The following is an 87,275-nucleotide window of genomic DNA, read 5'->3' as shown; positions in this document are numbered from 1 at the left end:
GCCGCCGGGCGGGGGGGGGGCGCGGCGGGGGGGGTGGGTTGGGGGGGGGGGGGGGGGGGGGGGGGGGGCCCCCCCCCCCCCCCCCCCCCCCCCCCCACCTCCGTCCGTCTCAGCGCCCCCGGCCGCCGCCCTGCTTCGGGTCGGTCAGCCCGGCCCGCCGCAACGCGTCCGCCATCGCGCTGTTCGCCGGAGCCGGGGCGCCCTGGCCCTGCCGCGACGCACCGCCGCCACCGCGCCGGTCCCGGCCGCCGCCGCCCTGCCGGCCCTGGCCGCCACCGGACGGCTGTCCCTGACTCTGTCCCTGGCGCTGCTTCGGGGGACGGCCGCCCCGCTCGCCCCGGCCCTGCTGCCCGCCGCCGGAACCGCCGCCCGCACCCGGCTCGTCGTCGAGACGCAGCGTCAGCGAGATCCGCTTGCGCGGCCCGTCGACGTCCATGACCTTGACCTTCACGATGTCCCCGGGCTTCACGACGTCGCGCGGGTCCGTTGGTGACGACGCCCTCCAGCACCATGCCGGGCTCCAGGTCGCCGAGCTTCTCGACGCCCTCCTTGAAGGTCGCCGTCCGGAACGCCGGACGCGGGTCGCGCCCCGGCTTCTCCAGCTCCTTCAGGATGTCCGTCACGGTCGGCAGCCCGAACATGTCGTCCACGAAGTCCGCGGCCCGCAGGGCGCGCAGGGCCTCCGCGTTGCCGATCAGCGAGGCGACCTCGCCGCCCGCCGTCTTCCCCATCCGTCGCACCACCGGGTAGGCCTCGGGGTGCACGCTGGAGCCGTCGAGCGGGTCGTCGCCGCCCCGGATCCGCAGGAAGCCCGCGCACTGCTCGTACGCCTTCGGTCCCAGCCGCGCCACGTCCTTGAGGGCCTTGCGGGACCGGAAGGGGCCGTTGGAGTCCCGGTGCGCGACGATGTTCTCGGCGAGCCCCGAGCTGATCCCCGATACCCGTGAAAGCAGCGGCGCGGAAGCGGTGTTGACGTCCACGCCGACCCCGTTGACACAGTCCTCGACGACCGTGTCCAGCGAACGCGACAGCTTCACCTCGGACAGGTCGTGCTGGTACTGCCCGACGCCGATCGACTTCGGGTCGATCTTCACCAGCTCGGCCAGCGGGTCCTGGAGCCGCCGCGCGATGGAGACCGCGCCGCGCAACGACACGTCCATGTCGGGCAGTTCCTGCGAGGCGAAGGCGGAGGCGGAGTACACCGAGGCGCCCGCCTCCGAGACCATCACCTTCGTGAGCTTCAACTCCGGGTGCTTGTCGATAAGTTCACCGGCAAGTTTGTCCGTCTCGCGGGACGCCGTGCCGTTGCCGATCGCGATCAGGTCGACCGCGTGCTCCTTCGCGAGGTGTGCGAGCTTCGCCAGCGACTGGTCCCACTTGTTCGCGGGCACGTGCGGGTGGATCACATCGGTGGCCACGACCTTGCCGGTGGCGTCGACGACCGCGACCTTCACCCCCGTACGGAAGCCGGGGTCCAGGCCCAGCGTGGCCCGCGTCCCGGCCGGGGCGGCGAGCAGCAGATCGCGCAGGTTCGAGGCGAAGACCCGCACCGCCTCGTCCTCCGCCGCGGTGCGAAGCCTCAGCCGCAGGTCGATGCCCAGATGTACCTGGATCCGGGTCCGCCACGCCCAACGCACCGTGTCGCCCAGCCACTTGTCGCCGGGGCGGCCCCGGTCGGCGATCTCGAAGCGGCGGGCGATCATGTTCTCGTAACGGGAAGGGCCCGGCCGCTCGGCGGCCTCCGGCTCCTCCGGTTCCAGGACCAGGTCGAGCACGTTCTCCTTCTCGCCGCGCAGCATCGCGAGCACCCGGTGCGAGGGCAGCGCGGTGAACGGCTCGGCGAAGGCGAAGTAGTCGGCGAACTTCGCGCCGGCCTCCTCCTGGCCCTCGCGGACCTTCGCCGCCAGCCGGCCGCGCGTCCACATGCGTTCGCGCAGCTCGCCGGTCAGGTCGGCGTCCTCGGAGAACCGCTCCGTGAGGATCGACCGGGCCCCGTCCAGGGCTGCGGCCGCGTCCGCGACGCCCTTGTCACCGTCCACGAACGCGGCGGCCGCCGCGAGCGGATCGACCGACGGGTCGCCGAGCAGGCTGTCCGCCAGCGGTTCGAGCCCCGCCTCCCGGGCGATCTGCGCCTTCGTCCGCCGCTTCGGCTTGAACGGCAGGTAGATGTCCTCCAGGCGCGCCTTGGTCTCGGCGGCCCGGATGCTCGCCTCCAGCGCGGCATCGAGCTTGCCCTGTTCGCGTACGGAGTCGAGGATCGACGTACGCCGCTCCTCCAGCTCCCGCAGATAGCGCAGCCGTTCCTCCAGCGTGCGCAGCTGCGCATCGTCGAGGGATTCGGTCGCCTCCTTGCGGTAGCGCGCGATGAACGGCACGGTCGATCCGCCGTCGAGCAGCTCGACGGCCGCCCTGACCTGTCGCTCACGTACGCCGAGCTCCTCGGCGATCCTGCCTTCGATGGACGTCGTCACGGTTTTCCCGACTCGCCTTCTCGTACTGGCTGTGCTGGCCGTGCTCGTGTCGCGATGAGCACGTTCTTGCTTGCCGGGGGTCATCCCCCCTGGCCTGCATTGTGCCGGGTGGCCGGGGGCCGTGTCGCGTGACCTCGACGAACACGCCCGGAGCCCCCGCAGCGGGTGCGGGGGCTCCGGACGGTGCGGGGTCAGCCCTGACCGGTCGCCGAGGCCGGGAACGCCCCCGCGGCGGCGGCCGTGAAGAGGAAGCCGCGCCCCAGTTCGGTGAGCCGCTCCACACCTTCCGCGCCCAGGTGTTCGTACGGGGCGCTGTCCATGCGGTCCGTCGCCTCCTCGACCTCCGCGCGCAGCGCCGTGCCCGCCTCGGTCAGCGCCAACTCCTCGCCGTCGGCCAGCAGCCCGCGCTCCCGCAGCCGGCCGGACGCCGCCTCCCAGTCGGTGCGCCGCCAGCCCCGGGAGGACAGGATCCAGCGGATCGCCATGCCCTTGCCGGTGGCCGTGTGGCTGACGAGCGACTCCAGCGGGTCCAGGCCGGCCGTGAGGAGGGCGGCGAGGTGCGCGTCGCCCCGGTGCTCGCGCAGCAGGGTGGCGGCGTGCCAGAACGCCAGGTGCGGCTCCTCGGGCACCGGCAGATCCGCGTGCGCGGCGTACAGCGGGCGGGCGTGCGGGGTGCAGGCCTCGGTGGCGCGCAGCGCGAGCCGGGCCGCCTCCGCCATCGCGTCGGAGGCTATGACCTCCTCGCCGAGCAGCCGGCGCAGCGTCGTGTCCGCCGCCCGCAGCCGGGCGGCGAGGACCACGTCGGGGGAGGCTGTCTCCCAGACGGCGGGCACATGCCGGGCCACCAGCGCCGGGTTGAAGTTGTAGAAGGTGGCGGTGACGGTTCCCGCGCCGACCGCGCCGAGTGCGGCGGCCCGGGTCGCGAAGTAGGCGGCGCTGTGGTCCTCGATGCCGATCTTCGCCATCTCCGCGCCCAGGTCGGGGGAGAAGAAGAGGGAGGAGTGCAGGGGGTTGACGGCGTTGTGGCAGCGGCGCTCCGCGCGGGCCGGGAGAGTACTCATACAAGCACGTTACCGACTGGTCGGTACGGAGCGGAACCCCGGGAGCGGAACGATCCACCAGAACGGATCCCGTACAGGTCAAGGGCAGGTCCGGGGCAGGCCGAGGCCGACCTCGATGGCAGGAAGGGTGGGGTACTCGTCATTGCGGCCATCGTCGCCCACCGCCCAGGATGGCGGATGTGAAGCAGCGAACCGTGCTCGTCGTCCTCTTCGACGGCATCCAGAGTCTCGACGCCACCGGCCCGATGGAGGTCTTCGCCGGAGCCTCCCGGGCTCCGGGCGTCTCCTACGACCTGCGGACCGCCTCGCTCGACGGCGGCCCCGTCCGCTCCACCAGCGGCCTGACCCTGATGCCCGACAGCAGCCTCGCCGACGCGCCCGCACCGCACACCCTGCTGGTGCCCGGCGGGCACGGCACCCGGGACTCGCAGCCGGAGCTGACCGACTGGCTGCGCGAGCACGCGCCGCGGGCGGAGCGACTCGTCTCCGTGTGCACCGGGGCGCTGCTGCTCGCCGGGGCGGGACTGCTGGACGGGCACCGGGTCACCACCCACTGGAACTACTGCGAGCTGCTGGCCCGTGACTACCCGGCCGTCCGGGTCGATCCCGAACCGATCTTCGTGCGGGACGGACGACTGGCCACCTCGGCGGGCGTCACCGCGGGCATCGACCTCGCCCTCGCGCTTGTCGAGGAGGACCACGGGCGGGACCTCGCCCTGGACATCGCCCGGCACCTCGTGGTGTTCCTGCGCCGCCCCGGGAACCAGGCCCAGTTCAGCGCCCAGCTCTCCGCCCAGACCGCCCGGCGCGAACCACTGCGCGAGGTCCAGCACTGGATCACCCAGCACCCCGACGGCGACCTCGGGGTCGACGCCCTCGCGGCCCGCGCCCGCCTCTCGCCCCGGCACTTCGCCCGCGCGTTCCGGGCGGAGACCGGAACGACCCCGGGGCGGTACGTCGAGCGCGTCCGCCTGGAGCACGCCCGCCGGCTCCTGGAGGACACCGCCGACGGCGTGGAGCGGGTCGCCCGTGCCAGTGGCTACGGCACCCCGGAAGCCATGCGCCGCGCCTTCGTGAAGACCCTCGCGACGGCGCCTGCCGAATACCGCCGCCGCTTCCGCACCCCCGCGTCCAGCGCCTGAACCGCACCGACCGTGTGCCCGACCGTTTGTCCGACCTTCCGACCTTCCGACCTTCCGGCCGAACCGAGAGGCAGCTCCCGTGCAGATCGCCATCCTGCTCTTCGACCGCTTCACCGCCCTGGACGCGGTGGGCCCCTACGAGATCCTCAGCCGTGCGCCCGGCGCCGAGCCCGTCTTCGTCGCCGAACGGACCGGCCCCGTCCGCAACGACAGCGGGAGCCTCGTGCTCGTCGCGGAGAAGACGCTCGCCGAGGTGCCCTCCCCGGACCTGCTGATCGTCCCCGGCGGCCCCGGCCAGGGCGACCAGATGGAGAACGAGGCCCTGCTCGGCTGGCTGCGCTCGGCCGACGCCACCAGCGCCTGGACGACCTCCGTCTGCACCGGTTCGCTGCTGCTGGCCGCGGCCGGGCTCCTGAAGGACCGGCGGGCCACCTCGCACTGGCTGGCGCTGGAGGCGCTGAGGCAATACGGCGTCGAGCCCACCGGGGAGCGCGTCGTCCTGGACGGCAAGTACGTCACCGCCGCCGGGGTCTCCTCCGGCATCGACATGGGGCTCACCCTGCTCGGACGGATCGCGGGTGACGACGCGGCGCGCTCGGTGCAGCTGCTCACGGAGTACGACCCGCAGCCGCCCTACGACTGCGGATCGCCGGAGAAGGCGCCCGCGGCCCTCGTCGAGGAATGGCGGGCCAGGAGCCGTCACATCACCCCGTAGAACCCGTAGAACCCGTAGGACCCGTAGGACCGGTAGAACCCCCGGCCCAGGTGAACCGGGGCGCGCGCCGCTCCAGGAAAGCGGCGACGCCCTCCACCGTGTCACCGCTGCCCCGCGCCTTACCGGCCCAGTGGGCGTCCCGGTCCGTCCGGCCCGCGGCGAACTCCTTGGCCGCGGCCTGGGTGAGCCGGGACCGGGACGCCAGGACCCGTGCGTACTCCTCGACCCGCTGGTCCAGGCCGCCCGCGGGCAGCACCTCGTCGGCCAGGCCGGTGCGCAGCGCCCGTTCCGTGCCGATCAGCTCACCGGAGAACAGCAGGTGCTTGGCCGTGGCCGGGCCGACCAGGGAGACCAGGCGCCGGGTCGAGGAGGCGGGATAGACGATGCCGAGCTTGGCCGGAGTGACCCCGAAGGAGGCCCCCTCCTCCGCGAACCGCAGGTCGCAGGCGGCCGCGAGCTGACTGCCGCCGCCCACGCAGTAGCCGCGCACCGCGGCCAGGGTCGGCAGGGGGAACGCGGCGAGCGCTTCCTCGGCCGCCACCGTCAGGCCCTGCGCGGACTCCGGGGCCTGACGCAGCGTGGAGATGTCGACCCCGGCGCAGAAGGTTTCCCCGGCTCCGGTCAGCACCAGCACCCGGACCGCAGGGTCGGCCGCGAGCCGCTCCAGCAGCTCCGGCAGGCTCCGCCACATCGCGGTGGTCATCGCGTTGCGCTTGGCGGGGTTCGTGATCACGACGGTGGCGACGCCGCGCTCGACGGACGTGGTCAGGCGGGGTTCCGTACGGTCCATGCGCCGGATGCTATCCGCAGGGTTCGAACCTATGATCAAGAAGGGGTCGCGGGGCGGGTACGCACCGTAAGGAGTCGTCGATGAACGAGCCCACCGCCGAGGGCCGGAAGCTCAGCCGCAGTTTCGGCTGGCTCGCGCTGCTCGGCACGCTGCTGGTGATCGCGGGCGTCATCGGCCTCGTCTACACCGGCGTAGCCACGCTCACCTCGATGCTGCTCTTCGGCTGGCTGCTGCTCGTCGGCGGTCTGGTCGGGCTGCTGCACGCGATCGAGTCACGCGGTACGAACTACTTCTGGCTGGGCGTGGTGGTCGCGGCCCTCAACATCGCCGCGGGCGTCGTCGTCATCAAGCACCCCGAGGGCACGGCCGAGGCACTGACCATGTTCGCCGCCCTGCTCTTCCTGACCGGCGGGGTGTTCCGGCTGGTCGGCAGCGTCGTGGTGCGCGGTCCGCAGATGGGCTGGACGCTGCTGCAAGGAGCCTTCGGCCTGCTCCTGGGCCTGCTGGTGCTGTTCGACTGGCCGCACAGCAGCCTCTACGTTCTCGGCTGCTTCTTCTCGCTGGCCCTGCTGTTCGACGGGCTCGGTCTGATCGCCATCGGCGTCGGCGGCCGGTGCATCGTCAGCATGGTCTCGGAGCGGCTCGATGAATCTCCTCCGACCTCGGACCAGCCGATCACGTCACCGGAAGACGAGCGGAAGTAGTCGTTGGACTGCCGGAAACACGCGTGTTTGGTCAAAAAGCGCCGATACCTGGCTACTTCCGGTCAGTGGCACGGTCCGGACCAGGCCATTCCCAACACTCTTTACTCGACGGTCAGTGCAGTGCGAGTGAGAGCTGGTGCCGGACGATGGAGAGCCTCGGGAGTGCCCCTGCCGACCCCGTGTCGTACGAGGGGGTGTGGCGCTTCACCGCTTCCGCCGTGGACGCGTCCGTGCCGAGCGCCCGGCACGCCGTACGCGATCTCCTCGACCGGCAGGGCGTGCCGATCGGGGACGACATCCTCCAGGGACTCCTGCTGATCGTCTCGGAGCTGGTCACCAACGCCGTCAAGCACGCGGCGCTCCTCTCGCCGGAGCTGGCCGTCGAGGTGGCCATCGCCGCCGACTGGGTCAGGGTCTCGGTCGAGGACAACCACCCCTACCGCCCCACCGCCCTGGAGACGGACTACGCGCAGACCGGCGGCCGGGGCCTGCTGCTGGTCAAGGTGATCACCGAGGAGGCGGGCGGCACCTGCGACGTCGAGCACACCGCGAGCGGCGGGAAGATCATCTGGGCGGCGCTGCCGTTGAAGACGCAGCTCTGACCGCCCCGTACGGATTCGATCGAGGGTTCACCAGCCCGCGGTCGGGCCCGTCAGCTCACGGATCGCCGGCCGCGCCGCGTCCAGCACCGTCATGAACCACGCCGAGAACGGCGCCCGCGTGTGCCGCTCCGCCAGCTCCGCGGCCGTCACGAAGGCCGTCTCCCCGACCTCTTCGGGGTCCGGCTTCGGTGCCGTCTGCGCCATCCCCACGAACAGGTGGTTGAACTCCTGCTCCACCAGTCCCGATGCGGGATCCGGGTGGTTGTAGCGGACCGTTCCGGCCTCGGCCAGCAGCGAGGGGGAGAGCCCCAGCTCCTCGTACGTACGCCGGGCCGCGGCCGCGAACGGGGCCTCGCCGGGGTAGGGGTGCCCGCAGCAGGTGTTCGACCAGACGCCGGGGGAGTGGTACTTGCCGAGCGCCCGGCGCTGGAGCAGCAGCCGCCCCTGCTCGTCGAAGAGGAACACGGAGAACGCGCGGTGCAGCTGCCCGGGGGCCTGGTGGGCCGCCAGCTTCTCCGCGGTGCCGATGGTGGTGCCGTTCTCGTCGACCAGTTCGAGCATGATCGCTTCTGCGGTGCCGTTCGACGAGCTGTGCGTCGCGGTGGCTGGTGTGGTCGGCATACCCATCCTTCGCTTTGGTCCCCGGCCTCGTGCGCCGGGCCCCTGGAGTCCGGTCAAGTCTGCCGTACAAAAGCCGCTTGTCCGCACTTCGGGTCCGGGCATGTCCGGCCCGCCACGCCCGGTGAGCGCGGCGGGCCGGACGGGCCGTCAGACCCCGAAGGCCGCCGGGTAACGGATCACGCCCGCCGGAACAGGGGCGGAATCATCCAGCACCAGGGCCATCATCGCCTCGTCCGGGACCTCGAAACCTGGCCGGATCCCGTACCGCGAGGCAGGCACGAAACCGAAGCGCGGGTAGTACTCGGGATGGCCGAGCACCAGCACCAGCGCCTCACCGCGCACCCGGGCGGCGTCCAGTACCGCCCGCACCACGGCCTGCCCCGCACCCTGCCGCTGGTACGCGGGAGAGGTGGCCACCGGGGCCAGGGCGAGCGCCGGGGCGTCGCCCACCCGGCAGCGGGTCAGCAGCGCGTACGCCGCCGGGGAACCGTCCGGGGCCTCGGCGATGTGGCCGAGCTCCGGCAGCCAGGCCTCGGCGTCGGCCCGCAGGGCGTCCACGAGGTCCGCCTCGTCGCGGGTCGGGAACGCGGCCGTGTTGACCGCGTGCACGGCCGCACGGTCCGCGGGTGTCTCCGGGCGGGTGGCCCACCGGAGATCGGCGGGGTGCGGCACATGGGCGCCGTGGCTGGGCTCGTCGGGCGTGAGGAAGGCCTCGGTGCGCGAGGCGTTGTCAGTGTGGTCGGTCAACGTGGGAACCCTTGCGTGTGAGGGCTCCGACCCGATCCGATAAGAAAGTGGACCTAGCCGGAAACCCGGGAGATGGGGAAGGATCGATTGCCGCGCCGGGAAGGCGTCGTCGCGACCGTCATCAACCTCAGCCCCTCTCGAAAGGTCCCGGTGCCACCGGGCTCCGCTCCACCGTGAGACTCGAACGTCTCAGCGGCATCAGCCTAGCACCGGCTCGGCCCGCACTCGGAGGGCGCCTCAATGGCAGAGCCGCGCCTCGTGCTCCGCGTGGCCGCTCGGCTCCAGCTGGAAGGTGCAGTGCTCCACGTCGAAGTGGTCCCCGAGGCAGCCCTGGAGCTCGTGCAGCACCTTCTCGTGGCCTATCGAGTCGAGCATCTCCTGGCGGACCACCACGTGGGCGGAGAGCACCGGCATGCCCGAGGTGATCGTCCAGGCGTGCAGGTCGTGGACGTCCAGGACCCCGGGCAGCTCCGTGATGTGCGCGCGTACCTCCGCCATGTCCACACCCTTGGGCGCCGCCTCCAGGAGTACGTTCAGGGTCTCCCGCAGCAGTTTCACGGTCCGCGGGACGATCATCAGGCCGATCACCAGGGAGGCGATCGGGTCGGCGGGCTGCCAGCCGGTCGCCATGATGACGCCGGCCGAGATGATCACGGCGAGCGAGCCCAGGGTGTCGGCCAGTACCTCCAGATAGGCGCCCCGCACATTCAGGCTTTCCTGCTGCCCGCGCGTCAGCAGGGAGAGGGAGACGATGTTGGCCACCAGGCCGACCGCGGCGAACGCGATGGCCAGGCCGCCCTTCGTCTCGGCCGGCGTGATGAACCGCTCGACCGCCTCGAAGACCAGATAGCCGCCGACCCCCAGCAGCAGCAGACAGTTCGCGAGCGCCGCCAGGATCTCCGCGCGGGCGAAACCGAAGGTGCGGTTCGGCCCGGCCGGACGGTTGGCGAAGTGGATGGCGAGCAGCGCCATCCCGAGCCCCAGGGCGTCGGTCGCCATGTGGGCGGCGTCCGCGATCAGGGCCAGCGAGTCGGAGAGCACCCCGCCGACGATCTCCATGACCATCACGCTCAGCGTGATCGCCAGGGCCACCCGGAGCCTGCCCCGGTACGCGGCGGCCGCCGTGCCCGTCGGTGGCGGACCGCCGTGCGTATGCCCGTGATCGTGGCCAGCCCCCATGCGAAACGCCTCCAGGTCCATGTGACGGTACCGGGGCGAAACCGCCCCGACACGGCCAGTGAACTACGGGCGGGGGGTATGGGGCAACACGGCACTGAACACCGTTGTCATCTGCTCTGACCTGCGGAAACGTTCCGCAGGTCAGAGCAGTGACGCGATCGCCGCCGCCACCCGCCGACGATCACGAACGCGCCTCGGGGTGGCGCAGGCACCAGCCCTCCCAGGCCGACTCCACCATCTCGCGCACGTCCCGTCGTGCCGTCCAGCCCAACTCCTCGGAGATCCGTGCGGCCGACGCCACGGCCGTCGGCGCGTCACCGGCCCGGCGCGGCTCGACCACCGGCTTCAGGCCGTGGCCCGTCACCTCGCCGATCACCTCGGCCAGCTCCCGGACCGAGACGCCCTCGCCCCGGCCGACGTTCAGCGTCAGGTCGCCGGCGCCCGCCCCGTCCAGCCGCCGCGCGACGGCGAGATGCGCCTCCGCCAGATCGGCGACATGGATGTAGTCGCGGACGCAGGTGCCGTCCGGCGTCGGATAGTCGTCACCGAAGATCCGCGGGGCCTCGCCGCGCGTCAGCCGCTCGAACATCATCGGCACGATGTTGTAGACGCCGGTGTCCGCGAGCTCCGGTGCGGCGGCGCCCGCCACGTTGAAGTACCGCAGACAGGCGGTCGAGAGCCCGTGGGCCTTCCCGGCGGCCCGCACCAGCCACTCGCCGGTGAGCTTGGTCTCGCCGTACGGGTTGATCGGGAGACAGGGCGTCTCCTCCGTGATGAGGTCCACGTCCGGTACGCCGTAGACGGCCGCCGAGGAGGAGAAGAGGAAGCGCGAAACCCCCGCCGCGACCACGGCCTCCAGCAGGCCGCCGAGTGCGGCCACGTTCTCCCGGTAGTACAGCAGCGGCTTCTCCACGGACTCGCCGACCTGCTTCTTCGCCGCGAGATGCACCACACCGCTCACGGCGTGGTCGGCCAGCACCCGGTCCAGCAGGGCCCGGTCGGAGGTCGAGCCCTCCACCAGCGTGACGGCGTCCGGCAGCCGGTCCGCGATGCCGCTGGAGCGGTCGTCGAGCACCACGACCCGCTCGCCCGCCGCGACCATGGCCCGCGCCACGTGTGCCCCGATGTATCCCGCCCCGCCTGTGATCAGCCATGTCATGAGCGCCAGCCTAAGCGTCCCGCTCACCTGGCCCGGGCGCGGTTTGTGGGCCGGGCCTCCGATCGATGATGATGATCGCCGACGCCGCCCGGGCTTGCAGGTCCACCCGTACAGCGCACAAACGGGCGGTGAACTCGGCCTTCCGTTCATCCGATAGCCTCAGCCGACACGCCGCCGGCCCGCCTCGTGGCGGTGCCGCAGTGTGTCGTCCACGTCAGTGCCAAGGAGTGAGTTCGTCTGTCGACCGCCATCCTCACCGGTACGCCGGCACCCGGGTCGCCGCTCGCGGACGATCTGCGGTCCCTGGGCTTCGAGGTGCAGAGCGCCACCGACGCCGCTGACGCCGCGGCCCTCCTCGCGGCCGTCCCGGCCGGCCGCCGGGTCGCCCTCGTCGACCCGCGCTTCGTGGGCCACGTCCACGCGCTGCGGCTCGGGCTGACCGACCCGCGCTTCCCCGCCGCCACCGTCCCCGGCGCGCTCACCGCCCAGCCCGAGGCGCGCGGCGCCCTGCTGCGCGCCCTGCACCGCACCGCGGCCGCGGTCGGCGCGGGCGCCCCGGTCGTCGAGCCGGAGGCCGACCCCGCGCCCGAGGACCGCACCGTCCCCGGCCGGATCGCCGTCGCGCTGGAGGCCGAGGGCACCCCCGTGCAGCGCCCCGCCCTCGGCTCGCTCGTCGCGGCCGTCCCCACGGACCCGGAGCAGCAGGCCGCCGCCGAGGCGGGCCTCGCCTCGGTCGACGACGAGGCGGTACGGCTGCGCAACGCGGTCAAGGCCCACGACGGCTTCTTCACCACGTACTGCATCAGCCCCTACTCCCGCTACATCGCCCGCTGGTGCGCCCGCCGCGACCTCACCCCGAACCAGGTCACCACCGCATCCCTGATCACCGCGCTCATCGCGGCGGGAGCGGCGGCCACCGGAACACGGGGCGGCTACGTCGCCGCGGGGATCCTGCTCCTGGTCTCCTTCGTGCTGGACTGCACCGACGGGCAGCTCGCCCGCTACTCGCTGCGGTACTCCACGATGGGCGCCTGGCTGGACGCCACCTTCGACCGGGCCAAGGAGTACGCGTACTACGCCGGGCTCGCCATCGGCGCCGTACGCGGCGGCGACGACGTGTGGGTCCTGGCACTCGGCGCGATGGTCCTCCAGGCCTGCCGCCATGTCGTGGACTTCTCGTTCAACGAGGCCAACCACGACGCGGTCGCCAACACCAGCCCCACCGCCGCTCTCTCCGACAAGCTCGACAACGTCGGCTGGACGGTCTGGGTGCGGCGGATGATCGTGCTGCCGATCGGCGAGCGCTGGGCCATGATCGCCGTGCTCACCGCGCTCACCACCCCGCGCATCGTCTTCTACGCCCTGCTCGTCGGCTGCTCCCTGGCCGCCTGCTACACCACGGCCGGCCGCCTGCTGCGTTCGCTGACCCGCAGGGCCAGCCGCACCGACCGCGCCGCGCGGGCCCTCGCGGACCTCGCCGACTCCGGCACCCTGGCGCAGGCCGTCGCGGCCGTCGCCCCCGGCCTCCGGGGCGCGTTCACGGCCCCGGCGGTGGCGCTCGTCGGCACCCTGGTCATGGTCGGCGGTGCCCTCTTCCTCCCGTACGGCAGCCCGCTCACCGTCGCCGCGGCCGTGGTGTACGTGCTCCTCTCCGGCCTCGCCGTCGCCCGCCCGCTGAAGGGTGCGCTGGACTGGCTGGTGCCGCCGTTCTTCCGGGCCGCGGAGTACGTCACGATCCTGGTGCTGGCGGCCCGCAGCGACGCCCCGCACGCCGTTCCGGCGGCCTTCGGGCTGATTTCCGCCGTCGCCTACCATCACTACGACACGGTGTACCGCATTCGCGGAGGCACCGGCGCGCCGCCCCAGTGGCTGGTGCGGACGATCGGTGGACACGAGGGCCGGACCACGCTGGTGGCCGTCCTCGCCGCCGTGCTCACCCACACCTCGGATTTCACCACGGCCCTGACCGCGCTCGCGGTCGCCGTGGCTCTGGTGGTGCTCGTGGAGTCCATCCGCTTCTGGGTGTCCTCCTCGGCCCCCGCCGTACACGACGAAGGAGAACTCGCATGATCGGCCTCGTACTGGCAGCCGGTGCAGGACGACGTCTGCGCCCCTACACGGACACGCTGCCCAAGGCGCTCGTCCCTGTCGACGGCGACAAGACGGTCCTCGACCTCACGCTCGCCAACTTCGCCGAGGTCGGCCTCACCGAGGTCGCGATCGTCGTCGGCTACCGCAAGGAGGCCGTCTACGCCCGCAAGGCCGAGCTGGAGGCGACCTACGGCGTCACCCTCACGCTCATCGACAACGACAAGGCCGAGGAGTGGAACAACGCCTACTCCCTGTGGTGCGCCCGTGACGTCATCAAGCGCGGCGTGATCCTCGCCAACGGCGACACCGTGCACCCGGTCTCCGTCGAGAAGACCCTCCTGGACGCCCGCGGCAAGGGCCAGAAGATCATCCTCGCCCTGGACACCGAGAAGGTCCTCGCCGACGAGGAGATGAAGGTCATCACGGCGGAGGGCAAGGGCGTCCAGCGCATCACGAAGCTGATGGACCCGGCCACCGCGACCGGCGAGTACATCGGCGTCACCCTCATCGAGGCCGAGGCCGCCGAGGAGCTGGCGGACGCGCTGAAGACCACCTTCGAGCGCGACCCCGACCTCTACTACGAGGACGGCTACCAGGAGCTCGTCAACCGCGGCTTCGCCGTCGACGTCGCCCCCATCGGCACCGTGACCTGGGTCGAGATCGACAACCACGACGACCTCGAGAAGGGCCGTGAGATCGCGTGCCAGTACTGACCCGGCTCATTCCGTCCCCGGTCGTCGTCGACATCCGGCGCGGCGCCATGGACGATCTGGCGGGTCTCCTGGCCGATCAGCGGATCTCCTCCTCGGGCAAGCTCGCCATCGCGATCAGCGACGGCTCCGGGCGCGCCCTGCGGGAGAGGCTCGCCCCGGTCCTGCCGGGTGCCGACTGGTATCCGGTGTCCGACGGCACGATCGACTCGGCGGTGAAGCTCGCCGACGGCATCAAGGGCAACCGGTACGACGCCGTCGTCGGCCTTGGCGGCGGCAAGATCATCGACGTGGCGAAGTACGCCGCGGCGCGGGTCGGGCTGCCCATGGTCGCCGTCGCGACGAACCTCTCGCACGACGGCCTGTGCTCGCCGGTCGCCACGCTGGACAACGACAACGGGCGCGGCTCCTACGGGGTCCCCACCCCGATCGCCGTCGTCATCGACCTCGACGTGATCCGTGAGGCGCCCGCCCGTTACGTCCGTTCCGGTATCGGCGACGCGATCTCGAACATCTCCTGCGTCGCCGACTGGGAGCTGGCCCACGAGGTCAACGGCGAGGAGATCGACGGTCTGGCGGCCGCGATGGCCCGCCAGGCGGGCGAGGCCGTGCTGCGCCACCCCGGCGGGGTCGGCGACGACGCCTTCCTGAAGGTGCTGGCCGAGGGGCTCGTGCTGACCGGCATCTCGATGTCGGTCGCGGGCGACTCCCGCCCGGCCTCCGGCGCCTGCCACGAGATCAACCACGCCTTCGACCTGCTCTACCCCCAGCGCGCGGCCAGCCACGGCGAGCAGGTCGGCCTCGGCGCCTGCTTCGCCATGCATCTGCGCGGCGCCCGTCAGGAGTCCCTCCTGATGGCATCGATACTGCGCCGCCATGGTCTGCCGGTCCTGCCCGAGGAGATCGGGTTCAGCGTCGACGAGTTCGTACACGCCGTCGACTACGCGCCGCAGACGCGTCCGGGACGCTTCACGATCCTGGAGCACCTCAACCTGTCCACCGACCAGATCAGGGACGCGTACGCCGACTATGCGACGACCATCAGTAGCTGAACTCCGTCCGGTCGTCCACCCCCCGGGGGTGAAGGACCGGCGCAGCGGCGAGCACTGGGCCGGGCGCATGTACATGCGTGAGGTCTCGCTGCGCGTGGACCGCTACCTGGTCAACACCCGCGTCACGCCGAACCAGGTCACGTACGTGATGACGCTGGCGGGGGCACTGGCCGCCCCGGCGCTGCTGGTGCCGGGCATCTGGGGCGCCGTGCTCGGCGTGGTGATGGTCCAGCTCTACCTGCTGTTCGACTGCGTGGACGGCGAGCTGGCCCGCTGGAAGAAGCAGTACTCGCTCAGCGGGGTCTACCTGGACCGGGTCGCCGCCTATCTGTGCGACGCGGCGGTGCTCGTCGGCCTCGGCCTGCGCGCCGCCGACATCTGGGGCGAGGGCCGGATCGACTGGCTCTGGGCGTTCCTCGGAACCCTCGCCGCGCTCGGCGCGATCCTCATCAAGGCCGAGACGGACCTGGTCGGCGTGGCCCGCCACCAGGGCGGGATGCCCCCGGTGAAGGAGGCGGCCTCCGAGCCGCGCTCCTCCGGTATGGCCCTGGCCCGCAGGGCGGCCGGGGCGCTCAAGTTCCACCGGCTGATCCTCGGCATCGAGGCCTCGCTGGTGATCCTCGTGGTGGCCGTGGTCGACGCGATCGATGGCGACCTCTTCTACACCCGCCTGACCGTCGCGGTGATGGCCGGCATCGCCCTGTTGCAGACTCTGCTGCACCTGGTGTCCGTCCTGGCGTCCAGCAGGCTGAAGTGACCTTTCCCATGAAACTGGGCGCGGTGATCATCACCATGGGCAACCGCCCGGAGGAGCTCCGCGCCCTCCTCGATTCGGTCACCGCCCAGCACGGTGACCGGATCGAGGTCGTGGTGGTCGGCAACGGAGCCCCGGTCCCCGACGTGCCCGCCGGGGTGCGCACGGTGGAACTGCCCGAGAACCTGGGCATCCCCGGCGGCCGCAATGTCGGCATCGAGGCGTTCGGCCCCTGCGGGGCGGACGTGGACGCGCTGCTCTTCCTGGACGACGACGGGCTGCTCCCCAACCGGGACACCGCCGAGCTGTGCCGGCAGGCGTTCGCGGCGGACCCGAAGCTCGGGATCGTCACCTTCCGGATCGCCGACCCGGACACCGGCGCCACGCAGCGGCGGCACGTGCCCCGGCTGCGGGCCGCCGACCCGATGCGCTCCTCGCGCGTGACGACGTTCCTGGGCGGCGCCAACGCCGTGCGCACCCGGGTCATCGCCGAGGTCGGTCCACTGCCGGAGGACTTCTTCTACGCCCACGAGGAGACGGACCTGGCCTGGCGGGCGCTGGACGCGGGGTGGATGATCGACTACCGCGCGGACATGGTGCTGAACCACCCCACCACCGCCCCGTCCCGGCACGCGGTCTACCACCGCATGGTCGCCCGTAACCGGGTCTGGCTGGCCCGCCGCAACCTGCCCGCCCCGCTGGTCCCCCTCTACCTGGGGGTCTGGGTGCTGCTGACCCTGGTCAGACGTCCTTCGGCGCCCGCGCTGAAGGCATGGTTCGGCGGATTCGGGGAAGGCTGGTCCACCCCCTGCGGGCCTCGTCGCCCGATGAAGTGGCGTACGGTGTGGCGGCTGACGAGGCTGGGCCGACCTCCGGTCATCTGAGAGGCTTTCCTCTGAGAGCATGAGGCGTATTTTCTTTCCGGAACCTGTCCGCCTGAGCCGCGCCCGCGACTGGCTGCGCGTGAAGACGAGAGTTTCAACTTGTGAGTGACACGACCCACGACGGTGGGGTAGCCCTCGGGACCCCGCCGTCCGCCGACGAGGGCCTCGACGCGGCCCAGCTGGCCGCCAAGTACGGCCTGACCGTGAGCGGCGCCAGGCCGGGGCTGATCGCATACATGCGACAGCTCTGGGGACGACGCCACTTCATCCTGGCCTTCTCCCGGGCGAAGCTGACCGCGCAGTACAGCCAGGCCAAGCTGGGCCAGCTGTGGCAAGTGGTCACACCTTTGCTGAACGCCTGTGTCTATTACCTGATCTTCGGGCTGATCCTGGGGACCAGGGAGGGGATTCCCCACGACGTCTTCGTGCCGTTCCTGGTCACCGGCGTCTTCGTCTTCACCTTCACCCAGAGCTCGGTGATGGCGGGCGTCCGCGCGATCTCCGGCAACCTCGGACTGGTGCGGGCCCTCCACTTCCCGCGGGCCTCACTGCCCATCTCCTTCTCGCTCCAGCAGCTCCAGCAGCTGCTGTTCTCGATGATCGTGCTGGTCGCGGTCGCCATCATCTTCGGCAGCTATCCCTCGCTGTCGTGGCTGCTGGTGATCCCCGCCCTGATTCTCCAGTTCTTCTTCAACACGGGCCTGGCCCTCGTCATGGCACGGCTCGGCTCCAAGACCCCCGACCTCGCGCAGCTGATGCCGTTCGTCATGCGGACCTGGATGTACGCGTCGGGCGTCATGTTCTCCATCCCGGTGATGCTCAAGGACAAGCCGGCCTGGATCGCGGACGTGCTGCAGTACAACCCGGCGGCGATCTACATGGACCTGGTCCGCTTCGCCCTGATCGACGGATACGGCTCCGAGAACCTGCCGGACCACGTCTGGGCCGTCGGCCTGGGCTGGGCCGTGCTGCTGGGGGTCGTGGGATTCGTGTACTTCTGGAAGGCAGAGGAACGGTACGGCCGTGGCTGAGGACAACGCACAGGGGCGCATCCCCACGGTGATCGCGGACGACGTGCACATCGTGTACCGGGTCAACGGCACGGGCGGCGGCCGGGGCAGCGCCACCGCCGCGCTGAGCCGCATGATGCGGCGGGGCAAGGGCGAGCCGCGCGGTGTCCGCAAGGTGCACGCCGTGCGCGGTGTCTCCTTCACCGCCTACCGCGGCGAGGCCATCGGCCTCATCGGCACCAACGGCTCCGGCAAGTCGACGCTGCTGCGTGCCATCGCCGGCTTGCTGCCGACCGAATCCGGTCAGGTGTACACGGACGGTCAGCCCTCGCTGCTCGGCGTGAACGCCGCGCTGATGAGCGATCTGACCGGTGAGCGCAACGTCGTGCTCGGCGGACTGGCGATGGGCATGAGCCAGGACGAGATCCGACAGCGCTATCAGGACATCGTGGAGTTCTCCGGCATCAACGAGAAGGGCGACTTCATCACCCTGCCGATGCGGACGTACTCCTCCGGCATGGCTGCCCGGCTGCGCTTCTCCATCGCCGCCGCGAAGAACCACGACGTCCTCATGATCGACGAGGCGCTGGCCACCGGTGACCGCAAGTTCCGCGTCCGCTCCGAGGAGCGGATCCGCGAGCTGCGCAAGGAGGCGGGCACCGTCTTCCTGGTCAGCCACAACAACAAGTCGATCAGGGACACCTGCGACCGCGCGCTGTGGCTGGAGAAGGGCGAACTCCTGATGGACGGCCCCACCGAGGAAGTCCTCAAGGCGTACGAGCGCGAAACGGGCAAGTAGCCCGGGTGTTCTCCGCGGCCCCCGCCGGACCGGTCCGGCGGGGGCCGCGCGGTGCCCGGCACCGTGCGGACGGTCCGCAGGAGGGCCCAGGGGCGATCTCCTCCCGGCGGATGACGTCAATTCCGCCACACGCGGGGAAGGTTGACGGGAACGGCCGGGAAGCGGTGGCGGGCGCTCCACCCCGCCGATCCCCTGTGAGCTGTACAACGTAAGCTGTAGCGGTGCTGATTCATGGCAAGTAGGGCGATACGCCCCGGCACCGGCCGCTCTGCCGCAGTGCACTCGGAAGGCTGAGCGGCGTGTCCGAAAAGGGTTGTTTTGGATCAGCAGTGTAGAACGGGAGATGTGACGGCAATGACGGAAGATCTCCAGCTCCGGCGTGGTTTCGCCGTCCCCGCGCCGGGCGGTCCGCAGTGACCTCGACCCCCGACACGCGCATCGGTGACGCCACCCTCGGCAAGGCCGCGGACGAGAACTTCCCCGTGGCGCCCTTCTTCCTGCCCCGCGCCTGGCGCGACGACCTGATGGCGGTCTACGGCTTCGCCCGGCTCGTCGACGACATCGGCGACGGCGACCTCGCCCCCGGTGGTGCCGACGCCCGGCACCTCGGGCTGGAGCCGGAGCAGAGCGACGACCGCCTCGCCATGCTCGACGCCTTCGAGACCGACCTCCACCGGGTCTTCGCCGTCACCGGTGAGGAGCCGTACCACCCGCTGCTGCGCGGTCTGCGCCCCACCGTGCGGCGCCGGGCACTCACCCCCGAGCCCTTCCTCGGCCTGATCGAGGCCAACCGCCAGGACCAGAAGATCCGCCGCTACGGCACCTACGCCGACCTCGCCGCCTACTGCGAGCTCTCGGCGAACCCGGTCGGCCGCCTGGTCCTCGCCCTCACCGGCACCGCGAGTCCGGAACGCGTCCGCCGCTCCGACGCGGTCTGCACCGCGCTCCAGGTCGTCGAGCACCTTCAGGACGTGGCCGAGGATCTGGAACGCGACCGGATCTATCTGCCCGCCGAGGACATGGAACGCTTCCGGGTCACCGAATCCGACCTGGCCGCGCCCTCCGCCGGAGCCTCGGTACGCGCCCTGATCGCGTACGAGGCGCAGCGTGCGAGCGAACTGCTGGACGAGGGCCCCCCGCTGGTGGGCAGCGTTAACGGCAGGCTCAAGCTGCTCCTCGCCGGATTCGTCGGGGGCGGGCGCAGCGCGCTCACGGCGATCTCGGCCGCCGGGTTCGACGTACTGCCCGGACCGCCCAAGCCCACCAAGCCCAGCCTGCTGCGCGAAGTGGGAATCGTCTTGCGAAGAGCGCGTGGAGAGAGGTGAGCCGGACCGTGGAGGGACAGACGACGTACATGTCGCCGCCGGTGCAGGCCGCATACAGTTACTGCGAGGCCGTCACCGGACAGCAGGCCCGTAACTTCGCCTACGGCATCAGACTGCTGCCGTACGAGAAGCGGCAGGCCATGTCGGCGCTGTACGCCTTCTCCCGTCGTGTCGACGACATCGGCGACGGGGAGCTGGACCCGGAGACCAAGCGGACCCGGCTGGAGGGCACCCGCGAACTGCTGGAGCGGATCCGCAAGGACGCGGTCGACGAGGACGACACCGACCCGGTGGCCGTCGCGCTCGCCGACGCCGCCCAGCGGTTCCCGCTCCCGCTCGGCGGGCTCGACGAGCTGATCGACGGCGTCCTGATGGACGTCCGGGGCGCCACCTACGAGACCTGGGACGACCTGAAGTCCTACTGCCGGTGCGTCGCCGGAGCCATCGGACGTCTCAGCCTCGGCGTCTTCGGCACCGCGCCGGGCGCCCGCGGGGCCGAGCGCGCCGCGGAGTACGCCGACACCCTCGGCCTCGCCCTCCAGCTCACCAACATCCTGCGCGACGTCCGCGAGGACGCCGGCAACGGGCGCACCTACCTGCCCGCCGACGACCTGGCCAAATTCGGCTGCTCGGCCGGCTTCCACCGGACCACCCCGCCGCCCGGCTCCGACTTCGCGGGCCTCATCCACTTCGAGGTCCGCCGGGCCCGCGCCCTGTTCGCCGAGGGCTACCGGCTGCTGCCGATGCTCGACCGCCGCAGCGGCGCCTGCGTCGCGGCGATGGCCGGGATCTACCGACGCCTGCTCGACCGGATCGAGCGCGATCCCGAGGCCGTGCTGCGCGGACGGGTCTCGCTGCCCGGTCACGAGAAGGCCTACGTCGCGGTGCGCGGCCTGTCCGGACTGGACGCCCGCCACATCTCGAAGCTCACCGCCAGGGGGCGTGCCTGATGCGCCCTCGCCGCTCCGACTCCCGGGCAACCCTCCAGTGGCCCGACGCGTCACCGACTGCGACGATCTCCAGGGTGAGGACCCGACGATGCGCACCGACCCGGCGAGAGGGGCACGCATGAACGACGAGAGTCCGCGTCCCGTCGCCGTCGTCGTCGGCGGTGGCCTCGCCGGCGTCACGGCGGCGCTCCGCCTCGCCGACGCCGGACTCGACGTGACCCTCCTGGAAGGGCGGCCACGCCTCGGCGGACTCGCCTTCTCCTTCCAGCGCGGCGACCTCACCGTCGACAACGGCCAGCACGTCTACCTGCGCTGCTGCACCGGCTACCGCTGGTTCCTCGACCGGATCGGCGCCGCCCACCTGGCCCCGGTCCAGGACCGCCTGGACGTGCCCGTGCTGGACGTCGGCCGGGCCGCGGGGCCGCGCCTGGGACGGCTGAGGCGCACCGGCCTGCCCGTACCGCTGCACCTCGCCGGCGGACTGGCCGCCTATCCCCACCTCTCGCTCGCCGAGAAGGCGAGCGTGGGCCGCGCCGCCCTCGCGCTCGGCCGCCTGGACCCCGCCGACCCCGAGCTCGACCGCGTCGACTTCGCGACCTGGCTGCGGCGGCACGGGCAGTCGGAGCGCGCCATCGAGGCCCTCTGGGACCTCGTCGGCGTCGCCACGCTCAACGCCACCGCCCCGAACGCCTCCATGGCGCTCGCGGCGAAGGTCTTCAAGACCGGCCTGCTCTCCGAGCCCGGCGCCGCCGACATCGGCTGGGCCACCGTGCCGCTCGGCGAGCTGCACGACACCCTCGCCCGCAAGGCCCTGGACACCGCGGGCGTCCGCACCGAACTGCGCGCCAGGGCCGGCTCCCTCACCCGCACCGAGGACGGCCGCTGGAACGTCGAGACGGCGGGGGAGCGGATCACCGCCGACACCGTCGTGCTGGCCGTGCCGCAGACCGAGACCCACGACCTGCTGCCCGAGGGCGCACTGGACGAACCGGACCTGCTGCTCGACATCGCCTGCGCGCCCATCCTCAACGTGCACGTCGTCTACGACCGCAAGGTCCTGCGCAGGCCGTTCTTCGCCGCCATCGGCTCCCCGGTCCAGTGGGTCTTCGACCGCACCCACTCCTCGGGGCTCAAGGGCCCCGGCCAGTATCTGGCCGTCTCGCAGTCGGCCGTCCAGGACGAGATCGACCTCCCCGTCGCCGAACTGCGCGCCCGCTACCTGCCCGAGCTGGAACGCCTGCTCCCCGCCGCCCGCGGCGCGGGCATCCGCGACTTCTTCGTCACCCGGGAGCGCACCGCCACCTTCGCGCCCGCCCCGGGCGTCGGGCGGCTGCGCCCCGGCCCCCGCACCAGGCTGCCCGGTCTCCAGCTGGCGGGGGCCTGGACCGACACCGGCTGGCCCGCGACGATGGAGGGCGCCGTGCGCAGCGGCGCCGACGCCGCCGACGCGGCGCTCCACGATCTCGGCCGCACCCCAGGACATCCGCTGCAGGAGGCGGCATGAGCAGTACCACCGGAACAAGAGGAGAGTCTGTGACCCCGGCGAATCCGGCTTTCGACACCGTGGCGGACACCGCGGACGTCACCGCGCTTCTGGAGCGCGGACGAGCCCTGTCAGCGCCGGTCCTGCGGGCTGCCGTGGGCCGGCTCGCGCCGCCCATGGACACCGTCGCCGCCTATCACTTCGGCTGGATCGACGCCGAGGGGCGGCCCTCGGACGGCGACGGCGGCAAGGCCGTGCGCCCCGCGCTCGCCCTGCTGTCCGCCGAGGCGGCGGGCGCCCCCGCCGAGGCCGGCATCCCCGGCGCGGTGGCCGTCGAACTCGTGCACAACTTCTCGCTGCTGCACGACGACCTGATGGACGGCGACGAGCAGCGCCGCCACCGCGACACCGTCTGGAAGGTGCACGGCCCGGCCCAGGCGATCCTGGTCGGCGACGCGCTCTTCGCGCTCGCCTACGACCTGCTGCTGGAGCTCGGCACGGTCGAGGCAGGCCGAGCGGCCCGCAGGCTGACCACCGCCACCCGCAAGCTCATCGACGGGCAGGCCCAGGACATCTCCTACGAGCACCGCGAGCGGGTCACGGTCGAGGAGTGCCTGGAGATGGAGGGCAACAAGACCGGCGCGCTGCTGGCCTGCGCCGTCTCCATCGGCGCGGTGCTCGGCGGCGCGGACGACCGCACCGCCGACACCCTGGAGGCGTACGGCTACCACCTCGGCCTCGCCTTCCAGGCCGTCGACGACCTCCTCGGCATCTGGGGCGACCCGGAGGCCACCGGCAAGCAGACCTGGAGCGACCTGCGCCAGCGCAAGAAGTCCCTGCCCGTCGTCGCGGCGCTCGCCGCGGGCGGCGAGGCCTCCGAGCGGCTGGGCGAACTGCTCGCCGCCGACGCGAAGAGCAACGACTTCGACAGCTTCTCCGAAGAGGAGTTCGCCGCCCGCGCGGCACTCATCGAGGAGGCGGGCGGCCGTGAATGGACCGCCCAGGAAGCCCGTCGCCAGCACGCGGTCGCCATCGAGGCGCTGCACGCCGTCGACATGCCCCACCGGGTGAGGGAGCAGCTCACCGAGCTCGCCGACTTCGTGGTGGTACGAAAGAGATGACCACTCTTCGCATATGACTCGCAGTCGCCGGCCGGCGCCCCTTGACCGGGCGCCGGCCGACGGAGACCCCAGCACAGCAGAGAAACCACTGCACGAAGGGGAAGCTCATGACAGCGACGACCGACGGATCGACCGGGGCCGCGAACCTCTGCGGTGCCCCGGCATACGATCCGACCGACACGACCACCGCCACGGACGACGTGACGGTCGCCGCGCGGCGGGCCGCGGAACGCTCGGTGGAGCACCTCCTCGGCAGACAGGACGAGCAGGGCTGGTGGAAGGGCGACCTCGCCACCAACGTCACGATGGACGCCGAGGACCTGCTCCTGCGTCAGTTCCTCGGCATCCAGGACTCCGCGACCACCAGGGCGGCCGCCCTCTTCATCCGCGGCGAACAGCTCGGCGACGGCACCTGGAACACCTTCTACGGCGGACCGGGCGACCTCTCCGCCACGATCGAGGCGTACGTCGCCCTGCGGCTGGCCGGGGACCGCCCCGACGAACCGCACATGGCACGCGCCTCCGGCTGGATCAGGGAGCGGGGCGGCATTGCGGCCGCCCGCGTCTTCACCCGCATCTGGCTGGCCCTGTTCGGCTGGTGGAAGTGGGACGACCTCCCCGAACTGCCGCCCGAGCTGATGTTCTTCCCCAAGTGGGTCCCGCTCAACATCTACGACTTCGGCTGCTGGGCCCGGCAGACCATCGTGCCGCTCACCGTCGTCTCCGCCAAGCGCCCGGTGCGCCCCGCGCCCTTCGCCCTGGACGAGCTGCACACCGACCCCGTCCACCCCAACCCGGCCAGGAAGCTCGCCCCGCCCGCCAGTTGGGACGGACTCTTCCAGCGCCTCGACAAAGGACTGCACCTCTACCACAAGGTCGCCCCGCGCCCACTGCGCCGCATCGCGATGAACCTGGCCGCCCGCTGGATCATCGAGCGCCAGGAGAACGACGGCTGCTGGGGCGGCATCCAGCCGCCCGCCGTCTACTCCGTCATCGCCCTGCACCTGCTCGGCTACGACCTCGATCACCCGGTGATGAAGGCGGGCCTGGCCTCGCTCGACCGGTTCGCCGTCCGGCGCGAGGACGGCGCCCGCATGGTCGAGGCCTGCCAGTCGCCCGTCTGGGACACCTGCCTCGCCACCATCGCGCTGGCCGACGCCGGACTCGGACCCGACCACCCCGCTCTGGTGAAGGCCGCCGACTGGATGCTGGCCGAGGAGATCACCAGACCTGGTGACTGGTCGGTGCGCAAACCCGAACTCGCCCCAGGTGGCTGGGCTTTCGAGTTCCACAACGACAACTACCCGGACATCGACGACACCGCGGAAGTCGTCCTGGCGCTGCGCCGGGTACGGCACCCCGACCCCGCCCGCATGCAGGCGGCCATCGACCGCGGGGTCCGCTGGAGCCTCGGGATGCAGTCCCGCAACGGAGCCTGGGGCGCGTTCGACGCCGACAACACCAGCCCCTTCCCCAACCGCCTGCCCTTCTGCGACTTCGGCGAGGTCATCGACCCGCCGTCGGCGGACGTCACCGGCCATGTCGTGGAGATGCTCGCCGTCGAGGGCCTCGCCCACCACCCCCGTACCCGCGAGGGCATCGCGTGGCTGCTCGCCGAACAGGAGGCGTGCGGGGCGTGGTTCGGCCGCTGGGGCGTCAACTACGTCTACGGCACCGGGTCCGTGGTGCCCGCCCTGATCGCCGCCGGACTGCCCGCCGGGCATCCCGCGATCCGCCGGGCCGTCGCCTGGCTGGAGTCCGTCCAGAACGACGACGGCGGCTGGGGCGAGGACCTGCGCTCCTATCAGGAGGAGAAGTGGATCGGGCACGGTGAGTCCACCGCCTCCCAGACCGCCTGGGCGCTGCTCGCCCTCCTCGCCGCCGGCCGCCGGGACACCCTCCCGGTCGTCCGCGGTGTCACCTGGCTGACCGAGGCGCAGCAGGCCGACGGCTCCTGGGACGAGCCGTATTTCACCGGCACCGGCTTCCCCTGGGACTTCTCCATCAACTACCACCTCTACCGCCAGGTCTTCCCTCTCACCGCACTCGGGCGTTTTGTGTACGGCGACCCGTTCGCCGACCGTGCGGGCGCCGCCGAGGGGGCCTGATGGGCGATCCCAGAGGGCCCGGGAGCCCCGTGACTCCCCTGTTGGTCGCCTGCGCCCTCGGCATCGAGCAGGTGGCCCTGCGCAGCGGCAGGGGCGCCCCGGGCCCGGTCCGGGTCCTGCGCACCGGAATGGGCCCCCGGGCGGCCGAGGCGGCGGTGGCGCGCCTTTTGGGCTCCGGAGGGATCCCCGACGCCGCCGTGATCGCCTCCGGCTTCTGCGCCGGCCTCGCCCCGGGGATGCACCCGGGGGACCTGGTCGTCGCCGAGGAGACCCGGGACGCGGACGGCACCACGCCCTGCGCGGGCACCGGCGTCCTGGTCGCCGCGCTCGCCAGGGCCGTTCCGGGCCGCAGGGTCCACACCGGCCCGCTGACCGGCTCCGACCACGTCGTACGGGGCTCCGAGCGGGCCGCGCTGCGGGCCGGCGGGGCCATCGCGGTGGACATGGAGTCCGCCGCGACGCTGCGTACCGCCCTGTGCCACGGGCCGCGCCCGGTTGCGGCCGTCCGGGTGGTCGTGGACGCTCCAGAGCATGAGCTCGTCCGTATCGGCACCGTACGCGGTGGAATATCGGCGTTCCGCGTTCTTCGTTCCGTCCTTCCGGCTTTCTACGAATGGCACCGATCTTTACTGCTCCCCAGGAGGTGAGCCAGATGGCCATGCCGCTCCGTCAGTCCATCAAGGTTGCGACGTATCTCTTCGAACAGAAGCTCCGCAAGCGTGAGAAGTTCCCGCTGATCGTCGAGCTGGAGCCGTTGTTCGCCTGCAACCTCGCCTGTGAGGGCTGCGGGAAGATCCAGCACCCGGCCGGTGTCCTGAAGCAGCGCATGCCGGTCGCCCAGGCGGTGGGCGCGGTGCTCGAATCCGGCGCCCCCATGGTGTCCATCGCCGGTGGCGAACCGTTGATGCACCCCCAGATCGACGAGATCGTGCGTCAGCTCGTCGCGAGGAAGAAGTACGTCTTCCTCTGCACCAACGCGATGCTGATGCGGAAGAAGCTCGACAAGTTCACCCCGTCCCCGTACTTCGCCTTCGCCGTGCACATCGACGGACTGCGCGAGCGGCACGACGAGTCGGTCGCCAAGGAAGGCGTCTTCGACGAGGCCGTCGCCGCGATGAAGGAGGCCAAGCGGCGCGGCTTCCGCGTCACCACCAACTCCACCTTCTTCAACACCGACACCCCGCAGACCATCATCGAGGTCCTCAACTACCTCAACGACGACCTGCACGTCGACGAGATGATGATCTCTCCCGCCTACGCCTACGAGAAGGCCCCCGACCAGGAGCACTTCCTCGGCGTCGAGCAGACCCGGGAGCTGTTCAAGAAGGCCTTCGCGGGCGGCAACCGGGCTCGCTGGCGGCTCAACCACTCGCCGCTCTTCCTGGACTTCCTGGAGGGCAAGGCGGACTTCCCGTGCACCGCGTGGGCGATCCCCAACTACTCGCTCTTCGGCTGGCAGCGCCCCTGCTACCTGATGAACGACGGCTACGTACCGACGTACCGTCAGCTCATCGAGGAGACCGACTGGGAGAAGTACGGGCGCGGCAAGGACCCGCGCTGCGCCAACTGCATGGCACATTGCGGCTACGAGCCCACGGCGGTGCTCGCCACCATGGGGTCCCTGAAGGAATCCCTGCGCGCGGCGCGGGAGACCATCAGCAGCAACCGCTGAGGCGGTGTCCGACGAGGCACGGCCGGCCGCCGCGGGTCTCCCGGGGCGGCCGGCCCCCATGGCGCAGCACACCCGAAGGGAAGAGCGGGCGATGACCGACGGCGGATCCCGGGGCTTCGACCTGGCCCGGCTCCTGGCCGAGCGCGGGGCCGAGCGGTACGACCTGCACGCACGCCACCTCAACCACCAGCTTCCGCGCATGCTGCACACCATCGGCTTCGACAAGGTCTACGAGCGGGCCGAGGGCGCGTACTTCTGGGACGCGGAGGGCAACGACTACCTCGACATGCTCGCCGGGTTCGGCGTCATGGGCCTCGGCCGCCACCATCCCGTCGTCCGCCGGGCCCTGCACGACGTCCTGGACGCGCAACTCGCCGACCTCACCCGCTTCGACTGCCAGCCGCTGCCCGGACTGCTCGCCGAGAAGCTGCTGACCCACAGCCCGCACCTGGACCGCGTCTTCTTCGGGAACAGCGGCACCGAAGCGGTCGAGACGGCGCTGAAATTCGCCCGCTACGCCACCGGGAGGCCCCGGGTCCTCTACTGCGACCACGCCTTCCACGGACTCACCACCGGCTCCCTCTCGGTCAACGGGGAGAGCGGCTTCCGCGACGGCTTCGCGCCCCTGCTGCCGGACACGGCCGTGCCGCTCGGCGACCTGGAAGCGCTGCGCCGCGAGCTGAAGCGGGGCGACGTCGCGGCCCTGGTCGTGGAGCCGATCCAGGGGAAGGGCGTGCACGCCGCGCCGCCCGGCTATCTGCGCGAGGCGCAGGAGCTGCTGCACCGGCACAGGGCTCTCCTGATCGTCGACGAGGTGCAGACGGGTCTCGGCCGGACCGGGGACTTCTACGCCTACCAGCACGAGGAGGGGGTGGAGCCCGATCTGGTGTGCGTCGCCAAGGCGCTCTCCGGCGGCTATGTGCCCGTCGGCGCGACCCTCGGCAAGGACTGGATCTTCCGCAAGGTCTACTCCTCGATGGACCGGGTCCTCGTCCACTCCGCGAGCTTCGGCTCCAACGCCCAGGCGATGGCGGCCGGGCTCGCCGTCCTGACGGTGATGGAGGACGAGGAGACCGTCGCCAACGCCCGGCGCACCGGCGACCTGCTGCGTGAGCGGCTGGCGGCCCTGGTGGACCGTTACGAGCTGCTGCACGAGGTCCGCGGGCGCGGGCTGATGATCGGCATCGAGTTCGGCCGGCCCGCCTCGCTCAAGCTCCGCAGCCGCTGGACCATGCTCCAGGCGGCCCGCAAGGGCCTCTTCGCCCAGATGGTCGTGGTGCCGCTGCTCCGGAAGCACCGCATCCTCACCCAGGTCTCCGGCGACCACCTGGAAGTGATCAAGCTGATCCCGCCGCTGGTCATCGGGGAGGCGGAGGTGGACCGCTTCATGACGGCCTTCACGTCCGTCATGGACGACGCGCACAGCGGCGGCGGGCTGATGTGGGACTTCGGCCGGACGCTGGTCAAACAGGCCGTGGCCAACCGCTGACCGGTCCGGGGCGGGAATTGCCTCTGAGGTAAGTTATTTGCCTCAGAGGAAAGATCCTGGCCCAATGGAGGCATGAACCCTGCGGACGAAGGGGTGCCGGACGAGCTTCCCGGCGTCGCACCCCGACTGCGCGACCTGCGTCGTGACCGCGGTCTCACCCTGGAGACCGCCGCCGGCCGGGCCGGACTCTCCCCGGCACATCTCTCGCGGCTGGAGACCGGCCGCAGGCAGCCCTCGCTGCCGATGCTGCTGGGGCTCGCCCGTATCTACGGTACGACGGTCTCCGAGCTGCTCGGCGAGCAGCCGCCCGAACGGGACGCGATCGTCCGCGGCGGAGGCTTCGAGGGGGCGGAGGCCGACGGCTGGATGTACCGGCAGGCCGGTGGGTCCGGCCGCGCGATGCAGGCGCTGCGGGTGCGCGTTCCGTACGGGGCCCAGGGCGACCTGGTCCGGGTCCATCCCGGCGAGGAGTGGCTGTACGTCCTGGAGGGGCGGCTGCGGATCGGCCTCGGCGACACCGTCCACGACCTCGAACCCGGCGACAGCGCCCACTTCGACTCGCTCACCCCGCACCGGATCGCGGCCGTCGACCGCTGCGGCGCGGAGCTGCTCTTCGTCCACTCCCTGCTGCAGAGCCCCGCCGCCGAGCTGTGCCTCGGCAACGCCCTCCACGCGCGCTGAACCGGCTGCCCCGGCCGGCTCCATCCTTCGCTCCACCGGCCGCGAGGCCGACAGAGAGGACCGTCATGTCCGATTCCGAGCACTACGACCCGCTGGGCCCCGGCCGCCGCCCGAACGAGGACCCGCAGGAGAAGCGGATGCCGCGCGGTGTTGTCATCCGCCTCTTCGCCTACCTGGTGGCCGGCCACGTCATCGCGGGCTTCCTCTACCTGCTCTTCGTGGTGGCCGGGAGCAAGTGACGCGGTCGGACGGACGACCGCCCGCCCCGGACGGATCGCTCGCCGTTCGGGTCAGCCCTGGTCGAGCAGGCGCTCACGCAGCCGCTCCCGGGTCTCGGGGGAGACCTTCAGTCCCTCCGAGAGGTAGCGGTCCGTCGTTCCCCAGTTCTCCTCGATGGTCGCGAAGGCCGCCGCGAGGTAGGCGGGCCGCGCCCCGAAGAGCGGGTCCAGCAGCTCCAGCACCTCGGGCGACATCCCGGTGCCGGACGCCTCGGAGCGCTTCACGGCGTAGCGGCGGTGGAGGTCGTCGGACTTGAGGTAGTCCTCCTCGATCGCCTCCGGCTCGACGCCGACCGCCAGCAGGGCGACCGCGATCGAGAGACCGGCCCGGTCCTTCCCCGCCGCGCAGTGCATCAGGGCGGGGACGCTGTCCTCGGCCAGGGAGTGCAGCACCCGGCTGTGCTCGGCGGTGCGCTCCTCGATCGTCGCGCGATACATCCGGATCATGCGGTCGGCGCCCTTGCCGTTCGCGAGGACCGAGCGCAACTGCTCGATGTTTCCGTCGCTCACCAGCCGCCAGAACTCCGCGCCGTCGGCCGGGTCCGAGAGCGGAATGCTGACATTGCGGACACCGGCCAGCTCGATGTCGTACCCGTCGAGCCGGTGGTCGGCGGAGTGGCGGAAGTCGAAGATCGTGTGCAGCCCGAGCCCGCCGAGGAAGGCCGCGTCCTCGGCGGTGGCGTGGGCCAGGTGGCCGCTCCGGTAGAGCCGCCCGAAGGCGGTGCGCCGCCCGTCCGCGGTGGGGAGCCCGCCCACGTCGCGGAAGTTGCGGACTCCGGTCAGCACGGTCTCTGTCGGCGGGACCTGCGGCACCTGCTGCGTCACGGTCACTCCTGGGGTCTCTGGCGTCGGCGCGGCTCGCCGGCGAGGGCGCTCCCGTGACGATACGACATCGATTAGACGGAAAATCATCACGGTCGCGCGCCCCGGTGCGGGTGTCGAGGCGACCGGTCTGACCTGGCGTCAGAAGCGAGGCAGACCGCATGTCCGTATTGGTGCATTTCGCAGAACATGCCCCGCTAATGGGGGAGATGGGATTCCGGAGGTGAGCGGGATCATATCCGTGACGGTCCGTGGTGAGCGCGCCCCGGGGTATTCCCGTTGCCCGCACGGAAATCCAAGATCCGTAATCCACGGAGTGTGACGGGAATTCCGGAGCGATATTGAATCGATGATTCCGGCGGGCAACCGATGGCTTGTTCCGCTCGTCCTGACTCGTTTACGGTCGCCGCAATCCGGACGGACCGCCTAATCCTGCCGCCGCCCGGAATTCGCACCCACCCACAAACGCGTGGCAGGAGCGGGGGAACCAGGTAAGCCGCCGATCCGGAGCGATCCGGACCGGCTCGGGGTGAAGTCGCCGCAACGCGACAGGGCATCTCCAGCCCGAACCCGACAGCTCACCTCGCAGGCGCCGGAGAGGACCATCCCATGCCCGCAAAGGGTAAGCACCGTCGTTCGAAGTCCGGCCCGATCTCCCGCGGCGTCCTCGTCGCAGGGACCGGCGGCGCCGCACTCGTCCTGCCGCTCATCGGCGCCACCGTGGCGAGCGCCGCGGACCAGGCCGCCCCGGCCGTGAAGCCCGCCGCCGCCTCGGTCGCCGCCGCGCACACCGCCCCGGCCGCCGCCCCCACCGCGTCGAACGCCGCCCCGAAGACGTACGCCGTCGTCTCCGGCGACTACCTGGCGAAGATCGCGGCCGAGCACCAGCTCAAGGGCGGGTGGGAGAAGCTGTACCAGGACAACCGCTCCACCGTCGGCGAGAACCCCGGCCTGATCCACCCGGGCATGAAGCTGACCCTCGGCGCCAAGGGCTCCGCCCCGGCCGAGAAGTCCGCGGCGCCGAAGAAGGCCGAACCGGCGCCGAAGGCCGCCCCGAAGGAGGCCCCGAAGGCGGACACCGTCTCCGCCGACGACTCCGAGGGCTCCGGCAGCCCGTCGCGGACCGGCTCCTCCGAGGCCACCGGCTCCGGCTGGTCCGCCCCGCTGGCCAGTGCCAACGTCACCACCCAGTACCGGGCTTCCGGCGCCAGCTGGTCCAGCGGCTACCACACCGGCTCGGACTTCCAGGCCGCCTCCGGCACCCCCGTACTCGCCATCGGCCCGGGCACCGTGGTCTCGGCCGGCAACAGCGGCTCCTACGGCAACGAGGTCGTCATCCAGCACGAGGACGGCATGTACTCCCAGTACGCCCACCAGTCCTCGCTCAACGTCTCCGTCGGCCAGACCGTCACCGGCGGCCAGCAGATCGGTCTCTCCGGCTCCACCGGCAACTCCACCGGCCCGCACCTGCACTTCGAGGTCCGCACCGGCCCGAGCTACGGCTCGGACGTCGACCCGATCGCGTACCTGCGCCAGCACGGCGTCTCCGTCTGACCGGACACGGCGAGGAGTGATCGAGGGGCGGTGCGCGGCGGCGCACCGCCCCTCCACTTATTCCGGCTTTACCAAAAACTGACCGGGTGGTCTATCTCACCACCCGTCAACCCCGTATTACGGTCGCGTAGGTCACATCGCACGATGCAGGATAAGTGCTTGTGGCAGACGATTCGAGAAACAACCAGCAGCACACCATCGGGTCGTACGCGGCGATTGGCGACAGTTTCACCGAGGGCGTCGGCGACCCCGGCCCCGACGGGACGTATCTCGGCTGGGCGGACCGCTTCGCGGTACTCCTCGCCGACCGGCTCCCGGCCCCCGACGCGGTGGCCGGCCCCGAGGACTCCCCGCACGGGGACTTCCGCTACGCCAATCTCGCCGTACGAGGACGTCTCCTCGACCAGATCGTCGAGGAGCAGATCCCGCGCGCCAAGGAACTGGCCCCCGACCTGGTCAGCTTCTGCGCGGGCGGCAACGACATCATCCGGCCCGGCACCGACCCCGACGACCTCGCCGAGCGCTTCGAGCGGGCGGTCGCCGACCTGAGCAACGCCGTCGGCACGGTCATGGTCACCACCGGCTTCGACACCCGGGGCGTTCCGGTGCTGCGCCACATGCGCGGCAAGATCGCCACGTACAACGTCCACCTGCGGGCCATCGCCGACCGCTACCACTGCCCCGTGCTGGACCTGTGGTCGCTGCGTTCCGTGCAGGACCGGCGAGCGTGGGACAACGACCGGCTGCACCTGTCGCCCGAGGGCCACACCCGCGTCGCGCTGCGCGCCGCCCAGGTCCTGGGCCACGACGTGCCCGCCGACCCCGACCAGCCCTGGCCCCCGCAGGTCCAGCGCCGGCCCTTCGACGCACGGCGCGACAACATCCAGTGGGCCCGCGAATACCTCGTGCCCTGGATCGGCCGACGACTGCGCGGAGAGTCCTCCGGCGACCACGTCGCGGCGAAGCGCCCGGACCTTCTGCCGCTGTAGCCGACGGGACGGTCAGGGCCCCAGCAGGGGAAGCGCACGCCGGGACGGGCTCGGCACCACGAGCCCGTCCGGCGGCGTGCCCCCGTCCAGGAGGCGCCCTGCCGGTATCCGCTCCAGGACACCGCCCGCGAACACGTCGTACAGCGGCAGCGACTCCAGATGCACATAGCCGATGTGGCAGTCGCACACGGCGAGCGGACAGGCCCGCGGGCCGAGCGCCCGGCGGTAGCTGCCGTCGTAGAGATTCCCCAGCTCCGCCTTGACGAAGTGACAGCGGCGCACCGTGCCGTCACCGTCCACCGAGATCACCGACTCGCCCGTCCGGCAGGGCAGCCCCGCCGAACGGTGCGGATCACGGCTGTAGGGGAACAGCGGATCCAGCTCCGTCCACCGCGCCGCCTCCTCGTCGGTGTAGGTGTGCCCCTCGGCGGCGTTCACCCAGAGATAGACCTCCTGCGGCAGCGCCGCCCGCAACCGCCGCGCCTCCTCCAGATGGGCGTCGAAGCCCACCACGCCGACGCTGTAGCGGATTCCCCTCGCGGACAGCTCCCGGCACCTGCCCAGGAACCGCTCGTACGGTGTCTGGCCCGGGTGGTACGTGCACCAGAGCGCGATCCGCTCCGGATCGGCGTCCGCCAGCCAGTCGGTGCGGCAGCTCAGGTTCGTCTGGATCGCCACCCGTCCGATGTGCGACAGCCGCGAAAGATCGGTCAGCGCCCGCCGGTACCAGGAGCGCACCAGGCCCTCGCCCCACGGGGTGAACAGCACGGACAGCCGGTCACCGGTCCGCTCCGCGGCCCAGCCGGTGAACCGCTCCAGCGCCTCCCGGTCCGCCGTGAGCTGTGCGCGGCTGTCCCGCCGCTTGGCGAACGGGCAGTACGGACAGTCGTAGTCGCAGGAGGCGAGCGGGCCCCGGTAGAGAATCGTCAGGTCCACGGCCCCGTCACTTCCGCTCGTACGCGGCCATCGCGGCCCGCACCCCGGGGGAGAACAGCGCGGGACCCAGCGCGTCGGAGTGGGCGAGGCCCGACGGGGACAGCCTCAGCAGACCGTCCGGCGCCGACGCGTCCAGCCAGCCCCGGGCCGCGAACCCCGCCAGCTCGGCCGGGAAGTCCGCGCCCGGGTCCGTGCCGAACCGCGCCCGGTAGTCCGCCACCGGCAGCCCCGCGGCCTGGAGCAGCGACTGCAGCAGATGCCGTCGACGTGCCTCGTCCGCGTCGACGTACCGGCCGACCTCGGCCCGGGAGAAGTCCTCGGCAACGGTGAAGCGGTCGATGATCGACCGGATCTCCCGCATGTCCACCGCGTAGTCGAAGGAGTAGTGCAGGGCGCCCGTGTACGACCGGGCCCCGCAGCCCAGGCCGATCATGCCGTCGGTCTGGCAGGCGTAGTCCTCGGGACCCTCCTGCTCCCGCGGGGCATCGGTCCGCCGGAACATCCGCATCGACACCTGCTCGTAGCCCTGTGCCAGCAGATGGTCCCGTCCCGCCGCGTACAGCCGCAGCCGCTGCTCGTCCCAGGCGGCCTGCTCCAGGGCCTCCGCCCCGGCGCCGGCCGCCGCACCCGGGCGGTGCAGACCGGTGAGCGGGCGGACGTACAGCGGATAGAGATACAACTCCTCCGGCCGCCAGGCCAGCGCCGCGTTCAGCGAGGCCAGCCAGCTGCGCTCGGTCTGCCCGTCGATCCCGTAGATCAGGTCGATGTTCAGCACCGGGATCCGGGCCTCGCGGATCAGGCCGAGCGCCGCCTCCACATCGGCGCGGCGCTGCGGGCGGACCGCCGCCCTGGCCTCCTCGTCCACGAAGCTCTGCACACCGATGCTGATCCTCGTCGTGCCCCGGTCGGCCAGCACCGCCAGCCGGTCCGCCGTCGCCGTGGAGGGGGAGGTCTCCACCGACAGCGGCACCGAGCGCAGGTCGGCGCCCATCCGCTGCTCCGCTATGTCGCAGAGCCGCTCCAGCTCACCTGCGGTCAGGAACGTCGGTGTGCCGCCGCCGAACGCCGCCGCGGCGAATCGCACCGGCTCCTCGTCGCCCAGGGCGTCCCGCACGGACACGGCCTGCCGCTCCAGCGCGTCCAGATAGCGCGTCGTCAGTTCCTCGGGCGCGCCGATCCGGGTGAAGAGGTTGCAGAAGCCGCAGCGGACCTCGCAGAACGGTATATGGAGATAGAGGGAGAGCGCGTCCTTGGGCTCCGCCGCCCACAGCGACCGCAGCGACGGGCGGTCCTCCAGCGGCCGGTAGGCCGTCTTGTGCGGATAGGCGTAGACGTAACTCTCGTAGGGCCGGACGGCGGGGAGCGTGGCAGCGGCCGTGTCCGTGGCGGTGGTGGCGGTCATCGGGTGGCCCCCGGTTCCAGTGGTGCGGGTGGTGCGAACGGTGCGGGTGGTTCGAGGAAGAAGTGCGCGTACGGGACGGTCCAGACGGCCGGGTGGCCGAGCCGGTGACCGGTGTAGCCGTCGTCGCCGTAAGCGGTGCCGTGGTCCGAGCAGACGATGGCGAAGCACCGGCGGCGGCTGCTCGCGGCGGCGAAGAGCCGGCCGATGTGCCGGTCCACGTACTCCAGGGCCGCCGCGTGCGTGGCCCGGGAGTCGCCCGCCTCACGGGTCGCCCCGGGCAGATGGAACCAGTTCGGCTGGTGCAGGGCGGACACGTTGACGAAGAGGAACAGCCGCCGCTCCCGGGGGAGCGCCGCGACGATCCGCTCCGCCCCGGCCACCTGCTCCTCGAACGAGGTGGGGGAGGCGACACCGAAGCCGGGCTCCCAGTGGCTCTCCTGGAACATCCCGGGCAGCACCGAACCGAGCGGCCCCTGACGGTTGAAGAAGCCGACTCCGCCGACACACACCGTGCGGTAGCCCTCGGCGGCCAGCCCCGACACCAGATCCGGCGTGTCGAACACGAACGTGCCGTCCGCCGTCGTCTCACTGCCCGCGAACCGTGCCGCGAACAACCGGGGATGCGGCCCCGGGGAGGCGGGCGTGGGCAGGAACCCGGCGAACATCGCCTGGTGCGAGGCGTAGGTGAAGCTGCCCGGGGCGTGCCGCTCCTCCCAGACGCCGCCGGGCAGATGCCGGGCGAGGTTGGGGAGGCGCCCGGCGGCCGCCAGCTCGACGGCGACGTCGTGGCGCAGGGTGTCCAGGGTGACCAGCAGCAGATCGTGGCTGCCCACGACCTCGGCCATGTCGGGCCGGCCGGGCCCGCCGGGCGGCCGGGACGTGTCGAGGTCAGGAAGGGGTGACGGCACGGTGGTTCCTTGCTCGGTCCAGTACGGCGGCGACCTGCGCCGCGTAGGTGTTCAGGCCCTCGGCGCCGCTGCCCGGCAGACCGGTCAGTCCGGGCAGCAGGTCGCCGAAGGCGTTGACCTCGCCGACGGCGAAACGCCGCCAGCCGGCCGTGGGCAGGAGATCGACGCCCACACAGGGCGTCGCGGGGAAGCAGGCCGCCGCCCGCTCGCACATCGTCAGCGCCTCACGCCAGCAGCCGCCGGCCGCCGCCACGGCGGCCCGGACCTCGTCGAGGTCGCCTCGCGCCCCGCCCAGGTGCAGATTGGTCATGGGGCTCGCGCTCGTCCGCACCACGGCGTGCGTCGCCCGGCCGCCGACCACCACGATCCGCAGATCCGCGACCCGCCCCCGCTGGGACGCCTTCGGCAGCCAGCGCTCGATGTGCAGCCCGTCCGGGGCCAGCGCGTCCACGATCGCGCCGACCTCCGCCTCCGAGGTGTAGCGCCGCACCCGGAGCGAGTTGAACAGCCGCCCCGACGCGTCCCGCTCCACCGAGGTGCTCGCACGGACCCGGCCGGGACCCGCCGTCTCCACCGCCAGCACCCCGGAGGCGGAGGAACCGTGCGCGAGCTTCACGAACGCCCGGGGCATCCGGTGCTCGCGCAGCGACTCCCGTACGTCGGACCAGCCGCGCACCGGGACCGCACCCGGGCCGGACGTCGGCGAGGCGGGCACGGGAACCCCCGAGCGGTCGAGGAGCCCGTGGCACAGCCGCTTGTCGAAGAGCGCGGCGATGTCACCGGGGGAGCCCAGCACCTCGGCGCCCGCGGCAGACGCCGCGCCCGCCACCGCGTCCACCGCCGCGGTGAAACGCGCGTACCACCGGGCCGAACCCTCCACCCGGGTCGGATCGTCGACCCCGCGGAGCAGCCGCTCCACCTCGGCGTCCTCACCGGGGGAATCGATCCGTACGCTCTCGCCCGCCGCGAACACCACCTCGCCACGCAGCACCTGGAGCCAGGACACCACCCGGGCCGGGGGCAGACCGGCGGAGCGCACGGCCTCCTCGAAGAAGGCGACCCGGCGGTTGTCCGGATTGCCGACGACCGCGAAGCGCGGCACCGGGCCGTCCCCGCCGCTACTCGCTGACGGCGACATAGCGTTCCGGTTCGTAGTCCTCGTCGTCCGGGTCCCCGTAGTCCTCCTCGGCCTCGCCCGCCTCGACGACGGCCGGAGCGCACGCGGCCCTGACCCGGTCCAGCACCGGCTCGGTGAGGTAGTGGTGGCGCAGGTCCAGCGTGGACAGATGGCTCAGGGGCTGCCCGTTGAGCAGGGCCTCGCCGCCCGCGTCGCTCAGGGTGCCCATCGACAGCGCCAGGGTCTCCAACTGGGCGATGACGGGCGCGGAACCCACCGCGGCGGCGATCTCGTCCTGGATCTCGCTGTTCTGCAGCCCCAGGTGGCGCAGCCGGGGGAACACCGCACCCGACAGGACCGGCAGGATGTCGTCGACGGTGGCGTCGCCGCCGTACCACGAACTGCCGAACCACAGGTCCAGCCGCTCCAGCGCGGGCAGTTCGCTCGCGGCGACCGCCCGCACCAGCTCGCCGGGAAGGCCGCCGGACTCGAAGCGCAGCGTCCTCAGAGCCGTGTGGCGCAGCCGGCGCAGTCCGAGCCCTTCCCGGCCGCAGCCGCGCACGGCGAACTCCTCCAACAGCGGCAGGGCTTCGAGCACCGGGGTGATGTCGCACATGCGCAGCCAGGAGACATGGCACTCCTCGTCCGCCACATCGGCGAGGAAGAGCCCGCGCAGCGCCGGGAAGCGGTCCGCGTGGGCGACGACGAGCTCCATCACCGGGGCGAACGGAAGGTACTCGTCATGCCACCAGGGCCCTATGACGAGTGCTCGGACCTGGTGCGAGTCGACCGTGTCCAGGAACTGCTGCCACACGGTGGCGAAATCCGTGTCCTGGCCGTAGTCGCCCTCCAGCCGCCAGGCGACGGAGTCGGCGGCGGGCAGGGCCCCGGGAGACTGCTCCGGGGAGTGGACCGGCAGCCCGTGGAAGCGGTCGAGGTGCTGGATGCCGAGGTACGTCATGACGCCTACTCCGAGACGGCGGTGTAGCGGCCCTCGGCGCCCCGGTCGCCCCAGGGCTCGCGCTTCTCCGCGAGATCGACCCGCACGCCGTGCGGTTCCAGGGCGGAGCGGACCCGCTCCGCCATCGCGTCGGTGAGGAAGTGGTGGTGGAGATCGAGGAGTTCCAGATGGGTCAGCGGCTGCCCTTCTAGGAGGGCGGCCGCCCCCTCGTCGCCCAGCGTCCCGTTCGACAGGTCGAGCACCCGCAGCTGGGCGACGACCGGGGCCGAGGCGACGGCCGAGGCGATCTCGTTCTGGATCTCGCTGTTGCGTACGCCCAGGTGGTTCAGCCGGGGGAAACGGGTGCCGGAGAGCAACGGAGCGAGGTCGGTGAGGCTGGTGTTGCCCTCGTAGGCGGACACGCCGAGCCAGAGGTCCAGCCGCTCCAGCGCGGGCAGTTCGCTGTCCAGCACACCCCGCACCGCCTCGGCGGGGAGACCGCCCGCCTGGAGGGTCAGCGCCCGCAGCCGCTCGTGCTTCGTCGGTGGGAACACCAGCTCGGAGCCGCCGCGCACGCCGAACTCCGTCAGCGCGGGGAAGGCGGCCAGCAGCACGGTCACGTCCGACTGCTGGATCCAGGTGATCTCGGCCTGCTCCGCCTCCAGATCCCCGACGAACACCGCCTCCAGCGAGGTCAGCCGGTCGGCGGCGGCGATCACCAGGTTGATCGGAACCGAGGAGGTCTCCTCGTACGACTCACCCCACTGACCGATGATCAGGGCCCGGACGCCGGACGGGTCGACCTGGTCCAGGAAGTCGGCGAACTCCTCCTCCCAGGGCCGGTCGTCGTCGTACGGGTCGACGGAGACACGCCAGGCCACGGCGTCCGGGGCGGGCCGGGCGCCCCCGTCGGTCGTGTGCTGGAAGTCGGCGACCGGAAGGCCGCCGAACTCGTGCAGATGCTGCGCACCGTACATGGCCCTGAACTCCTGATCCTGGGGACGGCTGATGTCCGCAAGGTTTATCAAGTCGCACTGACAACGCGGCGACCGGGACCCGCCCACGGCCGTCGCGCCGGTCCGTTGTCAGACCCTGCCCGTAGCGTTTTTCCCGTGGTCGGCACAGCGGGTGCCGCAACCGAGGGGAGACGTCCGTGTACCGGCAGGGCGATGTACTGATCATGGAACTGGAGGAGTCGGCGGTGCCCGCCCCCTTCCTGGAGGCACCGGGCGAACTGCGCGACGGGCGGGGGCGGCTGGTGCTCGCGCTGGGAGAGGTCACCGGACACGCGCACGCCGTGCAGGGCCCCGGCCGACTGATCAGGGAAGCGGGCCGGTTCGGCCCGATGCTGCTCCATCTCCCCGAGGGCGGGCGGGTGGTGCACGAGGAGCACGCCGTGATCCCGCTCCCCAAGGGCTGGTTCCGCGTCGTACGGCAGCGGGAGTACGCACCCGGCGCGATCCGCATCGTGGCGGACTGACGGCTCCGCCATGCCGGAGCAAGTACGGCTTTCCAGAACGGGCACGGCCACAGCGGGCACGGCCATTCAGAACGAGCACAGCAGGGGACGGGGACAACCGATGCAGAACGTGAACTCCTGGCGGAGCGTGGCGGCGGGGACCGGCCGGGCGGACCGGGCGGCGGCCGAGGCCGGTGTGCGGCGCGCCTATCGCACCGCCGGCCTGGCCGAGCCGGACCGGATCATCTGGGCCGCATCGCCCCGGGCCGCCGTCGAAACGCTGGAGAAGCTGGCCGACGCCGGACGGTCGGTGCGCGAGGAGGTCCGCACCCGTCCATGGGCCGAGGAACGCCGCCGGATGTACGACGAGCTGGGCCCGGCGGGCTGGTCGGCGCTCTGGTCCGCCACCGGGGCCCAGCTCTGGGAGACCACGAGCGCACTCGCCGAGCGCATACGGACCGGTGTCGTCGCCGACCTGGCGCCCCGGCCCCAGGACGAGGGTGCCGTGCGGATGGTGCTCCTGGACGCCGTGCTCGGCCAGCACGACGCCGCCTGGCTCGCCGCCTTCGACGGCCGGGGCGACCGGCTGGCGGGGCTCGCGGAGGTGGCCCGCAACGCCGGCTGGTGGTGGCCCTACGAACACGCCGCGGTCATCAGCGAGCGGCCGGACGTCCTCCACCGCGACGAGGCGGGCCGGCTCGACCACGGTGAGGGGCCGGCCCTCGCCTACGGTGACGGATTCGCCCTCCACGCCTGGCGCGGCATGCCCGTTCCCGCCGCGTTCCTGGCCGAGCTGCCCTCCCTCACGCCCGAGCGGATCCGCGCCGAGGAGAACGCGGAGCTGCGCCGCGTGATGCTGGAGCACTACGGCTACGACCGGTATCTCACCGAGTCGGGCGCCGAGCCCGTCCACCGCGACGAGACGGGCATCCTCTGGCGCATCGCGCTCGACGGCGACGAGGACGTGGTGATGGTCGAGGTGGTCAACTCCACCCCCGAGCCGGACGGTACGTACCGCACCTACTGGCTGCGCGTGCCGCCCGCGACCCGGACCGCGAAGGACGGCGTCGCCTGGACGTTCGGACTGGAGGGGGCGGCCTACGCACCGGTGCGCCAGACCTGACCCGGGGAGTCGTCGGGGCGGAGGCGCCGCGGGCAGGAGCCGGGCCGAGAAGCCGGGGCCGAGGGACCAGGGAGCCGGGGGAGGGGGCACGGCGGGTTGAGCGCGGCGCGGCCGGTGGGCCGGGCCTTCGGGCGGTGCCGTCAGCCGGTCGCGGAGGGGCCCGTTCCGTGGGGACCGGTGGTCGGCGGACCGGTCAGGTCCGCCGGATCGATGCCCAGCTCACGGGCGAGCGCCTCGTCGGTCCACCGCAGCATCGTGGCCCGGGAGAGCGGACCCGCGTACGAGGTGGTCTGCACCGCCATCCCGTCCAGCAGGGCGGTCAGCCGCCAGGCCGCCGACCGGGGATCCTCGCACCGGAACTCTCCGGCCGCGGCGCCCTCCTCGATGACCCGGGCCAGTTCCGCCTTCCACCGATGGTCGAGGTCGCCCGCGACCTCCCGGAGGACGGGATCGCGCAGGGAGGCCGCCCAGCCCTCGATCCACAGCCGCCAGCCCTTCGCCTGCCCCGTCGGGGCGTACCACCGCACGGCCGTCCGCAGCCGTCGTACGGCGGTGGTGCGGCGGGCCAGCAGCTTGCGGAGATGGGCGAGATCGGCCTCGGCCGCGTACGCGAAAGCCGCCGCGACCAGCTTCTCCTTGGTCGAGAAGTGGTAGAGGACGAGCGCGTTGCTCACGCCCAGCACCGAGGCCACATCGGCGATCCGCACGGACGAGACGCCACGGGCCTCGATCTGTCCGACCGCCGCGCGCAGCAGCTCCTCACGCCGCTCCGCCACGTTCAACCGGACTCTCGCCATCGGGCCACCCTAACCAGTGCGCCAGGTCAGCGAGGGTGGGGCGGCGCACGGAGCAGGCGGCGGCCGGGGCACACCGGAATCCTCCGGAGCGCCCGGACGTTGCATCCTGCATGACGCGAATCGAACCGGCACAGGAAGCACTGCTCCGTCTCTTCGGTGAGCACGACGGCGGCGTCCTGGTCACGCTGAAGCGGGACGGACGCCCCCAGCTGTCCAACGTCAACCACGCCTTCGATCCCGAGGAGCGGGTGGTCCGCGTCTCGATCACCGAGGGCCGGGCCAAGACCCGCAACCTGCGGCGGGACCCCCGGGCGAGCTACCACGTCACCAGCGACGACCGCTGGGCCTGGACCGTCGCCGACGGAACCGCGGAACTGACCCCGCCCGCCGCGGCGCCGGACGACGCCACGGTGGAGGCGCTGATCACGCTCTACCGGGACGTCAAGGGCGAGCACCCCGACTGGGACGACTACCGGCGGGCCATGGTCCAGGACCGCAGAGTGCTGCTCACCCTGCGCATCGACCACGTCTACGGGCAATCGCGTGGCTGACGTCGCCGCCGCCGGGGCGGTTGCCCCGTTCAGCATCTTCTGGTCGCCCTGTCGTACAGGCCGACCATAATGAGACGACACCGACTCCCTCAGGAGATGTTGTGACCGGCGCTGACTACTTGCTTCCGTTCCGCACGAAACTGCGCTCGATGCGCACCGAGTCCTTCGGGGCCGATCCGGCCGGAGCGCGGATGGAGCGCATCCGCCGCTCGCCCCATTTCGTCGACGGGATGTTCCAGAACCCGGTCGGGGCGAGGACCCGGCCCTCCGGGTCCACCGTCGAATTCGCCAAGATCTACTTCCAGAAGGAGCAGCGGGCCCGCAGGACACCGACGGGCACCGTGCCCGTCCACGCCACGACCCTCGCCGACCTGGCCGCGCCCCCCGCCACCGGGCTCCGGCTCACCTGGATGGGCCACTCCAGCGTGCTGGCGGAGATCGACGGCAGGCGAATCCTGTTCGACCCGGTCTGGGGCGAGCGCTGTTCCCCGTTCCCGTTCGCCGGGCCCAAGCGCCTGCACCCCACTCCGCTGTCGCTGGCCGCGCTCGGACCCGTCGACGTGGTCGTCATCTCCCACGACCACTACGACCACCTCGACCTGCCGACGATCCGCGCCCTGGCGGGCACCGACACGGTCTTCGCCGTGCCGCTCGGGGTCGGCGCCCATCTGGAGCGCTGGGGCGTCCCCACGAGCCGGATGCGCGAGCTCGACTGGAACGAGACCGCGACCGTCGCCGGAATCAGCCTCACCGCCACCCCCGCACGCCACTTCTGCGGCCGCGGACTGCGCAACCAGCAGCACACCCTCTGGGCCTCGTGGGCTGTCACGGGCCCGGAGCACCGGATCTACCACAGCGGGGACACCGGCTACTTCCCCGGCTTCCGGGACATCGGGGCCGAGCACGGGCCCTTCGACGCCACCATGATCCAGATCGGTGCGTACTCGGAGTACTGGCCGGACATCCACATGACCCCCGCCGAAGGCATGCGCGCCCACCTGGACCTCCAGGGCGGCCGCCCGCACGGTGTGCTGCTGCCGATCCACTGGGGCACCTTCAATCTGGCGCCGCACGCGTGGGCGGAGCCCGGGGAGTGGACGAAGGACGCCGGGGAGGACGCCGGGCAGGCGGTGGCCTTCCCCCGGCCGGGGGAACCGTTCGAGCCTGCGGGAGACCTCCCCGTGGAGCCGTGGTGGCGGCCGCTGTCCACCTCCCTCGCCCGCCCGTGGCGCCGCACCGGGAAGCAGGCCGGACCTGGACCCGGCCCGGCACCGGCGGCGCGGGGCGATCTCGACCTTGCCTGGGAGCGCTGACCGGATTCCCGGCGAAGCCGCCCACCCGCGCCTCCGCCTTCGCCGTTCACCGCTGACGGTCGCCGCCGATCGTCCGGCGGCGACCTTGTGGCCGGTCAGGCGAGCCGGGAGTCCGCGTAGGCCTCGATGGCGTCCCGCTGATACGCGGCCAGGCCGGGGGCGATGGCCTCGTAGGCGGCCCGCCACTGCTCGTTGTCCACGCAGGAGCGCCCGATCGCACGGAACTCGTCGGCGGACACGGGGTGCAATGCCGTGAGCGCGCGGTACTGACCCTCGATCTCGGCCTGTACGGGCCCGGCGTCGGCCGGGGAGCCCGCGGCCAACTGCTCGGCCAGCCGGATCATCAGCGCCGTGCGCTCGCGCTGCCCGGCCTCGGTCTCGGCCGGGGTCAGGGCGGCCGCCCGTCGGGCGGCCTTCTCGGCGAGCCCGGGAAAGTCGCGCAGATTCTCCTCGTACCGAGAGGGCTGGATGCCCTCGAACAGGTTCTCCGGTCGGTTGATGGAGGTCATGGGCCTACCGTCCTTTCTGGACTGCTTCAGCTCGGCGATCGTGCGGGAGACGGTCGCGGCCAGGGCGTTCAGCCGGTCTCTCTCCGCGAGCAGCCGTTGGTGGTGCCCACGCAGGGCCTCCACCGTGTCGACCTGGTCGGCGAGGACCCTGCCGATCTCCGGCAGTCCGACGTCCAGGGCCCGCAACACGAGGATCTGCTGCAGCAGCAGGAGTTGGTGATCCTCGTAGTAGCGGTGGCCGTTGGAGCCGATCCGGGCCGGCGGCAGCAGACCGATCTCGTCGTAGTGCCGCAGGGTCCGGGCGGTCACGCCCGACATCCGGGCGACCTCCGCGATCGGCCAGTCCATCGTCACTCCCTCACGAGCGCCTTGCCGGGCCGGTTCTTCCGGCCCTGGTCATGACCGTAGAAGCTGCCGCAGCGGCACCTTCAAGGCTGAATCCGCGCCGGTCGAAAGACCGGCCCACCAGGGTGTGGCGGCCGGCTTCAGCACCGGCCCTCCTCGACGGTGATCGAGAGGCTGACCGTGACGCTCTCCAGCGCCGACTCGGGCTCCGGCGGCGACACGCCAAGACAGAACGCGTCGTCGACGTCCTTCGCCGTGACCTCGAACAGGTCGACGGACGGGTCCGCGTCCTCGTCGTGGGGATCGTTCGCGTCCTCGACGTACACCGCTCCGCCGGTCGAGGGGCCTTCGCCGCTCTTCTCCAGCGCGTCGCGGATCAGGCGGTCGTATCCACCGGTCCAGGTGTTGAAGGTGTGTCGCTCCGACTCCAGGTCACGGACGGCCGTGTGCACGGCGTCGCGCAGCTCGCCCTCGCTCAACGAGGAACTCGCCTGGAGGTAGTACATGCCCCCGGCGGCGAACAGCAGGGATCCGATGATGAGGGCGACACCGATCGGATGGTTCGGGTTGTAGACGTAGCGACTTGTTCCCCAGTTCGAGCGGACGAATATCGGCTCGTCGTCATGATCCTTGCTCATGTGCGGGAGCCTAGGGCCTCCCGTTCGGATCGCTCCTGGCCCGTCGCCGCCGGGCTACGGCCCTCGGGGCGGGCCGTGGAGTCTTCGTCATGCTCCCGACACCGCCGACGACGCAACGATCGGAGGCCGGTGCGCGTCTCATCGGGTGTGATGGATCTTCCCGGGACCACGTATCCCGTCGACACCCAGGACGAGCACGAGGACGAGCGAATTCGGTCCGGCCCGCTGTGGCGCCACGCGCTGTGGGCGGCGCTCGTCACCGCCGCCGGACTGGCGCTGGGATGGCTGGGCGCGTTGTTCCGTATCGGCCCGGAGGAGTACGGCCTGCCGCCCGCCGCTCCGGGAGCGCTCTGGCCCTATCTGCTCGCCTGGGCCGCGATCGGCCTGGTGCTGGGCGCCGTCCTGCGGTTCGTGGCGGCCAGGGTGCCGGTCTACTCCCCGTCGGAGGTCCTCCTCGGCACCGTCATGATCGGCACCCGGCTGTCCCTGGGCTGGCGGCCGGAACCGCTCGAAGTCGCGGGCCTGGCCGCGGCCGCGCTGCTCCTGGTGGCTCTCTGGTGCGCCGTCGCGCTGCGCGGGGCGGCCGTCGTACGACGGTCCCAGGACGCTCCCGGCGTCTCCTAGGGCCCCTGCGCGCCGGGTCGAAGGGTGTCCCGCTGCGGTCCGCGGGGCACCCCGCACGACACGCCGCGCACTCCGGCGCCGGTGACGGGAGGCACGCCCGGCACGGGGCACACTGGTCCAGCCCCCGGAACCCGTACGAAGGAGCGTGCCGTGGCACTCACCCGTGAAGAGCGTGAACAGTTCCTCGCCGAACCCCATGTCGCCGCTCTGGCCGTCGCCTCGCGGGGCGGCGACCGGGCCCCGCTCAGCGTTCCGATCTGGTATCAGTACGCGCCGGGCGGCGACGTGCGCATCCTCACCGGCCGCACCTCGCGCAAGGCCGAACTGATCGACGAGGCGGGCCGGTTCACGCTGCTGGTCGACCGGCTGGAGCCGACCATCCGGTACGTCTCCGTCGAGGGGCCCGTCGTCGACACCCGACCCGCCACGCGCGCGGACCTGGAGGAGGTGTCGGCGCGCTACCTTCCGGCCGAGAAGGTCGCCGGTTACGTGGACTTCGCCTGGGAGAACCACGGCGAACAGGTGGTGATCACCCTGCGCCCCGAACGCTGGGTCAGCTCGGACCTCGGCCGGGTCTGAGCCGCGGCTGTGCGGCCCGCGCGGCGGAGTCCTGCCCCGGCGGGCCGGGCGCCGGGCGCCTTCCATGTGTGGCGACGCCGGCACGGGGGAGGCGCGCACCATGCACTCCTGGACTCTTGACGACATGCCCGACCTCTCCGGCTCCACCGCCGTGGTCACCGGCGCCAACAGCGGCATCGGTGCGGTGACCGCCCTCGTCCTGGCCCGCTCCGGCGCGCGAACCGTTCTCGCGTGCCGCGATCCGGAGCGCGGTCGGCGTGCCGTGGACGCCGTCCACCGAGCCGCCCCCGGCTCGGACGCCCGGCTCGTCCGCCTCGATCTGGCCGATCTGAGCAGTGTGGCCGAGGCCGCGGAGGTCATCGCGAAGGAGGTCGACGGGCGGCTCGACCTCCTGGTGAACAACGCCGGGGTGATGGCCCTGCCGCCACTGCGTACGGCGGATGGTTTCGAGATGCAGTTCGGCACCAACCACCTTGGCCACTTCGCGCTGACCAACCGGCTGCTGCCCGTCCTCGGAGTCCGGGGTCCGGCGCGTGTGGTGACTCTCTCCTCGATCGGCCACCGGATCGGCCGTATCGACCTCGGGGACCTCAACGCCGAGCGTGCGTACAGCAAGTGGCGGGCCTACGGCCAGTCGAAGCTCGCCAACCTGCTGTTCACGAACGAGTTGGACCGGCGGGCCCGCGCCGCAGGCCGGGACCTGGTCGCGCTCGCGGCCCATCCCGGGCTCTCCGCAACGGAGTTGGGGCAGGCCGGACCGCGTCTGGCCGGGCGGAACTGGGCCGCGAAGCTGGAGCGCGCCTCGCGTCTGTACACCCAGTCGGCATCGGCGGGGGCTCTGCCCGTGCTGTACGCGGCGACGCTGCCGGATGCCCCGGGCGGCTCCTACTACGGCCCCGCCCGCCTGGGCGAGACCCGGGGAGCCCCGGCGCCCGCCCGGAAGTCGCGGCGCGCCCAGGACCCGGTCATGGCGCGGGCGTTGTGGGACGAGTCGGCCCGGCTGACCGGGCTGGACGGCGACGCGGTGTGACGCCTGCCGGGGCCGCCGACACCATGTCGTGCGGCCCCGGGGCGCGTTGATGGGGAGAGGCGATGGGCACCGACTACCGCCGAGCCTTCCCGCCCGGGTCCGGCCGCCCCGCGCCGAGGCGGCCGTCCCCGCACACGCCCGGTGCCCGGCAGGAGGCCTGCCGGGCACCGGGGGAGGTGCGTGCCGAGGAGCGTGCCGGGGTCAGACCGCCGGGGCCGGGTACGTCGGGTACTCCACGCCGGAGACGTGCTGGACGACCCGGATGACCTGGCACGAGTAGCCGAACTCGTTGTCGTACCAGAGGTAGAGGATGGCGTTGTCGCCGTCGACCTTGGTGGCGCCCGCGTCGACGATCGAGGCGTGGCGCGAGCCGATGAAGTCGCTGGAGACCGCGTCGGGCGCGCTGATGAAGTCGATCTGGCGCTTGAGCGGCGAGGCCAGCGAGACGTTGCGGAGGTAGTCGAGGACCTCTTCACGGGTGGTCTCGCGCTCCAGCCGCAGGCTGAGGATCGCGATCGAGACGTCCGGCACCGGGACGCGGATCGAGCTACCGGTGATCGGCGCCTTCAGCTCGGGCAGTGCCTTCGCCACGGCCGAGGCGGCGCCGGTCTCGGTGATGACCATGTTGAGCGCCGCCGAACGGCCACGGCGGTCGGAGCTGTGGTAGTTGTCCAGCAGGTTCTGGTCGTTGGTGTACGAGTGGACGGTCTCCACGTGCCCGCGCAGTACGCCGTACTTGTCCGCCATCGCCTTCAGCGGCGGGACGATCGCGTTGGTCGTGCAGGACGCGCAGGACAGGATCCGCTCGTCCGGCTTGACCGTCTCGTGGTTGACGCCGTGCACGATGTTCGGGACGTCGCCCTTGCCGGGCGCGGTCAGTACGACCTTGGCGATGCCCGCCCGGAGGTGCTTGGAGAGGCCCTCGCGGTCGCGCCACCGGCCGGTGTTGTCGATCAGGATGGCGTCCTTGATGCCGTACGCCGTGTAGTCGACCTCTGTCGGGTCGTCGGAGTAGATCACCTGGATCTCGTTGCCATTGGCGATGATCCTGCTGTTCGCCTCGTCGACGGTGATCGTGCCCTGGAACTGGCCGTGGATCGAGTCGCGCCGCAGCAGCGAGGCGCGCTTGACGATGTCCTGACCGGAGCCCTTGCGGACGACGATGGCCCGCAGGCGCAGGCCGTTGCCCGAGCCGGCCTTCTCGATGAGCAGGCGGGCGATGAGCCGGCCGATACGACCGAAGCCGTAGAGGACCACGTCACGCGAAGCGCGGCGCTCGATCTTGTTGGCGCCCGTCGCCCCGGCGACGGCTTCGGAGGTGAACTCCTCGACCGAGAGTCCGCGCCCGTCGGCCCGGTACGTCGCGGCCAGCATGCCTATGTCGATCTGGGAGGGGCCGAGATCGAGCGTCGTCAGGGCCTTCAGGAAGGGCATCGTCTCGGTGACCGAGAGCTCCTCGCCCGCGATCTGCCGGGCGAAGCGGTGCGTCTTGAGGATGCTGACCACCGACTTGTTCACCAGGGAGCGGCTGTGCAGCAGGACATTGACGTCCTGCTCGCGGTGCAGCTTCCCGATGATCGGGATCATCGACTCCGCGATCTCCTCGCGGTGCATCCAGTTGGTGAACGAGTCGTCATTGACAGTCACAAGTTTATCTTTCGAGCTAGGCGGCGCTCATATGGTAACCGGCCGGGCCCTCGCCCCGTCGGGTGGTCCCTTACCTGCGGGTAAACCCCGCAGGGGTGCCCCGGACGCGGCCTGGACGGCCCCGAAGTGTCCAGCATGTGGGCGGCGCCGCGGTGCCCCGGGTCGAATCGGGGTCAAGGTGGCGCAATCGGGCGCACGTGCGAGAGGTCATACCAGAGTGGGACGGATGGCGGGCAAGTTCGACAACTGCCCGTCGCGCATACGCCATTGACGACTACCGTGTGTGCCCGGTGATCAACGGTGGGCTCATAACGTTCGGGCCTGCCCGACCGATGACCCGCGCCTGACCGACCACCGTAGGGGCCACCTCATGGACGCCGGCACGACCGCCGATCTCCCGTGCCCCCTGTACCGAGGACGCTGATGTCTCAACTTCGCGCACCCGACGCGCGACCGGACCGCCGTGAGGGCGGGCGGCACGGCCGCCCCGGCACGCGCGCCCACTCGGCCACGAGCAGGCCGCGCGCCGCAGTGCCTGCCCCCGACGCCCGCATACGGCCCCAGCTGTTGCGGACCGCGCTGCTCCCGGCCGTCGCCGCCGTGCTCAGCGGCGCCGCGGCCGTCATCTTCACCGTCCGTGCCGGAGCCGTCGACGCCTCGCCCAGCCTCTGGGCGGCGCTCGGCGGATCCGGCGCGCTCGCCGTCGCCGCCGTCGCCGCCGCCTACCTCGGCGCCAACCGCGTCGCCGGCCAGGTGCTCGACCGGGCCCTCGCGCTCCGGCGTGCCAGCGCCCAGGGCCAGGCCGAGCTGCGACGGGTGATGGAACAGCTCAGCAACGGGGAAGCCGTCGCCGCCCGGCCGCCGGCGCAGCCCCCCGCGCCCGGAGCCGACGCCTTCGACCTGCTCGGACAGGAGATGGCGCGGGCCCAGGGCGCCGCCGTGGCCGCCGTCGTCCAGGCGTCCCAGCTCTTCAGCAGCGCCGGCAACGAACAGAAGGTCGAGGTCTTCGTCAACCTCGCGCGACGGCTGCAATCACTCGTCCACCGCGAGATCCAGATCCTCGACGAGCTGGAGCACGAGGTCGAGGACCCCGATCTCCTCAAGGGCCTCTTCCACGTCGACCATCTCGCCACCCGGATCCGCCGCCACGCGGAGAACCTCGCCGTGCTCGGCGGGGCCGTCTCCCGGCGGCAGTGGAGCAACCCGGTCACCATGACCGAGGTGCTCCGCTCGGCCATCGCGGAGGTCGAGCAGTACCCCCGGGTCAAGCTGGTCCCGCCGATAGAGGGCACCCTGCGCGGCCACGCCGTCGCCGACGTGATCCACCTGCTGGCCGAGCTGGTCGAGAACGCCACGGTGTTCTCCGCCCCGCACACCCAGGTGCTGCTGCGCGTCCAGCACGTCACCGCCGGCCTCGCCCTGGAGGTGGAGGACCGCGGTCTCGGGATGCCGGACCACGAGCAGAAGCGGATGAACGCCCTGCTCTCCGACCCCGACCAGGTCAACGTCGCCCACCTGCTCCAGGACGGCCGGATCGGCATGTTCGTCGTCTCGGCCCTGGCTCGTCGCCACGGCATCGCCGTCCGGCTGCAGAGCAACATCTACGGCGGTACGCAGGCGGTGCTGGTCCTCCCGCAGTCGCTGCTCGGCACCGACCCCGACGCCCCGCAGCCGCCCGGCGCCGTGCCCGTACCGCCCCCCGGCGCCGTGCACCGGCCGCCCGTCGAGGCCCAGGCCCCCGCCGCCCCGCCGCGGAGCGGCACGACCCGGTCCTCGGCTCCGGCCATGACCTCCACGGGCGCACCGCCGCAGGGGACCGGCCATCAGCAGAACGGCGGCCCGCGGCCGCCGGCGGGCGATCACCGGCAGAACGGCAGCCCGCAACCGCCCGCGGGGGAGGCCCCACCCCTCCCGCCGCGCGCCGAGCGCCTCGACCGCCCGGCGCCGCACGCCTCCCTGCCCGAGCGCGACGACGGCCCGGCCCCGTCCCGCTCCCGGCCCGACCTGCCCAAGCGGACGAATCAGGAATCCCTCGTCCCGCAGTTGCGCGAGGCGCCCGTCCCGCGTGTCGAGGACGAGCACGCCGTGCACGACCCGGGTCTCATGGCGGCCTTCCGCCGCGGCGTCGATCTCGCCGAGGCCCAGACCGCCCGGGAGGAGAGCGCCGACGACGGATACGGAAGCCCGGGTGCCACGGGGACCGGGGGCCGGACCGCGCTGGACGCCCCGCTGGAGTCCCTCTCGCCCCTTCCCGTACGCGGAGCCACCATCCCGCCCGACCGCCCTGCCCCGCCCGGCCGCCCAGGTCCGGCCGAGGCGTCGCGACCGGACCACGCACGGCCCGTGGCCGGTCTGCCCGTACCGGACAGCTACCCGCCCGACGCGTACCCGCACGACAGCCCCGCGTACCAGCGCGGCACCTACGCCGGGAGCGCCCACGACCGCGAACCGGGCGAGCCCGGAGCGTTCGCGGCCGAGACCTTCCTGCCGGGCCGGATCGTCCCGGAACCCCGAAAAGACACCACCTTCAAGGAGCAGACACCATGACGACCGAAATGCCGTCCGGTCAGGTCTCGGACCTGGACTGGCTGCTGAGCGGACTGGTCCAACGCGTGCCCTACACACGCAGCGCGGTCCTGCTCTCCGCCGACGGGCTGGTGAAATCCGTGCACGGCATGGACCCCGACAGCGCCGACCACATGGCAGCCCTGGCCGCCGGCCTCTACTCGCTGGGCCGCAGTGCCGGCGCCCGCTTCGGGGACAACGGGGACGTACGGCAGGTGGTCGTCGAACTGGACTCCACGCTCCTGTTCGTCTCCACTGCCGGATCCGGCACCTGTCTCGCCGTCCTCTCGGGGCGCGAGGCGGACGCCGCGGTGCTCGGTTACGAGATGGCGATGCTGGTCAAGAGTGTCCGCCCCTATCTGGCGACCCCGCTGCGGCAGCCGGCCGGGGCGCCGTTCACCCCGGGGCGCTGAGGATGCCGGTCCCGCAGGACGGGCCCCTGCTCGACGACGCGGCCGGCCGGCTGATCCGCCCGTACACGATCAGCAACGGCCGCACCCGGCCGTCCACCGAGTTCGACCTGCTGTCCCTGATCATGGCCACGGGCATCGAGCCGGACATTCCGCTCGGACCGGAGCACACCGTGGCCCTCGGCATGTGCGAAGGGCCGATGTCCGTCGCCGAGATCGCCGCGCACCTCCGGCTGCCCGCGGTCGTCGCCAAGGTCATCCTCTCCGACCTGGTCGCCTGCGGTGCGGTCACCGCGCACGCTCCCGCCTTCCACGACATGCCCACCGACCGATCCCTGCTGGAGGCAGTGCTCGATGGTTTACGACGACAGCTCTGACCGCACCCGAACCTCCGAGTTCTTCCCCGTGGCACTCAAGGTCCTGGTCGCCGGTGGATTCGGCGTCGGCAAGACGACGTTCGTGGGCGCGGTCAGCGAGATCGCCCCGCTGAGCACCGAGGAACTGCTGACCCAGGTGAGCGTGGGGACGGACAATCTGGAGGGCGTCGAGTCCAAGACGGCCACCACCGTCGCCATGGACTTCGGGCGCATCACCCTCTCCGAGCAGCACGTGCTCTACCTGTTCGGCACACCGGGCCAGGAACGCTTCTGGTTCATGTGGGACGAGCTCTCCCACGGCGCGCTCGGGGCCGTGGTGCTGGCCGACACCCGGCGCCTCGCCGAGTGCTTCGCCGCCGTGGACTTCTTCGAACGGCGCGGCATCGGATTCATCGTCGCCGTCAACGAGTTCGACGGCGCCTACCGCTACGAGCCGGACGAGGTCCGTGCCGCGCTCGACCTCGGGCCCGAGGTGCCCGTCGTCCTGTGCGACGCCCGGATCGCCAGCTCCGGCACGGGCGCCCTCGTCACCCTCGTACAACACCTCATCAACGCCACCACGGCGCCCGCCCCACTACAGACCTTCGGAGCCCACCCGTGACATCCTTCGCCACCGGCCGGATGCTCCTGACGCCCACCGACCGGCACGGCCCGGCCCGCGCGCAGCGGCTGCGCAAGCTGGATCTCGGCGAACGCCCCGACGCCTCCTACGACAATTTCGACGCCTTCGCCGACAAGGTGGCGGAAGTCACCGCCACACCCTTCTCGATGGTCAACTTCATCGACGAGAACCGGCAGTTCTTCGCGGGACTGCACACGCCCACGGGCAACCGCGGCGGCCACCAACTCGGTTCGGCCGCGGCGGGCAGCAACCGCAGCAGCCGGTACATGGCCCGCGACCACGGCTACTGCCCGCACGTCCTCGTCCGGCGCAAGGCCCTCGTCCTGGACGACGTCTGCGACTACCCGCGCTTCGCGGGGAATCCGGTGGTGGACGACATAGGCATCCGCTCCTACCTCGGGGCGCCGCTGATCGACCGCACCGGCATCGCGCTGGGCACCGTCTGTGCCGTCGACACCGTGCCGCGCCCCTGGGGCCGGGCCGGGCTCGACACCATCAAGTCGCTCGCCCATGAACTCGTCCTCCAGATCGACGACCGGGAGGGCCACCACCCCCTCTGACGCCATCTCCTCCACAGGCGGTGCCGTGCTCAACTCCCCGGCGGTGCGGCGGTGCTGCCCCGCAGGACCACGTTCCCCTCGATCCGCAGCACCCGGGAGCGCCCCGCCCCCGAAGGCGTCCGCAGGGCGAGGGCGATCACCTGCTCGCCCATCTCCGTGAGCGGCAGCGCCACCGTGGTCAGCGGCGGTGACACCTCGCGTACGACGGGGATGTCGTCGAACCCCGCGAGCGACATGTCCTCGGGGACGCGTACGCCGGCCTCCCGCAGCGCGGCGAGCGCGCCGACGGCCATCACATCGGTCACCGCGAACACGCAGGTCGGCCGCGGGCCCCCGGAGGCCAGCAACCGCCGTGCCGCAGCGTGTCCGCCCTCCCGCGTGAACGCGCCCCGCACCACCCGCTCCAGAGCGATGCCCGCCGTGGCGAGACCCTCGCGAAATCCCGCCAACCGGTCAGCCACCGTGGTCAGTTCGGGAGGCCCGCTCAGCACCGCGAAGTCCCGGTGGCCCAGGGCGACCAGCGAGGCCGCGAGCGCCGCCGCCCCGGCCCGGTTCTCCGGCTGCACGGTGTCCACCCGCATGCTCCGGTGCCGGCTGACCACCGCGACCCGCCCGCCCGCCCGGACGTAGGGCTCCAGCTCCGCGTCCATCGCCCGCTCCCAGCCCCGGTCCTGGAAGCCGGAGCCGATGAGCAGGATGGCCCGGGCCCGCTGGGCGCGCAGCATCGAGACGTACGCGATCTCCCGGGCCGGTTCGCGGAAGGTGGAGGCCAGCATCACCAGCAGGTCCTGCTCGGCGGCGGCGCGCATCACCCCACTGGCGATGCCCGCGAAGTAGGGGTCGCCCACGTCGTGGCAGATCAGCCCGACCGTACGGTTGCCCTCGGGGCTGGCGAGGGCCTGGGCGTGGGCGTTGGGGATGTAGCCGAGGAGATCGGCCGCCGCGCGGACCCGCCCGCGCAGATCGTCGCGGACCCGGGTGGTGCCGTTCAGCGCCCGGGACGCGGTGGCGAGCGAGACGCCCGCCTCGCGCGCCACCGCGTCGAGCGTCACATGGGCTGCGGGGGCCCGTCGTCGCGTATCGGGGCGGACCGGTGTTTCCCGTTCACTCAACTCGACCCCCAGGGGTGCGGTGGTGGCAGGGTCCCGAAACTTCGGGACGACCTATTGACCGTGCGAGGGAGCAGTCATTAGCGTGGCGGCACCTTACCAGAAAGCGCTTTCTGAAAGCGCCTTCACGGTAAGGGTCCGCAGCATCGCAGCATTGCACAGGTCTCCACAACTGCCCCCGAAGTCCAGGGAGTTCATCGTGAGCCAGAGCGCGTTGGCCAAGCGCCCCGCCGATGTGGCGGGGGTCGCCCGCAGGGATGGCCCCACGACCGGGGAGCGGCTCGCCCGCGCGGCGGAGCAGAGCTGGCGGCCCCTCGCCCTGTTGCTGGCCGCTCTGGTGGTCTGGTGGGTGATCGCGGCCGCCGAGCTGATCGAGCCCTATCTCGTGCCGTCGCCCGGCGCCACGCTGGACGTCCTGACCTCGAAGACCGGGTACCTCTGGCAGCACACCTGGGTGACGACGTACGAGACGCTCCTCGGCTTCGTCATCGCGGTCGCCGTCGGTGTGCTCGCCGCGGTGGTGATGGTCTACTCCTCGACGGTGGAGCGCACCCTCTACCCGATCCTGCTCTTCGCCCAGGTCGTGCCGAAGATCGCCATCGCCCCGCTGTTCGTCGTGTGGCTCGGGTTCGGCATCGCCCCCAAGATCCTCATCGCCGTGCTCATCGCCTTCTTCCCGGTGGTGATCTCGATGGTCACCGGGCTCAAGGCGGTCGATCCCGAGATGCTCCAACTGTCCGCAACCATGGGGGCGAAGCCCTGGCAGACCTTCGTGAAGATCCGGTTCCCGGCCTCCCTGCCGCACCTGTTCTCCGGGCTCAAGGTGGCCGTCACCCTCGCGGTGACCGGTGCGGTCGTCGGCGAGTTCGTCGGGGCGAACGAAGGACTCGGCTACGTCATCCTCCAGGCCAACGGCAACCTCGACACCCCGATGCTCTTCGCGGGGCTGCTGGTGATGTCGCTGATCGGCGTCGTGCTGTTCGTCATCGTCGAGATCGCCGAGAAGCTGCTCCTGCCGTGGCACGCCAGCCGGCGTGAGTCCTCGGCCACCACCACGTTCTGAATCCCCGTCGCGAGAAGGGCCATCCCATGCATGCGCGCAGACTCCTGATCGGTGTCGTACCCCTCGCTCTGGTGGCCGCCACCGCCTGCGGCGGCGAGGACGCGTCGACCAGCACCAGTGACTCCGGCAAGAAGCTGGACAAGGTCACCCTGACGCTCAACTGGTATCCGTACGGCGAACACGCGCCGTTCTACTACGGCAAACAGCAGAAGATCTTCGAGAAGCACGGCATCGACGTGGACATCCGGGCGGGCCAGGGCTCCCAGAAGACGGTCCAGGCGACGGCCGCCGGGCAGACCGACTTCGGCTGGGCCGACACCCCGGCCCTGCTCGCCGGCGTCGACCAGGGCGTCCAGGTGAAGAGCCTCGGCGTCTTCCTCCAGACCACCCCGGCCTCCGTACAGTCCTTCGACGCCAAGGGCATCGGCGGGCCCGCCGACCTGAAGGGACGGACGATCGCCGGGACGGCCGGGGACGCGCTGTCCAAGACCTTCCCGATCTTCCTGAAGAAGAACGGCATGGGGGAATCGGACGTCACCGTCCAGAACACCGACCCGGCGGGTAAGATCGCCGCGGTGATATCGGGGAAGACCGACGGGCTGCTCGGCTACGCGAGCGACCAGGGCCCGATCATGCAGGACAAGGCCAGGAAGCCGGTGTCCTACATCCGGTTCTCCGAGCACGGACTGAACTTCTACTCCAACGGGCTGCTCGCCGGGCAGAAGATCCTCAGCTCGAAGCCGGAGGTGGCGGAGCGCATGGTGAAGGCGGTCAGTGAAGCGTGGGCGGCCGCCGCGAAGGCGCCCGAACCGGCCGTGGCGGCGATGGAAGGAGCCTCCGGGCAACTGCCGCCGAAGGCGGTGCTGTCCGAGCAGTTCGCGACGACGCTGACCCTGCTCCACACGGCGGCGACCAAGGGCAAGGCGCCCGGAGTCAACACCGAGGCGGACTGGCAGCAGACCATCGACGTGTTCGCCGAGGCCGGCATGGTCACGAAGCCGAAGGCCGTGGCGGAGTACTGGGACACCGAGAAGGCGCTGAAGGGATGACGATGCAGAAGCAGCAGACGACCCCTCGCGCCGGGTCGGCCGTCGGGTCGGGCCCTGCGGCGGCGGTCCGGCTCGCGGACGTGTCGGTTCGCTTCCGCAGCAAGAAGCGCGACGTCACCGCGATCGGCGATGTTTCGCTGGACGTGGCGCCGGGCGAGTTCGTCGCCATCGTCGGGCCGTCGGGGTGCGGCAAGTCCACCCTCCTCAAGCTGGTGGCCGGCCTGCTCACCGCCTCCTCGGGGGAGGTCCTGCTGGGCGGTGAGCGCGTCACCGGGCCCCGGCACGACATCGGTTACGTCTTCCAGCGCGCGGCCCTGCTGGAATGGCGCTCGGCGCTGCGCAACATCCTGCTCCAGGCGGAGATCCGGCACATGGAGCCGACGGTGGCGCGCGCCAGGGCCGACGAGCTGATCCGGATGACCGGCCTGACCGGCTTCGAGGACGCCTACCCGCACGAACTCTCCGGCGGAATGCAGCAACGCGTAGCGCTCTGCCGGGCGTTGCTCCACGAACCGCCGGTCCTCCTGATGGACGAGCCGTTCGGCGCGCTCGACGCCCTCACCCGCGAGCAGATGAACACCGAGCTGAACCGGATCTGGCGGACCACCGGCACCACGGTCCTGCTGGTCACCCACTCCATCTCGGAGGCGGTCTACCTGGCCGACCGGGTCGTGGTGATGAGCCCGCGCCCCGGCACCGTCACGGAGATCATCGACGTGGGCCTGCCCGCCGAGCGCGACTACAGCGAGACGCTGGGCCGCCCGGAGTTCCGTGCCGCGGCGGCGCACATCCGGGATCTGCTGGGCGCGGTGTCCGCACAGGACTGATGTCCGCGCAGGACTGAGGGGAGCCCGAGGGGCGGCGGGAAGCGGTGGAACGGTACGTGCCGGGCAGGCCTCCTGCCCGGCACGGTCGCGTAACGGGGTGCCGGGGCACGCGGCGCGCGGCGGGGCTACGGCCGTACGGTCACGGCGTCGATGCCGGCCGCGCGCCATTCGCATGCCAGCAGTTCGGAGGGAGCCGAGGGGCTCCTCGTCCCCGTGCAAACGGTCGTCCACCACGGCCTGCGTTCCCGAACAGCGTGTGGCCGCCCCGCATGCGTCGCAGGTGGTCGACCAGTGGACCGTTGCGAAGTGCACCGCGACAGAACCTCGTTCGGTGGGTGGGCCATATGGGGCCACCCCGGAAGGCGCCGCGCGTCCGCCCGGCGCCGAACGCGGTCCGGCCCCGGGCGCCGTACCGCGCGCCCGGGGCCGGACCGCCGGCTCCCTCGCTCAGTAGCGCAACCGGGACAGATACCGGTAGCTGGTCCGCGCCGAGGCGAACGGATCGGCCGGGGCGTCGTGCTCCACCAGCCACTGCTTGACCCCGCCCTGTCGCGCGGTGTCGAACATGGCCGGGAAGTCCAGGATCCCCGACCCGACGTCCGCGAAGTCCCCGTTCGGCGCCATGTCCTTCACATGGAGGGCAGGGAAGCGGCCCCGGTGCCGGACGAACAGTTCGCCCGGGTCGGAGGAGCCGCCCTCGGCCGCCCAGTACACGTCCAGCTCGAAACCGACCAGCTCCGGATCGGTCTCGTTCAGCAGGATGTCGTACAGGCTGACGCCGCCCACCACCTCATGGTCGCCGCCGTGATTGTGGTAGAGCAGCTTCAGCCCGGACTCCCGGGCGGCCAGACCCGCCCGGTTGAACTGCCGTGCCACCTCCCGGTATCCGTCCGGCGAGTGCAGCGAACCCGGCAGGCTCGGCACCACGATCCACTTGCCGCCCAGCGTATGGACGTCCTCCAGCGCCTGCGGCAGTCCGGAGCCCGTCACGATGTCGTAGCCGACGTGCTCCAGCACGGCCTTGAGCCGGGAACGGTCCAGCATCTGCCGTATCCCGGAGGGGGCGTTGCCGTGCCGGCCGCTGACGCCGACGGTCGCGTACCCGATCTCCGCGAGCCGCTCCAGCGTCCCCGAGAAGTCCGCGGCGAGCGGCGTCCGCATGGTGTACAGGTGCATCCCGATCCCTGACGTGGGGATGCGCCGACAGCCCTGGCGGTCGGCCGCTGCGGCCGGGGCCGCGCCGAGCCCGACGGCGGCCACCGCCCCCAACGCCGTACCGAGAAAGGCTCTTCGGGCTCCATGCGCTTGCTTCGTTCCCATGGGGCTCCTCACTTCACGTCGATGCGGACGGCGCCGCTGCTCGTGTCACCCTTGTCGTCGGTGACCGTCAGACGCGCGGTGTAGGCGCCCCTGCGGTCATAGGTGTGCGTCGCCGTCGCGCCCTCGGGCCCGGACGGCTTCACGTTGTCGCCGAAGTCCCAGTGGTACGAGGCGATCGTGCGGCCCTGAGCGGGCCTGACCGTGCTGGTCAGCGACACGGCGAGCGGAGCGGTGCCGGAGGTGGGCCCGGCCTTCACCGTCACCTTGGCCCCGGCCTTCTTCTCCACGCCCGGGCCGTTGAAGTGCAGCCAGTCGACCGAGAGCAGATCGGCCTTGCCGGGAGCCCAGTCCGGGTTGGTGAAGACGGCGTACAGCGTGGTCGTGCCCCCCGGGTTCTTGAGCTTCGTCGTCGGAGAGATCAGCTTCTCGTAGCCGCCGGTGTTCGGGATCTTCACCGAGCCCAGCAGCGCGCCGATGGGGGAGCCGGCCCGGAACTCCACCGTCGCACCGAGCCCGCCCGACGACGCGCCGACCGTCACGGAGTCGACGCCCTTGAGGTTCACCGGGTCGAAGCCGATCCAGTCACCGTCCTCGATCTCGATCAGCCGCTTGCCGCCGGACGCGTCGGCCCGGCTGCCGATGTCCACGCCGCCGTTCGAGCCACCCGTCGCCGTGCGGTGCTCGGCCTCACGGAAGGAGGTGCGCAGGGTCAGCGAGGTCGAGCCGGTCAGCGCCGGGGCGTCGGCAGCCCCCTTGTCCTCGTACTGCGCGGTGATGCCGTAGTAGAGGTTCTGTCCCGGACCGTGGCTGTCCCCGGCGTCCGTGACGATCTCGCCCGTGCAGCCGGTGTAGTTGTCCAGCGGGTGCAGATGGGTGTCATGACCGAGCTGCGACTGCACCACGACCCGCGAGCAGTCGATCGGACCGCGCCGACCGTCCTCCTTGTCGGTCACCTTCACCGTGAACGGGATCGTGTCCCCGAAGCTGAACATGCCTCCTTCCGGCGGCTGTTGGATCGTCACCTCGGGCCTGGTGTTGCCCACGGTGATGTCCTGCACCGCCAGCGCCGTCAGTTCGTCGGGGCCGGTCACGGTCAGCCGTGCGGTGTGCAGCCCCTTGGCGGTGTACGTGTGCGAGGGGCTGGCCTCCGTCGAGTCCGTGGTGCCGTCGCCGTCGAAGTCCCAGGCATAGCCGACCGGTTGGTCTCCGGGCAGCCCCGAGCCCTCGCTGGAGAACTTCACGGTCAGCGGGTCCGTTCCGCTGTCCCGGTCGACGGAGATCTTGGCGTCGGGCAGTCGGCCGTCGCCGACGTAGTCGATCCGGTAGATGCCCGCGCCCTCGTTGCTGCCGCCGCGGCCGGTGCCGCTCCCCAGGCCGAAGTCGATGACGTACATGGCCCCGTCAGGACCGAAGTCCGCGTCGAAGGGCTGGTTCCACTCCATGTCCTCGAAGATGCCGTTGATCGACTGGAGGTCACCCGCTTCCACGGGGTCGAACCGGGGATCGGTGAAGGTCTGGTCCTCGCTCTGGAACGAGAACGTCTTGAACCAGCGCCGGGTCAGCTCGTAGTTGAACGCCTTCCCGTCGAAGTACTCCGGAAATTTGGTCCGGTAGGTGTTGTCCGGGTCGTAGTCGTAGACCGGGCCGCCCATCGGGCCGCCCCCGCCGGTGCCCACCTCCGGGAACTCGGCCGAGGCGGAGTAGGCGTACCAGACCGTGGCGGGCTGGGCCGGCGGCAGCTCCCGCAGACCGGTGTTGTTCGGCGAGTCGTTGACCAGGGCGGAGCAGTCGAACTTCGGCCCGGACGTCTTCGTCGTGAAGTCGTAGTCGTTGAAGGGGGTGTTGTTCCCGACGCAGTACGGCCAGCCGAAGTTCCCCGCCCCGGTGATGCGGGTGTACTCGACCGTGCCCTCCGGGCCCCGGTCCGCCTTCGCCGCGCGGGCGTCGGGGCCGTAGTCCGCGACCATCAGGGCCCCGCTCAGCGGATCGGTGGCGATCCGGAACGGGTTGCGCACGCCCATCGCGTAGATCTCGGACCGGGTCTTCTCCGCACCCGGGGCGAAGAGGTTCCCCTCGGGAACGGAGTACGTGCCGTCGTCCTCGGGGGTGATCCGCAGGATCTTGCCGCGCAGATCGTTGGTGTTGCCCGCGGTCATCTGAGCGTCCCAGGCGCGGCGGCCCTCGCCCTCGTCGATCGGTGTGAAGCCGTCCGAGGCGAACGGGTCGGTGTTGTCGCCGGTCGCCGCGTACAGGTTGCCGTCCTTGTCGAAGGCGAGCGAACCGGCCATGTGCGAGTTGGCCCGGCCCTCACCGCGCAGCGTCGGCACGGTCAGCAGCCGCTTCTCCGACGCCGGGTCGACGGTGTTGCCGTCCGCGGTGAAACGGGACAGGTTCAGCCGCTTCTCGACCTTGTCGGAGTACAGCAGATAGAGCCAGTTGTTCTCCGCGAAGCCGGGGTCGAGCGTCAGCCCCAGCAGCCCGTCCGACTGGCTGGTCATCTCGGGGGTGTAGGCGAAGTCCAGCGCGGTGGAGACCTTCATCGTCTCCTGGTCGATCACCTTCAGCTTGCCGGTCCGCTGAGCGAAGAACACCCGGCGGTCGGGAGTGACGGCGAGCTCGAACGGGTCGGCCAGATCGCTCGTGGCGAGCGGAGTCCGCTGGAACGAACCCGTACGGGTCGCGGTGCAGTCGCCCTCCGCCGCGCCGGCCGCCCACTGGATGCCGCCGAGGAGGTGCTGGACGAACCTTTCCTCGTGGAAGGACGCCTCGTCGTGCCCGCCCGCCGTGAACCACGAGCGGCCCCCGTCGTAGTTCTGGCACCAGGAGAACGGGTGATCGACGCCCTCGTCGAGTCCGTCGATCCCGTCCCGCACCTTGATCTGGGCGAGGGTGTGCACCTTGGACGTGGGATTGGCGCGCCAGTTGTACCACTCCTCCTGGCGCTCCCAGAGGTCGGGAAGGTGCTTCGTCGAGGGGTGCGTGTGGTCGAGGACCTTGACCCGGCCGGTCTGGGGGGTGGGGTGCTTGTCGAAGATCGCGCCGACCAGCCCTTCGTACCACTCCCAGTCGCGTTCGCTGGCGGACGCGGAGTGCAGGCCGACCCAGCCGCCGCCCGCCCGGACGTACCGCTGGAGTGCGGCCCGCTCCTCGGAGTCGAGCAGGTCATCCGTCTCCGGGGTGGAGTTGGTGTTGTTGAAGACGACCGCCTGGAACCGGCCGAGGTCGGCGTCGTTGAAGACCGAGGAGTCGGCGGTGGCCTCCACCCCGAAGTCGTGCTCGGCGCCGAGCTTCCGCACCGCCTCGATCCCGGCCGGGATCGAGGTGTGGTCGGAGTTGGTGACCTCGGAGTAGACGAGCACCCGGTACGAGGCGGCCGCCTGCGCGTCGGTCGGCGACGCCACCAGCAGGGCGAGGACCAGCGCCAGGAGCGAGGTGACGGCGATGAGGGGGGAGGGGCCGCCGGGGGGTCGGCCGACGTGGCCGGCCCGGCGTAACGAACGGCGTCTCATGGGGCGCTCCCTGTGCGGTAGATGCCGACGAAGGGGGATAGAAAGCGCTTTCTGGAGTACGTCGTTCAGAGTAGGTTCAGCTCTCCGACGGGGTCAATGGGTCTGCGGGGCCCAGCGCGCCGGGCGGGGCACGAGGCGCGGTCGCGCGTGGATGTCAGTGCGGGGCGTTACGGTCGAATCCCGGTGAGAAGCCGCCGGGGGCACCTCGAAACGGAGGCCCGGGATGACCGCCGACGCCGCGATCACCGCCGCCGATGTCCGCTCGGCCGCACTGTCCCTGCCCGACACCACGGAGAAGCTCGCCTGGGGCCAGCCCACCTTCCGGGTTGCGGGCAAGATCTTCGCCTCGCTGGGCGACGACGAGAGCGCGATGGGTGTGAAGTGCCCCCGGGAGGACCGTGCCGAGCTGATCGCCGCCGAGCCGGAGAAGTTCTTCATCCGTGAGGGGCACGACGACCACTACGCCTGGATGCGCGTCCGGCTGTCCGTCCTGGAGGACGCGGGTGAGCTGGCCGCCATCCTCGCCGACTCCTGGCGGCAGGTCGCCCCGCGCCGGCTGAGGGCGGCGCACCCGGAGCTGGGCGCGTCGGGGGGCGGGGCGGCGGGGGAGGGCGAGGGGTGAGAGGAGAGGGGCGGGGGCGGGATGGGAGGAGAAGAGTGAGGGAGGGGGGAGGGCGGCCGGGGCGCGCGGATGCGCGGTCCCGGAATCAGGAGCGCAGGAATCCGGTGATCTGCTTCCGCAGGCCCTGCGGGTCCAGACCGTGCGCCGCGAGGTGCTCCTCCAGTTGCCCGTACCGGCGCAGCTCCGCACGGCCCACTCCCAGCCCGAGCACCCGGTGGGGCAGGTCGATCAGCGCTTCGCCCGTCGCCGCGGCGGAGGTGCCCGCCAGATACGGCTCCACGATCACCACATCCGCGGTCGTGGCCGCACCGGCGGCCCGACGCACCCCCGCCGCGTCGAACGGCCGCACGGTCGTCGCGTACAGCACGGTGACGTCCACTCCTTCGGTCGCGGCGAGGACGTTGTCGAGCATGGGGCCGACCGCGATCACGATCCCGCGCCGCCCTTCGCGCACCACGGTGAACCCGGCCGTGCCGCTCACCGGCAGTGCCTCCCGGTTCGCCTGGAGGGAGAGGCGCACGTACACGCGGTCGTCGCCGGCGACCGACTCCCGCAGCAGGGCCTCGGCCTCGTCCGGATGGCCCGGAACGTGCACGGTCCAGCCGTCGAGCGTGTCCAGGAGGGCTACGTCACCGGGGGCCATGTGCGTGAAGCCCCCGGCCGGCCAGTCGTACGAGCCGCCGGCGCTCACCAGGATCCCACCGACCCCCTGGTGCCCGAAGTCCAGCTTGACCTGCTCGAAGGGTCGCTCGACCAGGAAGCTGGCGAAGGTGTGCACGATCGGCCGCATCCCCGTCAGCGCCATCCCGGCGCCGGCCCCGACCAGCAGCTGCTCCCGGATTCCGACGTTGATCACCCGGTCGGGGTGGGCGCGCCGGGCAGGGGCGAAGCCGTCGGCACTGATGTCGGCGAGGACGACGGCCAGCCGGGGCTCCTCGTCCAGGAGTCGCGAGGCGGTGCTGATGAATCGGTCACGCATGGTGTCCATGAAGGGGTCCCTCCTGGGGGCTCCGGTAGGCGAAGCGGCGGTCGCGCGGTGGTGGTCGTACGGGGGCGGTCGGCGGGGTCAGCTCTTGGGTTCCACGCGGGCGACGACGGCCAGTGGTTTGCCCGGGTGGGGCGCGGTGAACGCCGCGTACAGGGCTTCGTGGTCACGGCCGTCCACGGTCGCCGCCGCCCATCCGGCGGACGCGAAGCGGGAGGCGATCCCGCCGGGCCAGCCGTGGGTGGCGGACGCGTTGTCGATCACCAGCGTGTGGAGCTGTTCGAGCCCGGCCGGGCCCGCGTGGGCGATGGCCTCGTGATTGCTGCCCTCGTCCAGCTCGGCGTCGCCGATGAGAACCCAGACCCGGGGATCGGTGAGGCCCTGGGCGCGCAGCCCCAGCACGGTTCCGACGGCGAGCGGCAGCCCGTGCCCCAGGGAACCGCTGCCGATCTCCGCCCCCGGCACCAGCAGGCGGTCCGGGTGGTGGCCGAGAGGTGAGTCGTACGCTCCGAAGCCGGGCAGCAGCTCCTCGCCGAAGAAGCCGTGTGCGGCGAGGACGGCGTAGTAGGCCATCGGCCCGTGCCCCTTGGACAGCAGGAAGCGGTCCCGCCCGGGGGCGTCGACCGTGTCCGGTGTGACTCGGAGCACCCTGTCGTAGAGCACCCACAGGGCGTCGAGCGTGGAGTGGGCGGCGGGGGCGTGCTTCTCGGCGCCGGTCATCAGGGCGATCAGGCGGTCGAGGTCATGGAATTCGCGGAGGTCGCGTGCCGGCGCGGTGGTCGTGTTCGTCATGGCACCGAGCGTTCAACATCAAGCACGGTTGAGGTCAAGCCCGGAATGGTGTTGGTGACCACCCGCTGGAGTGCGGTATTGTTCTCATGCGCGTTCAGCCAGGGGAAACCCCAGGTCAGACGGGCAGCGGGACGTGGCGCAGCTTGGTAGCGCACTTGACTGGGGGTCAAGGGGTCGCAGGTTCAAATCCTGTCGTCCCGACTGGAGACAGTCGTTGATCAGGGCCGGTTTCGGAGCAATCCGAAACCGGCCCTTGGTCGTTTCCGGGGACCGGGCGGGGCCGGTTGAGGTCCTCCGGCGCCCTTGGACGGGGCAGCGGGTCATGGTGATGGGGCTCGGCAGTGACCGTGGTGTGTTGCGCGGCAGGTTGAGGGGGTCGAGAGCGCGCGCCGCCCCGGCCGCCGTGATCGTGTGGATATCCGGTGCTCCCGCCGGGCGGGGCGAGTGCGCGTGTCAGTGCCCGGCATCGGCATGCTTGCCCCGGTCGTGCCCCAGGTCCTCCGTCACGGGCAGGCACTCGGCGAGGAGGTCGACGATGTCGCGCCAGGCTCGCTGCGCGTGCCGTGGGTGGTGGCCGACGCCGGGGACCACAGGGTGGCCGACCGGCGGGTGGTGGAAGGCGTGCAAGGCGCCGCCGTAGACCGTGAGGCGCCAGTCGACGCCCGCGGCCTGCATCTCGGCGGCGAACGCGTCCCGTTGTGCGGGCGGCATGATCGGGTCCTCCGATCCGGCCCCGGCCCACACCGGGCAGCGAATGCGCGCCGCCTCGCCCGGTCGGCCCGTGGTAGGTGCGTTGACCGTCCCGATCGCGCGCAGGCTGACGCCGTCGCGCCCGAGTTCCAGCCCGACGGCACCCCCGGTGCCGTAGCCGACGGCGGCGATCCGGTCGGGGTCGGTCCGCGGTTCGGCGTGCAGCACGTCGAGCGCCGCATGGCCGATGCCCCGCATCCGGTCGGGATCAGCGAGCAGCGGCAGACAACGGGCCAGCATCTCCTCGGGGTCGTCCAGATAGCGCCCGCCGTGAAGGTCGAAGGCCAGTGCCACGTATCCCAGTTCGGCGAGAGCGTCGGCCCGGCGGCGTTCGACGTCGCTGAGCCCCGTGCCCTCCGGCCCGAGCAGCACAGCGGGCCGGCGGTCGACGCCGGCCGGGAGCGCGAGGTGCCCGATCATCGTCAGACCATCGGCCGGATACTCGACCGTACGCGTGCTGATCGTCGTCATGAGACCGGACTGTAGTGACCGTCGCGCCCGGTCCGGCTGGTGTTCTGCGGCTGGCAGAACGGCGCGGGTATCCCTCCGAAACACGGCGAGTGCTTTCGAAACCGCGGCGAGTGCTTTCGAACCACGGCGAGTGCTGACGAGAACCCTCACAATCCTCGTCCCTCCCGGCGGCAGCGCCATCGGATCACCTGCCCGGGCCACGGTGGTGGAGGCCGGCCCTCGAAGCGGGATTCTGGGGGTACACCAGCCCGCTCGGGCGACGCTGGCCCCGATCAACGCGGTGATCACGTCGGGCGGGTCCGCGGCGGTGGTATCAAGGCGCCGCGAGAGGTTGTGGGCGAAGTAGCGGTTGGCGCCGAGGTGGTCGAGCCGCACGTCGCCGCGCAAGTGGCGTCGTTCGAGAGAGTCCAGGTAGCCGACGGCGATCTGGACGGGGGTGAGGTCGTCGCCGGGCCCCGTGACGCGTGCCGTCACGGCGCTTGCGGGCCGGGCGTGCCGATGCGCGCGGTCGGGTGGGTGCTGATCCGGGACGGTGGTCGGTGCCGAGGCCGGCGGTGATGGTCGGGATGGACGCCGGCCCGCCATGTGGACCGCGTGCCATGCCCCGGCCGGATTGACGGTGGCCCCGCCAGGCCCCCGGAGGGTGACGCGGTCGGGGACCCCGTCCACGTGGCGTGTGACCGTCACCGCCCCGCTGGGGCAGACGACCAGTTCGTCGCCGGCGGGAGCGCTGTAGGTGTCCATCGGCATCGCCGACGGCTTCGACCGGGCCCCGGTTCCGTCAACTGCTGCGCCATCCGGCCCATCTCACGGAAGAAGTCGGTGCGCGTCAGCATGGTGGAACACCTCCAGCAGGTTTGAGCCATGGCCGCCAATGGGCTGCACTGACACCGTTGCGATGCGTCGTCCAATGGACGACAATCCTGATGTCATCGACCCGCTGACAGGACGGGGGAGGCCCGTGAACGCAGCAGACCAGCCGTCCGCGGCCATAACCGGCGCCCACAGCCCGGCGTCCTTCATCGCTGCCGCGGCGGCCCTTGCGGCCATGGACGACGCGCTGCGCGACGCGCAGCGCGAGTCCCCCGACGCCGTAGGCCCCGGCCCCGAGCAGGCGCTGGCCTCCCTGATGCTGCTGCGGCGGGTGCGCGAGCATCTCGCCGGTTGGGAAACCGGCCTGATCGAAACCGCTCGCGGCGCGGGCGCCAGCTGGGCCGACCTCGCCCGCCCTCTCGGTGTCGCCAGCCGCCAGGCAGCCGAACGCCGCTACCTGCGAGGCCGCCCCGGCACCGCCGGAGCCACCGCCGAGCAGCGCGTGGCGGCCACCCGCCAGGCAAGAGCAGCCGGTCGCGCCACCGCCGGCTGGGCCCGCGCCAACGCCGCAGAACTGCGCTGTCTCGCCGGGCAGATCACCGCGCTCGCCCACCTCGCGCCCGACGCGCGCTCGGCCCAGACCGCCCTGCACGCTGCTCTCGGCACCGCCGACGCCGCCGAACTCATCGCCCCTCTGGACGGCATGCGCCCCTACCTCGATGCCCGCCACACCGGTCTTGTCGCATCGCTGGATGCCCTCGACGCCCGGCGCACGACCACAGCCGCCGGAGATGACTGACTCCCACCACCCAGAGGCGCACCATGCGGGTGCGATCCGGCTCGCGCCGAACCACGTCGGTGACGGTCAATGGTCCGTCCCGGCCCGACTCCACGTCCCTTCATGACGTTCCCACAGAAAGAGATCCACATGAGCAGCAGTGTCGAGACGCTGGAATTCCAGGCGGAGACCCGCCAGTTGCTCCGGCTGGTGATTCACTCGATCTACTCGAACAAGGACATCTTCCTGCGCGAGCTGATCTCCAACGCCTCCGACGCCCTGGACAAGCTGCGGCTGGAATCGCTGACCGACTCCTCTCTCGCCGAGACCGATCCGGCCGACGCCGACCTGCACATTTCCCTGGAGGTCGATGCGGAAGCCCGCACGTTGACCGTCCGTGACAACGGGATCGGCATGACCCGCGACGACCTGGTGGAGCTGATCGGCACGATCGCCAAGTCCGGCACCGCCGGCTTGCTGGAGAAGATCAAGGACTCTCAGGACGCCGCCACGGCGGAGAGTCTGATCGGGCAGTTCGGCGTCGGCTTCTACTCGGCTTTCATGGTCGCCGACAAGGTCACCCTGCGCACCCGGCGGGCCGGCACCGACACCGGCACCCGGTGGGAGTCCGACGGCGAGGGCACCTACGCCATCCAGACCGTCGACACACTCCCCGTGGGCACCTCGGTCACCCTGCACCTGAAGCCGGCCGACAACGAGGACGGACGCGCCGACTACCTGTCCGAGCCGAAGATCCGTCAGATCGTCAAGCAGTACTCGGACTTCATCCGCTGGCCCATCCGCATGGCCACCGAGCGCACCGCCGCTGATGGCGCTATCACCCGCGAGACCGACACGCTCAACTCGATGAAGGCCCTGTGGGCCCGGCCTCGCACCGAGGTGACCGAGGACGAGTACAACGAGTTCTACCAGCAGATCAGCCACGACTGGCTGCCCCCGGCCGAGACGATCCACATGCGCGCCGAAGGCACCTTCGAGTACGAGGCGCTGCTGTTCGTCCCCTCGCAGGCGCCCTTCGACCTGTTCTCCCGCGATACCAAGCCCGGCGTGCAGCTGTACGTCAAGCGGGTGTTCATCATGGACGACTGCGAAGCGCTCATGCCCAACTACCTGCGCTTCGTCAAGGGCGTCGTGGACGCCCATGACCTGTCCCTGAACGTCTCGCGCGAGATTCTCCAGCACGACCGCCAGATTCACGGCGTGCGCCGACGCCTGGTCAAGAAGGTCCTCGGCGCTCTCAAGGACATGCAGTCCAAGGACGCCGAGCGCTACACGAAGGTGTGGGAGCAGTTCGGCCGAGCCCTGAAGGAAGGCCTGGTCGAAGACACGGACAACACCGAAGCCCTGCTTCAGCTGGTGTCGGCGGCCTCCACCCACGATCCCGACAGGACCACCACCCTGCGCGAGTACGTCGAGCGGATGAAGGACGGCCAGGACACCATCTACTACCTGACCGGCGAGAGCCGCGCGATGGTGGAGAACTCCCCGCACATGGAAGCCGTCGCCGCGAACGGCTACGAGGTCCTGATCCTCACCGACCCCGTCGACGAGGTGTGGGTCGACCGGGTCCCGGCCTTCGACGGCCACCCGCTGCAGTCCATCGCCAAGGGCCAGGTCGACCTCGGCGAGTCCCCCGACGGCGAGAAGGAAGCCGACGCCGCCAAGGCCCAGCGCGAGGAGGACTTCGCCGCCCTGCTGCCCTGGCTGACCACCGCCCTGTCCGAGCAGGTCAAGCAGGTCCGTCTGTCATCACGTCTGACCACCTCGGCAGCCTGCATCGTCGGCGACGCCCACGACGTGACGCCGACCTTGGAGAAGATGTACCGGGCCATGGGCCAGCAGATGCCCACCGTCAAGAGGATCCTGGAGCTCAACCCCTCACACCCGCTGATCACCGCCCTGCGCACAGCACACAACGCGGACGCCGACGACCCCGTACTCCCGGAGGTCGCCGAGCTGGTCTACGGCAGCGCACTGCTCGCCGAGGGAGGCGACCTGCCCGACCCGGCCCGCTTCACCCGACTGCTCGCCGACCGTCTGGCCCGCGCCCTGTAGCCACAGGCGAGGCCCGGCGCAGATGAGCCGCCTGCGTCGGCGCCCCGGACGGGGCACCGACGCAGGCGGTTGAGTGTCGGTAGGGCACGGCACGGTAACGGCCATGACCGCCACCGCACACGAAACCGTCCGCGATGCCGGACGGGCCCTTGGCATACCCGACCCGGTGACCGAGGCGTTCGTCCGCCTCCTGCGCCCCTGCGTCTACCCCTGCCTCTACGAGCAACTGCCGGAAGAGTCGCGAAAGCACGCCGGTCCAGCCGCCCGGGCAGGCGGGTCTGCCCATCTGCCGGTGGATGTGGTCGTGCCCGCGTACGTGCCGCACCTGGTGACCGTAGACTGCGCCGCCATACCCACCGACGTCCTCGACATCGACTTTCCCGCCGACGGCCATGTGGCGATCCTCGCCGAGATCACGGACCAGGACGCGGGCTTCGCCATCCACGTGCCGGCGGGGACCGAAACCGTCGAACGCCGCCCTCGGGAGACAGAGCCGGACGCGCTGAAGCCTTGCGCGTCGTTCCCGCTCTAAGCGGTACCCGGAACCACCCTGCCCGGCCATCTCCACCGGTCACGTGTGGCGGAAGCGGTCGACTACGCCGAGGGGGACGCCGAGCGGGCCCGCCTCGCGGACGAGCTGATCGACGAGATGAGGGCGATACTCGCCGTGCGCTGGGGCTACGGCATCCAGCTCGGCGGTTTCTCCCCTGCCTGGCACGACCCATTGGAGGACCGAGGGGACGTACTGTTCGTGTCCATCCCGGAGAGTGCGGTCTTCGGCGGGGACTGCAACACCCTGGTCTCGGGGTCTCGGGGTCTCGGGAGCAGATCGCCGAGCGCCGGTACGACGAACTCGCATTCGAGGCCGAATCCTGACCGGAGAACCGGAGAACCGGAGAACCGGACAACGGCGTCGAAGACCAATCAGGCAGCGGTTACTGACCTTGCTTGCGAAGTGTCGCCGTGGGGGTTCGCGCAGTGCGGTGCCGGGCGAGGCAACTGTCGAAGACGCCATGTCGAAGACGGAGTCGGGTGGCTTCGCTCTCCGCCCGTAATCTTGTGGCGGTCCCCGCTTCATCAGGCTGATGCGACGGCCAGGGGGCGGACCTGTCAGGAGCGGGAGCGGGCCTGAGCAGACTGAGCAGAAGGCGAACGAGGAGCGGCTGTGACACTGACACTCTCTATCGACGTCGCCCGCTGGCGGGAACACCAGCAAGCGGTCGTGCGGCAGTTCCCAGGGCTCGTGCCGGTCTGCAAGGGCAATGGCTACGGCCTGGGACAGCTCCGGATCGCGCAGGAGGCGAAACGGCTCGGCGCGGGTGTCATCGCCGTGGGCACCGTCCGGGAAGCCGCGGAGATTCAGCACGTCTTCGACGGGGACATCATGGTCCTGACGCCCGGTCCTGCTCCCGATGATGTGGTGCTGCCGTCGCACCGGGTCCTGACAACCGTTGCCACGGTGACGGCGGCTCGCGAACCGGCGGGCGCCCGCACCGTCGTCAAGCTCCGGTCCGCCATGCGGCGTCACGGGATCACCGAGCAGGAGCTGCCCGCTCTGCGCGGGGCGATGGAGCACCTGCGGTGCGAAGGCTTCTCCCTCCACTTTCCCATCAACCGCCCCCGGCCGTACCGGCCCGAGACCGAGGCCGCCGACTGGATCGACCGACTGCAATCGGCTGGGCTGCCGGTGCGCACCTTGTTCGTCTCCCATCTCTCGGCGGACGAACTGTCCTGGCTGCGCCACCGCCACCCGGACACGGACTTCCGCCTGCGCACCGGAACGCGGTTGTGGCTGGGCGGCCGAGACGTCACCGAGTACCGTTCCACGGTCCTCGAAGTGAGACCCGTGGACGCCGGGGAACGCTTCGGCACGGCACAGGAGAGGGCCAGGTCGAAGGGGCACCTGGTCGTCGTCGCCGGCGGGACGTCGCACGGCATCGGGCTGCGGGCCCCCCAGGTCCTGCACGGGCTGCGACCACGTCTCCGGCACCTCGCCGGCGCCATCCGCGCGGCAACCGACCGGCATCTCTCCCCGTTCGTCCACGCTGGAGAGAGGCGCCCCTTCGCGGAACCACCCCACGCGCACGAGTCGGTCCTCTTCCTGCCCGACGACCTGTCGCCGCCCGCCTCGGGCGACACCCTGCTGGCACAGGTGCGCTACACAACAACCCGGGCCGACCGCGTCGTCGAACGCACCCCTTGATACTCACGGGCCGCAGCACCCCGCCGCCCGCGTCGGTCACCCGGGCGTGGTGTGGACGCGGAGTGAGCGGCCATCGGCCGTCGCGCGGCGGCCGGGCGCAGCGGGTCACCGGCGAGAGGGGCGCGGGAAGCCGGTTCCACGTCCGGTGCCCTTCTGCTGGACGAGCTTGCGTGCCGTGCTCTCACGCGGAGAGCGCTGCACCGTGCACGTCCTGCTCCATGTGATCGCGGGCAGCGAGGACGGCACGGTACGACTGTGGGACCTGCTATCCGGAGAACAGCGGGGCGAGCTGCCGACCGGATCAGGCGAACGGGTGAGGGGATTGGTGTTCAGCCCCGACGGACGTTCGTTGGCGGCGACGAACAGGGATGGTGAGGCAACGTCGTGGGATCCGGCTTCTGGCCGGCGGCGAAGCGTGCCACTGACCAGTCGGACGAGCGAGGTGGTGTCGCCGACGTGCGGTCCGGACGGGAAGACCGTGGCCTCCGGGCATCAGGACAGCACGGTGGGACTCCGGACCACGGCTCGTCCCGGCACAGCGGAATCGATCGATCAGATCTGCCGGGCCCTCCGCCGGGACTTCACCCAGGAGGAACGCTCCCGGTACCTCCGAGGAATGCGAACCGACCCTGTCTGCCCCCGATAGCGACGAACGGCGTGCGTATCCGCACCGCGTGCGACACCGGGGTCACAGCTGGTGGCGGACACCGGCCTCCTGCTGGGCCTCGGTGAGCTGTTCGCGCAGATCGCCCTCGATGGACTCGCGTGCCTTGCCGCGGCGGAAGAGTGGCAGCACGGTGCGTTGTTTGCCGTCCTCGACGAGCAGGGCGAGCCCGCCGTAGAGCGCGAAGACCCCGATGCCGAGGCCGGTCCAGCCCGCCGCGATCTGGAAGGTGTTCCCGAGGCCCGCCTCGTAGAGGCCTGTGAGGGCGAAACGCACCGCGGTGAGGACGAGCAGGACGGCGAACAGTGGCTTGGACTGCGCGGCGGCCCCGGCGAGCGCGAGCACGAACGGGACGAGCGCCAGGAGGAAGACGGCCTGGGCCACTACCGGCTTGCCGGGCGGGGAGTCCAGCGACGTCACGCTCGTACCCGCCCAGGCGGCACCGAGCAGCAACAGCGCCGTGCCGGCGCCGGCGTCGCGGGCCAGGAAGGCGAAGATCCCGCCGACAAGCTGGAGCGGCACCACGAAGATGAGGACGAGGAGCAGAAGGATGCTGCTCTGCGCGGCCGGTACCCAGCCGAGTTGCAGGGAGGACAGGACTGTGCTCCCCATGCCGAGGGCGAAGAAGCCCAGCGGTAGCGGGCTGGCGATCGGGCGCAGCACGATGCGTGTCACCGAGCCGGTCGTCAGCGGTTCTTCGGGGCCGTTCGGGCCGGAATCCTGGGGCACCGGGCAAGCGTACGAGCTCTTGGCCGGTTCCGTTTCCCCCGGGCGGGCTTCAGAGCCACTTCGGCGCCGGCTTCAGGGCCACTCCGGCGCGGGAGTCCGGGCCGAAGTGGCGAGGTTCTCGGCGCCCTCGGCCCGGCTGCGGGCACGACAGGAGCCCTTCTGGGACCCGGGTCGCGGGGGCGATGCGGAGGGCGTCCGAACGCATTGTCACTGGGGCCGCTTAGAGTCTCTCCCACTCGTCACGGCGTGTCGCCGTCGACGGGTCTCATCAGCGTGCCACCGGTTCGGCGGCCGTTCGGAAAACAGGGGAGAACAGCGCATGGGGTGGGTGTCGGCAGGCGACTACGAAGTCGCCCTGGAGTCGGGCAAGGTGGTCTGCCGCAACGGGAAGGGGCGGCGGCTGAAGTCCGTTCCGGCCAAGTTGAAGGACGACCCGGCGGTCGTCGGTCTCCGGCAGTTGACCGAGTGGCTGGAGCGGCACGAACGTCGGTGCCTGACCGACGTCGAGCAGTGGATGGTGCGTTCGCTGCCCGTTCCCACGGCCGTGCTCGCCCGGGTCTGGCCCGACCCGGCGTGGCAGGCGGCCCTGCGGGACGTGGTCGTCACCGGCGCCGGCGGCGGGGTCGCGGGGTTCCTGCGCGATGTCGATTCCGAGCGTGGTCTCGGCCTCGTCGACCTGGACGGTGACACGGTCCGCATCACCCCCGACGTGGTCAGCGTGCCCCACCCGGTCCTCCTCGACGACCTCGACGAGTTGCGGGAGTTCGCGGTCGAACTGGGGGTGGGCCAGAACGTGGAGCAGCTGTTCCGCGAGGTGTGGCACCGCCCGCCGGGCCTCGCCCCGGAGACCACTTCCGTGGATACCTACGCCGGCGGCGTGTTCAAGGAACTGCGCTTCCTGCACGGCCGCGTCACTCAGCTCGGGTACCGGTCCCGCGGGGGTTACGCGGTCTGCCCGGTGGTCGAGGACGGCGCCACCGCCGAGGCGCGCATCTGGATCGGCGAGCACGACGGATACGACGAGTACGGCACCGAGACGGGCCCCCTGGGCTGGACCGACCCCTCGGGGCGTGCGCTGACGGTTGCCGAGGTCGGCCCCGTGGCGTGGTCGGAGGGCATGCGGATGGCGGCGGCGCTCTACGCCGGCCGCGACGTCGAGGACGAGGAGCGGGCGGCATGAGCATCACGACGACGAACACTGACGCGAACACGGCGGCAGCGCACGCGAACACGACGGCTGCGGACGCGGCGGTCCTTCCCGGCCAGGTCCGGGACCAGAGCACCTCCGGCTCCGCGGCCGAGGCCCGCGCGACGGCCCTGCTGGACGCGGGCGCGGTCCTCCCCGCCGGCACCACCGACCGGGACGACGCCGACGCGCTGACCGCCCGCACCTACACGCACACCGCCCTCGGCGACCGCCCCGTGATCCGGCTCGTGCCCGGCACGCTCGGAGAAGCCGAGGACCTGGCCCTGGAGTTCCTCGGGCTGGCCCGGACCGCCGAGGCCCCCGTCGTGGGTCAGGTGCGCCGCGAGACGCTGGGCTTCCCGGCCTGGGCGCTGGTCAACGACCCGGCCAACGGGCACCACGCCCTGGCCCTGGTCAAGGACATCGAGCGGCTGGGCCGGCAGGCCAAGGGCCGTGCCGGAGCGGCCAAGGAGGGCTTCGACGCACTCGGCGCCCGGCTCGGCCGGGCCGTGCCCCACTTCCTTCCCACCTACTACGAGCAGGTGGCACGTCTCTTCCTCCAGGCAGAGAACCCCACCTACGCCGCCTCCTTCTTCGGCAAGGCCCGCGAAGCCGAGCGGGTCCACGGGCTGGTCGTGGACGAGGAGCGGCAGCGGGCCGTCTTCCTGGAGTTCGCCCTCGTCGGCGCGCTGACCGTCAAGGCGCTCCGGCAGTACGTACGGGACCTGGTGGCGCGGCTCGCCCCGGCGGACGCCTGGGCGCAGTTCCGCCGTCTGCTGGTCGAGCGCTGCGCGGCCGGCATGCCGCCGTACGCGGCTCTGCCGCAGGACGTGCGTGCGCTGGTCAAGGCCGCCGGGCTGGACCGCGAGGCCGCCGAACGCGAGCTGGTGGCCGATCTGATCGGCTCGCCGGGAGTCGTCCGCGCCCCCGCCTCCTTCTGGGAGACCTATCGCTCCTCGCTCATCGACCTCGCGCGACGGGACGCGGCCGTGAAGGCCCGGCTCCTCGGCTTCTTCCCGGAGACCTTCGGCGAGAGCGGCCGGGACGCGGACGGCGCACCGGGCTGGCTCGCCCTGCTGGCCGAGTCCGGCGCGGACGAGCTGCTGACCGCCCTCCCGGACACCTCCGGCGACCCGGCCTCCGACTCCGCCGCCCCCGCCGCGCCGTCCGTCTCCCCGGCGGACTGGCTCGCACGCTGGGAGGCACACCGCGGGCGCAGCCGGGTCACCTCGGGCCGCTGCCCGGGGACCCTCGGCCTGGTCGCCCGGATGGCGGACCGGCTGCGCGCCGACGGGCACCCCGTCGAACTGTTCCAGGGCCGCTGGCAGCGCACCGCCGACCTGGACCTCCTCGACCTCTGCCTGGCCTCCGGCATCCCCGTCGCCGAGCCGGACGACCAGGACGCGGGGACCGCGCGGTCCCTCGGATTCCCGATCGGCCCGTGGCTCACCGACACCACGCCCGGCGCGCGGGATCTCACCGCCGTCGCCGAGCGCCCGTTCTTCCGCGCCCTGCTGAGCCGGAACATAGGGAACCTCGGCGACGGACACCGCCAGCGGCTGAGCGACGCCGGCCTGGCGAAGGTCGCGGCGCACCCGGTGCTCTCCGTCGTCCTGCGGGAGTGGCTGACCGCCCGCGCCGAGGAGTACGCGGCCGCGCGAGGGCTCCCCGGGCTGCGCGCCGCTCTCAACAGGCTCTCGTCGTTCGGTTCCGTGGTCGCGGACGTCGCCCCGGAGGCCGTACGACTCATCGAGGGCCACGACGTCGTGCCGCTGCTCGCCGCCACCCTGCGCGCCGGCGTCCTCGACGAGTTGGGCTGGCCCGCGCTCGACGAGACCTACGCCGAACTGGCCGCCGAGGCCGCGGCCGCCGGGCGTCAGCGACACAACAGGCGGGAGACCGCCGGCGTCACCGGCGCCTGGCCCGCACTGATCCTCAACACCGTGGAGCGGGCCGTCGTCATCGGCCCGGAAGGTGTCCTGCTGCGGCACACTCTGCGACTCCCCGCCGGCATCGACCACTGGCGGACGATCGCCCTGCGGTACGTCGACGGCGAGTTGCTGGTCATCTGGTGGGAGGACGGCAAGCAGCGCGGATACTGGTCGCACCGCCCCGCCGAGGTGTTCCCCGTCGGCGGCGAACAGCTCCCGCGCTGGGGCGGCTCCGGCCCCTCGGACGAGGTCTGCCTGCCGCTGCCCGGCGGCGGCCGCGCCACGGGCGGCAAGGCCCTGCACGCGGGAGACACCTCCCTCCCGCCTCAGCGCGCCGTCATCTCCGACGGCACCGGCCACTGGCGCGAGGGCCACCAGGGCACGCAGCGGGTGTGGCTGGAGTACGACCCGGTCGGCGGCACGCACGGCCGCGCGTCCCTCCCGGCCTTCCTCCGCTCAGGCGTGCGGGACGGCGCCCGGCTGCTCGCCGAGCACTGCCAGGTGCTGCCCCTCCAGCCCGGCCTGGAGACCACCCCGTTCGGCACGGACGGCACGGTTCTCGGCCGCTGGGTCCGTCGCACGGTCACCGAGCCCGGCACGGCCGCCCCCGCCGACGGGCACCGCACCGTCGCCGGCACCCCGGACGGCCACACGGTCACCCTGCCGCACCCGCTGCCCGGCGGGGGCTCCCCGGTGCCGCTCGGCGCCCTCGCCCTGCCCGGCGGGTCACGGCTGATCGCGGCCCTGAACCACCGCTCCGTGGAGGCGCACCCGGCGGACACCGACGGCACCGGCGGCAGGCTGTGGTCCGTCACCACCGACTCCTCCGGCGGGAACGACGCGGCGGGCACTCCCTATGTGCCTCCCGTCTCCTACTGGCACGCCCTGCGCCCGAGGGACGAGCGGGGCTCCATGGCCCTGCGGAACCTGACGGACTCCCGGGCGGAGGAACTGTTCAACGAGGTCGCCGCCGCGGTCGTCCGGCACCTGGAGGCGTTCCGGGCCGTCGAGGAGTACACCGGGCCCTCCTCGCGGGAGCTGACCGAGGAGGCCGCCGCCCGGGTGCTGCCCGAGGTGTCCGACGCCCGGCTCCTCGCGGGCGTCACCGCGCTCGTCCGCGATGCGGTGGACCGGGCCGTCTCCGCCGCCCGGTACGTGGAACCGCCCGAGCCCGTGCAGCCGGCCACCCCCCGGGACACCGCGCGCACCAAGGGCATGTTCTTCGACCACGAGCCCGAGCACGGCGACGACACGACGCTGCGGGACGCCTCCGCCTGGGGATCCGAGCGGATGCACGGCACCTGGTGGGGAGGCGGGAAGCGGTGGACCGCGATCCGGCAGATCCTCGCCGTCAACCATGTCCTCGGCGGTGAGCCGGCGTTCGGCCCGCCCACGCCGTCGAAGGTCCCGTTCACCTCTGTGGACGGCTGGCAGCGTGACGAGTACACCGTGCCCGGCGACTCCCTCACCTGGACCTCCGTCCTCGACAAGCTGCCCGAACTGGCCTACCGGGCGGCCTCGGCGGCCACCTCCCCCGAACACCGCACCGGCCTCCTCGTCCTGCTGGAAGCCCTCGCCGCGGGCCCGCTGGCCGACCCGGCGGGCACGGTCAGGCTGGTGGATCTCGTCGAGCCGCTCGGCGGAGTGGCTCCCGGGCGCGGCCGTCCCGAGGCCGTGCACCGCCTCGGCCAGGTGCTCCGCAAGGGCGCCCGGACGGTCGTTGTCCTCGCCGACCGCGGCCGGAACACCCGGGACGACGCGGCCTGCTGGATCGCTCTGGACCACGACCCGAGCGGCGCCTTCGGTCCCGTCCCCGGCTTCACCCTGGACCGCGAGCGCGTTCACCGGCAGGGCATCGCCCGCGACCGGCTCACCCAGCTCACCGCCCTCGTACGGGAGCAGGGCCCGGCGCCCTGGCGCCCGGAGGCCGCCGAGGCGTTCCACACGGCCACCGGAATCGGTTCCCTCCAGTCCACCGCCCTGCTGTCGGCAGCCGTCCAGGAGACCGGCGCCGAGGCGCTCGCGCTGCTCGGCGCGAAGACACGTGTCTTCGAGGAGGCGCAGGCGAGGCTGGACGCCCTGCCGCGCGACGACCGGCACGCCCTGCTCCGGGCGCTGCTGCCCGAGGACCCTGCCGAGCTGTGGTCCGCGGGCCCCGACATCCGCGCCGCCGCCGAGGTCTGGCAGGAGCGCCTGGCCTCCCTCGTACGCGTCCCCGAAGAACTGGACCTCGACCTCTCGGGCGCCACCTCGGGCGCAATCGACCTGGTCCTCAACGCCGCCTCCCGGACCTGGCTCGCCCACGGCACCGCCGTCCAGGACGGCACCGGTCGCCCGGGCCTGCGCGTGGCGGGCGCACGCGGGACGGTCGCCTCCGCCCTGACCGCTCTGTCCACCCTCGCCTACGCGCTGCCGTACGGGCACCCTCTGCGGGCGCACCTGCCCATCGGGCTCGCGGCCCTGCGCGACCGCCTCGCCGACCCGGACCTGGTGCTGGACCTCGGTCTGCACTGGACCGAGTCGGGAGGCCCGATCGGCGCCACGGTCCGCGCCGCCCACGGGCTCCCCGAGTCCGGCGGCGCCGAAGCCGACGGACTGGTCCGGGCCGGCGCGGCGCTGCTCCTCGCCCCCGGCTACGGCAACAACGAGAAGCTGCTGATCCGCCCGGCGGGCCTGGCAGGCCCCGACGACCCGGCGTTCGGCCTGGTCGAGGGCACCGTCGCCAGTCACGGCACCGGCGATCTGCTCGCCCTGCGCGCACTGCTGGGTGAGGAGGCCGACGCCTTGGCCTCCTCGGGCGCCCCGGACGGCGCCCCACCCCACCCGGCCCAGGACCCGACGCGGACGGTGCCGGAGCTGGTGGCCGAGGCAGCCGACGCCCTCGGCCTGGGCGCGGACGCCGCAGCCCTCTATCTGATGCTGCTCGCACTGCCCGATCCCACGGACCGCAACTGCGTCCGCTGGACCGAGTGGAAGCCCGCACGGATCAAGAAGGCCCGGGCGGAACTCGCCGCCACCGAACTCGTCGTGGAGGCGAAGCGCTCCCGCGCGGGCCGCACCCTGTTCCTCCCCTGCGGCTGGCTGGAACGCGGCACCCCCGGACTGCCGCTGGAGACCTGGAAGGAACGCCTGTACCCCGTGGCAGGGTCCGCCCGGACCCTGCCCCACCTCCCGGTGTCCGCGCTGTTCGCAGCCGCCTGGGCACGGGTCCGCGGCGGCGACGCCCCCGCCTTCGAAGAACTGGACACCCGCACAACCCGGAAGGGCCGCCGCCGATGACGAACGACACCACGACCAGCACCACGACCAGCACGGACAGCACCACCACGGGCGCCGTGCCGGGCCGGGCGACGGCGCCCGGCCGGGAGCACCGCCAGATCACGCTCCCCGAGGACCGGTACGCCACCGAGCTGGCCTTCCTCGCCGCCCACGACCCCGGGCCCCGCCCGCCCGGCTGGCTGCTCACCCCGCGCGCCGTCGTCACCTTCGTGACGGGCAGCGCGGGCGAGACACTGGGCCTGCCCAAGGGCGCCGGGCCCGGAGCCGGGGTGCCGCGCCGCCTGGTGATCGAGCAGAAGTTCGTCGGCGAACGCGCCCTGGTCGAACGGTGCGTGGTCACCCTCGCCGGGGAGCGCGGACTCCTCCTCGTGGGGGAACCGGGCACCGCCAAGTCGATGCTCTCCGAACTGCTGTCGGCGGCCGTCTGCGGGACCAGCGCGCTCACCGTGCAGGGGACCGCGGGCACCACCGAGGACCAGCTCAAGTACGGCTGGAACTACGCGTTGCTGCTCGCCCAGGGACCCACCGAGCAGGCCATGGTGCCCTCTCCGGTACTCGCCGCCATGACCCGGGGGGCCGTCGCCCGCGTCGAGGAGGTCACCCGCTGCCTGCCGGAGGTCCAGGACGCACTCGTGTCGCTGCTCTCCGAGCGGCGGATCGCGGTTCCCGAACTCGCGGGCGGCGAGGGCGCCCAGGTGCACGCGGCGCCCGGATTCACGCTCATCGCCACCGCCAACCTGCGGGACAAGGGCGTCTCGGAGATGTCCGCCGCGCTGAAGCGGCGCTTCAACTTCGAGACCGTGGGCCCCATCGGGGACGTGGACGCCGAGACCGCGCTCGTACGGCGCCAGTCGCGGGCAGCCGTCGAACGGGTGGGCGCGGCCTACCAGGTGGACGACGCGGTCCTCGAAGCCCTGGTCACCGCCTTCCGGGACCTCCGCGAGGGCCGCTCCGCGGAGGGCTGGGAGGTCGAGCGTCCCTCCACGGTGATGAGCACGGCGGAGGCGGTCTCCGTCGCGGGCTCCCTGGGCCTGGCCGCCGCCTACTTCCCCGGCGACCGGGACGTGCTCTCCCTCCTGCCCGGCCATCTTCTCGGCGTCGTCCGAAAGGACGACCCCGCCGACGCGGCACGGCTGCTGGGCTACTGGGACGGGCCGGTACGCAGGCGCGCAGAGCAGGGGGCTGCCACCTGGCGTGCCCTGTGGGACCTGCGCGCGGTGCTGGAGAGCTGACGGATGAGCGAATCGACCATCCCCGGGACACGGTCCACCACGGAGGCGGTGCCCACCGCGGAGGTGGCACCCACCGCCGACGCGTCGGCCGCCTCTTGGGAGCAGGGACCGACGGCCGGGCCCGCCGCCCAGGAAGTCGGGCCTGCCGTCTCGGCGGCAGGCCCCGTCTCCCCGGAAGCCGGTCCCGTCATCTCGGAAGCCGCTGTGGCGGCCCTCGCGGCGACCGGCCCGGGGCTGCCGTTCCTGATCGGGGTGCGCCACCACGCGCCCTCACTGGCGGCCGCCCTCCCGGCGCTGCTGGACGCGGCGGCCCCCGACGTCCTCCTCGTCGAGCTGCCCGCCGAGTTCCAGCCGTGGCTGGGCTGGCTCGCCCACGAGGAGACCGAGGCCCCGGTGGCACTGGCCGCCGTACCCGCCGCCGGGCCCGGACCCGGCTCGGCAGGCGAACGGGGGCCGGCCTTCTACCCGTTCGCAGACTTCTCGCCGGAGCTGGTCGCTCTGCGCTGGGCGGCGAGGAACGGAGTCCCGGCGGTGGCCTGCGATCTGCCGCTGGCCGACCGGGCGTGGGCGGAGGGCGGCCCCGACGCCACCGCACCCCTGCCCGGGGCCGACTCCGTACCCGGGCCGGGGGAGGGGCGCGGGCTGTCCGCCGCGCTCCGGTCGCGGCTCACCGGGCGGGACGGCGACGACCTGTGGGACCGGCTGGTGGAGGCCCTCGCACCCGGTTCGACACCCGAGGCGCTCCGCCGCGCCGCCCTGCTCACCGGCTGGGCGCTGCGTTACGAGACCGAGGCGCGGGGCGGCGTGCAGGGCACGGATCTGGTGCGCGAGGCGTGCATGCGCCGCCATGTCGCCGAGGCCCTGGCGAGCGGGCGTCGGCCGGCCGTGGTGGTGGGAGCCTTCCACGCCCCGGCGCTGCTGCCGTCCGCCGCCGAGGCCATCGGAGGTCCCGCGCCGGGCGGGACCGAGGCGCCGGACGCACCGGAAGCACCAGCGGTGCCGGAACGCACCGCCGCGCCCGGGTCGGGTACGGACAGCCACACGCACGGGACCACCGGGGCGACGGAGTGCACGGTCTCCCTGGTCCCGTACACCTACCCGCTGCTCGACTCGCGCTCCGGTTACCCGGCCGGCATCCGGGACCCGGAGTGGCAGCACACCGTCCTGGACGCCGCCGGGGATCCGGCGGCGCTGCACGAGGCGCTGATCCGCACCGCGGTCCGCGTCTGCGCAGCCCTGCGTGAACAGGGCCACCCGTACGGCCCGGCGGACGGCCGGGAGGTCGTCCGGGTGGCCGCCGACCTGGCCCGCCTGCGTGGCCTTCCCGCCCCGGGCCGCGGTGAACTCCTGGAGGCCGTACAGACGGTGCTCGGGCGCGGCGAGACCTACGGCACGGGCCGCGCCGTCGCCCACGCCCTCGAACGCGTACTGGTCGGAGCCCGCACCGGTCGGCCCGCCCCCGCCGCTCCGCGCAGCGGACTGGCCCCCGCCGTGGAGGCCGAGACCGCGGCGCTCGCGCTTCCCGGGCCGGAGGACGCGCACGAGAAGACACCGTGCGACCTCCGGCTCGACCCGGCGCGCTCCACCCTGGACCGACGCCGCGAGCTGCTGCTGCGCAGGCTGAGGGTGTGCGGCATCCCCTACGCGCAGGAGCAGGGGGTGTCCGGCGCGGCGGGCGGCGAAGGGCTCACGACGCGCTGGCAGGTGCGGTGGACCCCGGCGACGGCCGCGATGCTCACCGCGGCCGGGGTCCGCGGCGTCACCCCGGCCCAGGCGGCCGAGGGCGTGCTGCGCCGGCGGCTCGCGGCCGAGCGCGCCGAGGGCGGCCCGACGGCCGCCCAGGTCGTCGGCGGCCTCGCGGAGGCCGCCGAGTGCGGGCTCCCCGCCCTGGCCGACGAACGCCTGGCGGAACTCGCCGCCGTGCTCCCCGCGAGCGGTACCCTTCCCGAACTCCTCGCCGGGCTCGACCTGCTGGACCGCGTCGACGCCGGCCACCTGCCGGGCCTGGCCGCGCCGGACGGATCCCCCGCGCCGGACGCCACCGCGCGTGCCGCCCGCACCGCGCACGCGGCCGAACTCCTGACCTCGGCCGCGGTACGTCAGGTCGACGGCCTGACCGGCTCCGACGACCCCGAGGACGCCCGGGCGCTGCTCGAACTGGCCCAGCGGGCCGACCGGGTGGGCGGCATCCGGCTCACCGACGCCCTCGCCCGACTGGCCGCCGACGGCACCCCGTTGATCGCCGCCGCAGCCGGAGCGGTCAGGGTGCTCACGGGCCAGGAAGAGGCGGATTCCTTCGGGGGGCGCGTGGCCTCCTGGGTGGACGGAGCCGTGGACAGCGTTTCCAGGGCCGCGCTCACCGCCCGCCTCACCGGTGTCCTGACGGTGGCGGGCCCGCTCCTGACCGTTGGCGCAGGTGCCCTGGACCCGCTGCTGCACCGGGTCGTCGAGCTGGACGACACCGCGTTCCTGGCCCGGCTGCCTGCCCTGCGGGGTGGCTTCGACACCCTGAGCCCGGCCGCCCGGGACCGCCTGCTGGACACCGTCGAGGAGCGGCTCGGCGAACGGGTGGCCACCCTCGACGCGGACGACCCGGGCGAGCTGGCCCGCCGGACGGCGGCCGACCTCGCGGCCCGCGAACTCCTGACCGGCCTCGGCCTGCCCGTCCCCCCACCCGCGCAGGACGACCGGATCCCACCGCAGCCCGGCCGCCCCACCGCCGTACCCGACACCGAGGCGGCACCCGCCCCCTTCACCGAGGCGGCACCCGCGCCCGGGCGCTCCGTCGATTCGGCCCCCGCGCGTACGCTCGCGCCCGCCGACCGCTGGCGGCTCGTACTCGGCCGCCGTGCCGACCAACTGCCCTCCGGGGCCGCCCGCCTGGCGACCGCTCTGGACGAGCTCTACGGCGCGGGGCACGGCGAGGGGGCCCGTGGCGGTCTGCCCGGTCGGGGTGGCTCCGGACCGCGCGGCGGCCGGGAGCCGTCGTTCCCCGGCGTCCGCGAGTGGTCCGAGGAACTGGCCGCGCTGTTCGGCCCCGGCGTCCGCGAGGAGGTCCTCGCCGCCGCGGCCGTGACAGGACGGCAGGACGTCCTCGCCGAACTCGACCCGGCGGCCGCGACTCCCTCCGTGGAACTGCTCCGGACGATCCTGCGGTACGCGGGCGGGCTCCCCGAAGCCCGTCTCGCGGCGCTCCGGCCCCTGGTCCGCCACCTGGTCGACGAACTGACCCGGCAGCTCGCCACCCGGCTGCGCCCCGCCCTCACCGGCACGATGTCGGCCCGGCCCACCCGCCGCCCCGGCGGGAGGCTGGACCTGCCGCGCACCCTGCGCGCCAACCTGGCCACCGCCCGCCGGACGGCCGACGGAACGATCCAGGTGGTCCCGGAGAAGCCGGTGTTCCGCAGTCGCGCCCGCCGGTCGGCCGACTGGCGCCTGATCCTGGTCACCGATGTCTCCGGATCCATGGAGTCGTCCACGATCTGGTCCGCGCTGACCGCCTCCGTGCTCGCCGGGGTGCCGACTCTGAGCACCCATTTCCTGGCCTTCTCCACGGAGGTCGTCGACCTCACCGGTCATGTGCACGATCCCCTCTCCCTCCTGCTGGAGGTGAGCGTGGGCGGGGGCACGCACATCGCCGCCGGGCTGCGGCACGCCCGCAGCCTGATCGAGGTGCCCAGCCGCACCCTCGTCGTCGTCATCAGCGACTTCGAGGAGGGTGCGCCGCTCGCCGGACTGCTGGCCGAGGTGCGGGCTCTCGTGAACACCGGCTGTCATGTCCTCGGGTGCGCGAGCCTCGACGACGCCGGCCGGCCCCGCTACTCGACCGGCGTCGCCGGGCAGCTCGTGGCCGCCGGCATGCCCGTGGCAGCCCTCAGCCCACTCGAACTGGCCCGTTGGATAGGGGAGAAGACCGCATGAACGAGGATCGGTTGCCACCCGTCGCGCCGGAGGTCACGGCCACGCTCGTGGAGAACCTCTCGCCGCGGCTGCGCAAGCGGCTGGACGCGGCGGTCACCAAGCTCGGCGCCCGCCCGACGCGCCGCGACGCGGACACGGTGACGATCGAGGTCGACGACGAGACCGAGCTGCGCCTGCACGCTCCGAGCGGCGTGGTGGCGACGACGGACGCCATCACCTGCGGATGCCTTCTCGCCCCGGCGTGCGTCCACCGCGCGGCCGCCGCCTGCGCCGCCCCCGCGGCGGACCCGCCCCCGGAGCCCGCCGACCAGCCCCCCGCGGCGGCCCCCGAACCCGCCTCCGTAACGGACCCCGCCTCGGTGACGGACCCCGCCTCCGCGACCGACCCCGCCTTCGTAGCCGACCCCGACCCCGCCCCCGAAGCCGCCTCCCCGCCCGAGCTGGCGAGCCCGGATCAGCTTGCCGCCGCCGAGGCGCTGTGGGCGGCGGGCGCCGCCGTGCTGGAGGCCGGCGTCGACGGGGCCGGTGCCGTCGCCCAGTCGGCCCTCCTCCGCGCCGCGCACACCGCCCGGCTCCGGCAGCTGCCGCGTGCCGCGGGCGCCGCGCTGTCCGTCGTCACGCTGCTGCGCGCGGCCCGCGTCGGCGACCCGGCCTACCGCACCGCCGATCTCGTCACGGCCCTGGCCGAACTCCTGGGGACCGCACACCGAGCCAGGACGGCGTCCGGGGCGGAGCTGGCCGCCGTCCGGGGCCGCGCGCGCCGTCCGTACAGCCCGGACGGTTCGCTGCGCCTGTACGGCCTGTTCACCGAACCCGTGGTCACCGACTCGGGTCACGGCGGCGTCCGCACCTGGGTCGCCGGATCCGACGGCCGCCTCTTCACGGTCGGCGACGTGGCGCCCGGAGGCGTCGGGCGCGCCCTGGGCGTGGCCGACCGCGCCGTGCGCCTGGGGGACAGCGCGCTCACCCATCGGGAGTTGGGCCGGGCCGGCCTGGCGGTCGCCGGGGCGACGGTCTCGCCGGACGGCAGGCTGGGAGCGGGGAAGAGCGTCAAGGCCGTAACCGCCAGGGGTGCGGCGTGGACGGAGCCGCCGCTCGCGGCCTTGTGGGAGACGCCGCCGTCCGAACAGGCCGCCCGTGCCCTGGGGTCCGTCTCGCGCTACGCGGACCCCGACGGCGGCGGCAGCGACCTGCTCTTCCTGGAGGTCGAAATCCTCGGCGCGGTACAGGAGTCGGGTGGCTCCTGCCTGCTCGCCCGGTGCGAGGGAGGCGGTCACGTCCGGCTCACCGTCGCCGACGACGACCCCGCGCTGGCCCACCGCGACAACGTGATGCTGCTGGCCACGGCACCGGGGACACGGCTGAGGGTCATCGGCCGCCTGGTGCCCGCCCCTCATCCCCGGCTCACCCTCCTCGCCTGCTCGCACCCCTCCGGCGAGGGCACGATCGACCTCGGCTTCGACCGCCTGCGCCGTGCGGACCTCCCGGACCCGAACGCCCCCGTGCACCCGGCTCCGCCCCGGCCCAGAGGGGCCGGCGCGCACTCGCCCCTGTACCTCCTGGAGCGTCGGGTGGAACAGACGGTCCCGGCGGGCCGCGCCGCTCTCGGCGTGCTCGGCGACGTCACCGCCGAGGCCCGCCGGATCCGCCGCGCGGGTCTCCCCACGGCCGCCGGGCTCCTCACCGCCCTGTGTGCATCGGCGGCCCGACGCGACCGCGATCTGTTCGGCCGCCTGCTCCCTGCCGACATCGACGGCTTCGCCATCCACTGGCTGGCCGCCGCCCGCTACACGGCTGCCGTGGCCGAGTCCCTGTGCTCGGCGGCCTGGGACCCGGCGAAGGAGGGCGTTCGATAGGTGTCACTTGGCCCGGCCACCCCGGCTCACGAGGTCCGAACCGGCACACGGCATCATGCGGGCATGATCACCATTCACCTGAAGTACGAGATCGACGCGGACAAGATCGAGGACTTCGAGGAGTACGGTCGCCGCTGGGTCCGGCTCGTCAACCGTTTCGGCGGAACGCACCACGGCTACTTCCTGCCCAGCGAGGGCGACAGCGACATCGCCTACGCCCTCTTCTCCTTTCCCAACCTGGCCGCGTACGAGCAGTACCGCACGGACAGCACGTCCGACCCGGAGTGCCAGGAAGCGTTTCGGCTGGCCAGGGACACCCGCTGCATCAAGCGGTACGAACGCCGCTTCCTCCGACCGCTCGACGGCCTGCCTCAGGGCGGGCCCCCAGAGGGGGTCATCTAGGGCGTGTTTCGACAGTAGCGCCGTCCGCCCGGAGGGCGGGCGCGGCGGCGTCCGGTGCGTGCGATCGCAAGGCGGAGGGTCGCCCCGATACTGGATGTATCGGGGCGATCCCGACAACGTGGCGAGGGATGGGGCCTCCCCTGCTCGAGCGAAGCCGAGAGCCTGGGGAAGTGCCAGGCGCCGCCGAGCAGGCGGGATTTTCGAAACACGCCCTAGTCTTCTGAGTCAGGAATTCTGTTCAGATGTATAGGCTTGGTCTGTGGCGCGTACTGGGCGGCCGAAGGCCGAGTTGA

73 protein-coding genes, 1 tRNA gene, 2 pseudogenes and 1 riboswitch are annotated in these 87,275 nt (G+C 72.2%); of the genes and pseudogenes, 51 read left to right on the top strand and 25 right to left on the bottom strand.

Annotated elements, in window-relative coordinates; all coding sequences use genetic code 11:
* Positions 1-109 precede the first annotated feature (109 nt).
* Positions 110-2,471 (bottom strand): annotated as a pseudogene (locus tag ACIRJT_RS36255) (Tex family protein).
* A gap of 191 nt (positions 2,472-2,662) precedes the next feature.
* On the bottom strand, positions 2,663-3,532 hold the full coding sequence (locus ACIRJT_RS36250; RefSeq protein ID WP_403918129.1) for a hypothetical protein: 870 nt from the start codon (positions 3,530-3,532) through the stop codon (positions 2,663-2,665).
* A 170-nt stretch (positions 3,533-3,702) separates the two neighbouring features.
* Here ACIRJT_RS36250 and ACIRJT_RS36245 point away from each other — a divergent pair, with 170 nt between their 5' ends.
* Together ACIRJT_RS36245 and ACIRJT_RS36240 are read left to right on the top strand one after the other, a co-directional pair.
* A complete protein-coding gene (locus tag ACIRJT_RS36245) occupies positions 3,703-4,674 on the top strand; it encodes a GlxA family transcriptional regulator (RefSeq protein ID WP_403918126.1) in 972 nt (323 codons plus the stop codon).
* A 79-nt stretch (positions 4,675-4,753) separates the two neighbouring features.
* A complete protein-coding gene (locus ACIRJT_RS36240) occupies positions 4,754-5,389 on the top strand; it encodes a DJ-1/PfpI family protein (protein WP_403918123.1) in 636 nt (211 codons plus the stop codon).
* Here the strand turns inward: ACIRJT_RS36240 and ACIRJT_RS36235 are convergent.
* A complete protein-coding gene (locus ACIRJT_RS36235) occupies positions 5,379-6,179 on the bottom strand; it encodes an enoyl-CoA hydratase/isomerase family protein (protein WP_403918120.1) in 801 nt (266 codons plus the stop codon). The two genes, ACIRJT_RS36240 and ACIRJT_RS36235, sit on opposite strands and share 11 nt — an antisense overlap.
* An 80-nt stretch (positions 6,180-6,259) precedes the next feature.
* Between ACIRJT_RS36235 and ACIRJT_RS36230 the strand changes: the two genes are divergently transcribed.
* Positions 6,260-6,883, top strand: coding sequence for an HdeD family acid-resistance protein (locus ACIRJT_RS36230; RefSeq protein WP_403918117.1), 624 nt, complete (start codon positions 6,260-6,262; stop codon positions 6,881-6,883).
* 146 nt (positions 6,884-7,029) lie between these two features.
* Positions 7,030-7,485, top strand: a complete 456-nt coding sequence (locus ACIRJT_RS36225; protein ID WP_403918114.1) for an ATP-binding protein — start codon at positions 7,030-7,032, stop codon at positions 7,483-7,485.
* A 27-nt stretch (positions 7,486-7,512) separates the two neighbouring features.
* Here ACIRJT_RS36225 and idi read toward each other — a convergent pair whose 3' ends face one another.
* The 4 genes and pseudogenes from idi to galE all read right to left on the bottom strand — a co-directional run bounded on the left by idi (position 7,513) and on the right by galE (position 11,191).
* Positions 7,513-8,106: an isopentenyl-diphosphate Delta-isomerase gene (gene idi, locus ACIRJT_RS36220; protein ID WP_403918112.1), complete on the bottom strand. Its 594-nt coding sequence runs from the start codon at positions 8,104-8,106 to the stop codon at positions 7,513-7,515.
* Between the two features lie 147 nt (positions 8,107-8,253).
* Positions 8,254-8,778 (bottom strand): annotated as a pseudogene (locus tag ACIRJT_RS36215) (GNAT family N-acetyltransferase); the annotation flags it as partial.
* A gap of 312 nt (positions 8,779-9,090) precedes the next feature.
* Positions 9,091-10,032 carry a cation diffusion facilitator family transporter gene (locus ACIRJT_RS36210; protein ID WP_032792251.1) on the bottom strand — a complete coding sequence of 314 codons (942 nt, stop codon included), beginning with the start codon at positions 10,030-10,032 and terminating at the stop codon, positions 9,091-9,093.
* 181 nt (positions 10,033-10,213) lie between these two features.
* Positions 10,214-11,191 carry a UDP-glucose 4-epimerase GalE gene (gene galE / locus ACIRJT_RS36205; RefSeq protein ID WP_403918109.1) on the bottom strand — a complete coding sequence of 326 codons (978 nt, stop codon included), beginning with the start codon at positions 11,189-11,191 and terminating at the stop codon, positions 10,214-10,216.
* A gap of 315 nt (positions 11,192-11,506) precedes the next feature.
* Here galE and ACIRJT_RS36200 point away from each other — a divergent pair, with 315 nt between their 5' ends.
* The 17 genes from ACIRJT_RS36200 (at position 11,507) to ACIRJT_RS36120 (ending at position 29,559) form a co-directional block, all read left to right on the top strand.
* A complete protein-coding gene (locus tag ACIRJT_RS36200; RefSeq protein ID WP_403918107.1) occupies positions 11,507-13,261 on the top strand; it encodes a DUF5941 domain-containing protein in 1,755 nt (584 codons plus the stop codon).
* Positions 13,258-13,995 carry a sugar phosphate nucleotidyltransferase gene (locus ACIRJT_RS36195; protein ID WP_403918104.1) on the top strand — a complete coding sequence of 246 codons (738 nt, stop codon included), beginning with the start codon at positions 13,258-13,260 and terminating at the stop codon, positions 13,993-13,995. Before ACIRJT_RS36200 ends, ACIRJT_RS36195 begins: the two co-directional genes overlap by 4 nt.
* Positions 13,983-15,044: an iron-containing alcohol dehydrogenase family protein gene (locus ACIRJT_RS36190; protein ID WP_403918101.1), complete on the top strand. Its 1,062-nt coding sequence runs from the start codon at positions 13,983-13,985 to the stop codon at positions 15,042-15,044. The genes ACIRJT_RS36195 and ACIRJT_RS36190 overlap by 13 nt, the downstream gene beginning before the upstream one ends.
* The gene (locus tag ACIRJT_RS36185) at positions 15,022-15,801 is read left to right on the top strand and encodes a CDP-alcohol phosphatidyltransferase family protein (protein WP_403918098.1); all 780 of its coding nucleotides are present in this window, start codon (positions 15,022-15,024) and stop codon (positions 15,799-15,801) included. The genes ACIRJT_RS36190 and ACIRJT_RS36185 overlap by 23 nt, the downstream gene beginning before the upstream one ends.
* Before the next feature lie 8 nt (positions 15,802-15,809).
* A complete protein-coding gene (locus ACIRJT_RS36180; protein WP_403918141.1) occupies positions 15,810-16,682 on the top strand; it encodes a glycosyltransferase family 2 protein in 873 nt (290 codons plus the stop codon).
* 101 nt (positions 16,683-16,783) lie between these two features.
* Entirely contained in the window at positions 16,784-17,713 is a 930-nt protein-coding gene (locus ACIRJT_RS36175) for an ABC transporter permease (RefSeq protein WP_073805269.1), read from the top strand.
* Positions 17,706-18,491, top strand: a complete 786-nt coding sequence (locus ACIRJT_RS36170; RefSeq protein ID WP_003964853.1) for an ABC transporter ATP-binding protein — start codon at positions 17,706-17,708, stop codon at positions 18,489-18,491. Before ACIRJT_RS36175 ends, ACIRJT_RS36170 begins: the two co-directional genes overlap by 8 nt.
* Before the next feature lie 413 nt (positions 18,492-18,904).
* Positions 18,905-19,816 (top strand): squalene synthase HpnC, encoded by a 912-nt coding sequence (hpnC, locus tag ACIRJT_RS36165; RefSeq protein WP_403918095.1) that lies wholly within the window; start codon positions 18,905-18,907, stop codon positions 19,814-19,816.
* A 29-nt stretch (positions 19,817-19,845) separates the two neighbouring features.
* Complete coding sequence (hpnD, locus tag ACIRJT_RS36160) at positions 19,846-20,766, top strand: presqualene diphosphate synthase HpnD (RefSeq protein ID WP_403918138.1); 921 nt, start codon at positions 19,846-19,848, stop codon at positions 20,764-20,766.
* A gap of 118 nt (positions 20,767-20,884) precedes the next feature.
* The gene (gene hpnE, locus ACIRJT_RS36155) at positions 20,885-22,270 is read left to right on the top strand and encodes a hydroxysqualene dehydroxylase HpnE (protein ID WP_403918092.1); all 1,386 of its coding nucleotides are present in this window, start codon (positions 20,885-20,887) and stop codon (positions 22,268-22,270) included.
* Positions 22,267-23,370 (top strand): polyprenyl synthetase family protein, encoded by a 1,104-nt coding sequence (locus ACIRJT_RS36150; RefSeq protein WP_219613151.1) that lies wholly within the window; start codon positions 22,267-22,269, stop codon positions 23,368-23,370. Before hpnE ends, ACIRJT_RS36150 begins: the two co-directional genes overlap by 4 nt.
* 107 nt (positions 23,371-23,477) lie before the next feature.
* On the top strand, positions 23,478-25,478 hold the full coding sequence (gene shc, locus ACIRJT_RS36145; RefSeq protein WP_403918090.1) for a squalene--hopene cyclase: 2,001 nt from the start codon (positions 23,478-23,480) through the stop codon (positions 25,476-25,478).
* Complete coding sequence (locus tag ACIRJT_RS36140) at positions 25,478-26,125, top strand: 1-hydroxy-2-methyl-2-butenyl 4-diphosphate reductase (RefSeq protein ID WP_403918088.1); 648 nt, start codon at positions 25,478-25,480, stop codon at positions 26,123-26,125. The genes shc and ACIRJT_RS36140 overlap by 1 nt, the downstream gene beginning before the upstream one ends.
* A gap of 5 nt (positions 26,126-26,130) precedes the next feature.
* The gene (gene hpnH, locus ACIRJT_RS36135; protein ID WP_265598038.1) at positions 26,131-27,150 is read left to right on the top strand and encodes an adenosyl-hopene transferase HpnH; all 1,020 of its coding nucleotides are present in this window, start codon (positions 26,131-26,133) and stop codon (positions 27,148-27,150) included.
* A gap of 91 nt (positions 27,151-27,241) precedes the next feature.
* The gene (locus tag ACIRJT_RS36130; RefSeq protein ID WP_403918085.1) at positions 27,242-28,639 is read left to right on the top strand and encodes an aspartate aminotransferase family protein; all 1,398 of its coding nucleotides are present in this window, start codon (positions 27,242-27,244) and stop codon (positions 28,637-28,639) included.
* Positions 28,640-28,711: 72 nt separating this feature from the next.
* Positions 28,712-29,320 (top strand): helix-turn-helix domain-containing protein, encoded by a 609-nt coding sequence (locus ACIRJT_RS36125; RefSeq protein ID WP_403918082.1) that lies wholly within the window; start codon positions 28,712-28,714, stop codon positions 29,318-29,320.
* A gap of 65 nt (positions 29,321-29,385) precedes the next feature.
* Positions 29,386-29,559 carry a DUF6126 family protein gene (locus ACIRJT_RS36120; RefSeq protein ID WP_205085224.1) on the top strand — a complete coding sequence of 58 codons (174 nt, stop codon included), beginning with the start codon at positions 29,386-29,388 and terminating at the stop codon, positions 29,557-29,559.
* A gap of 51 nt (positions 29,560-29,610) precedes the next feature.
* Here ACIRJT_RS36120 and ACIRJT_RS36115 read toward each other — a convergent pair whose 3' ends face one another.
* Complete coding sequence (locus tag ACIRJT_RS36115) at positions 29,611-30,423, bottom strand: tyrosine-protein phosphatase (protein WP_403918079.1); 813 nt, start codon at positions 30,421-30,423, stop codon at positions 29,611-29,613.
* Positions 30,424-30,866: 443 nt separating this feature from the next.
* Positions 30,867-31,025: riboswitch (cyclic di-AMP (ydaO/yuaA leader) on the top strand.
* A gap of 4 nt (positions 31,026-31,029) precedes the next feature.
* Between ACIRJT_RS36115 and ACIRJT_RS36110 the strand changes: the two genes are divergently transcribed.
* Both ACIRJT_RS36110 and ACIRJT_RS36105 read left to right on the top strand, forming a co-directional pair.
* Positions 31,030-31,974, top strand: coding sequence for a peptidoglycan DD-metalloendopeptidase family protein (locus tag ACIRJT_RS36110; RefSeq protein ID WP_403918076.1), 945 nt, complete (start codon positions 31,030-31,032; stop codon positions 31,972-31,974).
* A gap of 161 nt (positions 31,975-32,135) precedes the next feature.
* The gene (locus ACIRJT_RS36105) at positions 32,136-32,963 is read left to right on the top strand and encodes an SGNH/GDSL hydrolase family protein (RefSeq protein ID WP_403918074.1); all 828 of its coding nucleotides are present in this window, start codon (positions 32,136-32,138) and stop codon (positions 32,961-32,963) included.
* Between the two features lie 12 nt (positions 32,964-32,975).
* On the opposite strand, the gene ACIRJT_RS36100 is transcribed toward ACIRJT_RS36105, so the two are convergent.
* Genes ACIRJT_RS36100 through ACIRJT_RS36075 form a run of 6 tightly spaced genes read right to left on the bottom strand, consistent with a single transcriptional unit; the run spans position 32,976 to position 39,243 of the window.
* Complete coding sequence (locus tag ACIRJT_RS36100; RefSeq protein ID WP_403918072.1) at positions 32,976-33,899, bottom strand: STM4011 family radical SAM protein; 924 nt, start codon at positions 33,897-33,899, stop codon at positions 32,976-32,978.
* Positions 33,900-33,906: 7 nt separating this feature from the next.
* The gene (locus ACIRJT_RS36095) at positions 33,907-35,301 is read right to left on the bottom strand and encodes an STM4012 family radical SAM protein (protein ID WP_403918069.1); all 1,395 of its coding nucleotides are present in this window, start codon (positions 35,299-35,301) and stop codon (positions 33,907-33,909) included.
* A complete protein-coding gene (locus tag ACIRJT_RS36090) occupies positions 35,298-36,146 on the bottom strand; it encodes an STM4013/SEN3800 family hydrolase (RefSeq protein ID WP_403918135.1) in 849 nt (282 codons plus the stop codon). Before ACIRJT_RS36090 ends, ACIRJT_RS36095 begins: the two co-directional genes overlap by 4 nt.
* 43 nt (positions 36,147-36,189) lie before the next feature.
* Positions 36,190-37,347 (bottom strand): STM4014 family protein, encoded by a 1,158-nt coding sequence (locus tag ACIRJT_RS36085; protein ID WP_403918066.1) that lies wholly within the window; start codon positions 37,345-37,347, stop codon positions 36,190-36,192.
* Positions 37,328-38,287 (bottom strand): STM4015 family protein, encoded by a 960-nt coding sequence (locus tag ACIRJT_RS36080; RefSeq protein ID WP_403918063.1) that lies wholly within the window; start codon positions 38,285-38,287, stop codon positions 37,328-37,330. The genes ACIRJT_RS36085 and ACIRJT_RS36080 overlap by 20 nt, the downstream gene beginning before the upstream one ends.
* A 5-nt stretch (positions 38,288-38,292) precedes the next feature.
* A complete protein-coding gene (locus ACIRJT_RS36075; RefSeq protein WP_403918060.1) occupies positions 38,293-39,243 on the bottom strand; it encodes an STM4015 family protein in 951 nt (316 codons plus the stop codon).
* Positions 39,244-39,419: 176 nt separating this feature from the next.
* On the opposite strand from ACIRJT_RS36075, the gene ACIRJT_RS36070 reads away from it, so the two are divergent.
* Entirely contained in the window at positions 39,420-39,746 is a 327-nt protein-coding gene (locus ACIRJT_RS36070) for a hypothetical protein (protein WP_097933007.1), read from the top strand.
* Between the two features lie 100 nt (positions 39,747-39,846).
* Positions 39,847-40,848, top strand: a complete 1,002-nt coding sequence (locus ACIRJT_RS36065; protein ID WP_403918057.1) for a DUF6745 domain-containing protein — start codon at positions 39,847-39,849, stop codon at positions 40,846-40,848.
* A gap of 140 nt (positions 40,849-40,988) precedes the next feature.
* On the opposite strand, the gene ACIRJT_RS36060 is transcribed toward ACIRJT_RS36065, so the two are convergent.
* Positions 40,989-41,645: a TetR/AcrR family transcriptional regulator gene (locus ACIRJT_RS36060; protein WP_403918054.1), complete on the bottom strand. Its 657-nt coding sequence runs from the start codon at positions 41,643-41,645 to the stop codon at positions 40,989-40,991.
* A 110-nt stretch (positions 41,646-41,755) separates the two neighbouring features.
* Here ACIRJT_RS36060 and ACIRJT_RS36055 point away from each other — a divergent pair, with 110 nt between their 5' ends.
* Both ACIRJT_RS36055 and ACIRJT_RS36050 read left to right on the top strand, forming a co-directional pair.
* Positions 41,756-42,196, top strand: a complete 441-nt coding sequence (locus ACIRJT_RS36055) for a PPOX class F420-dependent oxidoreductase (RefSeq protein WP_403918051.1) — start codon at positions 41,756-41,758, stop codon at positions 42,194-42,196.
* Positions 42,197-42,297: 101 nt separating this feature from the next.
* Positions 42,298-43,509 (top strand): MBL fold metallo-hydrolase, encoded by a 1,212-nt coding sequence (locus ACIRJT_RS36050; protein WP_403918048.1) that lies wholly within the window; start codon positions 42,298-42,300, stop codon positions 43,507-43,509.
* A 95-nt stretch (positions 43,510-43,604) separates the two neighbouring features.
* Here the strand turns inward: ACIRJT_RS36050 and ACIRJT_RS36045 are convergent, their stop codons facing one another.
* On the bottom strand, positions 43,605-44,366 hold the full coding sequence (locus tag ACIRJT_RS36045; protein ID WP_403918045.1) for a MerR family transcriptional regulator: 762 nt from the start codon (positions 44,364-44,366) through the stop codon (positions 43,605-43,607).
* A 137-nt stretch (positions 44,367-44,503) separates the two neighbouring features.
* Positions 44,504-45,001: a hypothetical protein gene (locus ACIRJT_RS36040; protein WP_403918042.1), complete on the bottom strand. Its 498-nt coding sequence runs from the start codon at positions 44,999-45,001 to the stop codon at positions 44,504-44,506.
* 150 nt (positions 45,002-45,151) lie between these two features.
* On the opposite strand from ACIRJT_RS36040, the gene ACIRJT_RS36035 reads away from it, so the two are divergent.
* From ACIRJT_RS36035 to ACIRJT_RS36025, 3 genes are all read left to right on the top strand, one after another.
* Entirely contained in the window at positions 45,152-45,625 is a 474-nt protein-coding gene (locus tag ACIRJT_RS36035) for a hypothetical protein (RefSeq protein ID WP_403918041.1), read from the top strand.
* A 150-nt stretch (positions 45,626-45,775) separates the two neighbouring features.
* Positions 45,776-46,204, top strand: coding sequence for a pyridoxamine 5'-phosphate oxidase family protein (locus ACIRJT_RS36030; protein WP_403918038.1), 429 nt, complete (start codon positions 45,776-45,778; stop codon positions 46,202-46,204).
* A gap of 100 nt (positions 46,205-46,304) precedes the next feature.
* On the top strand, positions 46,305-47,234 hold the full coding sequence (locus ACIRJT_RS36025; protein ID WP_403918036.1) for an oxidoreductase: 930 nt from the start codon (positions 46,305-46,307) through the stop codon (positions 47,232-47,234).
* Between the two features lie 201 nt (positions 47,235-47,435).
* On the opposite strand, the gene ACIRJT_RS36020 is transcribed toward ACIRJT_RS36025, so the two are convergent.
* The gene (locus ACIRJT_RS36020; RefSeq protein ID WP_403918034.1) at positions 47,436-48,881 is read right to left on the bottom strand and encodes a glyceraldehyde-3-phosphate dehydrogenase; all 1,446 of its coding nucleotides are present in this window, start codon (positions 48,879-48,881) and stop codon (positions 47,436-47,438) included.
* Between the two features lie 423 nt (positions 48,882-49,304).
* Here ACIRJT_RS36020 and ACIRJT_RS36015 point away from each other — a divergent pair, with 423 nt between their 5' ends.
* The 5 genes from ACIRJT_RS36015 to ACIRJT_RS35995 are packed head-to-tail and all read left to right on the top strand — an operon-like array spanning position 49,305 to position 53,415.
* Positions 49,305-51,428 carry an ATP-binding protein gene (locus ACIRJT_RS36015; protein ID WP_403918032.1) on the top strand — a complete coding sequence of 708 codons (2,124 nt, stop codon included), beginning with the start codon at positions 49,305-49,307 and terminating at the stop codon, positions 51,426-51,428.
* The gene (locus ACIRJT_RS36010) at positions 51,425-51,859 is read left to right on the top strand and encodes a roadblock/LC7 domain-containing protein (RefSeq protein WP_403918029.1); all 435 of its coding nucleotides are present in this window, start codon (positions 51,425-51,427) and stop codon (positions 51,857-51,859) included. Before ACIRJT_RS36015 ends, ACIRJT_RS36010 begins: the two co-directional genes overlap by 4 nt.
* Before the next feature lie 2 nt (positions 51,860-51,861).
* A complete protein-coding gene (locus tag ACIRJT_RS36005; RefSeq protein WP_403918026.1) occupies positions 51,862-52,233 on the top strand; it encodes a DUF742 domain-containing protein in 372 nt (123 codons plus the stop codon).
* A complete protein-coding gene (locus tag ACIRJT_RS36000; protein ID WP_403918024.1) occupies positions 52,211-52,834 on the top strand; it encodes a GTP-binding protein in 624 nt (207 codons plus the stop codon). Before ACIRJT_RS36005 ends, ACIRJT_RS36000 begins: the two co-directional genes overlap by 23 nt.
* Positions 52,831-53,415, top strand: a complete 585-nt coding sequence (locus tag ACIRJT_RS35995; RefSeq protein WP_403918022.1) for a GAF domain-containing protein — start codon at positions 52,831-52,833, stop codon at positions 53,413-53,415. Before ACIRJT_RS36000 ends, ACIRJT_RS35995 begins: the two co-directional genes overlap by 4 nt.
* A gap of 29 nt (positions 53,416-53,444) precedes the next feature.
* Here ACIRJT_RS35995 and ACIRJT_RS35990 read toward each other — a convergent pair whose 3' ends face one another.
* Entirely contained in the window at positions 53,445-54,467 is a 1,023-nt protein-coding gene (locus ACIRJT_RS35990) for a LacI family DNA-binding transcriptional regulator (RefSeq protein ID WP_403918132.1), read from the bottom strand.
* A gap of 256 nt (positions 54,468-54,723) precedes the next feature.
* Here ACIRJT_RS35990 and ACIRJT_RS35985 point away from each other — a divergent pair, with 256 nt between their 5' ends.
* The 3 genes from ACIRJT_RS35985 to ACIRJT_RS35975 are packed head-to-tail and all read left to right on the top strand — an operon-like array spanning position 54,724 to position 57,463.
* The gene (locus ACIRJT_RS35985) at positions 54,724-55,587 is read left to right on the top strand and encodes an ABC transporter permease (RefSeq protein ID WP_403918019.1); all 864 of its coding nucleotides are present in this window, start codon (positions 54,724-54,726) and stop codon (positions 55,585-55,587) included.
* A 26-nt stretch (positions 55,588-55,613) separates the two neighbouring features.
* The gene (locus ACIRJT_RS35980; protein WP_403918016.1) at positions 55,614-56,636 is read left to right on the top strand and encodes an ABC transporter substrate-binding protein; all 1,023 of its coding nucleotides are present in this window, start codon (positions 55,614-55,616) and stop codon (positions 56,634-56,636) included.
* A complete protein-coding gene (locus ACIRJT_RS35975; RefSeq protein ID WP_403918015.1) occupies positions 56,633-57,463 on the top strand; it encodes an ABC transporter ATP-binding protein in 831 nt (276 codons plus the stop codon). The genes ACIRJT_RS35980 and ACIRJT_RS35975 overlap by 4 nt, the downstream gene beginning before the upstream one ends.
* Before the next feature lie 447 nt (positions 57,464-57,910).
* Here the strand turns inward: ACIRJT_RS35975 and ACIRJT_RS35970 are convergent, their stop codons facing one another.
* Positions 57,911-58,783 (bottom strand): sugar phosphate isomerase/epimerase family protein, encoded by an 873-nt coding sequence (locus tag ACIRJT_RS35970; protein WP_403918012.1) that lies wholly within the window; start codon positions 58,781-58,783, stop codon positions 57,911-57,913.
* 8 nt (positions 58,784-58,791) lie between these two features.
* The gene (locus tag ACIRJT_RS35965) at positions 58,792-62,292 is read right to left on the bottom strand and encodes a ThuA domain-containing protein (protein ID WP_403918010.1); all 3,501 of its coding nucleotides are present in this window, start codon (positions 62,290-62,292) and stop codon (positions 58,792-58,794) included.
* A 223-nt stretch (positions 62,293-62,515) separates the two neighbouring features.
* Between ACIRJT_RS35965 and ACIRJT_RS35960 the strand changes: the two genes are divergently transcribed.
* Positions 62,516-62,914: an MmcQ/YjbR family DNA-binding protein gene (locus ACIRJT_RS35960; RefSeq protein ID WP_403918007.1), complete on the top strand. Its 399-nt coding sequence runs from the start codon at positions 62,516-62,518 to the stop codon at positions 62,912-62,914.
* An 85-nt stretch (positions 62,915-62,999) separates the two neighbouring features.
* On the opposite strand, the gene ACIRJT_RS35955 is transcribed toward ACIRJT_RS35960, so the two are convergent.
* On the bottom strand, positions 63,000-63,902 hold the full coding sequence (locus ACIRJT_RS35955) for a transketolase family protein (RefSeq protein ID WP_403918006.1): 903 nt from the start codon (positions 63,900-63,902) through the stop codon (positions 63,000-63,002).
* 78 nt (positions 63,903-63,980) lie between these two features.
* The gene (locus tag ACIRJT_RS35950) at positions 63,981-64,691 is read right to left on the bottom strand and encodes a transketolase (RefSeq protein WP_403918003.1); all 711 of its coding nucleotides are present in this window, start codon (positions 64,689-64,691) and stop codon (positions 63,981-63,983) included.
* Between the two features lie 127 nt (positions 64,692-64,818).
* Here ACIRJT_RS35950 and ACIRJT_RS35945 point away from each other — a divergent pair.
* A tRNA-Pro gene (locus ACIRJT_RS35945) sits at positions 64,819-64,892 on the top strand.
* A gap of 252 nt (positions 64,893-65,144) precedes the next feature.
* On the opposite strand, the gene ACIRJT_RS35940 is transcribed toward ACIRJT_RS35945, so the two are convergent.
* On the bottom strand, positions 65,145-65,912 hold the full coding sequence (locus tag ACIRJT_RS35940; RefSeq protein WP_403918001.1) for a dienelactone hydrolase family protein: 768 nt from the start codon (positions 65,910-65,912) through the stop codon (positions 65,145-65,147).
* Positions 65,913-66,873: 961 nt separating this feature from the next.
* On the opposite strand from ACIRJT_RS35940, the gene ACIRJT_RS35935 reads away from it, so the two are divergent.
* The 5 genes from ACIRJT_RS35935 to ACIRJT_RS35915 all read left to right on the top strand — a co-directional run bounded on the left by ACIRJT_RS35935 (position 66,874) and on the right by ACIRJT_RS35915 (position 72,428).
* Positions 66,874-67,524 carry a type III effector protein gene (locus tag ACIRJT_RS35935; RefSeq protein WP_403917998.1) on the top strand — a complete coding sequence of 217 codons (651 nt, stop codon included), beginning with the start codon at positions 66,874-66,876 and terminating at the stop codon, positions 67,522-67,524.
* 129 nt (positions 67,525-67,653) lie between these two features.
* Positions 67,654-69,579, top strand: coding sequence for a molecular chaperone HtpG (gene htpG / locus ACIRJT_RS35930; RefSeq protein ID WP_403917996.1), 1,926 nt, complete (start codon positions 67,654-67,656; stop codon positions 69,577-69,579).
* 103 nt (positions 69,580-69,682) lie between these two features.
* On the top strand, positions 69,683-70,111 hold the full coding sequence (locus tag ACIRJT_RS35925; protein ID WP_403917995.1) for a hypothetical protein: 429 nt from the start codon (positions 69,683-69,685) through the stop codon (positions 70,109-70,111).
* A 633-nt stretch (positions 70,112-70,744) separates the two neighbouring features.
* Entirely contained in the window at positions 70,745-71,782 is a 1,038-nt protein-coding gene (locus ACIRJT_RS35920; RefSeq protein WP_403917992.1) for an alanine racemase, read from the top strand.
* 46 nt (positions 71,783-71,828) lie between these two features.
* Entirely contained in the window at positions 71,829-72,428 is a 600-nt protein-coding gene (locus tag ACIRJT_RS35915) for a WD40 repeat domain-containing protein (RefSeq protein ID WP_403917990.1), read from the top strand.
* A 42-nt stretch (positions 72,429-72,470) separates the two neighbouring features.
* Here ACIRJT_RS35915 and ACIRJT_RS35910 read toward each other — a convergent pair whose 3' ends face one another.
* A complete protein-coding gene (locus tag ACIRJT_RS35910) occupies positions 72,471-73,175 on the bottom strand; it encodes a GPR1/FUN34/YaaH family transporter (RefSeq protein WP_403917988.1) in 705 nt (234 codons plus the stop codon).
* A 319-nt stretch (positions 73,176-73,494) separates the two neighbouring features.
* Here ACIRJT_RS35910 and ACIRJT_RS35905 point away from each other — a divergent pair, with 319 nt between their 5' ends.
* The 6 genes from ACIRJT_RS35905 to ACIRJT_RS35880 all read left to right on the top strand — a co-directional run bounded on the left by ACIRJT_RS35905 (position 73,495) and on the right by ACIRJT_RS35880 (position 86,982).
* On the top strand, positions 73,495-74,355 hold the full coding sequence (locus ACIRJT_RS35905; protein ID WP_403917985.1) for a DUF4132 domain-containing protein: 861 nt from the start codon (positions 73,495-73,497) through the stop codon (positions 74,353-74,355).
* On the top strand, positions 74,352-79,571 hold the full coding sequence (locus tag ACIRJT_RS35900) for a hypothetical protein (protein ID WP_403917982.1): 5,220 nt from the start codon (positions 74,352-74,354) through the stop codon (positions 79,569-79,571). The genes ACIRJT_RS35905 and ACIRJT_RS35900 overlap by 4 nt, the downstream gene beginning before the upstream one ends.
* Positions 79,568-80,803: an AAA family ATPase gene (locus ACIRJT_RS35895; RefSeq protein ID WP_403917979.1), complete on the top strand. Its 1,236-nt coding sequence runs from the start codon at positions 79,568-79,570 to the stop codon at positions 80,801-80,803. The genes ACIRJT_RS35900 and ACIRJT_RS35895 overlap by 4 nt, the downstream gene beginning before the upstream one ends.
* A 3-nt stretch (positions 80,804-80,806) precedes the next feature.
* The gene (locus ACIRJT_RS35890; protein WP_403917978.1) at positions 80,807-84,724 is read left to right on the top strand and encodes a DUF5682 family protein; all 3,918 of its coding nucleotides are present in this window, start codon (positions 80,807-80,809) and stop codon (positions 84,722-84,724) included.
* Positions 84,721-86,580, top strand: a complete 1,860-nt coding sequence (locus ACIRJT_RS35885; RefSeq protein ID WP_403917976.1) for a hypothetical protein — start codon at positions 84,721-84,723, stop codon at positions 86,578-86,580. The genes ACIRJT_RS35890 and ACIRJT_RS35885 overlap by 4 nt, the downstream gene beginning before the upstream one ends.
* A 63-nt stretch (positions 86,581-86,643) precedes the next feature.
* Complete coding sequence (locus ACIRJT_RS35880) at positions 86,644-86,982, top strand: NIPSNAP family protein (RefSeq protein WP_403917973.1); 339 nt, start codon at positions 86,644-86,646, stop codon at positions 86,980-86,982.
* Positions 86,983-87,275: the final 293 nt, after the last annotated feature.

Origin of the sequence: Streptomyces sp. NPDC102283 (assembly GCF_044766265.1) — a bacterium.
Lineage (GTDB): Bacteria > Actinomycetota > Actinomycetes > Streptomycetales > Streptomycetaceae > Streptomyces.
Note: the sequence above shows the minus strand (reverse complement) of the source record. Positions and strands in the feature narration are given on the sequence as shown.

Excerpts from the sequence above, each read along its gene's own strand:
- ACIRJT_RS36120 (WP_205085224.1), top strand. The coding sequence starts at position 29,386 with ATGTCCGATTCCGAGCACTACGACCCGCTGGGCCCCGGCCGCCGCCCG.
- ACIRJT_RS35950 (WP_403918003.1), bottom strand. The coding sequence starts at position 64,691 with ATGACGAACACGACCACCGCGCCGGCACGCGACCTCCGCGAATTCCAT.
- shc (WP_403918090.1), top strand. The coding sequence starts at position 23,478 with ATGACAGCGACGACCGACGGATCGACCGGGGCCGCGAACCTCTGCGGT.
- galE (WP_403918109.1), bottom strand. The coding sequence starts at position 11,191 with ATGACATGGCTGATCACAGGCGGGGCGGGATACATCGGGGCACACGTG.
- hpnD (WP_403918138.1), top strand. The coding sequence starts at position 19,846 with ATGTCGCCGCCGGTGCAGGCCGCATACAGTTACTGCGAGGCCGTCACC.
- ACIRJT_RS35900 (WP_403917982.1), top strand. The coding sequence starts at position 74,352 with ATGAGCATCACGACGACGAACACTGACGCGAACACGGCGGCAGCGCAC.
- ACIRJT_RS36090 (WP_403918135.1), bottom strand. The coding sequence starts at position 36,146 with ATGGCCGAGGTCGTGGGCAGCCACGATCTGCTGCTGGTCACCCTGGAC.
- ACIRJT_RS36225 (WP_403918114.1), top strand. The coding sequence starts at position 7,030 with ATGGAGAGCCTCGGGAGTGCCCCTGCCGACCCCGTGTCGTACGAGGGG.
- ACIRJT_RS36230 (WP_403918117.1), top strand. The coding sequence starts at position 6,260 with ATGAACGAGCCCACCGCCGAGGGCCGGAAGCTCAGCCGCAGTTTCGGC.
- ACIRJT_RS35940 (WP_403918001.1), bottom strand. The coding sequence starts at position 65,912 with ATGACGACGATCAGCACGCGTACGGTCGAGTATCCGGCCGATGGTCTG.
- ACIRJT_RS36095 (WP_403918069.1), bottom strand. The coding sequence starts at position 35,301 with ATGACCGCCACCACCGCCACGGACACGGCCGCTGCCACGCTCCCCGCC.
- ACIRJT_RS36000 (WP_403918024.1), top strand. The coding sequence starts at position 52,211 with ATGGTTTACGACGACAGCTCTGACCGCACCCGAACCTCCGAGTTCTTC.
- ACIRJT_RS35905 (WP_403917985.1), top strand. The coding sequence starts at position 73,495 with ATGGGGTGGGTGTCGGCAGGCGACTACGAAGTCGCCCTGGAGTCGGGC.
- ACIRJT_RS36065 (WP_403918057.1), top strand. The coding sequence starts at position 39,847 with ATGCAGAACGTGAACTCCTGGCGGAGCGTGGCGGCGGGGACCGGCCGG.
- ACIRJT_RS35890 (WP_403917978.1), top strand. The coding sequence starts at position 80,807 with ATGAGCGAATCGACCATCCCCGGGACACGGTCCACCACGGAGGCGGTG.
- ACIRJT_RS36130 (WP_403918085.1), top strand. The coding sequence starts at position 27,242 with ATGACCGACGGCGGATCCCGGGGCTTCGACCTGGCCCGGCTCCTGGCC.
- ACIRJT_RS36185 (WP_403918098.1), top strand. The coding sequence starts at position 15,022 with ATGCGACGACCATCAGTAGCTGAACTCCGTCCGGTCGTCCACCCCCCG.
- ACIRJT_RS35975 (WP_403918015.1), top strand. The coding sequence starts at position 56,633 with ATGACGATGCAGAAGCAGCAGACGACCCCTCGCGCCGGGTCGGCCGTC.
- ACIRJT_RS36245 (WP_403918126.1), top strand. The coding sequence starts at position 3,703 with ATGGCGGATGTGAAGCAGCGAACCGTGCTCGTCGTCCTCTTCGACGGC.
- ACIRJT_RS36150 (WP_219613151.1), top strand. The coding sequence starts at position 22,267 with ATGAGCAGTACCACCGGAACAAGAGGAGAGTCTGTGACCCCGGCGAAT.
- idi (WP_403918112.1), bottom strand. The coding sequence starts at position 8,106 with ATGCCGACCACACCAGCCACCGCGACGCACAGCTCGTCGAACGGCACC.
- ACIRJT_RS35880 (WP_403917973.1), top strand. The coding sequence starts at position 86,644 with ATGATCACCATTCACCTGAAGTACGAGATCGACGCGGACAAGATCGAG.
- ACIRJT_RS35955 (WP_403918006.1), bottom strand. The coding sequence starts at position 63,902 with ATGGACACCATGCGTGACCGATTCATCAGCACCGCCTCGCGACTCCTG.
- ACIRJT_RS36005 (WP_403918026.1), top strand. The coding sequence starts at position 51,862 with ATGCCGGTCCCGCAGGACGGGCCCCTGCTCGACGACGCGGCCGGCCGG.
- ACIRJT_RS35980 (WP_403918016.1), top strand. The coding sequence starts at position 55,614 with ATGCATGCGCGCAGACTCCTGATCGGTGTCGTACCCCTCGCTCTGGTG.
- ACIRJT_RS36110 (WP_403918076.1), top strand. The coding sequence starts at position 31,030 with ATGCCCGCAAAGGGTAAGCACCGTCGTTCGAAGTCCGGCCCGATCTCC.
- hpnH (WP_265598038.1), top strand. The coding sequence starts at position 26,131 with ATGGCCATGCCGCTCCGTCAGTCCATCAAGGTTGCGACGTATCTCTTC.
- ACIRJT_RS36125 (WP_403918082.1), top strand. The coding sequence starts at position 28,712 with ATGAACCCTGCGGACGAAGGGGTGCCGGACGAGCTTCCCGGCGTCGCA.
- ACIRJT_RS36195 (WP_403918104.1), top strand. The coding sequence starts at position 13,258 with ATGATCGGCCTCGTACTGGCAGCCGGTGCAGGACGACGTCTGCGCCCC.
- ACIRJT_RS36025 (WP_403918036.1), top strand. The coding sequence starts at position 46,305 with ATGCACTCCTGGACTCTTGACGACATGCCCGACCTCTCCGGCTCCACC.
- ACIRJT_RS36060 (WP_403918054.1), bottom strand. The coding sequence starts at position 41,645 with ATGGCGAGAGTCCGGTTGAACGTGGCGGAGCGGCGTGAGGAGCTGCTG.
- ACIRJT_RS36210 (WP_032792251.1), bottom strand. The coding sequence starts at position 10,032 with ATGGGGGCTGGCCACGATCACGGGCATACGCACGGCGGTCCGCCACCG.
- ACIRJT_RS35925 (WP_403917995.1), top strand. The coding sequence starts at position 69,683 with ATGACCGCCACCGCACACGAAACCGTCCGCGATGCCGGACGGGCCCTT.
- ACIRJT_RS36080 (WP_403918063.1), bottom strand. The coding sequence starts at position 38,287 with ATGACGTACCTCGGCATCCAGCACCTCGACCGCTTCCACGGGCTGCCG.
- ACIRJT_RS36250 (WP_403918129.1), bottom strand. The coding sequence starts at position 3,532 with ATGAGTACTCTCCCGGCCCGCGCGGAGCGCCGCTGCCACAACGCCGTC.
- hpnE (WP_403918092.1), top strand. The coding sequence starts at position 20,885 with ATGAACGACGAGAGTCCGCGTCCCGTCGCCGTCGTCGTCGGCGGTGGC.
- ACIRJT_RS35895 (WP_403917979.1), top strand. The coding sequence starts at position 79,568 with ATGACGAACGACACCACGACCAGCACCACGACCAGCACGGACAGCACC.
- ACIRJT_RS35885 (WP_403917976.1), top strand. The coding sequence starts at position 84,721 with ATGAACGAGGATCGGTTGCCACCCGTCGCGCCGGAGGTCACGGCCACG.
- ACIRJT_RS36010 (WP_403918029.1), top strand. The coding sequence starts at position 51,425 with ATGACGACCGAAATGCCGTCCGGTCAGGTCTCGGACCTGGACTGGCTG.
- ACIRJT_RS36075 (WP_403918060.1), bottom strand. The coding sequence starts at position 39,243 with ATGTACGGTGCGCAGCATCTGCACGAGTTCGGCGGCCTTCCGGTCGCC.
- ACIRJT_RS36235 (WP_403918120.1), bottom strand. The coding sequence starts at position 6,179 with ATGGACCGTACGGAACCCCGCCTGACCACGTCCGTCGAGCGCGGCGTC.
- ACIRJT_RS36040 (WP_403918042.1), bottom strand. The coding sequence starts at position 45,001 with ATGAGCAAGGATCATGACGACGAGCCGATATTCGTCCGCTCGAACTGG.
- ACIRJT_RS36055 (WP_403918051.1), top strand. The coding sequence starts at position 41,756 with ATGACGCGAATCGAACCGGCACAGGAAGCACTGCTCCGTCTCTTCGGT.
- ACIRJT_RS36035 (WP_403918041.1), top strand. The coding sequence starts at position 45,152 with ATGGATCTTCCCGGGACCACGTATCCCGTCGACACCCAGGACGAGCAC.
- ACIRJT_RS36140 (WP_403918088.1), top strand. The coding sequence starts at position 25,478 with ATGGGCGATCCCAGAGGGCCCGGGAGCCCCGTGACTCCCCTGTTGGTC.
- htpG (WP_403917996.1), top strand. The coding sequence starts at position 67,654 with ATGAGCAGCAGTGTCGAGACGCTGGAATTCCAGGCGGAGACCCGCCAG.
- ACIRJT_RS35960 (WP_403918007.1), top strand. The coding sequence starts at position 62,516 with ATGACCGCCGACGCCGCGATCACCGCCGCCGATGTCCGCTCGGCCGCA.
- ACIRJT_RS36045 (WP_403918045.1), bottom strand. The coding sequence starts at position 44,366 with ATGGACTGGCCGATCGCGGAGGTCGCCCGGATGTCGGGCGTGACCGCC.
- ACIRJT_RS35970 (WP_403918012.1), bottom strand. The coding sequence starts at position 58,783 with ATGGGAACGAAGCAAGCGCATGGAGCCCGAAGAGCCTTTCTCGGTACG.
- ACIRJT_RS36085 (WP_403918066.1), bottom strand. The coding sequence starts at position 37,347 with ATGTCGCCGTCAGCGAGTAGCGGCGGGGACGGCCCGGTGCCGCGCTTC.
- ACIRJT_RS36180 (WP_403918141.1), top strand. The coding sequence starts at position 15,810 with ATGAAACTGGGCGCGGTGATCATCACCATGGGCAACCGCCCGGAGGAG.
- ACIRJT_RS36015 (WP_403918032.1), top strand. The coding sequence starts at position 49,305 with ATGTCTCAACTTCGCGCACCCGACGCGCGACCGGACCGCCGTGAGGGC.
- ACIRJT_RS35965 (WP_403918010.1), bottom strand. The coding sequence starts at position 62,292 with ATGAGACGCCGTTCGTTACGCCGGGCCGGCCACGTCGGCCGACCCCCC.